Genomic DNA, 115,343 nt, shown 5'->3' on the forward strand with positions numbered 1-115,343 from the left:
CGCACCACTGGCCGGACGAAGGCCGGGTGCAATTCAAACCGGGCGATGGCGCAGAAGAAGTCGATGCGCCAACCGTGCAAACCGGTATCGAGCAGTGGATCGAACACGATTTGCCGCGTCTGACTTCACTGCGCGAGGGCGCGCGGGAAATCAGTTTCGGTGAGCTGCCAGCCTATGGCTGCGGTGGCACCCACGTACGCAGCCTGAAGGATCTGGGCACAGTCACGATCGCGTCCCTTTCGCAGAAGAAAGGCACGCTGTCCGTCCACTACAGCGTGGATTGAGCATTTCGGACGTTGCCGTCGCGCAACGTCCGACGCCGGGGAACCGCACTCGCCGGTTCCGTTGACTATCGATAGATGGACCTAAAACAAATGATGCTAGACGTCGAGCGTCTCGATGAGACGTGCATAAAAAAACTGGCCAACGAAGAAGTCCTCGCCATCCGCGTCAAACGCTTTCTCCCCGAGCCGCTGGCGATCGAGATCGGCGACAAGATCCTCGCCCCGGGCTTTGAAGGCTACATCAACGCGCCGAGTATCGGCCGCATCGGCATGGCCTTCTACGAGGCGGAAAACCAGCCGCTGCTGATCGAGGATTACTTCGAACGCGCCACCCGCAACATCGACGAACTGCGCCAGCGCTGCGCGCCGTACTCCTCGCCAATCGACACCCTGCGCTGCATGCTCGACGAGTCCTGGCCCGCCGGCGCGCATCTGGAAAATCTTTACGGGCGCAAGATGTATGTCGGCTTGTCGCGCGTGGTCAAACCCGGCGTGTGCTTTCTTGCCCATCACGACATCTTCGCCAAAGACGCCCCGGACAGTTTTCAGGCGCGCAGTCTCGAGGCGCAATTTGCCTGCAACGTCTACCTGAACATGCCAACCGAGGGTGGCGCCTTGCAGATGTGGAATGACCACATCACCCCGGATCAATTCGACGAAATGCGCGGCGACAGTTATGGCATCGAGCCGTCACTGCTGGGGCCGCCCGCCCTCGAAGTACGACCGCAGCCCGGCGATTTCATCATGTTCAATTCGCGGCGCATGCACTCGGTAACCCCGGGCGTGGCCGACCCGCGTTTGAGCCTGTCGTTCTTTGTCGGCTATCGCGGCAATGCCTCCCCTCTGACTTTCTGGAGCTGACATGCTTTCCAACTACCTGGGCGAATTTCTCGCATTGGCCACGATCCACTTTCTCGCCGTGGTTGCACCCGGTCCGGACTTCGCCGTGACCATCCGCCAGAGCGTGCGCTTCGGCCGCCTCGTCGGCATCTGCACTGCGCTGGGCATCGGCGCGGGGATTTCCGTGCACGTGCTGTATACCCTGCTCGGCGTCGGCGCCCTGATGCACACCACGCCGTGGCTGCTGACTGTGGCCAAAGTGGTGGGCGGGGCGTACATCCTCTATCTGGGCGTCAGCCTGATCCGCAGCAAACCGAAGAGCAGCGTCGAAGGCGAAAAGACCGCCGATGAGCCGCTGGTTGAACAACCACTGTTCAAGGCATTCAGCACCGGTTTTCTGACCAACGCGACCAACCCCAAGGCCACGCTGTTTTTCCTGGCCATCTTCACCACGATCATCAGCGCCAGCACACCGCTGCAGATTCAGGCGCTCTATGGATTGTGGATGTGCTTCGTCAACGCGCTGTGGTTTGTGATCGTCGCGCTGTTCTTCTCCAGCAACAAAGTGCGCCTGCTGTTCATGCGCCTCGGACATTGGTTCGAGCGCAGCATGGGCGTCATTCTGATTCTGTTCGCCGGACGCCTGATGCTGTCGATGTAACTCGCACAAAAAAGTCCCGGTATCAGTTACCGGGACTTTTTCATTTGTGCGCCTCTTTTGCATTTCTGTGCGACAGATCAAGTTTGTGACTCCCTCTTCACCTGCTCATGGTGGTAGGTTGCAAAATGTTTCTGCCGCAAGCGTCAGACATATTTTCCCAATCTCTAGCAAAGGAATGCCTGTTACATGGTCTTTTCCCTGAAAAAACTGGCCGCTGCCACGCTCGTCATGGCCAGCCTCACAGCGTTCACCAGCGCCGCACAAGCCAACATCACTGCCGAGCAAAGCGCGGCAATCCTGAAATCCTTCGACGGCAAGAGCTTGACGGATTTCCGCAGCTTCCTTGGCAGCCTGGCGCAAAGCAATCTGGCCAAGACGGATAAGCTCAACCCCTCCATCAGCGCCTTCCTCGACAACAAGACTCTGAACGCCGAACAGCAGAATGAAATTCACCGTCTGCTGGGCATTTATACCCGCGTGAAATATGGCAAGGCCGCGCTGGAAACCCTGCGCCAACTCGTCGAGATCCCGACCTTCCGCAAGGACGGCGTAGAGCAACACGACAACCCGGAATTCATCAAGATTGCCGGCGAGATCCAGAAACTCGCCGAATCCTTCGGTTTGAAATTCCGCAATGTCGATAACCGTGTCTACGAAATTTCTCTGGACGGCAAAGGCGACGAAGTCGTCGGCATTCATGCCCACGCCGATGTGGTGCCGGTGACGCCGGAAAACTGGGTGCTGAAGGACGGCACCAAACTCGACCCGTTCAAAGTCACGCTGATTGGCGATCGCATGTACGGTCGCGGCACCGAGGATGACAAGAACGCTATCGTCGTGGCGCTGTACGCCATGAAAGTGATCAAGGACGAGAAACTGCCACTGGCGCGTAACTTCAAGTTGCTGGTCGACACCACTGAAGAAACCAGCGGCGATGCCATTCCTTATTACTTCGAACGCAACCCGACGCCGAACTACAACATGGCGCTGGACGGCGGTTATCCGGTGGTGATCGCCGAAAAAGGTTACGGCACCGTCATGGCCAACTTTGCCAAACGCAAAGGTGAAGGCAACGGTGCGGAAATCATTTCGATGACCGGCGGCAAAGCGACCAACCAGATTCCGTCCGCTTCGGTGGTCACACTGGTAACCGACAAGCCAGCCGAGCTCGCCGCCAGTCTGCAAAAAGCCGGCGACGCTTATGCCAAGGCCAACGGCGGCGATTTCGAAGTCGCGGCAAAGGTTGATGGCAAAGACGTCAAACTGACCGTGACGGGGGTTTCTGCGCACTCCTCCGAACCAGAGTCCGGCGTCAACCCGGTCGCGCGGATGCTGAGCTTCATCAACAGCCTGGACGGCAAAGTCGCGCTCAAGCACAACCAGTTCACCGATGCCGCGCGTTATGCCGATGACAACTGGGGCCTGGACTACCTGGGCAAAAAACTCGGCGTGGGCTTCTCCGACTCGTTCATGGGGCCACTGACCACCTCGCTGACCTACGTCGGTGAGGATGACAAAACCTTCAAACTGGCGGTGAATCTGCGCGTACCGAAGGGCAAGTCTCCGGAAAAGCTCAAGGCTGAGATCGCCGAAAAGCTGGACGCCTGGAGCAAGAAGACTCATGTCGCTGTAGCGTTCGACTATTCCGTGGCCGAACCGATGTATCGCAACCCAGAAGGTGAATGGGTCAAGGCGCTGCTTGCCGTAGCCAGCGAAAACCTCGGCATGAAGTCGGAATTCGGTACTTCCGCTGGTGCGACGTCGGTTCACGAATTGCCGAACGGCGTGCAATTCGGCCTGGCGCGACCTGAGGCCAAATACACCGGCCACACCGATGGCGAATTCAAGACCGTCGATCAGTTCCTGCTGGATCTGCAGATCGTCACGGAAATGATGGGGCGTGTCGGGCAGTTGCCGAAGCTTTGAATATCGGTTCAACCCGGTGGTAAAGAAAGGCCCGAGGGTATGCACCCTCGGGCCTTTCTTTCATTGCATGACCGTGGTCGCTTCCCGGCTGCGGTGGACGAAGCGCCATCCCATCAACACCGTCGCCAGCGTCAACGCAGTGATGAGCCCTGCCCATATCCCTTGCGGCCCCCAGTCCATACCAAACGCCATCAAACATCCCAGCGGCAGACCTACTCCCCAATAGCAGAAGATCGCCAGCCACATGGGGATTCGCGTGTCCTGCAAACCTCGCAACGCTCCCGCCGCGAGCATCTGCAAGCCATCTGGAAACTGCAAAGCCGCAGCGTAGAGGAGCAGCGTCGAAGCCAGCGCGGTGACTGCGAGATCCGAGCTGTACCAGCCGGCAATCATCTGGTTTCCCAAAAGCATGGCCAACACCGAAAAACTCTGGGTGACAAGAACGATGGCACAGCCTGCGTAAGCCGCCCGCCGCAACGCCCTGAAGTCGCCTCGGCCCAGCGCGTGACCGACCCGCACGGTTGTCGCCTCGGCGACGGCGACCGGGATCATGAAACACAGCTGCGCGAGATTGACTGCGATCTGATGCGCCGCTAGATACGTCGAACCGAGTCGGCCGATGAGTAAAGAGGTAACGATGAAAAGACTGCCCTGGGTCAGAATCGCAATACCAATAGGCATCCCGACACGCAACAATTCCAGAATGCCGGCGCGACACGGCAGATCAAAGCGGGAAAACAACTGCAAATGCGCCAACCGCCTGGAGTGCCAAAGGTACCCGGCAAACAGCAGGGCCTGCAGCCACATCATCGATGCCGAGGCGATGCCAAGGCCTTGAGCGCCCAACTCCGGAAAACCCAGCTTGCCATTGGTCAGTACGTAACCCAGTGGCGCCAGCAACAGCAAACCACCAAAGCTCAAAACCATGGTCGGGCGCATCCAGTGCATTCCTTCGCACAGATAGCGCATGCAGAAAAACAAGGTCAGCGCCGGACTACCCCAACGCACCGCGTGCAGAAAGTCCTGCGCGCCGGGAATCATCTGCGGCGCAATCCCCGCCGGTGCCAATAGTGCGGGAGCGACACTGAGGAATCCGAACATCAAAAGCCCCATTAACAGCGCCAACCACAGTGCCTGGCGAAAAACCGGGCCGATTTCGCTTATCCGATCCGCCCCGTGCAAACGTGCGACCGAAGCGGTCAGCGCAATCAGCGTACCGATCGGCACCAGCATCGGCAGCCACAACAACGCAGTGCCCAAAGTCACTGCCGCGAGGGTATCGGTGCCATGGTTGCCGGCGATCAGGTTGTCAACGAAGGCGATAAGCCCGGCACTGACATGCCCGATGACCAACGGCAACGCCAGCCAGACGGTGGCCCGTATTTCACGCAACGCGTCAACAGTGGCAGTTTTTTGAAACATTGAATGAGATCCTCAGATTCGACTGGCCGGTGCTGGCGTCATAGCCAGGGAAGGCGTCGTTATCTCAGAATTGATCCTGCGCTGGCTGTCGGCTGCTTCCGAGTTTCACGGAATCGCTGTAGGAAAGTTGTAACAGAGCGCGGCAGGTACAAAACGCGCACAAACAAAAACGCCGATCATCACTGATCGGCGTTTTTGTGAAATTGGAGCGGGAAACGAGACTCGAACTCGCGACCCCGACCTTGGCAAGGTCGTGCTCTACCAACTGAGCTATTCCCGCAAATGGCGTCCCCTAGGGGACTCGAACCCCTGTTACCGCCGTGAAAGGGCGGTGTCCTAGGCCACTAGACGAAGGGGACACGCTACCCGGAACACATGGTGTGTGTTTCGGTGTCCAGATCCGCATCCGAAGACTTGGTTCTGGTTTCACTCAGCACCGCCCGAAAGCACTGCTGTTTAAAATTGGAGCGGGAAACGAGACTCGAACTCGCGACCCCGACCTTGGCAAGGTCGTGCTCTACCAACTGAGCTATTCCCGCATTGGCGTCCCCTAGGGGACTCGAACCCCTGTTACCGCCGTGAAAGGGCGGTGTCCTAGGCCACTAGACGAAGGGGACACACTACAACATTCACTCCCTGCCGCGTTTCGCTGTGTGCTTTACGCTGCAAGTGGCGCGCATTCTATGGATGGATTGAGGGGTCGTCAACCCCCTGATATAAATTTATTTAAATCAATGACTTCGACCTGGATTACGGGCCACGTAGGGCTTTTCCGTCGTCCGAAACCTGACGCCTATATTCCGCCACTCGCCAAGGCGTTATAGTCCACCGCACAGTGATGGCAATCTGCACATCAAGCGCCAGCATTCATCTATACAGCTGGCGGCCGATACAGATTGCAACAGCCGATCAAACCCGTCGAGCGGCGCTAGGCGCCTAAATGCCCAGCCACTACACTCGCATGCGAACCCTATAAAGAGGTCTTACCGGTGACACCACTCATGATCACCCTGCTAGTCGTAGCCGGGATCGCAATTCTGATCGCCATTGGCTACATGAACCATGTGGTGGAAAACAACAAACTGGAGAAGGCCCGCACCAAAGTCGAACTCAACGACCGCCTGCGCCGCTGCGGCGAACTGACCGAAACCTTCCCCGGCCAGTTCATGACCCCTGCGCTCAAGCTACTGCTGACCCGCCTGGAACTCAACGTCTGCCAGCGCCTGCTCAATCTGGAAAAAACCAGCGCAACCACCAAGGCCCGCATCACCGAACTAAACGCGTTGGTGGCCCAAGGCGAATCGATCCCGGTCAACAACCCGCCGGCACCGATCCTGACTGAAGCCAAAGCCAAAGACGTGCGCTTCCTCCTCGAAGCCCTGCACGGCCAGATCACCCGCGCCGCCCACGACGGTTTCCTGCCACCGAACGAGGCCAAGCAGTGGATTCGCGAAGTGCGCCACATCCTCGTGCTGCTGCACATCGAATTCTTCAACAACCTCGGCCAACAGTCCCTGCAACAAAACCAACCCGGCCAGGCCCGTCTCGCCTTCGAACGCGGCGTGCAATATCTGCGCAAACAGCAGGACCCGCAGATGTATGCCGAGCAACTGCAATACCTGGAAAAACTCCTTGCCCGTGCCAATGCCCAGGTCATGGACAAGATTGCCCCGGTTGAAGGTGAAGAGAACCAATTGACTGCCGGTTTGAAGGATGTCGAAGCGGATGCGGACTGGAAGAAGAAAGTGATTTACGACTGAGTCGGGAATACTGATAAAGAAGCCACCGTTATTGGTGGCTTTTTTGTGGGCGACTTGAAAGAGGAGGTGAATTGAAGACCGCTTTCGCGAGCAGGCTCGCTCCCACATCGGGAAGCAGTGTTCTCAGGTAAAAATCGGTCGGCTGTCAGGCCGCCTTCGCTGGCAAGCCAGCTCCCACAGAAAAGCAAAAGCGGAGGTTCACCCAAACCCCGAGAGCCTGGTCGGCCCAAGGCCGCCAAGACTCAAAGCCGAAAATGCCCAACCATCGAGCGCAACTCCCCGCCCAACTGCGCCAGCTCAACACTCGAAGCCGCATTCCCGCGCATGGCCACGGAAGAGTGATCCGCACTCGCGCGAATCTGCGTAACACTGCGATTGATCTCCTCCGCCACCGAACTCTGCTCCTCCGCCGCCGCCGCGATCTGCTGATTCATCTGCTGAATCAACGACACCGCCGCCGCAATACTCCCCAGCGCACTCTCGGTCTGCAACGCATCACTGACCGCCAGCTTCACCAGTTCGCCACTGCTGCGAATCTGCTGCACCGACGACTGCGCCGCCGCGCGCAAGGCACTGACCAGCCGCTCGATCTCCTCGGTCGATTGCTGCGTGCGCCGCGCCAGTGCACGCACCTCATCGGCCACCACCGCGAATCCCCTGCCCTGCTCGCCGGCCCGCGCCGCTTCGATCGCCGCGTTCAGCGCCAACAGATTGGTCTGCTCGGCCACGCTCTTGATCACCTCCAGCACCGTGCCGATATTCTGAATCTCGGCGCTGAGGCTCTCGATGCTGGAACTGGCCGAGGTCGCCGAATCCGCCAACTGCTCGATCCGCGCCATGCTCTGGCGCACCACTTGCTGGCCACTCTCGACCTTGTCATCCGCCGTCTGCGCCGCCAGCGCCGCCTCTTCGGCATTGCGCGCGACGTCATGCACGGTGGCGGTCATCTGGTTCATGGCCGTGGCGACCTGCTCGGTTTCCTCCTTCTGGCTGTTGACCTCCAGATTGGTCTGCTCGGTCACCGCCGACAGCGATTGCGCGGAACCGGCCAAGCGCTCGATGCCGGCCTGCAAGCCACTGACAATCGTGCCAAGGCCGGCAGCCATCTGCTGCATCGCCAACATCAGCTGACCCATTTCATCGCGGCGCGTCACCTCGACCTTCGCCGTCAGATCACCCGCAGCAATCTGCTGCGCCACGCGAATCACACTGCGCAGCGGCGCAACGATCAGGCGCGTGATCACCCACGCGGCGAGTAATCCGACCAACAAGGCCAGCGCCGAAGAGCCAATGATCAACACCGTGTTCTTTTTCAGCTCCGCCTGCATCGAAGCATCTTCGGCGACGTAGGCCTGATTGACCCGGTCCACCACCTGCGCAGCACGCTGATGCAGTTGGTCATAAACCGTTTTTTCTTGCGCCAGCAAACCGGTGTATTCAGCCAGTTTCTCGCTGAATCCGGCGATATGCCCCGACACTTCGTTGAGCACCGTCAGATAGCCCTCGTCCTTGACCGTGGTTTTCAGCGCCTCGGCCTGCTCCTGCGCTTGCGCGGCCTGTTCGATGTTGCCCTGGCTGGCATTGTCGGCATCGCCCTTGCGGCTCTGATCCAGACGCACCCGCGCTTCGTTCATCGCCTGCAGCATCAGTCGCGAGACCTGACTGACCTGATTCGCCTGTTCGATGAACTGGGCACCGTCCTTGCCCTCGGTGTCTTTCAAGGTGTAGGCGCCATCATCGGCCAGGCCGCTCTGCAACACGTCAAGGTTATTGGCCACGCTCGACACCGACCAACTGGCCATCTCGAGCGCAAGGTCCTTGGCCTGGCTCAGCGAGACGAATTCATCGAAGGCCTTGCGATACGCGCCCAGCGCTTGCTCGACATCGCTCATCACCGGCACATTGGCCGGGGAATGCGCCTTGAGCTCACCGGCAAGGACGATCAGCCCATCGACGCCCTCGCGCAAGGCATCGGCGGTCTTCGGATTGCCGCGCAGGGCGTACTCCTGCTCGAGCAGGCGTACCTTGAGCAGGCCGCTGTTGAGCGCGGACATCTGCTTCAGGCCGTCGAAACGCAGGCTGATGGTTTGCAGAGACCAGACACCGATCGCCGCGACCAATGCAGTCAGCAGCAAGACCAGCACAAATCCGATACCCAGTTTTTTCGCCATACCGAGGTTGGCAAAACGTCCTTGCACGGCCGAAATCATTGCGCGTAGTCCCCTGCCAAAGTCTGTTGCCGAAGATTCGCAACGGGCTCGAACCAGCACAAGACTCTGGCGTCGGAATAATGGCAAAAAGCTACGCCCGCGTCGTTTTCAGAATGCTGGAGGTCGATCCGCGCAAGTATTGCGAAAAAACTGCCGGGCGCGCGGGTCGCAGGCGCAGGCGACATTGATGCGCTGCCAGTCACCGCACTCACCGCTGGGACTGAAAGCATCCGCTGCCGATAACTCCAGCCCGCAACGCTGGGCCTGCCTGCGTACCGACGCCTGATCGCTCGACCGTGCGCGCGCCCAGATGAACAGGCCGCCAACCGGCTTGCCGAACACTTCCCACTCGGCATCTTCCAGGGCCTGCAAGGCCGCCGCGCGATCGGCATTCAAGCGCTGGCGCTGGCGCTGCACCAGTTTGCGATACGCACCGGTCGCCATCAGCCTGGCCAGCACCGCCTCGGCCAGCCTCGAGCAACCCAGGCCGCTGATCATCTTGACCTCGGCCAGGCGCTTCAGCAGTTCGCTGTCGCCCAGAACAAAGCCGATCCGCAACGAACTGCTCAGTGTCTTGGAAAAGCTGCCGACATAAATGACCCGGCCGCCATGGTCCAGCGCCGCCAACCGCGTACCGCTGCCGGTGTGCAGATCAGCGTAGACGTCATCTTCGATCACGCGCAGGTCGTAGGTCTTGCTCAATTGCACGATGCGCTGGGCCACCGCAGGCGTCAGGCAGCTGCCGGTGGGGTTGTGGTGATGGCTGCCGATGAACAAGGCAGCGGGACGAAACTGACGCAGCACTGACTCGAGCATGTCGATGTCCGGCCCGCTCGGTGTCCGACGCACTTCGAGCATCTGTACGCCGTGCAGGCGCAGCAGGTCAAACAACGGTGCATAACCGGGCGTTTCCACCACCACGCAGTCGCCGGCCTTGAACAGGGTGCGCACGATCAGATCGAGCGCATGACTGGCACCGCTGGTACTCATGAGCCGAGCACTGCAGGCGTCGATATGCAGCAGTTTCAGGCGCTTGGCAATTTGCTCGCGCAACGCTGGCAGGCCCAGCGGCGAGCTGTAGTTGAACAGGCTGGCCATGTCGGTGCGCGCCACCTCGCGTAATGCGTAGCTGAGGTCGTCGGGCTCACGCCAGCTCGGCGGCAAGCCTCCTTGCCCCAAGATCAAGCGGCCCGTCGAAGCGCTCACCTCATCGCACCACGCATGGCGGCCCTCGAACACTGCCAGTTCCGAGTCCGTTTCGCGCAACGGCGGCGAGGCCGCGACGATGAATCCCGCGCCCTGACGCGTGCTCAATACGCCCTGCGAAACCAGGCGCTCGCAGGCTTCGACGACACACGACTGGCTGAGCAGATTACCCCGGGCGATTTGCCGTACGGAGGGCAACCGGGTGGCCGGCGGGATACCGCTTTGCACAATCCAGTCAGTCATTCCGTCGACGATCTGCTGCACGACCGGCACCATTGCCTGTCGGTCAATTCTCAGTTCCATGAGCTCGCAAACTCCTGTCAGTTTTGCTGGCAGCAGTAAATCACAGCCGCGCCGCCGAGGCTGTGCGACAACACCGCCAAATGCGGCAGTTCTAACGATTTGATACACATTGTTTAACGGTATTCACAGGGACCGACCGCGAGGTACAAAAAAACCCGCACGCAGACGGGTTCTTTGTATTTCGGCAACTTTCAAAACGCCGTCACGCCGCCGTCCACCGCCAATGAGTGCCCAGTAGTGAATGCCGCACCATCGCTGCACAGATACAGCACCGCGCTGGCGATTTCCTCGACCTTGCCAATGCGCCCGACCGGGTGCATGGCGTTGGCGAATTCGGCCTTCTTCGGGTCGGCTTCGTAGGCACGGCGGAACATGTCCGTATCGATCACTGCCGGGCACACAGCGTTGACGCGGATTTTCTTTTTCGCGTATTCGATCGCCGCCGACTTGGTCAGGCCGATCACCGCATGTTTCGACGCCGCGTAGATGCTCATTTTCGGCGCCGCACCCAGCCCGGCTACCGACGCCGTATTGACGATCGCGCCACCGCCCTGCGCCAACAGCAACGGCAACTGATACTTCATGCACAGCCAGACGCCTTTGACGTTGACGCCCATGATCGCGTCGAACTCGTCCAGCGTACCGTCGGCGAGTTTGCCTTTCTCGATTTCGATCCCGGCGTTGTTGAAGGCATAGTCGAGCCGACCGTAGGTATCGATCACCTCATCCATCAGATTTTTTACATCGCTTTCCACCGTCACGTCGCAGCGCACGAAGGACGCTTCGCCACCGGCTGTACGAATCAGCGCCACCGTGCCTTCGCCGCCAGCCGCATCCAGGTCAGCCACCACCACTTTCAGGCCTTCGGCGGCAAACGCCAGGGCTGTCGCGCGACCGATGCCGTAGGCGGCTCCCGTGATTACAACCACCTGACCGGAAAACGTCATGCTCATGGGTATGTCCTCGAATGCAAAAAAACTGGGAGATGTTGGCGTCGCAGCATAGCCAAGGGCAGCGAAAGCACGTCAGCACTATGCAATCGCTGTTTACCGGCGCATGCGCCGCAGTGATGAAACCCGCCCCGTAACCATCACTGCACTGGATCGACTCGCATTCGCCGTATCAGCCAACCTTGCGACATCGCCGTTGAAGAGCTATCAACAAGGCTTCATTCCATTCGAGTGCCTGTCATGACCAACCAGACCAATCGCCAGTTCCTGCTCGCCAAACGCCCGGTGGGCGCCGCGACCCGCGAGACTTTCACTTATCAGGAAGTACCGGTCGGCGAGCCACAGGCAGGACAGATTCTGGTGAAAAACGAATACTTGTCCCTCGACCCGGCCATGCGCGGTTGGATGAACGAAGGCAAGTCCTACATCCCGCCGGTCGGACTCGGTGAGGTCATGCGCGCACTGGGCGTGGGGAAAGTCATCGCCTCGAACAATCCTGGCTTCGCCGTCGGCGATTACGTCAACGGCGCCCTCGGCGTGCAGGATTATTTCCTCGGCGAGCCGCGCGGTTTCTACAAGGTCGACCCGAAACTCGCGCCATTGCCACGCTATCTGTCTGCACTGGGCATGACCGGCATGACCGCCTACTTCGCCCTGCTCGACGTCGGCGCCCCGAAAGCCGGTGACACCGTGGTGCTGTCCGGCGCGGCCGGTGCGGTGGGCAGCGTGGCCGGGCAGATCGCCAAAATCAAAGGCTGCCGCGTCGTCGGCATCGCCGGCGGGGCCGACAAGTGCAAATTCCTCATCGACGAACTGGGCTTTGACGGCGCCATCGATTACAAGGCCGAAGACGTCGTGGCCGGTCTGAAGCGCGAATGCCCGAAAGGCGTGGACGTGTACTTCGATAACGTCGGCGGCGACATCCTCGACGCGGTGCTGAGCCGCTTGAACATGAAGGCGCGCGTGGTGATCTGCGGCGCGATCAGCCAGTACAACAATAAAGAAGCGGTCAAAGGCCCGGCCAATTACCTGTCACTGCTGGTCAATCGCGCGCGCATGGAAGGTTTTGTGGTGATGGACTACGCCGCGCAGTTCGCCAGCGCCGCCCAGGAGATGGCCGGCTGGATGGCCAACGGGCAGCTCAAGAGCAAGGAAGATGTGGTTGAAGGACTGGAGACGTTCCCTGAGACGCTGATGAAACTGTTCAACGGCGAGAACTTTGGCAAGTTGGTGTTGAAGGTTTAAGGCCCGCCTGAAACCAATGTGGGAGCGAGCCTGCTCGCGAAGCGGTGGATCAGTCGGTAATGATGCCGACTGACACTTCCTCTTCGCGAGCAGGCTCGCTCCCACAGTCGGATCTTCAATTAGCTTTAGGAAATTTCGGCTACGACTGCGGCCAACGCCTGCGCCGGATCTGCCGCCTGGCTGATCGGACGGCCGATTACCAGGTAATCGGAACCGGCATCCAGCGCCTGACGCGGGGTCAGAATGCGCCGTTGGTCGTCCTGCGCGCTGCCGGCCGGGCGAATCCCCGGGGTCACCAGTTGCAGCGACGGGTGCGCGGCTTTCAGCGCCGACGCTTCCAGCGCCGAACACACCAGACCGTCCATCCCGGCCTTCTCGGCCAGCGCCGCCAGACGCAGCACTTGTTCCTGCGGCTCGATATCCAGACCGATACCGGCCAGATCCTCGCGCTCCATGCTGGTCAGCACGGTCACACCAATCAACAACGGTTGCGGACCACTGCGCTTGTCCAGCTCCTCGCGGCAGGCTGCCATCATGCGCAGACCGCCGGAGCAGTGCACATTGACCATCCACACACCCATCTCGGCAGCGGCTTTCACAGCCATCGCAGTGGTGTTGGGGATGTCGTGGAATTTGAGATCCAGAAACACTTCAAAACCCTTGTCACGCAGGGTGCCGACGATTTCCGCCGCGCAACTGGTGAACAGTTCCTTGCCCACTTTGACCCGGCACAGTCTCGGGTCCAACTGGTCGGCCAGCTTCAGTGCGGCGTCACGGGTGGGGAAATCCAGGGCGACGATGATAGGAGTCTGGCAGGCGGACATGGATGGGCTCTCAGGCTGGTCGAAAACGGCGCGCATTGTAGCGGAACCGGCGGCAGCGCGGCACCCGATGATCGGTAAATCGTCGCGCTGGCGGTTATCAGCTTAGCCGGCGCGGCTATTGTGTCGACTCCGATACACAACCGACACGCCCGCAACACGCACCCGGGTTAGCCTCGCCCGGCGCAACACGTCCTTACAACAGCACTTCCCGCCTCCCGGCCGGACGCCTATGCTGAAACCACCACTGGCAGCGAACAGCCCCATGCACAACACCCCGACAACCGTGACGGATGAAAGCAAAGACGACAAGCGCTGGAGCATCCGCGCGCTGATCGTCGATGATGACGTGCCGATCCGCGAGCTGATGATCGATTACCTCGCCCGTTTCAACATTCACGCCAGCGGCGTCACCGACGGTGCGGCGATGCGCCAGGCGCTGCAGGGGGAACATTTCGACGTCATCGTCCTCGACCTGATGCTGCCCGGCGAAGACGGTCTGTCGCTGTGTCGCTGGCTGCGCGCCGAATCGGCCATCCCGATCCTGATGCTCACCGCCCGCTGCGAACCCACCGACCGCATCATCGGCCTCGAACTGGGCGCCGACGATTACATGGCCAAGCCGTTCGAACCGCGCGAACTGGTCGCCCGCATCCAGACCATCCTGCGCCGCGTGCGCGACGACCGCAGCGAACAGCGCGCGAACATTCGCTTCGACAACTGGCGCCTCAACAGCGTCCTGCGCCAAGTGGTCGCCGACAACGGCCTGGTAGTGCCGTTGTCCAACGCCGAATTCCGCCTGCTCTGGGTCTTCATCGAACGCCCGCGTCGCGTGCTCAGCCGCGAACAACTGCTCGACGCCGCTCGCGGTCGCTCGATCGAAGCCTTCGACCGCAGCATCGACCTGCTGGTCTCGCGCCTGCGGCAAAAACTCGGCGACGACTCGAAAGCCCCGCAACTGATCAAGACCGTGCGCGGCGAGGGTTACCTGTTCGACGCACGGGACATCGGTTGATGAAGGCGCGCTTCGACACCCTGTTCGGTCGCCTGTTCGGGGTGCTGTTCGTGGCGATTGTCCTGGCGCACCTGCTGGCCTTCGCCTGGTTCAGACTCTACGGCCCTCCTCCGCCCCCACCACCGCCCGAATTCTCAACGAATATCGACGGCCAACCGCCCATGCACGCCGCTGCTTACCCACCGAGGCAAGCACGCCCATGGTTCGGCGGCCCGGTGGTGCCGCTGACCTTTCAGTTCATCACCCTGATGATCGCCGCATGGTACGGCGCCAAGCTGCTCAGCCGGCCGATCCAGCGCCTGAGCGACGCCGCCGAGCGCCTGAGCGAAGACCTCGACAGCGACCCCCTCGACGAATCCGGCCCGCGCGAAGCTCGGCAAGCGGCGCACACCTTCAACCTCATGCAACGGCGCATCCGCGAACAGGTCCAGCAACGCGCGCGCATGCTCGGCGCCGTCTCCCACGACCTGCGCACGCCACTGTCACGCCTGAAACTGCGCCTGGAAAACATCAGCGACGACAAGCTGCAAAGCCAGATGCGCCAGGATCTGGACGACATGATCGGCATGCTCGACGCCACCCTCACCTATCTGCACGAACAACGCACCAGCGAAGCCTTGCAGTTGCTGGACGTGCAGGCGCTGGTCGAATCGCTGTGCGAAAACGCCCAGGACCAGGGCGCCGATGTACAGGTCAGCGGCCACTGCTCGCCTTTGCCAGTACAACCGATGGCGCTGCGCTCGTGCATCAACAACCTGCTGGACAACGCCCTGCGCTACGCCGGACAGGCAAGGATTGAACTGCTGGAACAGCGCGAAGAACTGCTGATTCGGGTGATTGATCACGGGCCGGGGATTGCTGAAGACCAGCGGGAAGCGGTGTTTGAGCCGTTCTATCGACTGGAAGGCTCGCGTAACCGCAACTCCGGCGGCGTAGGACTGGGCATGACCATCGCCCGCGAAGCCGCGCAGCGGCTGGGTGGGCGGTTGGATCTGGAAGAAACACCGGGTGGTGGGCTGACCGCCGTTGTCCGGTTGCCACGGGGCTGAGGCTCAGCCGACTTGAAGTGGGAGCGAGCCTGCTCGCGAAAGCGTCTGATGATTCAATGCATCTGTTGAATGTATCGGCCTCTTCGCGAGCAGGCTCGCTCCCACAATGAAACTGAGTGTATTCGGCAGATATTGGTTGGATGTGAGGGCGCTATCGCTGGCAAGCCAGCTCCCACAGGGATCGAGTGGTTTCAGAGAGAGATGGGTTGGCTGCCAGGCCGCCTTCGCGAGCAGGCTCGCTCCTACAGTTTGATCGAGCGCGTCCAGCGAGAAATGGGTCGGCTGTCAGGCCGCCTTTGCGAGCAGGCTCGCTCCCACAAAAGCAAAAGCAAAAGCAAAGCAGCGCAGCTGCCCGCGGCGAAGCCGCACCACTCAACAATGAGCGCAAGCTCGAGTGCTCTTGATCAGAGAGAGATGGGTTGGCTGTCAGGCCGCCTTCGCGAGCAGGCTCGCTCCCACAATGGAAACTGAGTGTATTCGGTAGATTGGTTGGATGTGAGGGCGCTATCGCTGGCAGGCCAGCTCCCACAGGGATCGAGTGGTTTCAGAGAGAGATGGGTTGGCTGCCAGGCCGCCTTCGCGAGCAGGCTCGCTCCCACAATGGAAACTGAGTGCATTCGGCAGATATTGGTTGGATGTGAGGGCGCTATCGCTGGCAAGCCAGCTCCCACAGGGATCGAGTGGTTTCAGAGAGAGATGGGTTGGCTGCCAGGCCGCCTTCGCGAGCAGGCTCGCTCCCACAATGAAACTAAGTGTATTCGGCAGATATTGGTTGGATGTGGAGGCGCTATCGCTGGCAAGCCAGCTCCCACAGGGATCGAGTGGTTTCAGAGAGAGATGGGTTGGCTTTGAGGGCGCCTTCGCGAGCGGGCTCGCTCCCACAATGAAACTGAGTGTATTCGGTAGATTGGTTGGATGTGAGGGCGCTATCGCTGGCAAGCCCAGCTCCCACAGGGATCGAGTGGTTTCAGAGAGAGATGGGTTGGCTGTCAGGCCGCCTTCGCGAGCAGGCTCGCTCCCACAATGGAAACTGAGTGTATTCGGTAGATTGGTTGGATGTGAGGGCGCTATCGCTGGCAAGCCAGCTCCCACAGGGATCGAGTGGTTTCAGAGAGAGATGGGTTGGCTGCCAGGCCGCCTTCGCGAGCAGGCTCACTCCTACAGTTTGATCGAGCGCGTCCAGCGAGAAATGGGTCGGCTGTCAGGCCGCCTTTGCGAGCAGGCTCGCTCCCACAAAAGCAAAAGCAAAAGCAAAGCAGCGCAGCTGCCCGCGGCGAAGCCGCACCACTCAACAATGAGCGCAAGCTCGAGTGCTCTTGATCTTGATCCACCGGCGACGTCGGAAGGCTGAGTGGAGGGATTGATCCGGGCGTGGGAGCGCAGCGACCGTCTGGCGCAGCCAGACACAGCGGAAGGAGGTGCAGCGAAGCAAACCGTAGCCGCTGCGCCCGGATCAGTCCCGGAGCGAAGGAACCCGAGCCTGCGAGGGCCGAACGCAGGAGCAAAGCGTTTTGGTTACTTTTGGGCGTCTGCAAAAGTGACCCGCTGTAAGAGCGGAACCGCCAGCCGCAACACCCGCAGAAACGGATATACACCCAAAACCCCAAGAGCATGGTCGGCCCAAAGGCCGCCAAGCCCCCCCTAGACCCGAGCCTGACTCTTACTCCAGTCCGTCAACAAACTATAAGCCACCGCCAACAAAGTAGGCCCAATAAACAACCCGATAAAGCCAAAGGCAATCAACCCGCCAAACACCCCGAGCAACACAATCACCAACGGCAGATTGCCGCCACGGCTGATCAGATACGGCTTGAGCACATTGTCCACGCCACTGATGATGAACGTCCCCCAGATCCCGAGAAAGATCGCCATCCCGTACTCCCCCTTCCACACCAGCCAAGCCGTGGCCGGCACCCACACCAGCGGTGGCCCCATCGGAATCAGACTCAGCATAAACGTGACGATCCCCAGCACCAGCGCCCCAGGAACCCCGGCAATCAAAAAGCCGATCAACGCCAGCACCGCCTGCGCCGCCGCGGTACCAATCACACCGTTGACCACCCGCTGCACCGTCCCCGCCACCAATTCGATGTAATAACCGGCACGATCGCCAATCAAGCGCTGCAGCAGACTGTGCACAAACGCCGCCAGTCGTGGCCCGTCACGGTAGAAAAAGAACACGAACACCAGGCTCAGCGTCAGCTCGAGAATCCCGCCGCCGATCTGCGCACTGCGCGCCAGCAGCCAGTTACCGACCTGGCCCAGATACGGCTTGATCGAGACCATCAACGCCGCGCCCTGTTGATCGATGCTGTCCCACATCGCCACCAGTCGCTCACCAACCAAAGGCACGCTACCAAGCCAGGTGGGCGCTTCCGGCAAACCGTCGACCTGCACATCCTTGATGAATGCCGTGGCATCGCGCACATGATCGGCAAGATTGAAACCCAGCCACACCAGCGGCGCCGCCACCAGCAACATCCAGCCCAGTGTCAGGATCAACGCTGCCAGCGATTCGCGGCCATTGAGCGCACGGGTGAGCAAACGCATCAGCGGCCAACTGGCGAACGCCAGCACCGCGCCCCAGAACAGCGCCGACCAGAACGGCGCCATCACCCACAGGCTGGCACCAAACAACACCAGCAGCAGAATCTGCACCAGCAGGCGATCGTTATTGAGCATGGAAAGTCCCGGCAAAGTCAGTCAGCGAAAGAGTAGGCGAACACTGCGTGCGTGCTCGCCCGGCACAGCTTATCGCAACAGGTCGATGCGCAGGCCAGAGCCTTCGAGATTGCCGGTTTCCATCCGGGCCGCCCGCACACCCTGAGTGATCAACGCCTGGCGCCAGGCTTCGGCCTTGGGCCCGGAAACCGTGACCCGCAAGGTCGTGTCGAGATTCAGGCCACGGGAAATCAGGCGCAGCCAGGTGGCATCCGGCTCATCAGCGAGTTTTGGGAAATCCAGCTCGCCGGTGCTTTTCAACTGGCGCAGCAGGGTTGCCGAGGTCGGCAGCAGTTCGCCCAACGGCGCAGTCGCCTCGAACTGTTCGACATGCAGATAGGCTTTGCGATTGCCGCGAGTGATGCTGTAGAGCGCCACCAGCGTGTTGTCCTTTGGCGCCGCCAGCCTGAGCAATAGATAGGCCTGTTGTTCGTCGGAGCCATACAGCTTGGCGTTGCCGAACACTTCGTTGGCCCACAGGCTGCTTTCGCCGCAATCGCGGGCCTGGCACCAGAACAGCAACTCGGCGTCCTGCTGTTGCAGGGCTTCGCGGGCGGCGGTAAAGGCTTCGGTGGCGGAATGTTCCGGCGGCAACTCGTAGGTTACCGAGGTGGTCTGGCCGCGGGCGGTGACCTGGCCGTCGAAGCGCAACTGGCCACTGATCTTGCGGATCGAGCCCAGCGGGTAGATGCGCTCCAGCTCGGCCGCCGGGCGATAGTCGACGATCTGTGCGTCGGCCAGACGCGGCACGATTTGCAGATCCTGGCTGCCCGGCACATCGGCAGCGAAGGACAAGGAGCTGAAGCAGCACAGCGCGAAAAGACTGAGTGGCCGCATAGTCAGGCTCACCGGACGGTCATGGCTGGGCGGGTCGGGGTCGCAGCGGTATAGAAATCCATCAAGTTTGTCTCCTGTTTCAACCCGCCCAGCCTCGGCAGTTGCCGGTAGCAAGTCAAGGCATGGCGAAAAAGCGATTGAAACAGTCTGCTACAAGACCTGCGCCAGCCTCGTCATTCAGGTGCAGATGATGCCCGCCCGGCAACTGTTCGTGACTGAAGGGTAGACGCTGCAGCAACTCAGGATGCCTGGCCAGCATGCCATCCGCCGCGACTACCAGATGCGCCGGGCAACTGACGCGCGAGGCAAACGCCATCGCCTGTTCTTCAGTCAGGCGCAGAGGTGATGGCAGGGTCAGGCGATTGTCGGTACGCCAGGTGTAACCGCCGGGCACCGGCATCAAGCCGCGCTGGGCCAACAGTTCAGCGGCTTCGCGACTGACCGCCACCAGGCCTTTCATCCGCGCTTCGACAGCTCGGTCGAGGGTGGTATAGACCGGTTTGCGCTTTTCCCGCAGATCGAGTTGCGCCTGCAGGGCCATGCCCATGCGTTCCGCAGCGTTTTCGCCTTTGTCTGTCGGAGGAATCACGCCATCGATGAGTGCCAGATGGCTGATGCGTTCCGGCAGCGAACCGGCCAGCACCATCGAGACAATCGCGCCCATCGAATGCCCGAGCAACCCGAAACGCTTCCAGCCCAGTTGCTCAGCCACTTGCAAAACATCATGGGCGTAGTCCCAAAGGGCATAACCGGCACCGCTCGGCCGATGCCCGGAATGGCCGTGGCCAGCCATGTCCAGGGCAACGATGCGCAAGCCGTTGAGCTTTGGCGCCAGCCGGGCGAAGCTGTTGGCGTTGTCGAGCCAGCCGTGCAACGCGATCACTGGCACGCCGTCCTCGGGGCCGAACAGATGCGCGGCCAACTCGATGTGCGGCAGATTCAGGCGCACTTCTTCGCAGGTCGGGCTCATGCGCAATCCTTGTTCTGCCGCTGCTCCCAGCGCGAGAACAGGCTCTTGAGCAGTCGCGCCGTATCTTGCGGACGCTCCAGTGGAAACATGTGTCCGCCGGGCATGCTCAGCGCCTCGCCTTGCGGCAGGCGCGAGACGAAACGCGTGTGGTGACGCATCACCACGCGACTCTTGTGCCCGCGCACCATGGCCAGCGGCACCTGCAACTGCCGAGTGCGCCCCGGACTGGTGTGCGGCACGCCGCGATAGATGCTGATTTCGGTGGCCGGGTCGAAACGCAGGCGCAGCTTGTCGTCGACTTGATGCAAACCGTGTTGCAGGTAGGCATCGAAGCATTCCGGGTCGAAACCACGAAACAGGTTTTTGCCGGAAAAGTAACTGCGCGCGCTGTCGAGATCGGCGAATTCTTCACGGCGCCCGAGGGTGCGCCCGGCCGGGGTCAGCCGGTCGATGAAACCAAAACGCTTGGCCGCGCGAATCACCCACTGATCGGTGCGGGTCAGCACCGGTGAGTCGAGCATCACCACGCCGCGATACAGCTCGGGACAGCGCAACGCCGCGTGCAAGTGCAGCAGACCGCCAAAGGAGTGGCCGACGCCCCATACCGGCTGTTCCTGCTGCTCGAGGTGATGGATCAGTTCATCGACCAGGTTGTACCAGTTGTCGTCCGCCGGAAAACGCGGGTCATGGGCGTGCTGCTCCAGATGCACCACCCGATACTCCGGCGCCAGCGCCGCGAACAACTTGCCATAGGTCCCCGAAGGGAAGCCGTTGGCGTGGGCGAAAAAGATCGGTTGCGACATGCGGGCAAATCCATGAGCGGGAATCGTGGCGTTGATTGTCCGCAAGAGCCGGCGCCGCAGCAATGACTGTAAGTGCCAGGAATGATGACAGTCCGGTCAGGGTGATGTGTATCAGCGAGACCGCTGCCCCCTCACCCCAGCCCTCTCCCCCAAGGGGGCGAGGGGAAAGGGAGCAAATCGGGGCGTGTTCGGGACCTGAGCTCGACTCGATTTATCAGGTCGACGAGGATCGCGAAAACCACACGGTAGGCCCCCTCTCCCTCTGGGAGAGGGCTGGGGTGAGGGCTCGACCTGACCGAACCCGATAAATGTCAACGCAGCGGCGGCTGTTCCCCCAGCGGCACCACCGCCATGGTCAGGCGCGACACGCAACTGGCCTTGCCTTCATCACTGGTCAAACGGATGTCCCAGACATGCGTGGTGCGCCCGATATGGATCGGCGTGGCTACCGCCGTCACCCGCCCACTGCGCAACCCGCGCAAATGGTTGGCGTTGATCTCCAGGCCGACGCAATAGAATTTGCTGGCATCGATGCACAGATAACTGGCCATCGAACCCACGGTTTCCGCCAGCACCACCGATGCGCCGCCATGCAGCAGACCGTAAGGCTGATGGGTGCGATGGTCGATGACCATGCTCGCCGTCAGCGACTGTTCATCGAAGGCTTCGAAGCGAATATCGAGCACTTCGCCGATGGTGTTCTTCTGGATTGCATTCAATTGTTCAATGTCGGGAGTAGTACGCCACAAGCTCATCGCAGACTTCCTTTGTTGTTGTAGTCGACGCTCAATCCTGCCACAGCACCGCCTCGCTGCGCGCGCTCCATTCTTCGAAGCGCGGCCCGTAGCGATCCTCGATAACGTTGCGTTTGATCTTCAGGGTCGGCGTGAGGAAGCCGTTATCCACCGCCCAGCTGTCCTTGACCACCACCAGCCGGCGCAGGCGTTCGTGCTTGTCGAGGGCGGCGTTGACCTCTTCCAGCAGCTTTTCCAGGCTCGCGTGCAGGCTGGCACGAGGCTCTTGCTGATTGACCGTCGACAGCACGCACAAGCCCAGCGGCGCACTCAGGCCATCGCCGACCACGCACACCTGTTCGATGCGCGAATGCACGGCCAGACGGTTTTCAATTGGCGCCGGTGCGACGTATTTGCCTTTACTGGTCTTGAAGATTTCCTTGAGTCGCCCGGTCAGGCGCAGGCGCCCTTCGCTGTCCTGCTCACCCTTGTCGCCGGTGCGCAGAAAGCCGTCTGCGGTCAGCGTCTCAGCAGTTTTCTGCGGTTCCTTGAAATAGCCGAGCATGTTGGCCTGGCTGCGCACCTGCACTTCGCCGGACTCATCGATGCGCACCTCCACTTCCGGGCACGGCTGGCCAATCCAGCCCTGCTTGTATCGCCCCGGCAGGCAGATATGCGAATAGCCGCAGCCCTCGGTCATGCCGTACACCTCCAGCACATCGAGGCCAAGTTTCTGATACCAGGCGAGCAAGGTCTGCGGTACCGGCGCAGCGCCGGACAACGCCACGCGCAAGGCATCCAGGCCGAGCCCGGCGAGCACTTTGTGCCCGACCCGCTTGCCGATGAAGGGCAGCCCGAGGAGAAAGTCCAGACGCTGCGCCGGGATCTTGCTGTAAACACCCATCTGGAATTTGGTCCAGATACGCGGCACGCCGAACATTGCCGTAGGCCGCGCGCGCTGCAGATCGGTGATGAAAGTATCCAGGCTTTCGGCGAAGAACACTGTCTGCCCGGTGTAGATCGACGCCAGTTCGACAAACATGCGTTCGGCAACGTGGCACAGCGGCAGATACGACAGCAGCCGATCGTTCTCGTTGAGCCCGAACAGCTGCGTGCCACGGCTGGTGGCGAAACCGAGATTGGCGAAACTGTGCATCACGCCTTTGGGCAGGCCAGTGGTGCCGGAGGTGTAAATGATCGTCGCCAATTGCTCGGCGGCGGGGCGTGGATCGTCCTGGATTGGCGAACAGCTCTGCAGGTCCGCCCAGCTGTAATCGAACTCGCCTGGCGGATGCAGCGGCAGGCTGATGGTCGGCAGGCCCGCCGGCACGCCCTGCGACATGCCCGCCCAGTCATCCAGTTTGCCGATGAACGCCAGCGCACTTTCCGAATGCGTCAGCACCTGCGCCACGGATTCAGCGGTGAGATTGGGGTACAGCGGCACCGACACATGCCCGGCCATCCAGATCGCCAGATCGGCGATGATCCAGTGCGCGCAGTTTTTCGAGATCAAGGCGATGTGGCTGCCGGGCGGCAACTCTCGCGCTCGCAACCAGTGCGCGGCGCAGCGTGCCTGATGGCCGACATCGGCCCAAGTCAGCGTCTCGACCTGGCCACCGCCGATCGGCTGCACCAGAAAGCGCTGGCGCGGATGCCGGGCTTCCCGTTCGTAGAACACGTCCAGCGGCAAACGGAAGGCGGCAGACATGCGACTCGCTCCTGTTTTTTTGGTCTGGAGCAAGCGTAGTCAACCAAGCAAGTGCTTGGTTGGAATTTTCAAACAAATAATTTCATGGATTGGCAGAAATCAATGTGGGAGCGAGCCTGCTCGCGAATGCAGTATGTCAGCCCCAAAAAGGGTGAATGACACGCCGCCTTCGCGAGCAGGCTCGCTCCCACAGGGATATGGCGTTAAGGGTGCTTGAGGCCATTGAGCTTCATCGAGCCAATCAGCAGCTCGCTGTGCTCAAGCTCCGCCAGCCCCGCCGTACTGACCCGCTCCGGCGGATGCCCGGCGCCGTGCTGCAGATAGCTGAGCAGATTGCCCACCAACGGGTTGTGGCTGACCAGCAGCACATTGCTCACCGCGACCAATTGCTCGGCGACCTTGTCCGGATCGCTCTCCGGCGTCAGCCACTCGACCGTACGGATCTCCGGCTCGAACCCCAGCGCCTCGCGCACGATCTGCGCGGTTTGCTGCGCGCGCAGATAAGGGCTGGCGTAGATCGCCGTCAGCGGCTGGCCCATCAGATGCGCCGCGCTGCGCAGAACTTCTTTACGACCATGCTCGGTCAGCTCGCGCTCGGAATCGATTTTCGAGCCGTGAGGCACCGCCTCACCATGACGCAATACCCACAGTTTCATAGCTTGGGCTCCTCATCGCGCACCGGATGCGCGGCCGGGGCGACGGTGTGCGGCGCTTCCCCTTCCGGGGTGCGCGGCGCCGGCCAGTCGGCGAACGGCCAGGGCTTCTGGTCACTGTGGAACGTGCCGAAGCGGCCGATCTGCGCGAGGAACTGGCTGAGGCTGTCGCCGAAATTCATCAGGCTGGCGCTCGGTGCGCCGTAGATCAGGCGGTAGATCAGTTGCACCAATACCACCGCTCCGAGGATGAACTGCGCGACTTGCCAGACCAGCAGATAAACGATCATCCACAACACCCGCAGGAGGATGGATTCGTACTGGGTTTCGCTTTTCGGATCGTTCATGGCTTGCTTCCTGTCCGTGTAACAGCTGAATCAGTTGAAACCGCTGGTGGAAATAAAGTCGACGTCGGTTTTCGGCTCGGCACGCATCAGTAGACCGATCACCTGCTCCAGCGTGCGTCCTTCGAACAGGATCGCGTGCAGCCCGGCGACCAGCGGCATGTACACGCCGACTTCCTGGGACTTGGCCTTGAGCACCTTGAGGGTGTTGACCCCTTCGGCGACCTCGCCAAGACGCGACACCGCTTCGTCGAGGCTCAAGCCCTGACCGAGGGCGAAGCCGACCTGGTAGTTGCGGCTTTTGGGCGATGAACAGGTGACGATCAGATCGCCAACCCCGGCCAGACCAAGGAAGGTCATCGGGTTGGCGCCTTGATTCACCGCAAAGCGGGTCATCTCGGCCAAGGCGCGAGTGATCAGCATGCTCTTGGTGTTCTCGCCCATTTCCAATGCCACCGCCATGCCGGCGATGATCGCGTAAACGTTTTTCAACGCGCCGCCCAGCTCGACACCGAAACGGTCGGCGCTGGCGTAGACGCGGAAGGTGCGCCCGTGCAGGGCGGCTTGCACCGCTTTGCACAGTTCTTCGTCTTCACTGGCGACCACCGTGGCGGTCAGTGCGTGCTCGGCGATTTCCCGCGCCAGGTTCGGACCGGACAACACGCCAATGCGCGCCTGCGGGGCGATCTCTTCGAGAATCTGGCTCATCAGCTTGAAGGTCTGCGCTTCGATGCCTTTGGTCAGGCTGACCAGCATCTTGCCGCTCAAACGCTCGGCGTGGGCGGCGAGTACCGTGCGCAAGGCGCTGGATGGCAGCGCGACAAAGCACAGATCGCAGGCATCGAGAGTGGCTTGCAGGTCGGTGACAGCAGTCACGCCCGGGAGAATCTTGATGCCTTTGAGATAACGCGGGTTTTCGCGGTTGACCCGGATGGCCTCGGCCTGCTCGGGGTCACGCATCCACTGAAGGACTTGATGGCCGTTCTCGGCCAGCAGATTGGCCACGGCGGTACCAAAACTTCCGCCTCCCAGGACCGCAATCGGGCGCTGTTCAGTCATATGCAATCCGTTAATCCATACCAGTGGCGATGCCGGGCATTATACGGGGCGACCCGGTGGCGGCCAGCCCCAGCAACAATTACCGACATTTGTAGGAAGAAGACCAATAAAACCTAGGAAAATGCCTGCAACGTCACTGGAAAAGTCGCCGCCCTCGGTTAACATGCGCGCCAATTCTTCTCTCTGCAGGCTGTGTCGTGTTTTCTGGCCCTCCTCCCCCGCGCTCGCCGCTGCTCCTGGCGCTGCTGTTCAGCCCGCTGGTGCTGGCGGACGATCTGTTCGTCGACAGCCAGACGCTGCCGCAGGTGCTCACGGCCACGCGGCTGAAACAGACGCCAGCGGAAGTGCCCGGGAGCATGACCGTTCTCGACAGCGAACTGATCAGCGCCAGCGGTGCCCGCGACATCAGCGAGCTACTGCGACTGGTGCCGGGGATGATGGTTGGCAGCATCAACGGCAATCAGCCGGCGGTGAATTACCACGGCACCAACGCCAGCGAAGCACGGCGCATGCAGGTGTTGATCGATGGCCGTTCGGTGTACCGCGCCGGCCTGGCGACGGTGGACTGGAGCGATATCCCGGTAGCGATGGAAGACATTGACCGGATCGAGGTGTTTCGCGGCCCGAACACGGTCAGTTACGGTGCCAACGCGCTGATGGCGGTGATCAACATCATCACCCGCCACCCGGCCGACAGCCATGGCACGCGCCTGAAAATCACCCGTGGCCAGCGTGGCATCAACGACTTTTATGCCAGTCAGGGCACCGGGTGGGATGGCGGTGATCTGCGCCTGTCGCTGTCCGGCCAGGAAGACGACGGTTTCGACAGCGACCGCAACGGCGCCGATTATCGCGACAGTCGACGCTTGAATCGTCTGAGCCTGGCGGTCAGCCACGACCTCAATGAAGGACAAAGCCTCGACTGGCAGCTCAACGCCAAGGACGGCAGCAATCAGCGACCTTATACCTACCGCCCGGTGTTCTCGGGGATTACCGACGCCGGGAACAATTCCGACGTGGTGGCCAAGGATTACGCCGGTTCGGTGCGCTGGAACCTCGATATCAATCCCGAACATAGCCTTTATGTGCAAGGTTCGGCGCAGCACTGGGATCGCCAGCAAGTCTGGCGCGCCTGCGATGCCGAGGTGTCGTTCAGCCCCGAGCTGGCGCAGCTGTGGCAGCTCAACCCGAATTACACCGAACGGCTGGCGCGCAACATCAACCAGTTCACCGGCCCCGGCGCGGCACCCGGCACGCCGCAGGAAATGGCGCTGGCCAATCAAGTGCTCGAACAATGGCGCAACGGCGCCAGCCAGACCTTGTGCGGCGATATCGACCAGAGCGCCCGCGAATCGCGCTACGACCTCGAACTGCAGGACACCCTCAGCCTGTCCGACAGCCTGCGACTGGTCAGCGGCCTCAACTACCGCTACGACCGCGCCGATTCCGAGACCTATTTCAACGGCACCCTCGACGACACCACCTGGCGCGCCTTCGGCCAACTGGAATGGCGGGCTACCGAGCACTGGCTGCTGCAGGGCGGGGCGATGTTCGAAGACACGCAACTGATCGGCAGTTCGCTGACCCCGCGCTTCGCGGTCAACTACCTGATCAACCCGCGTCATGGCCTGCGCGCGGTGTACTCGGAAGCGATCCGCTCGCCGGACATGTTCGAGAACAACGTCAATTGGAGCTATCAGGTCAGCAACCTGCGACCCTCGGCCTACGGCCAGTCGTCGGCGCGCTATTTCGTCAAGACCCGTGGCCCCGGCGATCTCGATCAGGAACACATGCGCTCGCGGGAATTGGGCTACAACGGCTACTTCGCCGAACTCGGGCTGGCCGTGGACGTGAAGCTGTTCTACGACGAAATCACCGGGATGATCAGCGAGCCGCTGCGCAACAACCAGTACATCGCCAGCAACGCCAACAGCTCGCGCTTTCGTGGCAGCGAAACGCAACTCGACTGGCGCCTCAGCAGCGCCGACCGCTTGCGTTTGACCTACGCCTTCGTCGACGCCGAGGCGAGCAATCCGCTGGACCAACAGTTTACCGCGCGCAACAGCGGTTCCGCCGGTTGGCTGCGCAATTGGGGCCATGGCTGGAACAGCGCCCTCTTCTATTACGGCGACAACGCGCTCAACGGCTATCGCTTCGAACGCGTCGACACGCGCATCGCCAAACGCATCGCCATTGGCAAAGCTCAGCTGCAATTGGCCGGCGTGCTGCAACAGCGCCTCGACCATCAGCCGAACACCTTCGTCGACAATAATTACGATGAACGCCGGGTGATGTATTTCAGTGCCGAGCTGGAGTTCTAGGATGCGCACCGGCCCGTCACGGAAGACGCCCACCCTGGGTCACTGGCTGGCCGGGCTCTGCCTGTTCATGACCGCGTGGCTGCACGGCGTCGCGGTGCAGGCGGCGGATATTCTATTGACCGGCGCCGAGGAAAGCCCCGGCGTGCAGGCCTTCGTACAAGCGCTGAGTGAACTGCGCCCGACCGACAATGTGCGGTTCCAGCCGCTGGCCAGTTTGCCGGCACCGGGCAAATTACCGGCCAGTCTGCGCTTGATCCTGCTCGATCTGCCCAGCCTCGACTGGCGTCTGCAAGACTCACAAGGCCCGTCGACGCTGGTGTTGCGCATCAGCCGCTTGCAGGCGCGCCAGCGTTTCGCCGATGCCCAACCGGCGCGCCTGAGTCTGCTCTGGAGCGATCCGCCGCTGAGCCGGCAATTGCAACTGATCCGGCGGATCTTGCCGCAGGCGCGGCGGGTCGGCGTGCTGTTCGATGAGCACGGCGAATTCCTCATTGACGAATTGCGCGCGGCTGCACGGCCGTTGAATCTGGAGATTGTCAGCCAGCGCTGGGACAACATTCATGACAGCCGTCCGCTGCAAGCGGTGCTGAAACGCAGCGACGTGCTGCTCGGCCTCGATGACCCCGATCTGTACAACTCGCAAACGGCGAAAAACCTCCTGCTCAGCAGCTACTCGCGTCAGGTTGCGCTGATCGGCCCCAACATTGCATTCGTTCGCGCTGGCAGCCTCGCCAGTACCTACAGCGACCAGAGCGACTGGCTGGCGATTCTCGACCATTTGCTCGATCAGCCCACCAGCGCATGGCCGCGAACGCTTTACCCCGCTCGTTTCAAAGTCTCAAGTAATGCGCAGGTGGCTCGTTCTTTAGGCATCGAACCGCTGAATGAAGCATCTGTCGCCAGTGCCTTGGCCGAAGGAGAGCGCCGCCCATGAGTTTTCGTCGCCGTTGGGACATCAACACCCGCACGCAGCTGATCAGCCTCGGGCCGGCGCTGTTGCTGACGTTGCTGTTGATCAGCTTCTTTACCTTCGTGCGCATCCAGGATTTGCGCCAGGAGCTGAACCACACTGGCCAGTTGATTGCCAACCAACTGGCGCCTGCCACGGAATACGGGGTGATCTCCGGCAACAACGAAGTGCTGGAAAGCCTGCTCAAGGCGACACTGGCCACGCCCAACGTGCGCTTTCTCGAAGTGCAGGACAGCGCCAACCGGATTCTGGTGTATGTCGAACAACCGGCTGATAGCCACAGCCGCCCGCATCAGGTCGAAGTGTTCCAGGCACCGGTGCGTTTGCAGCGGATCGCCTTGCACAACGACTTCTTCCAGGACGGCAAGGTCAGCAACAGCGCCGCCGGCGAGGATTATCTGGGGCGAGTGATCGTCGGCCTGTCCAACGATGCTTTCAGTCAGCGCCAGCAGGAAATCCTGTTCAAGGCCGGGATTCTCGCGCTGTTCGCCCTGCTCTTCACCTTCGTCGTCGCCCGTCGTCTGGCCGGCAGTCTGTCCCAGCCGATCCGTGACATTGGCGATGCGGTCAAGGCGATTCAGGAAGGCGATTACAAAACCCCGCTGCCGATTGTCGACGACACCGAACTGGGCGCGCTGTCGCAGCACATCAATAACCTTGCTCAGGCGCTGGAACAGGCCAGCCGCGAGCAGCAGCAGGCGATGGCGCAACTGATCCAGACCCGCGAAGAGGCGGAAAAGGCCAACAACGCCAAATCGGATTTTCTGGCGATGATGAGCCATGAACTGCGCACCCCCATGAACGGTGTGCTGGGCATGTTGCAATTGCTCGAAACCACCGAGATGACCGAGGAGCAGGTCGAATACGCCGCGCTCGCTTCGGAGTCGACCGAGCATTTGCTCAAGGTCATCAATGACATTCTCGACTTCTCGCGAATCGAACGTTCGGAGCTGGAGCTTGAGCACATCCCGTTCAACCTCGCCGAGCTGATCGGCGCCTGCGCGCAGTCGTTCCAGCACAGCGCGGTGCAGCGAGGCCTGGCGCTGAATCTGCGCATTCCCGACGACATGCGCGGCTTGCAGGTGCAGGGCGATCCGACGCGGATCCGGCAGATTCTGGTCAATCTGGTCGGCAATGCCTTGAAGTTCACCGAGCAGGGCCGGGTCAGCATCGAGGCGCAATGGCAATCGTTGGATCACGAACTGTTGTGGTTCACCTGCTCGGTGCGCGACAGCGGCATCGGCATTTCTTCGGAGAGTCTGGAGCTGATGTTCAACGCCTTCCAGCAGGCCGACAGTTCGATCTCCCGTCGTTACGGTGGCACCGGTCTTGGTCTGCCGATCGCGCGGACTTTGGCCGAACGTATGGGCGGCACCTTGCGCGCGCAGAGTGAGGAAGGACGCGGTTCGGTGTTCACTCTGGAAATTCCATTGGCGCTCTATAAGCAGGCAATGCCGGCGCTGGCCGCGCCGCGCACCCTGAACGGTAGTGGTCAGGGCGAAGGACGCCATGTGTTGCTGGTCGAAGACAACCCGGTCAACCAGACCGTGATCGAAGCGATGCTGCGCAGCCTCGGCTTTGCGGTCAGCGTGGCGACCGATGGCGCGCAAGCGGTGCGCAGTGCCGAGGGTGGCGAATTCGAAGTGATTCTGATGGATTGCCGGCTGCCGATCATCGACGGCTACGAGGCCACGCGGCAGATCCGCGACCTGCCCGGACGCCGCGATGTGCCGATCATCGCGCTGACCGCCAACGCCTTGCAGGGCGATCGCGAAACCTGTCTGGCAGCGGGGATGAACGATTACTTGGCCAAGCCGTTCAAACGCAATGACCTGCAGCAGATTTTGCAGCGCTGGGTGTCGTAGTGTGGGCCTTTCGACCATCTGCGACTGGCGTGAAAAGCGAAAGTGCGGCAGTCTTAGGCACCCGAACGAGCCCCAAAAGGGGCTTGATTAAAAATTTCAGTGCACAAGTGTACATTCATGTCCTTGGTGCTGTGACTTTCACCACAACGCAATAGTCTATGAGTAGGCTGCCGGTTCGAGGCATGAACGCCTTGAACGGTCGGGAAGATCTGCCCCACCTGCCGCATGGGATTATTGAGGAGCTCGCATGACCAAACAAAACGCCTTTACTCGGGAAGACCTGCTGCGCTGCAGTCGCGGTGAGCTGTTCGGCCCAGGTAACGCGCAACTGCCCGCCCCGAACATGCTGATGGTGGATCGCATCACCCATATCAGCGAAGAAGGCGGCAAGTACGGCAAAGGTGAATTGGTCGCCGAGCTGGATATCAACCCTGACCTGTGGTTCTTCGCCTGCCATTTCGAAGGCGATCCGGTGATGCCGGGCTGCCTGGGTCTGGATGCCATGTGGCAACTGGTCGGTTTCTTCCTGGGCTGGCAAGGTCTGCCGGGCCGCGGCCGTGCGCTGGGTTCGGGCGAAGTGAAATTCTTCGGCCAGGTGCTGCCGACCGCCAGGAAAGTCACTTACAACATTCATATCAAACGCGTCCTCAAGGGCAAGCTGAACATGGCCATCGCCGATGGTTCGGTCAGTGTCGACGGACGCGAAATCTACACCGCCGAAGGCCTGCGCGTCGGCGTGTTCACCTCCACTGACAACTTCTAAGGGTTATTCGCATGCGCCGCGTCGTTATCACTGGTCTGGGCATCGTTTCGTGCCTGGGCAATGACAAAGAGACCGTCTCCGCTAACCTGCGTGCAAGCCGCCCTGGCATCCGGTTCAACCCGGAATATGCTGAAATGGGTCTGCGTAGCCAGGTTTCCGGCTCCATCGACCTCAACCTTGAAGAGCTGATCGATCGCAAGATCTATCGCTTCGTCGGTCATGCAGCGGCTTACGCCTACCTGGCCATGAAAGACGCCATCACTGACTCCGGCCTGACCGAAGAGCAGGTGTCCAACCCGCGTACCGGCCTGATCGCCGGTTCCGGCGGTGCTTCCACGCTGAACCAGATGGAAGCGCTGGACATCCTCCGCGAGAAAGGCGTGAAGCGCGTTGGCCCGTACCGTGTAACGCGGACCATGAGCAGCACCGTTTCCGCTTGCCTGGCCACGCCGTTCAAGATCAAGGGCCTGAACTACTCCATCGCTTCTGCCTGCGCCACCAGTGCTCACTGCATCGGTACCGCCATGGAACAGATCCAGATGGGCAAGCAGGACATCGTCTTCGCCGGTGGCGGTGAAGAAGAGCACTGGAGCCAGTCGTTCCTGTTCGACGCGATGGGCGCTCTGTCCAGCAAGCGCAACGATACCCCGGAACAAGCTTCCCGCGCGTACGACAAGGACCGCGACGGTTTCGTCATCGCTGGCGGCGGCGGCATGGTTGTCGTCGAAGAGCTGGAACACGCTCTGGCCCGTGGCGCGAAGATCTACGCCGAGATCGTTGGCTACGGCGCAACGTCCGATGGCTACGACATGGTTGCCCCGAGCGGCGAAGGCGCGATCCGCTGCATGCAGCAGGCGCTGTCCACCGTCGACACCCCGATCGACTACCTGAACACCCACGGCACTTCGACTCCGGTCGGCGACGTTGCGGAAATGAAAGGTGTGCGTGAAGTGTTCGGCGACAAGGCTCCAGCGATCAGCTCGACCAAGAGCCTGTCCGGTCACTCCCTGGGCGCAGCCGGCGTGCACGAAGCGATCTACTGCATGCTGATGATGGAAGGCAACTTCATTGCCGGCTCCGCCAACATCGACGAGCTCGACCCGGAAGTGGCCGATCTGCCGGTGCTGACCAAGACCCGCGAGAACGCCACCATCAACACCGTGATGAGCAACAGCTTCGGCTTTGGCGGCACCAACGCCACGCTGGTACTGAAGCGCTGGGAAGGCAAGTAATTCCCCACCGCTGAGCCACACATGAAAACGCCCCGACTGGTTCGGGGCGTTTTTTTTCGTCTGCAGAAAATAGCAGGTTCAACGCAAAACCCTGTGGGAGCGAGCCTGCTCGCGAATGCGATATTGATCGTTCCCACGCTCTGCGTGGGAATGCAGCCGTGACGCTCCGCGTCACTGGACGCGGAGCGTCCCCAGAGGCATTCCCACGCAGAGCGTGGGAACGATCAAAGAAGCCAGCTCCCACAGGGTTGCAGGGTGTTCGGGAGATGAAACTTCTGTCATGAAACTTACCACCCTGCGACCGAATGTCGCGGTTTACGCGGCCTCCAGCTTTGTTGCGAAATCCGCAACAACACCTTGCGCCAATCGGCAGTTTACTTAGCTGACTAACAAATCCTATAACAGAGTCCTGCACACGCCTTGGTGCAGTAACTTGAGATTTGGAGCTAGCAGATGACTGTAAAAGTAACTGAACGCGACGATTCACACATGTCCCATGAAGGCCTGGCCGCCGGCATCCGTATCTGGGATGTGCATCAACAAGACTTGCTGGTCGGCATGTTCCACAACGAGATCGATGCGCATAACTACAAGGCTGAACTGGAAGTGCAGGAACAGCAAAGAGAACTGAAGTCCGCCTGAAACAACACAGCATTTGAAAACGACAAACCCCGCCATGAGCGGGGTTCGTCGTTGTTACAGCCGAGGCTTTACCACATCAGATCGTCAGGGATCTGGTACGCCGCGTACGGATCGTCCTCAGCGTTGACCTCTTCGGTCTGCACGTTGAGCTGGACAATGCGCTGCGGGTCGCGCTCCTGGATCTTCAGCGCCGCTTCACGGGGAATCACTTCATAGCCGCCGTTGTGATGCACGATCGCCAGCGAACCGCTACTGAGCTTGTTGCGCATCAGCGTGTTGACCGAGATGCGCTTGACCTTCTTGTCGTCGACGAAGTTGTAGTAGTCCTCGGTAGTCAGCTTGGGCAGACGCGAGACTTCGATCAACTGCTTGACCTGCGCGGCGCGGGCCTTGGCCTCGGCCTTCTCCTGCTGCTGACGGTTCAGCTCCTGGTCGCGCTTGACCTTCTCGGCCATGGCTTCCTGGGCGGCGCGCTGCTGCGAATCGTCCAGCTCGGCCTGGCCTTTGTGGGCCAGGCGCTGTTGCTTCTGCTTGTCTTTGCTGACCTGCTTGGCCTGCTTTTGGTTGACCAGGCCTGCTTTGAGCAACTGGTCGCGAAGGGAAAGGCTCATCAATGCTTACTCACTTGGGCAACGGCTCAGCCGCAGCTGGGCTCATTCTTTTCCTGGCGTTTGGCTTCGCCCCACAGGGCGTCCAACTCTTCAAGGGTGCAATCTTCCATGGGACGGTGGGTGTCGCGCAATGCCTGTTCGATAAAACGGAAACGTCTTTCAAACTTGCCATTGGCGCCGCGCAAGGCGGTTTCCGGATCGACCTTCAAATGTCGGGCCAGATTGACCACGGAAAACAGCAGGTCGCCGATCTCGTCGGCCACCGCCACCGGATCGTTTTCCGACATGGCTTCGAGCACTTCATCGAGTTCTTCGCGCACCTTGTCGAGCACTGGCAAAGCGTCCGGCCAGTCGAAACCGACCTGCCCGGCGCGCTTCTGCAACTTGGCCGAGCGCGACAGTGCCGGCAAGGTGGCCGGCACATCATCAAGCAAGGACAACTGCTCGGGCGCAGAGGCTTTCTCGGCGCGCTCTTCGGCCTTGATCTCTTCCCAGCGCTGCTTGACCTGCTCTTCGCTCAAGCGCGGCACGTCGAGCGGCGCGTACAGGTCACCCGTCGGGAACACATGCGGATGACGGCGGATCAGTTTACGCGTGATGCTGTCGATCACCCCGGCGAATTCGAACCGCCCCTCTTCCTTGGCCAACTGGCTGTAATACACCACCTGAAACAACAGATCGCCCAACTCGCCCTGCAAGTGATCGAGATCGCCACGCTCGATGGCATCGGCCACTTCATAGGCTTCTTCGAGGGTGTGCGGGACGATGGTCGCGTAGGTTTGCTTGATGTCCCACGGACAACCGAACTGCGGATCGCGCAGACGGGACATCAGATGGAGCAGGTCTTCGAGTGAATACATCATTTATCAGGCTCACCACAAAATCCTGTGGGAGCTGGCTTGCCAGCGATTGCATCACCTCGACTCTCCTGAGAGACCGAGTCGTCTGCATCGCTGGCAAGCCAGCTCCCACATGGGATCAGAGTCATCTTCACGGGGTACGGTTACGCCGGGTTTCGATGATGTTCGGCAGTTGCGAAATCCGCCCCAGCAGCCGCCCGAGCGCATCCAGTCCGGGGATCTCGATGGTCAGCGACATCAGCGCGGTGTTGTCTTCCTTGTTCGAGCGGGTGTTGACCGCCAGCACGTTGATGCGCTCGTTGAGCAGCACCTGCGAGACGTCACGCAGCAGCCCGGAACGGTCGTAGGCGCGGATGATGATGTCCACCGGATAGGTGAGCACCGGCACCGGGCCCCAGCTGACCTGAATGATCCGCTCCGGCTCGCGCCCGCCCAGTTGCAGCACCGAGGCGCAGTCCTGACGGTGAATGCTCACGCCACGGCCCTGGGTGATGTAACCGACAATCGCATCGCCCGGCAGCGGCTGGCAGCAACCGGCCATTTGCGTCATCAGGTTGCCGACGCCCTGGATCTGGATATCGCCGCGCTTGCCCGGTTTGTAACCGGTGGCCTTGCGTGGGATCAGCTCCAGTTGCTCGTTGCCGCGCTCCGGTTCGACCAATTGCTGCGCAAGGTTGACCAGATGCGCCTGACGCAGGTCGCCGGCACCGAGGGCGGCGAACATGTCTTCGGCGGTTTTCATGTTGGCCTTTTCGGCCAGCTTGTCGAAATCCACCGCCGGCAGGCCGAGGCGATTGAGTTCGCGCTCGATCAGGGTTTTACCGGCCGCAACGTTCTGATCGCGAGCCTGCAACTTGAACCAATGGACGATCTTCGCCCGCGCCCGCGAGGTGGTGACGTAACCGAGGTTCGGGTTCAGCCAGTCGCGGCTCGGCGTGCCGTGTTTGCTGGTGATGATCTCGACCTGCTCGCCGGTCTGCAGACTGTAGTTCAGCGGCACGATACGGCCGTTGATCTTCGCGCCCCGGCAGTTGTGGCCGATTTCGGTGTGCACCCGATAGGCGAAGTCCAGCGGCGTCGCGCCTTTCGGCAAGTCGATGGCATGCCCGTCGGGAGTGAAGATGTAAACCCGATCAGGCTCGATGTCGACGCGCAGCTGTTCGGCCAGACCGCCGATATCACCCAGCTCTTCGTGCCATTCAAGCACCTGACGCAGCCAGGAGATTTTCTCTTCGTAATGGTTCGAGCCGGATTTGACGTCGGTGCCCTTGTAGCGCCAGTGCGCGCAGACGCCGAGTTCGGCCTCCTCGTGCATGGAATGGGTGCGGATCTGCACCTCGAGGACCTTGCCTTCCGGGCCGATCACCGCCGTGTGCAGCGAGCGGTAGCCGTTCTCTTTCGGGTTGGCGATGTAGTCGTCGAATTCTTTCGGGATGTGCCGCCACAGGGTGTGGACGATGCCGAGCGCGGTGTAGCAGTCGCGCATTTCCGGCACCAGCACGCGCACCGCGCGAACGTCGTAGATCTGGCTGAATTCCAGACCCTTGCGCTGCATTTTGCGCCAGATCGAGTAGATGTGTTTGGCCCGGCCGCTGATGTCGGCGTCGACGCCGGTGGCCTGCAGTTCGTCCTTGAGCTGGGTCATCACGTCGCTGATGAAACGCTCGCGGTCCAGCCGCCGCTCGTGGAGCAACTTGGCGATCTGCTTGTATTGATCGGGTTCGAGATAGCGGAAGGACAAGTCCTCCAGCTCCCATTTGATGTGACCGATGCCGAGGCGATGCGCCAGTGGCGCATAGATGTCGAAGACTTCGCGAGCGACGCGGTTGCGCTTTTCATCGTCGGCGGTTTTCACCGCACGGATGGCGCAGGTGCGTTCGGCCAGTTTGATCAGCGCAACGCGTACGTCATCGACCATGGCCACGAGCATTTTGCGCAGGTTCTCGACCTGCCCTTGCGTGCCCATTACCATCGATTGCCGTGGGCTGAGACTGGCGCTGATGGCCGCCATGCGCTGCACGCCGTCGATCAGCTTGGCCACTACCGGACCGAAGCGCTGGCCGATGGCCGCCAGCTCTATCTGGCCTTCGCGCACGCCGCGATATAACACGGCGGCGACCAGTGAATCCTGATCGAGCTTGAGGTCGGCGAGGATCTCGGCGATCTCAAGGCCAGTGCTGAAACTGCCGGAGCCTTCGGCCCACAGGTTCTTCTTCGCATTGGACTGCTGTTCGGCCTCGCGAGCGAACTCGCAGGCTTCTTTCAAGGCCTCGCGATCCAGTGCCAGATCGACACTGACCGCGTGATCGAGCCAGGCCTCGAGATTGATACTGCCGTCGGTGTTGATCGGCTGGTGTGCTCTCACCTGTACCATGCTGCTTTACCTTCCCTACGACGCAGATTCAATGCGTCAAATCGCTGATCCTCAATGTCCGTTCGCGCTCGCGGGGCTCAGGCGAGCGCTGCGCGGACAGATCAGGCGGATTCAGACGAGCCGTCCTGGCTCGCTTCAAATAACGCCATGGCCTCGACATGTGCCGTCTGAGGAAACATATCGAGAATCCCGGCACGTTTTAACCGGTAGCCCTGCTTGATCAATTCCTGCGTGTCGCGCGCCAGCGTGGCCGGGTTGCACGACACATATACCAACCGCCTGGCACCCAGGGTCGCGAGCTTGCGCACCACCTCGAAAGCACCGTCACGCGGTGGGTCCAAGAGTACCGCAGAAAAGCCGTTTCCGATCCACTGGGCATCGCTCAAAGGCTGGGATAAATCGGCTTGAAAAAACTTTGTGTTATGCAAATTGTTACTGACGGCGTTGGCAGCGGCCCGCTCGACCATGGTCTGCACGCCCTCCACCGCGACCACTTCACGGACGCTCCTGGCCAGCGGCAGGGCGAAATTGCCCAACCCGCAAAACAGGTCAAGTACGCGTTCGTCAGCCGTTGGCTTCAGCCAGTCCAGCGCCTGCGCAATCATCGCTTCGTTGACCCCGGCGTTGACCTGAACGAAGTCTCCCGGCCGGTACGCCAGCTCGAGACCCCACTGTTCCAGGCGATAACCGAGGCTCTGACCGGCCTCGACCGGTTGCGGTTCACCTTCGCCATGCAGCCACAATTGCGCCTCATGGAACTGGCAGAAATCCTTGAGAATCGTCAGATCCGCTTCGGACAACGGCGCCATGTGCCGCAGCAATACCGCCAGTGATGAGCCGCTGAACAACTCGACATGGCCCAGCGCCTGCGGTTTGCTCAGGCGCCGCAGCATCTCCGGCAAACGGGTCATGATCGGCTGCAAGGGCTGTACCAGCACCGGGCATTCGCTGATCGCGACGATGTCCTGACTGCCGGCAGCGCGGAAACCGACTTCGAGTTTTTTTGCCTTCATGTCCCAGCGCACGGCGATGCGCGCACGCCGACGGTAACCGAATTCCGGGCCGGTCAGCGGCGCTGCCCACTCTTCAGGTTCGACACCAGCCACCCGCGACAATTGCTCGGCGAGCATGCGCTGTTTCAGGGCGAGTTGTTCAGCGTGGGGCAAGTGCTGAACGCTGCAACCGCCACAGCGGCCGAAGTGTGGGCATGCTGCCGGGCGCCGCAACTCGCTGGCTTTGAACACGCGCTCGGTACGCGCCTCGACCACTTTGCCGTGGGCGCCGAGCACCCGCGCTTCGACCTCTTCACCGGCAAGGGCGCCGAGGACGAACCAGGTTTTGCCTTCGAAAAACGCGATGCCGCGACCGTCATTGGCCAGGCGCTCGATACTCAAGCGCTGCTTTTTGCCGGTCGGGATCTGTGGCGCCTTGCTGCCGCCGGTGGGCTGGAAGCGCAGGCCTCTCTCGTGTTTGGCCATCAGTTCGGCGCGTCGAAAATGCCGGTCGACAGGTAACGGTCGCCACGGTCGCAAATGATCGCGACGATCACCGCGTTTTCAACTTCTTTGGACAAGCGCAGCATCGCTGCCACCGCACCGCCCGAGGACACGCCGCAGAAGATGCCCTCTTCGCGGGCCAGACGCCGGGTGACGTCTTCGGCTTCGCTTTGCGCCATGTCGACGATGCGGTCGACGCGGTCAGCCTGATAGATCTTCGGCAGGTATTCCTGCGGCCAGCGGCGGATGCCCGGAATGGCCGAGCCTTCCATCGGTTGCAGACCGACGATCTGCACGCTGTCGCTCTGCTCTTTGAGGTAGCGCGACACGCCCATGATAGTGCCGGTGGTGCCCATCGAACTGACGAAATGGGTGATGCTGCCCTGGGTCTGACGCCAGATTTCCGGGCCGGTGGTGGTGTAGTGCGCTTCGGGGTTGTCGCCATTGGCGAACTGGTCGAGCACCTTGCCACGGCCTTCGGCTTCCATACGCTGGGCCAGATCGCGGGCGCCTTCCATGCCCTCTTCCTGAGTCACCAGGATCAGCTCGGCACCGTAAGCGGTCATCGCCGCTTTACGCTCGGCGCTGGAGTTGTCCGGCATGATCAGGATCATCTTGTAACCCTTGATCGCAGCGGCCATCGCCAGCGCGATGCCGGTGTTGCCGGAGGTCGCCTCGATCAGCGTATCGCCGGGATTGATCTGCCCGCGCAACTCGGCGCGAGTGATCATCGACAACGCGGGGCGGTCCTTGACCGAACCCGCCGGGTTGTTCCCTTCGAGCTTGAGCAAAAGGGTGTTGCTGGTGACGCCGGGCAGGCGCTGCAAACGCACCAGCGGCGTGTTGCCGACGCAATCGGCGATGGTTGGGTACTGCAGGGTCATGGCGTATTCGCAATCCAGACGTGCGGGGGCGCCTATCATACCGGCAAACCCGCGCAGGCCATATCACGCAAAGTGCGGTGCTTATGATCTATGGGAATAAGCAGCAATAGTCGCACCAGCGGTGCGACATTTGAGTTCGCCAGACTTCATCTGCAGCGATGCGGGTGGCCTCATCGCTGGCAAGCCAGCTCCCACAGAGATCGAGTCTTCACACGATTTGTGTATGGCAGAAACTTCCTGTGGGAGCTGGCTTGCCAGCGATAGCGTCAGTCGGCGCGACACCATCATCCGCCAGCAAGCGCAAATTCAACCGCAGCCCCGCCCCCGTGTTTTGCGCCCAGAGCAACCCGCCCTGCCGTTGCACCGCGTTGCGGGCAATGCTCAAGCCCAGGCCAAAGCCACCATCCCCGGGTCTCGATCCATCCAATCGAATGAACGGCGAAAAGATTCGCTGCAGATCTTCGTCAGCCACGCCGCCGCCCTGATCCTCCAGCCACAAATGCCAATACTCGCCATCGCGCCGTCCATCGAGCCGCACGATGCCGCCCTCGGGCGAGTGACGAATGGCGTTGCGCAGGATGTTTTCCAGCGCTTGCGCGAGGGTATTGAGGTTGCCGCGCACCCAACACGAAGCTTCGACCGAGCATTGCAATTGCAGGCTCGGCCAGCCGCTTTCATAACAGGCGTTGTCGGTGAGCATTTCCCACAGTGCCTGAATCTGGATCGCTTCATCCGGCAACGGCGAGCGGTCGGTGTCGAGCCAGGCCAGTTGCAGGGTGTCTTCGACCAAACGTTGCATGCCGTCGACCTCGCGGCCGATGCGCTCGCGCAATTGCGCCAGGCCCTGTTCGCTTTCACTGGCCACGCGCAGGCGGCTCAGCGGCGTGCGCAGTTCGTGGGACAGGTCGCGCAATAATTGCTGCTGCAAGGCGACCGTGGTTTGCAGGCGCTCGGACATGGAATCGAAGGCCCGCGCCAGCTCACCGAGTTCATCCGGGCGCTGGGTGATGCCGCTCGACAGGCGCACATTCAACTGGTCGGCGCGCCAGGCGTTGGCCTGTTCGCGCAGGTTGTTCAGCGGCACCACCAGCAGGCGATACAGGCCGACACAGAGCAACAAAGTGAACAGTCCGGGAATCACGCCGTTGGTGATCACCCGCCAGAACACCCGGTACTTGCCCGGGACAAAACGCTCGGGCAATTCAATGACGAGAATGCCGACGGTCGGATCCTGGGGGAACGGTACCCGCAGCCAAGGTCGGCCCTTCTTGTGGATCGGCCAGTCGAGGCCGCGCAAAAAGGTCAGGTGCTGCACCTCCGCGGCGTTCAACGGCTGGCTGCTCAGCGACTGCAAATCAGCGCCGATCACCCCGACCCAACTGGCCTCGCGCAATTCCATGCTCTGCAACCAGTCATCGACGCCATTGCGCCCGCCGCGCTGCCACGCCTGTTCGGCTTGCGCGGCGTAACGGCTGAGGGTGCTGCGGGCGTCACTGGAGAGGAACTGATTGCGCTCCTCCATGTAGCGGCCCCACGACCAGCTCAACCAGATCATCAGCAGACAGAACGCCACCAGCAGGCACGCCAGTTTCCAGAACAGCGAATGCCGCCCCGGCAGTTCAGACAGTTTCATCGGCGCCGCTCAAGACGTAGCCCTTGCCCCACACCGTGCGCACTTCGCGCTCGGTGTAACCGATGGCTTTGAGTTTGCGGCGGATCTGGCTGATGTGCATGTCGAGGCTGCGGTCGTGCGCCGCAAAGCCGCGTTGCAGGACGTGCTGATAAAGGAAGGCCTTGCTCAGCACCTCCTCGTTGTTGCGGTGCAGGGTTTCCAGCAGACGGAATTCGCTGCGGGTCAGCCCGGCCGCTTGCTCGCGGAAAAACACATCGCACTGTTCGTCATCGAAACGCAGGGCGCCGCTGACCACCGCAGCGGTAACCGCAGGCGGGCGCCGATCCAAGGCCACGCGGCGCAGGATCGCTTCGATGCGCACATGCAACTCGGCCATGCTGAACGGCTTGGGCAGATAGTCATCGGCACCGAGGCGGAAACCACTGATGCGATCGGCCTCGGCACCCAGCGCCGACATCAGCAGCACCGGCGTCGAATGGCTCTGCCGCAATTGCGTCAACAACTGCAGACCATCGAGCCCCGGCAGCAGAATATCCATCAGCACCACGTCGAAAGGCTGGCACTGGGCGATGTTCAGACCTTCCTGGCCGTTCTGGCACCAGGTCACCTGAAAACCGCTGCGGCCCAGATGCTCGTGCACATACGCGCCGAGGACCGGATCGTCTTCAATGGAAAGGATGCGTGGCTGGCCAACGGAAACAGGAGTCATGAGTATCTGCAAGTAATTCTCAGTTGGCGGATTATTCAAGATTGTCCGACAGCGGGCAACACAAGCTTGGCCTGTCGGACGAACGAGTGCGTGGGCGGCGCTGCATTTTCCGCAAGATTGCCCGCCTGCAAATCGCTACACTGCGCCCATGTCGCGTGCCGGATGCACGCATGTGTCAACAGATCAGCGGGATGCGGGAGATAGGCGTGCTCAAGAAACTGGGAATCAAAGGTCGCGTGCTGTTGCTGACCTTGTTGCCGACCAGCCTGATGGCGCTGGTGCTGGGTGGCTATTTCACCTGGACGCAGCAGACCGACCTGCACAGCCAATTGATGCAGCGCGGCGAAATGATCGCCGAGCAACTGGCGCCGCTGGTGGCGCCGGCGATGGGTCACGGCGACGCCGATCTGCTTGAACGCATCGCCACCCAGTCCCTTGAACAACCCGACGTGCGTGCGGTGACTTTCCTCGCGGCGGACCGCTCGCCACTGGCCCACGCCGGCCCGACCATGCTCAATCAGGCCCCGAGCGGCGACAGCGCGCTGCTGCAACGACGCAGCGGCAATGACGCAACGCGCTACCTGATGCCGGTGTTCGGCAAGCACCGCAACCTCGCCGGCGAAATCATTCCCGAAGAATCCGAACGCCTGCTCGGCTGGGTCGAGCTGGAGCTGTCGCACAACGGCATGTTGCTGCGCGGCTATCGCAGCCTGTTCGCCAGCCTGCTGCTGATCGCCGCCGGACTTGCCGGCGCCGCCCTCCTCGCGTTGCGCATGGGCCGCACCATCAATCGTCCGCTGAGCCAGATCAAACAAGCAGTTGCGCAGCTCAAGGACGGTCATCTGGAAACCCGCTTGCCGCCCCTCGGCAGCCAGGAACTGGATGAACTGGCCTCGGGCATCAACCGCATGGCCGGCACCCTGCAGAACGCTCGCGAAGAATTGCAGCACAGCGTCGATCAGGCCACCGAGGACGTGCGGCAAAACCTGGAAACCATCGAAATCCAGAACATCGAACTGGACCTGGCGCGCAAAGAAGCGTTGGAAGCCAGCCGGATCAAATCCGAATTCCTCGCCAACATGAGCCACGAGATCCGCACGCCGCTCAACGGCATTCTCGGCTTCACTCACCTGTTGCAGAAAAGCGAACTGACCCCGCGCCAGCTCGACTATCTGGGCACCATCGAAAAGTCCGCCGACAGCCTGTTGGGAATCATCAACGAGATTCTCGACTTCTCGAAGATCGAGGCCGGCAAACTGGTACTCGATCACATTCCGTTCAACCTCCGCGACCTGCTGCAAGACACCCTGACCATTCTCGCCCCGGCCGCGCACGCCAAGCAGCTTGAGCTGGTCAGCCTGGTCTATCGCGACACGCCGCTGTCGCTGGTCGGCGATCCGCTGCGCCTGAAGCAGATCCTCACCAATCTGGTGAGTAATGCGATCAAGTTCACCCGCGAAGGCACCATCGTCGCCCGGGCGATGCTCGAAGACGAACACGAAGACAGCGTGTAACTACGCATCAGCATTCAGGACACCGGCATCGGTCTGTCGAGTCAGGATGTGCGCGCGCTGTTCCAGGCTTTCAGTCAGGCCGACAATTCGCTGTCGCGCCAACCCGGCGGCACCGGGCTGGGGCTGGTGATTTCCAAGCGCCTGATCGAACAGATGGGCGGCGAGATCGGCGTCGACAGCACGCCGGGCGAAGGTTCGGAATTCTGGATCAGCCTGAGCCTGCCCAAGACCCGCGACGATGCCGAGGACCTGCCCGCCGCGCCGCTGCTCGGGCGCCGTGTGGCGGTGCTGGAAAACCACGAACTGGCGCGTCAGGCCTTGCAACATCAGCTGGAAGACTGCGGACTGCAAGTTACGCCGTTCAATACTCTGGAGAGCCTGAGCAATGGCGTCACCGGCGCGCATCAGACCGATCAGGCGATCGATCTGGCGGTGATCGGCATCACCAGCAACGACATGCTCCCGGAACGCTTGAACCAGCACATCTGGGACCTCGAACACTTGGGCTGCAAAGTGCTGGTGCTGTGCCCGACCACCGAACAGACGCTATTTCATCTGTCGGTACCCAACCCGCACAGCCAGCTGCAAGCCAAACCGGCGTGTACGCGCAAATTGCGCCGGGCGTTGTCCGATCTGGTCAATCCGCGCCAGACCCGCAGCGAACCGGGCGAGCCGCTGTCCAGCCGTGCGCCGCGCGTGCTGTGTGTCGACGACAACCCGGCGAATCTGTTGCTGGTGCAGACCCTGCTCGAAGACATGGGCGCCCGCGTGCTCGCGGTCGAAAGCGGTTACGCAGCAGTCAAAGCGGTGCAAAGCGAATCTTTCGATCTGGTGTTGATGGACGTGCAGATGCCAGGCATGGACGGTCGCCAGACCACCGAAACCATTCGCCAGTGGGAAAGCGAGCGGCATTGCACGCCGCTGCCGATCGTTGCGCTCACGGCCCACGCCATGGCCAATGAAAAACGCGCGCTGCTGCAAAGCGGCATGGACGACTACCTGACCAAACCGATCAGCGAGCGGCAACTGGCGCAGGTGGTGTTGAAGTGGACCGGACTGGCCCTGCGCAATCAGGCACCGGAGCGCAGCGGCGACAGCACGGCGAGTCAGCAGGAACTGCCAGTGCTCGATCACGAAGAAGGCTTGCGTCTGGCGGCCGGTAAGGCGGATCTGGCGGCGGACATGCTCGCCATGCTGCTGGCCTCGCTGGAAGCCGACCGCGAAGCGATACGCGCCGCGCGTGACAGCCACGACCAGAATGCCCTCCTCGAACGCGTGCACCGTTTGCATGGCGCGACCCGTTATTGCGGCGTGCCACAACTGCGCGCCGCCTGCCAGCGCAGCGAAACCCTGCTCAAGCAGGACGATCCGAAAGCCGCCGCCGCACTGGATGAACTGGAGCGCTCGATCAATCGACTCGCGGCGCAGGCGCGCATCAGCGCCTGATCCACGGCAAGGCACGGCGCGCGCAAAGCGCTACAGTTGTCGCGAGCCATTGCGGCCCGCGTCGATGTTCCAGGAGGATTCATGCGCACGATCATTTTCAGCAGCCAGACCTACGACCGCGACAGCTTTCTCGGCGCCGACTGCCCGGCCGGGCTTGAATTGCATTTTCAAGCGGCGCGGCTCAGCCTCGATACGGCGGCATTGGCCGAGCAGCACGAAGTGGTCTGTGCGTTCATCAATGACGACCTCAGCGCCCCGGTGCTCGAACGCCTCGCTGCCGGTGGCACGCGGCTGATTGCCCTGCGTTCGGCGGGTTACAACCATATCGACCTGCCGGCGGCGAAACGCCTCGGCCTGGCCGTCGTGCGTGTGCCGGCCTACTCGCCGCACGCCGTGGCCGAACATGCGGTGGCGCTGATCCTCGCCCTCAATCGTCGCTTGCACCGTGCCTACAACCGCACCCGCGAAGGCGATTTCAGCCTGCATGGCCTGACCGGTTTCGATCTGGTCGGCAAAACCGTCGGCATTGTCGGCACCGGACAGATTGGTGCGACCTTCGCGAAAATCATGCACGGCTTCGGCTGTGAATTGCTCGCCTACGATCCGTATCCCAATCCCGAGGTGCTGGCCCTGGGCGCACGTTATCTGAGCCTGCCGGAGTTGCTCGCGCAATCACGGATCATCAGCCTGCATTGCCCGCTCAACGAGCAGAGCAAGCACCTGATCAATCGCGACTCACTGGCGCACATGCAGGCCGGGGCGATGCTGATCAACACCGGGCGTGGCGGGCTGGTGGACACGCCGGCGCTGATCGACGCGCTGAAGGACGGCCAACTCGGTTATCTGGGGCTGGATGTTTACGAGGAAGAGGCGCAGCTGTTTTTCGAGGATCGCTCCGACCTGCCGTTGCAGGACGATGTGCTGGCGCGTCTGCTGACGTTTCCCAACGTGATCATCACTGCGCATCAGGCGTTTCTGACCCGCGAAGCACTGGGCGCGATTGCCGCGACCACCCTGCACAACATCGCGACCTGGGCGGCGGGTGCGCCGCAGAACCAGGTCGAGGGTTGAAGCGCTTACTTGGACAGCGAAGACGCCAGGATCAGCAAGCCCAGCCAGCCGAAACCGAGCAGGCGCTGTTTGCTGGAATGGCCGTTGCGCAGCAGAAACCAGACGAAAAACGCCGGCAACAGAAACACCATGATTTTCAGCCAGCCCTCCACCGGGCGGCTGCCATCAGCGTTGAGCGGTTGTTGTTCGTGGCGGGCCTGTTCCGCAGCCTGCTGACGACGTCGGCGCCCCGCCGCTGCCGGCATCACTTTGGGTAAAGGCTCGGACACTGGCGGCGCAACCGCCTCGGGCACTGCGTTGTTGCGTGGCAGGCTGCCGAAGGAAATCGTCGAGGCTTGCACCGGTGCCGCCGTCGATTGCACCTGCATGGCGGCATGTTCGGCCATCGGCGCGCCGCAGTGAATGCACACCAGCGCTTCGGAACTGATGCTCCGCTTGCATTCATAACATTCGATCAGCGCCATGTTCCGTTCCTTCAGATTCGGGGGCCGGCAGTTTGCCATGACTGTCGGCGCATTTGAACCGGATCGAAGGTCGCACGCGTGCATCATTCTGCAATCGAGCCCGTGCTAGCATGTCGCGCATATTTGGAGGACCCATGGTCGAACACGATTTCCGCTACACCCTGATGAACCCGCAACACACCCTCACCGAATGCCGCGCCCTGGTTCCGGGCCGCTATCAGGTGACCGGCAACGGTGGCTCGATCCGTATCGGCGATGCCCTGTTGGTCACGCTCAAAGGCAGCAAGGATTTGTCCATGCGCCTGACCGTCGACACGGTGCGCCACCTGATCAATCCGCCAGGCCAATGGACCGCAATGACCACAGGCCCGGTGTTCGGCGAACTGGCCATCCACACCTGGCAGGTCAACTGCGACAGCTGCGCGAAAGAGCTGAGCTTCGAATTCGCCGTGGATGCCAAACTCGGCAAGACCGCCGAGAAACCTGCCGCCACCGCGCGCATCGCCGAGCTGGGCTGGAAGGCCGTCGGCGACAAGCACCTGTGCCCGAAATGCCAGGAGCCTGCGTGATGAAACGCCTCGCCCTGACCGCATTGATCGGTGTCGGCCTGGTTGGTTGCGCCGCAGAGCCGGTGCAACTGCAGCACAACCGCAGCTACATTCTGGAATGGATCGGCGAGCGACCACTGATGGATTACAGCCATCTGACCGTGACCCTCGGCGATGACGGCCGCGCCTACGGCAACGGCGGCTGCAACCATTGGTTCGCGCCGTACACGCAGGACGGCGACAAGCTGAGCTTCGGCAAGATCGGCAAGACCCGCAAGCTCTGCGCCCCGGCGTTGATGGAGCAGGAACAACGCTTTTTGCAGGCGCTGGAAAAAGTCGAACGCTGGGACATTTCGCCGATCGAGCAGATACGCTTCTGGCCGGCTGAAGGCAAACCGTTGCGCTGGTGGCTGGAAGAGGGCTGAGCCCCTTCTACGCCCGCAGGGGGTTACCTGTGGCGAGGGGATTTATCCCCGTTGGGTCGCGAAGCGGCCCCCTGCGCAGTTCCAGGCGAACTGCAAACTCAGGGCTGCTACGCAGCCCAACGGGGATGAATCCCCTCGCCACAGGTTACTTGTTCCGCAACGACTCCAGTTTGGCCATCACCCCCGCCGCCGTCTGCTCGCCCAGCAACTGCTCACGCACCTTGCCCTTGTCATCGATGATGAAGGTTACCGGCAGCGCCTCACTGCGCGGCAAGTCGAACAGCTCGGCCGGATCCTGCGCCAGCACGGTGAACTTGATGCCGAGTTTTTCGCTCGCCTCTTTCAGCTCCGCGCCCTGCACGTTGTCGAAGTTGACCCCGAACACACCGACGTTCTTGCTCTTGAGCTCATCAGCCAAATGATTCAACTCGGGAATTTCCGTGCGGCACGGGCCACACCATTCGGCCCAGTAGTTAAGCACCACCCATTGTTTGTCCAGACGTTCGGACGCTACCTTCTGGCCGTTCTGGTCGATGCCGTAATCATTGCCGCAGCCCCCCAGCATCAACGCCCCGATTATCGTCAATGCCGCTGCCAATCGCCGTGTCATGTCGTGTTCCTTGTGAAAATTCGAAAGCGCCTGCGACCCATCGCCTCTGACGGTTCTGGATTGCGCGCCGCGCAGTTAGAATAGCCGCCACTTTACGCCAGAAGCGACCCGCCATGACCGATCTGACGCTTTATCACAATCCGCGCTGCTCGAAATCCCGCGGCGCGCTGGAACTGCTCGAAGCCCGCGGCTTGCATCCGACCGTCGTGCGCTACCTGGAAACGCCGCTCAGCGCCGCGCAGATCAAGGCCCTGCTCGGCAAGCTCGGGATCAGCGCGCGGCAGCTGCTGCGCAGCGGTGAAGAGGAATACAAAACCCTGAACCTGGCCGACGCCAGCCTCAGCGAGCAGCAGCTGATCGACGCCATCGCCGCGCACCCGAAACTCATGGAGCGGCCGATTCTGGAAGTCGGCGACAAGGCCGTCATCGGTCGCCCGCCGGAAAACGTGCTGGAGTTGTTGCCATGAGCACGCCGTACATTCTGGTTCTCTATTACAGCCGCAACGGTTCGACCAACGAGATGGCCCGGCAGATCGCCCGTGGCATCGAGCAGGCCGGAATGGAAGCGCGTCTGCGCACAGTGCCGGCGATTTCCACCGAGTGCGAAGCGGTGGCGGCGGAGATTCCCGCTGAAGGCGCGCTCTACGCCAGCCTCGATGATCTGAAGAACTGCGCCGGCCTTGCCTTGGGTAGTCCGACGCGTTTCGGCAACATGGCCGCGCCGCTCAAGTACTTCCTCGACGGCACCAGCAACCTCTGGCTGACTGGCGCGCTGGTCGGCAAACCGGCCGGCGTGTTCACCTCCACCGCCAGCCTGCACGGCGGTCAGGAAACCACTCTGTTGTCGATGATGTTGCCGCTGTTGCATCACGGCATGTTGATCACCGGCCTGCCCTACAGCGAATCGGCCCTGCTCGAAACCGAGGGTGGCGGCACGCCTTATGGCGCCAGCCATCACGCCGGTGCCGACGGCAAGAACGGTCTCGATCAGCACGAAGTGGCGCTGTGTCGCGCACTCGGTCTGCGCCTGGCGAAAACCGCGCAGAAACTGGTGGGCTGATGGCGAAGAAGCCGAAAGTCCTGCCCTCGATAGAGTGGCTCGAGCCACGGGTGAAGGCGATGCGCGTGCTCAGCCTGCTGAGCTTTTTCGCCCTCGCCGGTTTGCTGGCGGCTTATTACCTGCTGTTCGCCGATCTGCATGGCGCGCGGCCGTGGGTGATTCTGCTGGTCGAGCTGATCCCGTGGCTGGTACTCGCCCCGGCGATGATCATGGGCAGCGCCCGTGGCCATTCGTGGATGTGTTTTGTGGTGAACCTGTATTTCATCAAAGGCGCCCTGGCGGCGTACGACCCCAACCGGCAGCTGTTCGGCCTGCTGGAAATGGCCGCGAGCCTGGCGGTGTTCTGCTCGGCGCTGCTGTATGTGCGCTGGCGCTATCAGCTGAATCGAAAATTGGCTGGCGAAGGCGAGATCAGCGTCGCCTGAACGACCGCCATCAGTTGCTACACCGATCGTTCCCACGCTCTGCGTGGGAATGCATCCAGAGACGCTCTGCGTCTCAGGGACGCGGAGCGTCCCGGGCGGCGTTCCCACGCGGAGCATGGGAACGATCGGATTGACTCAATGGTTGACGGTATAGGCGAGCATCATCGAAATCTGGCTCATCGGCCGTCCGCCACTCTGTTCGTGCCATTGGTTGAAGGCGTTTTGCACCGTCGCCAGATCACGCTGGCTGGTCGGCACTTTGTCGACGATCTTCTGCGCATTCAGCGCCGCGACCACGTCGTAGCTCGGCACGAACGTGTCCTTGCCGACCATGCGCAAAAAGCGTGGCGCCGACAGCCCGCCGAGTTGGTGGCCGTGCTTTTTCAGGTACGTCCACAGGCCGACAATATCGGTCACCGGCCAGTCGGCGATCAATGCGCCGAAGCTGCCCTTGTCCTTTTCCACGTCGAGAATGAACTGCGCATTGCGCGGCACGCTTTTCAGTTTGCCCAGATGGCGGATGATCCGCGCATCCTGCATCAGGCGCTCAAGGTGCTCGGCGCTCATCAGCACGACTTTTTCCGGATCGAACTTGAAGAACACTTCTTCGAACGCTGGCCACTTGGCGTCGACCAGGCTGTGCTTGAGCCCGGCGCGAAAAACCCGCAGGGCCATGGTCGAGAGGTAGCGGTCGTCGCGGATCTTGCGCAGTTGTGCGGGGGTCTTGGGAACGGGCAGATGGGCTTCCAGTTCAGCCGCCGAACCGAAACGGTTCAGACAGTATTCGTGCAGCCACTTGTAATCGCGCATGCCCTCTCCTGAGGTTTGGAAATGAATAACACCTGCAGAAGCAGGCCCCTGTGGCGAGGGGATTCATCCCCGCTGGGCTGCGCAGCAGACCCCGAGATTTTGGGGCCGCTTCGCGCCCCAGCGGGGATGAATCCCCTCGCCACAGGGCTCGCTTCTACAGGTTGTGTTTACAGATTGACGACATTGACGAAACGCGAAGCCGCGGTCTCGTCGATCTTCAGGCTGGTGAAGTCGAACAGGTTGCGGTCGGCCAGTTGCGACGGCACCACGTTTTGCAGGCTGCGGAAAATCGATTCGGTGCGGCCCGGGGTCTTGCGGTCCCAGTCCTGGAGCATTTCCTTGACCACCTGGCGCTGCAGGTTTTCCTGCGAGCCGCAGAGGTTGCACGGGATGATCGGAAATTGCTTGAGGTCCGAGTAGGCCTGAATGTCCTTCTCGTTGCAGTACGCCAGCGGGCGGATCACCACGTTGCGGCCATCGTCGGCGCGCAGCTTCGGCGGCATCGCTTTCAGGGTGCCGTTGAAGAACATGTTGAGGAAGAACGTTTCGACGATGTCGTCGCGGTGATGACCGAGGGCCATTTTCGTCGCGCCGATTTCGTCAGCGAAGGTGTACAGCGTGCCGCGACGCAGGCGCGAGCAAAGCGAACAGGTGGTCTTGCCTTCCGGCACCAGTTCCTTGACCACCGAGTAAGTGTCCTTCTCGACGATGTGGTACTCGATGCCCAGTTCTTTCAGGTAGGCCGGCAGCACATGCTCGGGAAAGCCCGGCTGTTTCTGGTCCATGTTCACCGCGACGATGTCGAACCTGATCGGTGCAACCTTCTGCAGGTGCATCAGCACGTCAAGCATGGTGTAGCTGTCCTTGCCCCCGGACAGGCAGACCATGACCTTGTCGCCGTCTTCGATCATGTTGAAATCGGCGATCGCTTCGCCGGCCAGGCGGCGCAGGCGCTTTTGCAGTTTGTTCTGGTTGACCGTAAGAGTGCCCATGACACGAAATCCGTGAGGTGTGACGAAAGGCCGGCATTTTACGCAAAAACCCCGGTAGCGCGAAGCATCTGTGGCGAGGGGATTTATCCCCGCTGGGTTGCGAAGCAGCCCCAGAACCTGAGAACTCGCATTGCCTGACACTGCGCGGTTAATGGGCTGGCGACTGCTGCGCAGCCGAACGGGGATAAATCCCCTCGCCACTAAAGTGTTTCAACTCCAAAAATGACTTCCCTGCAAGACCCCGAGGCGATTATCCATCCCGTTTACAGCGCGATTTGCTCTAAGGCCGGCATACCGGTGCGTTGGAGTCCTTTCTATACTGCGACATAAGGTCGCACACATCTGAAGACCTGTATTTGCTCGGCCATCTTGGCCCGTAGGCGCTCCGTTGGGGGGCGATGGCAATGACAAGAGGAGTGAATGGCATGATCCATCACGTAGTGGGACTGTTTACCCACCCCGATCAGGAATGGAAGGAGATCCGTGGCGACCAAGAGGAAAGCATCAGCCACATGTACCTGACGCATACGCTGATCCTGGCAGCGATCCCCGCTGTCTCGGCGTTCATCGGCACGACCCAGGTCGGTTGGGTGATCGGCAATCGCGCGCCGGTGATGCTCACGTTTGAAAGCGCTCTGTGGATGACCATCATGTCGTACCTGGCGATGCTCGGCGGGGTCGCGGTGATGGGCGCCTTCGTGCACTGGATGGCACGAACCTATGACGCCAATCCAAGCCTGGCCCGTTGCGTGGCCTTTGCCACATACACCGCGACACCGTTGTTTGTCGGCGGTCTGGCGGCGCTGTATCCGCACATGTGGCTGGGGATGATCGTCGGCACAGCGGCCATCTGCTATACGGTGTATCTATTGTATGTCGGCCTGCCGACCTTCATGAACATCCCTTCGGATGAAGGTTTCCTGTTTTCCAGCTCGGTGCTTGCTGTCGGCCTGGTGGTGCTGGTGGCGATCATGGCGTTCACCGTGATTGTCTGGGGCCTGGGTGTCGGCCCGGTCTATACCAACTGACCTGTTTCCTGCCTGAGAAAAACAACATCTGCCAATACAGGCCGCCGCAAGGCGGCCTTCTCGTTGGGGCGACGACCATTCGGCAGGTCGGCGATTCGCAAGTCGCCGGGGTTGCGGCATACTCGGCGTCTCTGGAGATCCATCAAGCATGCCCGAGCAACTCAATACCCGCGTCGAAGACTGTTACCAACTCGCTGAATCCTTTTTCAAACGCTCCTTCAAACGCCCCGTCGTCAGCCTCAAGCTGCGCGGGCAGAAAGCCGGTGTCGCGCATCTGCACGAGAACCTGCTGCGCTTCAACCCGCAGCTGTACCGGGAAAACACCGAGCACTTCCTCAAGCAGACCGTGGCTCACGAAGTCGCTCACCTGATCGCTCATCAACTGTTCGGCGACCGCATCCAGCCCCATGGCGAGGAGTGGCAACTGATCATGCGCGGCGTCTACGAACTGCCGCCGGACCGCTGCCATACCTATGAAATCAAGCGGCGCAGCGTGACCCGCTATATCTACAAATGCCCTTGCCCCGACAGTGATTTCCCGTTTACCGCCCAGCGTCACGGTCTGGTGCGGCAAGGGCGGCGGTATCTGTGCCGGCGCTGCCGCAGTACGCTGGTGTTCAGTGGTGAGATGCGGGTGGAATAGTTGCTTCCTGCGTTGTTTTGACTGGCCCCTTCGCGAGCAGGCTCGCTCCCACAGGGGAATGCATTTCAATGTGGGAGCGAGCCTACTCGCCAAGGCGGCGGCATGGGCGCTACAGAATCACCTTGGCCGAACGCAACTCGGCGATCCGCTCAGCACTCAACCCCAACTCCCCCAACACCTCCTCCGTATGCTGCCCCAACCCCGCGCCAACATGCCTTGGCGCCGGCAACGCCTCAGAAAATTTCAACGGACAGGCCATCTGCGCCTGCGTCGTGCCATCGCCGCGCGGTACCTGGGTCACCAGCTCCCGCGCCTGCATTTGCGGATGGCGCAACGCCTCGCCCAGACTCAGTACCGGCTCGACACAGGCATCGACCCCGGCGAACAACTCACACAGTTCTGCAAAATCATGCCGTTCGAATTCGATGCGCAACGCCTCTTTCAAGGCCTGTTGTTGCTCAGGCCTGGGCGACAACCCGTGCGCCGCCAGTTCCGGCCGGCCCAGCGCCGTGCACAATTGCTGCATGAACGCTGGCTCCAGACTGCCCACCGACATCCAGCGCCCATCCCGGCTGCGGTAATAATCGTAAAAGCTGCCGCCATTGAGCATCTGGTCTTCCCGACCGGGTTCCGCGCCGCAGGCCAGATAACCCGCGCCGGCCATGGCGTTCAGGCTGAACGCGCAGTCGGTCATGCTCACATCCAGATGGGTGCCCTGCCCGGTTTGCTGACGGGCAATCACCGCTGCCAGCAAGCCGATCACGCCGTGTAGCGAGCCGCCCGCCACGTCCGCCACCTGCATGCCCAGCGGCAACGGCCCGCTGTCGGCGCGCCCGGTGTAACTGGCAAGTCCCGCCAGCGCGAGATAGTTGATGTCATGCCCGGCGCGTTCCTTGTACGGCCCGCTCTGGCCGTAACCGCTGATCGACACATAAATCAGCTTTGGATTGATCGCCTTCAATGCCTCATAACCCAGGCCCAGACGATCCATCACCCCGGGGCGAAACTGCTCGAGCACGATGTCGTACTCGCCCAGCAATTGCTTGATGATCTGCAGCGCTTCGGGCTGTTTCAGATCCAGCGCCAGGCTGCGCTTGTTGCGGTTCAGATAGGCGTGGCTGGCCGATACCGCGCCATCATGCGGCGGCAGCACCCGCAGCAGATCCATACGGGTTGGCGATTCGATGCGCAGCACCTCGGCGCCCATGTCCGCCAGCAGCAACGAGGCGAACGGCCCCGGCAGCAAGGTGGAGAAATCGAGAATCTTCAGTGAGGCCAGCGGTGCAGACATGGGCGAACTCCTTGGGCGATGCACTCAGCCTAGGCAGCCATCGTCGATGCGGCAATCACCGCAAATGTCAGCAGGTGTGACCGTTGCGCTCAAATTCCGGGGGCAAAAAAACCCGCCGAGGCGGGTTTTTCTGTGCAAGCGATGCTTACTTCACATTGCTCGGGATTGGGCCTTCAGCCACACCCAAGTCGTCTTCTTCACGCTCATCGGAGATACCGCGACCGCCGGAGGCCAGCTCGGTCTGCAGTTGATCGGTGTCCAGCTCCTTGACCCACTTGGCGACGACGATGGTCGCTACAGCGTTACCGACCAGGTTGGTCAGTGCGCGGGCTTCGGACATGAAACGGTCGATACCGAGGATCAGCGCCAGACCGGCAACCGGCAGGTGACCTACCGCCGACAGTGTCGCGGCCAGGACGATGAAGCCCGAACCGGTCACACCCGCCGCGCCTTTGGAGGACAGCAGCAGCACCAGCAGCAGGGTGATCTGGTGGGTGATGTCCATGTGCGTGTCGGTCGCCTGGGCGATGAACACGGCGGCCATGGTCAGGTAGATCGAAGTACCGTCGAGGTTGAACGAGTAACCGGTCGGGATCACCAGACCCACGACGGATTTCTTCGCGCCCAGACGCTCCATCTTGATCAGCATGCGTGGCAGTGCCGATTCCGACGAGGACGTGCCCAGTACGATCAACAGTTCTTCACGGATGTAGCGCACCAGCTTGAACACGCTGAAACCGTGAGCCCGGCAGATCGCACCCAGCACCAGCACGACGAACAGGACGCAGGTGATGTAGAAGCAGATCATCAACTGGCCCAGTTGCACCAGCGAGCCGACACCGTAGGCACCGATGGTGAACGCCATGGCACCGAACGCACCCAGTGGCGCCAGTTTCATGATCATGTTGATGATGTTGAACATCACGTGGGCGAAGCGATCGATCATGTCCAGCAGCGGACGACCGTACGAACCCAGGCGATGCAGGGCGTAGCCGAAGATCACCGAGAACATCAGCACTTGCAGGATGTCACCGGTGGCGAACGCGCCGACGATGGTGTTCGGGATCACATTGAGGAGGAAACCGACAATGCTCTGGTCTTTACTGGCCGTCACGTAGGTGGCGATTTTCGAGGCGTCGAGGGTGGTGACGTCGATGTGCATGCCGGCGCCCGGTTGCACAACGTTGACCACGACCAGACCGATCAGCAGGGCAATGGTGGAAACGATTTCGAAGTACAGCAGCGCGTAGCCGCCAGTCTTGCCTACCGACTTCATGTTCTGCATGCCGGCGATGCCGCTGACAACAGTACAGAAGATGATCGGGGCGATGACCATTTTGATCAGCTTGATGAAGCCGTCACCCAGTGGCTTGAGGGCCACACCGGTCTGCGGATAGAAGTGACCAAGCAGGATGCCGATGGCGATGGCAACGATCACCTGGAAATACAGGGATTTGTACAGTGGCTGACGAGTCGTCATTGCAGGTTTCCTCAAGCGTCCAGCGGCAACATCCATCTGTCGAGCGCTGAACCTTAATTGCGAACCCTCCTGCACTGGAGGGATTTGTTGTTGGAACGGCATCTTTCCGGGCGGAGAAATGCACGCTTCTGTCGCTTGTATCGCAAACGTCGTGCCAGATTGGTGCGAATGGCAGCAAGCCTTTTGATATCAGGGGCTGCGGGATTTTCCTGTCACCAATCAGTGACTTGAGGCATGGCGGATTTCCGCCAACTGAGCGTTCAGTGTCCTGCAATTTGGCGGAAATCCGCCTTGTTGCGTTGCCGGCCCGCCGTTACGATCGGTGCCTGAACAAGGATTGCCGCTTATGCGCGAACGCACCATCGCCAGCCATTTCGCCCGCGCCGCCCTTGGCGGTGCACGCCGGCGCGGCCTGGATTATTCAGGCCTGTTGCAGCAACTTGGGATCAGCGCGGAATTTCTCGACGAGCCCCGCGCGCGGATTGCCCCGGAGCAGTTCACCCGACTGATTCAGGGCTTGTGGCTGGCGCTGGACGACGAATACCTGGGTTTCGGCAATGCGCCGAGCAAGCCCGGCAGCTTCGCCATGATGTGCCACGCCTCGATTCACTGCCGCAACCTGGAGAAGGCTCTGCAACGTGGCTTGTTGTTTTACAGCCTGTTTCCCGACGCTCCACGCCTGACCCTGCGTCGCGAAGACGACTGGGTGCGTCTGAGCCTGGACGACGCGCAGTGGTGGGACCCGGATCATTTTCTCAGCGAGAGTCTGTTGGTGATCTGGCACCGCCTCGGCAGTTGGCTGATCGGCCAGCGCATTCGCCTCGAGCAGGCGACTTTCAGCTATCCGCGCCCCGAGCACGGCGGCGAATACGATCTGCTGTTCCCCTGCCCGCTGACCTTTGATGCCGAGCAAAGCAGCCTGCTGTTTCACAGTCGCTACCTGGCCATGCCGCTGTTGCAGGACGAACGCACGCTCAAACATTTTCTCGAACGCTCCCCCGCCGACCTGCTCTCGCGCCCGGACGACGGCGACAGCCTGAGCAGCCGCCTGCGCCGCTTGCTCAGCCGCGACGCTGCGAGTTGGCCGGATCTGGAAGCGGTTGCGGCGCATCTGCATATCAGCCCGCAGACCTTGCGCCGGCACTTGCGCGAGGAAGGCACCAGTTTTCAGGAGCTCAAGGATCAGCTGCGGCGGGATATCGCCATCTACCATCTGGGCCGGGCGGATCTGTCGATGCAGCAGATTGCCGAGCAGCTCGGGTTCTCTGAGCCTTCGGCGTTTCACCGGGCGTTCAAGAAATGGACGGGGCTGACACCGGGGGCTTATCGGGCGCAGGAGTTGTGAAGTCAGACGCCTTCGCGAGCAGGCTCGCTCCCACAGGAGAATGCGTTTCAAGGTGGGAGCGAGCCTGCTCGCGAAGAGGCTGGCACTGCCAACCTTCACACCGCAGGAAAATGAATCCTGAACGCCGCCCCGCCCATCGGTGAATCGCCCAAAGCCAAACGCGCGTTGTAGCTTTCGATGATGTCCTTGACCACCGCCAGTCCGATGCCCTGCCCCGGATGCTGGGCATCCAGGCGTTCGCCACGTTCGAGAATCCGCGCACGCTGATCGAGTGGCACGCCCGGGCCATCATCCTCGACGCACAACTCGATCCCGGCCAAGGACTCGCGCACGCTGACACGCACTTCGCCGAGGCACAGGCGATAGGCGTTTTCCAGCAGGTTGCCGAGCATTTCCAACAAGGCGCCCTGCTCGATCGGCACGTAGCAATGCTCGGGCAGATCAAAGGTCACGCGCACGTGTTTGTCGCGGTAGACCTTGTCCAGCGTGTCGCACAGGCTTTTGAGCACCGGTTGCAGGCGCACCTGATGGCGCACCAGGCCGCTTTTGCGCAGGCTGGCCCGTTGCAGTTGGTAGCTGATCTGCTGGCTCATGCGTTCGATCTGGCTTTGCAGCACCCAGGCCTGATCGCGGTCGTCGGGGCGCTGGGCCATGTCTTCGCTGACGCCTTGCAGCACCGCCAATGGGGTTTTGAGGCTGTGGGCGAGGTCGTCGAGGGAGTCGCGGTAGCGGCTGCGTTGCTGGCGTTCGCTGAGCAGCAAGCGGTTGAGCGAGCCGGTCAGGCGCAGCAGTTCACGTGGGTGTTTTTCCGTCAGGCTTTCGCGGGTACCGCCTTCGATTTCGTCGAGTTCCTGGCTCAAGCGGCGCAAGGCCTTGAGGCCCCAGGTCAGGCCGATCCATAGCAGCGCCAGCAAGACCAGCAATGCCGCGCCGAAGCCTAGATAGAGATTTTCGCGCAGGCCTTCGAGGGTGGTTTCGTATTCGCGCACCGGTTGCAGAGCGACGATGCTGAACGCTGCGCTTTTGCCGCCGAGCAATTTGACTTCGACGTCGTAGACGAAGAACTCCTGACCGCTGGCTTCACGAATCCGCGCGAACTCGTTGCCGAGGCCGTCGTAGCGCGGTTTGTAGTTGATCTGTTCTTCCTGGGTGGCCTTCGAGCGCCACACCAGTTTGCCGTCGCGGTCGTAGATATAGCCGAGCAAGCGGAAATCGGTGAGGTTGAAACGCTCGTCGGGCAATTGCGACGGCATCACCAGCCGACCGTTCTCCACCCGTGCGGCGGAGATCAATGTGGTGACGTCGGAGGCCAGGCGTTGTTCGATCGAGTCCTGCAAGGCAAGGCTGAACGCGCCCTGCATCGCCGGCAACAAAGCGAGCATGAACAACACCGCCAACGTGGTGGCGGCGAGCATCAAGCGAACGCGAAGAGAACGGATCAAGTGCAGCGCTCATTGAACAGGTAGCCAAGGCCGCGCACGGTGTCGATCGGCTTGAACCCGGCCGGGCCTTCGAGCTTGCGGCGCAGACGGCCGACCAGCACTTCAATGACATTAGGATCGCGCTCGTCGTCATCCGGATACAGCTGCTCCATCAAGCGATCCTTGGGCACCACCTGCTGATGGTGGCGCATGAGGTATTCGAGGATGCGGTATTCGTAAGCAGTCAGCGCCAGCGGTTGCTCATCGAGGCTGGCCTGTTTGCGATTGAGGTCGAGCAGCAACGGCCCGGCGACGATGGTCGACTGGGTGAAACCGCTGGAGCGGCGCAGCAATGCGTTCAGGCGTGCGTCGAGTTCTTCGAACTGAAACGGCTTGACCACGTAATCGTCGGCACCGGCGGCGAGGCCTTCGACCTTGTCCTGCCAGTTGCCGCGCGCGGTGAGTATGAGGATCGGGAAGGTCTTGCCGCCCGAGCGCAACTGGCGGATCAGGTCGAGCCCGCCCATGCCCGGCAGGCCGAGATCGATCACTGCCAGATCGAAGTTGTACTGGCCGGTCTGGTACAGCGCCTCCTCGGCATTGGCCACGGACTCGACCACATGACCGCTCTCCGTCAGACGGGTTTGCAGGTGATGACGCAACAGCGCCTCGTCTTCGACGACCAACAGTTTCATGCTTTTCTCCCTATCTCTTGAGCTCTCCAGGCAACTACCTGTGGGAGCGAGCCTGCTCGCGAATACGGTGGATCAGCCAAGCAAGTGTCGGCTGACCCCCCTTTCGCGAGCAGGCTCGCTCCCACACTTCAAACTGCGACCACCGCTTAGAAATAGTAGTTGGCCGACAGGTAGGTCTGCGCGCTGCTGGTCAAGTCCAGCGAGCCCTGTTTGCTGCCGCCGCTGTCTTTCATTTCGGTGCTGGCGTTGCTGCGCAGGTAACGGTAACCGAGTTCCACCGAGGTGTTCTGCGAAACCTGCTGCAACACACCGACCTGGCCACCGATGGCGTAACCGATATCGCTGTCACGGCTGAAACCCGGCGAATCCTGCGTCAGCTTGGTCAGACCGGCCGTGGCGCCACCGAACAACTTGGTGCTGACGCCCACCGGGTAGAACAGGTCATAGCTGCCGAGCAGATTTTCCTGGCGCAGTTTAACGCCATTGTGCGAGCCGGAGACGTTGTCGTAAGTGGCGTAGTAGCGGCCCTGGCTGTTTTGCTGACCGAGGCGCATGCCGTAGGTGTTGTTGCCGTCGATGGCCCCGGTGACGTTGGGGTTGCCGAGATTGTTGTTGAGCGCGTGGGACTTGTCGATCTTGTCGCTGGTCTGGCCGAACGTCAGGCCGGCGAAGTTGCTGGTGTCGTCGGCGTTCGCCGCGATGCTGGAGCCTAACAGGGTAAAAGCCAGCAGCAATTTGTTTAAACGAGTCATGGGTATTTCCTCTTTCACAGTGCTGTTTGGGTATGGCGCAAGGTTACTGAGCCGCCCCTGTACGGCCCCTGAACCGTCTCTGAACCTGACCTGAACCGGATCGACTAGGCTGTTCTGACCACTTTCAATAAGGAGACCCGACCATGCGCCTGTTCCTCGCCCTCACTTTGCTGGCAGTCAGCAGCCTCACCCAGGCTGCGATCAAGACTGAAGAAATCCCCTACCAAAGCGCCGACGGCAGCCAACTGATCGGCTACTACGCCTATGACGACGCGATCAAAGGCCCACGCCCCGGCGTTGTCGTGGTCCACGAATGGTGGGGGTTGAACGATTACGCCAAGCGCCGCGCGCGGGATCTTGCCGAACTTGGCTACAGCGCTCTGGCCGTCGATATGTACGGCGAAGGCAAAAACACCGAGCACCCGAAAGACGCCATGGCCTTCATGCAGGCAGCGACCAAGGATGCCGATGCCGCCAGTAAACGTTTCGCCGCCGGGCTCGATCTGTTGAAGAAACAAAAGCAGACCGACCCGAACAAAATCGCCGCCATCGGCTATTGCTTCGGTGGCGCCGTGGTGCTGAATGCGGCGCGTCAGGGTGTGCCGCTGGCCGGCGTGGTGAGTTTCCATGGCGCGCTGGCAACCAAGACCTCGGCGACTCCGGGCAGCGTCAAGGCGAAAATCCTCGTCGAGCACGGTGCGCTGGACAGCATGGTCACTCAGGACCACGTCACCGCGTTCAAGTCGGAGATGGACAAGGCCGGGGCGGACTACCAGTTCGTCAGTCTGGATGGCGCCAAGCATGGTTTCAGCAATCCGGATGCCGATCGCCTGAGCCATGGCGAGCATGGCGGGCCGGACATTGGTTACAACAAGGCGGCGGACGAGAAGTCGTGGGCGGATATGCAGGCGTTCCTCAAGAAGATTTTCGGCTGAGTCAGTAGCGACCGAGGCGCGGCCTTCGCGAGCAGGCTCGCTCCCACGTTGGATCCCTGTCGCACAGAAGATCCCCTGTGGGAGCGAGCCTGCTCGCGAAGGCTTCACCGCCGATCTCGACCTCGCCCCGACTAACCGGCAAAATGCCCGCCATGCATACCACCCCCGCCCTGCCCGCCTGCTGCACTGCGCTCGACAGCCACTGGCCGTTGCCGACGGTCCTGGCCGATACCGTGCTGCTCAGTACCCACTTCGACCCGACACGCCTGCTTGGCGATGACTTCCAGCGCAGCGATGTGTTGGCGCCACCGAGCATTCAGCGCTCGGTAGCCAAACGCCAGGCCGAATTCCTCGCCGGGCGCGTCTGCGCCCGTGCCGCGCTGCAACAACTCGAAGGCCTGAACGTCGTCCCGCCGATCGGCGACGATCGCGCGCCGGTGTGGCCGGCGCACATTTGCGGTTCGATCACCCACAGCACTGGCCGTGCGGCGGCGATTGTCGCCAACAAACAGCACTGGCGCGGCTTGGGCATGGATCTGGAAAACCTGTTGAGCCACGAGCGCGCCGAACGTCTGGCCGGGGAAATTCTCACCCCGGCGGAATTGCAGCGCATGGCGGCAGGCTCGCAGGAGCAATTGGCGCTGCGGGTGACCCTGACGTTTTCGGTGAAAGAGAGTTTGTTCAAGGCGCTGTACCCGATCGTGCAGCAGCGCTTTTATTTCGAGCATGCCGAAGTGCTGGATTGGACTGAGGCGGGCCAGATCAGGCTGCGGTTGTTGACGGATCTGTCGAGGGAATGGCGCAACGGATCGGAGCTGGAGGCGCAGTTTGCAGTGCAGGATGGGCAGTTGTTGAGTCTGGTCAGCATTCAAGCCTGAAGTCTTGCATTGCCTGTTATGGCGCCTTCGCGAGCAGGCTCGCTCCCACAGGGGATCGCATTTCAAATGTGGGAGCGAGCCTGCTCGCGAAGGCGGTATCCCGAATCTCAGCGGCGCTCCTGATTCCTCGGCCAGCTCAGACTGAAACACGCCCCACCCAGGCTCTTGCTCTTGCCAATGATCGCCCGGCCGTCGTGCCAGTGAATGATCCGTCGCACAATCGACAGTCCCAGACCATGCCCGCCCGAGGCCCGCGTGCGGCTATCGTCCAAGCGCAGAAACGGCGTGAAGATCCGTTCCCATGCCACTTCCGGCACGCCCGGCCCGTCGTCCTCGACGTCGATCCGGCAACGCAACTGGCCGACCTGATAACTCACCGTCACCTGCGAATGCGCATGGCGCATCGCGTTGCCCACCAGATTCTGCAGCGCCCGATGCAGATAACGCGGCTCGGCCTCGACCCACGCGCCGTCGTTGTCGGCCGATGACAAACACAAACCGCGCTGCACCGTGACCTCGGCGCGCAGCGGCGCCAATTCTGCGATCACCTGATTGACCAGCGCATCCAGATCGATGCGCTGGAAGGTCAGCGCCGGCGAGCCTTGCTCCAGTCGTGCGTAGGTGAGCATTTCGTCGACCAGCTTATCGAGGTCTTCGATGTCGTGATCCATGCCTTCGCGGTATTTCTCCAGCGCCTGCGGGGTGGTCGCCGTACCGATCATCTCCAGACCGAAACGCAGCCGCGCCACCGGCGTGCGCAGCTCGTGAGATACCGCGCGCACCAGTTCACGCTGGATCGCCAGCAGTTGCTGCAAGTGCTCGGCCATGCCGTTGAACGCCGATGCCAGCCGCCCGACCGAGTCGGCACCGCGCGCCGGCACACGGGTTTCCAGGCTGCCCTTGGCGATCCGCGTGGCCGCCGCTTCGAGGCCGCGCAAACGTCGCTCGAGCTGACGCACCAACAGATAAACGATAAGACCGATCAGGGTCAGGCCCAGCGCGGAAATCAATACCAGCCATTCCGGCGGGTACGGATTCATCTGATACAGCGGGCCGATTTCCAGCACCCACGGCGTGCCGACCATACCGGCGAAGACGCGGATCGAATCGCCGCCCTTGCCCAGCGCCATCACCGTATCGCCCTCGGCCACGCGGCGGCTCTGGTCCTCGTCCATGTCGGCGTCATTTACCGTGACCAGACGCAGATCGAAGCCAAAGCCCTTTTCCTGTTTTATCTGCGCCAGACGTTTGGGCTGCTCACCCACCGGCACCCGCACCAGCTCATCGGCCAGCAGGTAAATGGTCGCCCGGGCCAGTTGCTCGCTGATTTGCTGCACCTCGCCCACCAGCATCATTTGCTCTTTTTCGCTGATCAGCCGATAGACCTTGGCCGCGTGTGGCCCGGTCTGCTCGACCAGCGCCTGACCGCGCAGCACACGGGTGCGCTGGGCCAGATCGAGGTCGGTTTCGGCGAATTTCTTCAGCGTCAGCGGAATACCGAGCAGCCGCTCCCACACCAGCAACGCGCGATGGCGTTCGGTCTGGTTCATCGGTTGCAGATTATCGGCCATCAGCGAGAAAGTGCCGTGGGCCAGGCGCTCGCGGTATTGCTCGCTGCGCACCTGATTAAGCAGGTTCAGCGCCAGCACGCCGAGCACCGCGACCAGAATCAGCGCGGCGCACATGCCGCCGTAGATGCGCAGGAAGATCGAATTCACAGCGCCAGGTCTGCGCAGGCTTCCGGGACGAACAGATAGCCTTTGCTGCGGATGGTCTTGATCAGGCGCGGATGGTCGGGGTCGTCACCGATTTTCGGGCGGATGCGCGAGATGCGCACGTCGATCGAGCGGTCCTGGCCGTCGTAGCCGATGCCGCGCAGGGCAGTGAAGATTTCTTCCCGGGAAAGTATCCGCCCGGCGTTGGACACCAGCAGCCACAGCAGGTCGAACTCGGCGCTGGTCAGCTCGATGCCGTTGTCGCTCAGCCAGGCTTCGCGTAACGCGTTGTCGACCACCAGTGGACCGAATTGCAAACGCCGGGATTTTTCCGCGACCGGCTCCGGTGTGTCACTGCGGCGCAGCAACGCCTGGATCCGCGCCAGCAACAAGCGCGGACGCACCGGTTTGCATACGTAGTCGTCGGCACCGAGGTCGAGGCCGTGGATCTGATCAGCGTCATCGGTGCGCGCGGTGAGCATCAGGATCGGCCCGTCGTACTGGCTGCGCACGTTGCGGCAGATGCTCAGGCCATCCTCGCCGGGCAGCATCAGATCGAGGATCACCAGATCCGGCTGCTCCTTGATGATCCGCGCCGCCGCCAGCGCGCCGTTGCCTTCGATCTCCACGCGCAGGCCATTGGCTTGCAGGTAATCGCGGGTGAGCTCGGCCAGTCGCTGGTCATCCTCGACGATCAATACCTGCCAGGTTTGTTGCTCCACCGGTGACCTCTGCTTGCTGTTTTTATTAAAAGAAGAAAGACAATCGCCTGACACGGACAAAACCTTTGGGAGCGAGCCTGCTCGCGAAAGCGTCTGTTGCACCAGCTCAGTGGTCAATCGATTCGCGAGCAGGCTCGCTCCCACAATCCTGCGTGTACCTCCCGATCATCTGTCATGTTTCAGGAGGATAAAAATGCCCATGCACCCAGCGATTGTATAAACGCCGCTCACCCGGAAAACAAGTCGGTAAATGCGTTCGGCCAAGGCGGAATTCTGTGATAGGGTTCGCGCCCTTAAAAAACCGCTGAAGCGTTTTTCCAGGCAAAAAAACAGTGACAAACGGTCTGGCTCAGCAGGTTCGCGGCCTACACGCGTTTTCCCTGTTTCTTACACAAATTACGCACAGGCTTATCCACAGGTAGTACGTTGCAATCCCCCCCTGAAACGCATTATCTTGTAGCACGGCGAAAACAGAGACCCTACATATAGGGTTTTCACCTAAAACGCCCAACCACATTTCAGACCTGAAACTCAAGTGCTTTATGGCCAGTTTCCGGTAGAACAAGCGAGTTTTTTCAAGCCCAAACCGCACTGGCGGATGGCACCGTTTTATTTGGTCCGAAACGGACAAAACGGTATGGGTGTTGCAGTCATGACTGCCACCCGCGAAGGAATCCGGTAGCGAGCTTCGGTTTGCCACCAAAACTTCGGCAAGGATGCGGCGTTGCAGCCTTTTTCCTACTGTTCCGAAGTTTGTAATGCCGACGCCCGTCGGTTGCAGTGCTTCGGTACAGAACGGTGAGCACCATGACGGTGCCAAACAAACATAGAGAATGTGGAGACCACCCCCCATGCAAACCGACACAACTCGCGAGAACCCGCAGGGCACCTTGCCGCAGGCCGCCGATTCGACTTCGGATCTGGCAGCCACCGCGCCTGGCCAGCTGCGCGTGATCAAGCGTAATGGCACTGTCGTTCCTTACACCGATGACAAGATCACCGTCGCTATCACCAAAGCGTTCCTCGCAGTTGAAGGCGGCACCGCTGCCGCCTCGTCGCGAATCCACGACACCGTTGCGCGCCTGACCGAGCAGGTCACCGCGACCTTCAAGCGTCGCATGCCATCGGGCGGCACCATCCACATCGAAGAAATCCAGGACCAGGTCGAACTGGCCCTGATGCGTGCCGGCGAGCAGAAAGTCGCCCGTGACTACGTGATCTACCGTGACGGCCGTTCGAAAGAGCGCGCAGCGCACGCTCCTGCCGAAGCAGCAGTCAACGCGCACCCGTCGATCCGCATCACCCGCGCCGACGGCAGCCTCGCGCCGCTGGACATGGGCCGCCTGAACACCATCGTCACCGAAGCCTGCGAAGGCCTGGAAGAAGTCGACGGCGACCTGATCCAGCGCGAAACCCTGAAGAACCTGTACGACGGCGTGGCCCTGACCGACGTCAACACCGCACTGGTGATGACCGCCCGCACCCTGGTCGAGCGCGAGCCGAACTACTCGTTCGTCACCGCCCGCCTGCTGATGGACACCCTGCGTGCCGAAGGCCTGAACTTCCTCGAAGTCGCCGAAAGCGCCACCCATCACGAAATGGCCGACCTGTACGCCAAGGCTCTGCCGGCGTACATCGCCAAAGGTATCGAGTTCGAACTGCTGAACCCTGTGCTGGCCACCTTCGACCTGGAAAAACTGGGCAAGGCGATCAACCACGAGCGCGATCAGCAATTCACCTACCTGGGCCTGCAGACCCTGTACGACCGCTACTTCATCCACAAGGATGGCGTGCGTTTCGAACTGCCGCAGATCTTCTTCATGCGCGTGGCCATGGGTCTTGCAATCGAAGAGAAGCAGAAAGAAGACCGTGCGATCGAGTTCTACAACCTGCTGTCCTCGTTCGACTACATGGCTTCGACCCCGACCCTGTTCAACGCCGGTACCCTGCGTCCACAGTTGTCGAGCTGCTACCTGACCACCGTGCCGGATGACCTGTCGGGCATCTATCACGCGATCCACGACAACGCCATGCTGTCGAAATTTGCCGGCGGCCTGGGCAACGACTGGACGCCGGTGCGTGCGCTGGGTTCGTACATCAAGGGCACCAACGGCAAGTCGCAAGGCGTGGTGCCGTTCCTAAAAGTAGTGAACGACACCGCTGTGGCCGTGAACCAGGGTGGCAAGCGCAAAGGCGCTGTGTGTGCCTACCTGGAAACCTGGCACATGGACATCGAAGAGTTCATCGAGCTGCGCAAGAACACCGGTGACGATCGTCGTCGTACCCACGACATGAACACTGCCAACTGGATCCCTGACCTGTTCATGAAGCGTGTCTTCGATGACGGCAAGTGGACCCTGTTCTCGCCATCCGAAGTACCGGACCTGCACGACCTGACCGGTAAGGCCTTCGAAGAGCGCTACGAGTACTACGAAGCGCTGACCGAGTACCCGGGCAAGGTCAAGCTGTTCAAGACCATCCAGGCCAAAGACCTGTGGCGCAAGATGCTCTCCATGCTCTTCGAAACCGGCCACCCATGGCTGACTTTCAAAGACCCGTGCAACCTGCGCAGCCCGCAGCAGCACGTCGGCGTGGTTCATAGCTCGAACCTGTGCACCGAGATCACCTTGAACACCAACAAGGACGAAATCGCCGTTTGCAACCTGGGCTCGATCAACCTGCCGAACCACATCGTCGACGGCAAGCTCGATACCGCCAAGCTGCAACGCACCGTGAACACTGCCGTGCGCATGCTCGATAACGTGATCGACATCAACTACTACTCGGTGCCGCAAGCGAAGAACTCCAACTTCCGCCACCGTCCGGTCGGTCTGGGCATCATGGGCTTCCAGGACGCTCTGTACCTGCAGCACATCGCCTACGGCTCCGACGCTGCCGTCGAGTTCGCCGACAAGTCGATGGAAGCGGTCAGCTACTACGCGATCCAGGCTTCCTGCGACCTGGCCGACGAGCGCGGCGCCTACGAGACGTTCAACGGTTCGCTGTGGTCCAAGGGCATCCTGCCGCTGGATTCGCAACAGATCCTGATCGAACAGCGTGGCGAGAAGTACATCGACGTCGACCTGAAGGAAACCCTCGACTGGGCACCGGTTCGCGCCCGTGTACAGAAAGGCATCCGTAACTCGAACATCATGGCCATCGCACCGACCGCGACCATCGCCAACATCACTGGCGTTTCACAGTCGATCGAACCGACCTACCAGAACCTGTACGTGAAATCGAACCTGTCGGGCGAATTCACCGTGATCAACCCGTACCTTGTTCGCGACCTGAAGGCTCGCGGTCTGTGGGACTCGGTCATGATCAACGACCTGAAGTACTACGACGGTTCGGTGCAGCAGATCGAGCGCATCCCGCAAGAACTCAAAGAGCTCTACGCGACCGCGTTCGAAGTGGACACCAAGTGGATCGTCGACGCCGCCAGCCGTCGTCAGAAGTGGATCGACCAGGCCCAGTCGCTGAACCTGTACATCGCCGGCGCATCGGGCAAGAAGCTCGACGTGACCTACCGCATGGCCTGGTACCGCGGTCTGAAAACCACCTACTACCTCCGTGCCCTGGCCGCGACCAGCACCGAGAAGTCGACCATCAACACCGGTAAGCTGAACGCTGTTTCCAGCGGCGGCAACCACGGCGACGATTCGGTTCTGGCCGCTCCGGCAGGTCCGGCGCCAGTGCCAAAGGCCTGCGCGATTGACGAGCCGGATTGCGAAGCTTGCCAATAAGCTGAGCTGAGATCAGGCGTTGCGAGACGCCTGAGATCTCGAGACAAAAGAAACCCCCGACAGACTTCTGGTTTGTTGGGGGTTTTGTTTTTTGCCGGCCTTGGCGGCCTCTGGGCCGACCAGGCTCTTGGGGTTTTGGGTGAATATCCGTTTTCTCGGTGCTGCGGCTGGCGGTTTCGCTCTTACAGCGACTCACTTTTTCAAACGCCGGAGTGCCGGCCCAGCAAAAAGTAAGCAAAAGTCTTTGCCCCGGCGTACGGCCCGCTCGCTGAGGCTCGGGGTTCCTTCGTTACGGGACCGATCCGGGCGCAGCGGCTACGGTTGGCTTCGCTGCACCTACACTCGCTGTGTACGACTGCGTCGTACGGTCGCTGCGCTCCCACCCCCGGATCGATCCCGTAACGAAGCCTGCCGAAGGGGCAAAAGATCAAGAGCCGAAGCAAAGCAAAAGCCAGATCAAGAGCCAGATCAAAAGATCGCAGCCTTCGGCAGCTCCTACAGTTGGATCGAGTGTTACCTCAAGACCAGGCCGCCTTCGCGAGCAGGCTCGCTCCCACAAAAAGGCAAGGCAGCGCAGCTGCCCGCGGCGAAGCCGCACCACTCAACAATGAGCGCAAGCTCGAGTGCTTTTGATCTACGGGCGACGTCGGAAGGCTGAGCGGAGGGATTGATCCGGGCGTGGGAGCGCAGCGACCGTCTGGCGCAGCCAGACACAGCGGAAGGAGGTGCAGCGGAGCAAACCGGAGCCGCTGCGCCCGGATCGATCCCGCAGCGAAGGAACCCGAGCCTGCGAGGGCCGAACGCAGGAGCAAGCCTTTTGGGTTACCTTTTTGGCGTTTGAAAAAGGTGACCCGCCGTAAGGGCGGAACCGCCAGCCGCAACACCCGCAAAAACGGATATACCCCCAAAACCCCAAGAACCTGGTCGGCCCAAAGGCCGCCACGGCCAAAAAAAAGCCCCTCAAAACCGAGGGGCCCAAAAAACCAGTCAGAAACCCGAATCAGGTCATCTGAATAATGGTCTGCATAATCGTGCTCTGCGTCGAAATGGTCTTGGCGTTCGCCTGATAGTTGCTCTGGCCTTTGATCAGATCAACCAGCTCATTGGTCAGATTGACGTTCGACTCCTCCAGCGAGTTGGATTGAATGGAGCCCAGCGTGCCGGTTTCCGGAGCGTCATAACCCGGGATACCCGAAGCAAAGGTTTCCTTCCAACTGGTGCCGCCGACAGCTTGCAGACCTTGCTCGTTAGTGAAGCTGGCCAATGCGACCTGGCCGATGGCCTTGTTCTGGTTGTTGCTGAAGTTAGCGAACAGGGTACCGGTGCCGTCGATGGTCAGGTTGGTGATCTGGCCGGTAGCGTAACCATCCTGAGTCGGGATCGTGCGTGAGGTGTCGGCGTTGTATTGGGTGGTGCTGGCCATGGAAATGGTCACGCCATTCGGGTTCGCCGCTGCGCCATTAGGCGTGAAGTTGCCATTGGTCACGGTGCCCGGCACCCAGTTTTTCAACGTGAGATCGCTGCTAATGATCGGGTTAGTCGGATCAGCCGGGTTAGGCGTGCTCACCTGAACCAGTTTGCCTGAACTGTCGAACGTCAGCGTCGAAGCCACCGGCGGCGTGGTGACAGGGTTGGTACCGGTAGCGTCCGGGTTGCGACCATCAACCAGAGTGTAGACCTTCCAGACGTTGTCGCCGGTCTTGACCATGTACTGATCCATGACGTGCGAGTTGCCCTGAGTGTCATAGATCGGCGTGCTGAAGGACTTGGTGTAAGTCTCAGGCTTGGAAGGATCGAACACGACGGCAGTGGCGCCAGTATCGATGATTTTCGGTGCCGACGAATTCAGGTTGATGCTCGAGGTCACCGCCGAAGTGGATTTCGGCGCGAGGTTCGAAGTATCGATCTTCAAATCGGTCAGCACACCGTTGATGATCTTGCCATTGGCATCCACACCGTAACCCTGCAGACGCGAGGTGTAGTCGGTATTGGTAATGAAACCTTGGTCGTCGACCTTGAACGTACCGGCACGGGTGTACGAGATTGAGCCGTTGTTGCTCATGGTGAAGAAGCCGGAACCGTTGATGCCCATGTCCAGCACGTTGCCAGTGTTGTTGATGTCACCCTGGGTGAACTGCTGGGAAACGTTGGCCAGGCGCACGCCGTTGCCGATCACTTTGGTACCGGTACCCAAACGAGTGGCCGAGTACACGTCTGCGAATTCTGCCCGCGAGGATTTGAAACCGGCGGTGGCGACGTTGGCGATGTTGTTGCCGGTTACGTCGAGTTGTTTGTTGGCGGCATAGAGACCGCTAAGGCCGATGTTAAAAGACATGTTCCACTCCTTCGTGCCGGGTTAGTCGGCTCTATATACCAATGGTTTGTACTTTGGACAGGGCAACGGTGCCCTTGCCGGCCAGGTTGAGCATCAGCTCGCCACCGGTCTGGCTGATCGTCACGCTGTTGACGGTCGCTGGCAGGTAGGTCGCCAGATCGGTCGCGGTGCCGTTGATCGGGGCGTTGGCCTTGAACGTGTAAGTGCCGACCGGAACCACGGTGCCGGCTGTGTCCTTGCCGTCCCAAGTGAAGCTGGCATCGCCGGCAGCGCGGCTGCCCAGGTCGATGGTGCGCACGGTTTTGCCGTCCTTGTCGGTGATGGTCACGGTGCCGCCGGCAATCGACGACGGCACGGTGACCGAACCGGTCAGGCCTTTGCTCGGGTCATCGAGCTGGGCGGTGTTGGTCTGCACGATCACGTTGCGACCGACCAGCGACGACGCTTGCAATGCCTGCGACGAGTTGTAGTTGCCGGCAAGGCCGCTGACGGTGGAGTTCAGCGTGGTAATGCCTTCAAGGCTGCTGAACTGCGCCAGTTGCGCAACGAACGCGCTGTTGTCCTGCGGGTCGAGCGGGTTCTGGTTTTTCAGCTGGGTGACCAGCAGTTGCAGGAAAGCATCCTTGCCCAGCGCCTGGCCGCCGGTGGCACTGTTGGTCGCCGAAGCGATGCCGCCTGACGTAGTGCTGCTGGCCTTCTTCGATGAGTTGGCCAAGATGTCGTTCATGCTCAGGCTGCTGGTGGTATCCGTAACGCTCATGGCAGTCGCCCCTTATTACTGACCGAGGGTCAGTACCTTCTGCATCATGGTTTTGGCGGTGTTCATCATTTCCGCGTTGGTCTGGAACGAGCGGCTCGCGGAAATCATGTCAGCCATTTCTTCCACCACGTTGACGTTCGGGTAGTAGACGTAGCCCTTGGCGTCGGCGGCCGGATGGTTCGGCTCGTAGCGCGCTTCGAGGTTGCTCTGGTCTTCGACAACGCCGAGTACCTGCACGCCCTGCCCGGCCGCGTCCTGGTTCTGGAACAGCGAATTGCTGCCGCCGGCCTGGCCGCCCTGGAACATGGTGGCGAATACCGGATGGCGCGCGCGGTAGGTCTGGTCGATGCTCGACGAAACGGTTTCGGCGTTGGCGATGTTCGAGGCCACGGTGTTCAGGCGTGTGGTCTGCGCGCTCATGCCGCTGCCGGCAATGTTGAAAACGCTGGACAGGGACATGGATTATTCTCCGCGCAGGGCTGACACCAGCCCTTTGAATTTGCTGTTGAGCAAGGTGAAGCTGGCCTGGAAGCCGACGGCGTTTTCCGCGTAGTTCGACTGTTCCAGTTGAGCGTCGACGGTGTTCTGGTCGATCGAAGGCTGCATCGGCGTGCGATACATCAGCGACTCGTCGCCATTGCCCAGCCCTTCAGCCTCGATGTGCCGGCTGTTGGTCATGTTCAGGGCAAAGTGGCCGCCGGTCTTGGTCTTCTCGGTCTGTGCTTCGAGCACTTTGGAGAAATCCAGATCCCGCGCCTTGTAGTTCGGGGTGTCGGCGTTGGCGATGTTGTTGGCCAGTACTTCGGCACGCTGGGCGCGGAAGCCCAATGCCTTTTCGTGAATGCCCAGCGCTTTGTCGAAGCTGATGCTCATGTCGGGAACCTTCAGGTGACCGGTTTTTCGTAACTGAGCTTTAGCAAGCGCCGTGCCAAATGGAAGAACCCCCGTATTCCGGGGCTTTGCGCCAAACAGGCTAAGCGGCAATGCCAGAAAAGCGGCAACCGGTTACCGCCGGATGCCGCTTTTCTGCCGCTTGCCGTCCTTGCCAGGTCAGCGCAGATCCCTGTGGGAGCGAGCCTGCTCGCGAAGGCGGCGTGTCAGGCGCCAACTGTCTTATGGACAGACCGCTTTCGCGAGCAGGCTCGCTCCCACAGGGGGTTCGTGGTGTTCGTGGAAATAATTCGGGCACAAAAAAACGGCAGGCCTTTTGGGGCCTCCCGTTTTTTGTACCGCCGCAAACCGCTTACTTCGCCTTGTAAATAATCCCCGGGCTGCACTGAACCATCTGGTAATGATCCGGCAAACCGTTCAGCGCTTCCGAAGCGCCAAGGAACAGATATCCGCCCGGCTTCAACGTGCTGTGAATGCGCAACAGGATGTCTTTCTTCACTTCGGCAGAGAAGTAGATCAGCACGTTGCGACAGAACACGATGTCGAACTTGCCCAGCGCTGCGTAACTGTCGAGCAGGTTGAACGAGCGGAATTCCACCCGGCTCTTGATCGGCGCCTTGACCACCCAGCGCCCCGGCCCTTTCGGGTCGAAGTAGCGTTGCAGGCGTTCCGGCGACAGACCGCGACCGATCGCCAGGCTGTCGTACTCGCCGGTCTTGCAGTTGTTGAGCATCAGGCCCGACAGATCAGTGGCAACGATCTGCACACCCATCTTCAACTGACCCAGGTTGCTGCGCTCGAACTCGTCGATCGACATCGACAGCGAGTACGGTTCCTGTCCCGACGAGCAGGCCGCCGACCAGATCCGCAGACGCTGGTTGGGGCTGGCCTTGATCGCTTCCGGCAGTACCTTGTTCTTCAAGACTTCAAACGGATAGGTGTCGCGAAACCACAGGGTTTCGTTGGTCGTCATGGCATCGACCACCTGCTCGCGCAAACCGCTGCGCGGCTGGGTCTGGATGCGCTGTACCAGCTCACCCAGGGACTTGATGCCTTGCTGCTCCATCAGTTTGTTGAGACGGCTCGAGACCAGATACTGCTTGTTTTCACCGAGCAGAATGCCACAGGCTTTTTCCAGGAAGACCCGGAACTGTTCGAAATCCAAATTACCCGTAGACAATGATGCCGCCTCTTAAATCGTGTTGACCGCCAGGGGCAGAAGGCCCCTAGCTGATATCTGCTGCTTTGATCCGGTCGACTACCCGGGATGCGAGGTCATCAGGACGGAATTTGGCCAGGAAGTCATCAGCACCGACTTTCTTCACCATCGCCTGATTGAATACCCCCGACAACGAAGTATGCAGGATGATATGGAGCTTTTGCATGCGTGCGTCGCCGCGGATTTCCGCCGTCAGGGTGTACCCGTCCATCTCCGGCATCTCGATGTCGGAAATCATCATCAGGAACTCTTCTTCCGGCTTCTTGCCCTCGTCGACCAGCTTGCGCAGGTAATCCAGCGCCTGCTTGCCGTCGTTCAGCGCCACCACTTCGACACCGATGGTCTGCAGACAACGGGTGACCTGCTTGCGCGCCACCGACGAGTCATCGACCGTCAGCACCCGCAGCGACAATGCCTTGGTCTGCGTCTCGACATCGACCACGCCCACCGAAATCGCTTCCGGCGTCGGCGCGACTTCGGCCAGTACCTTCTCGACGTCGATGATTTCGACCAACTGATTGTCGACCCGGGTCACAGCGGTCAGGTAGTGATCGCGACCGGTACCCTTGGGTGGCGGATGGATCTCTTCCCAGTTCATGTTGACGATGCGCTCCACCGAGCGGACCAGGAAACCCTGGGTCTTGGTGTTGTACTCCGTGATGATCACGAACGGACTGTTCTTGTCTTTCAACGCACCGGAGCCCGTTGCCATTGCCAGATCCAGGATCGGAATGGTCGCTCCCCGTATATTCGCTACCCCGCACACGACAGGACTGGATTTGGGCATCAACGTCAGGGACGGGCATTGCAACACTTCCCGTACCTTGAACACGTTGATCCCGTAGAGCTGCGGCCCGTCGAGACGGAACAACAGCAGCTCGAGGCGATTCTGCCCTACCAGTTGCGTGCGCTGGTTCACCGAATCCATTACACCAGCCATGCCCAGACTCCTACACCAACGCCAAGTGTTGTTGCGACGCACATTCATTGCTAAACGGCACGGCGCTTGCTTTTTAACTCGTATGAACGCTCAAACGACATTTTCCCGACGCCTGACATCCTCCCTTCGCAAAGGGCTTTGCGCGGTGTCCGCCGTTTGCTGCTTGCTTGCTGGCAGTCCTGCCCATGCAGATGCGGTTACCTTGCCTGATATGCTTATCGGCGTGACTCAGGGCTTTCTTGAATTCACCGTAGAAGACTATTTGGCTTCCAGTCAAACCGAAGGCCGCTACGAAATCGAAGTCAACCAGCTCGACCCGCGCATGCGCATGCCCATGTGTGACAAGGAATTGACAGCCACGCTGGAGAGCCCGGCACGCCCGCTGGGCCGCGTCACGGTGAAGGTTCGCTGCGAAGGCAGTTCGCCCTGGACGGTGTTCGTACCCGCTCAAGTCCGCCTGTTTCGCGAGATCGTGACGACCACTCGTCCGCTGAAACGCGCCGGCATTATCGAGCCGCAGGATGTGACCTTGCGCGAGCGCGACGTCAGCACGATCAACCAGGGTTTCCTGACCTCGGTCGACGAAGCGATCGGGCAGAAACTTACCCGACCAACGGTCGCCGATCAGGTCATCACACTGGTGCATCTGGAACAGGCCGAAGTGGTGCGCAAGGGTGACCAGGTGGTGATCACTGCGCGCAGCGGCACCCTTGCGGTACGCATGCCGGGAGAAGCGCTCTCCAATGGCGGCATGAAAGAACAGATTCGAGTAAAAAACCTTAATTCTCAAAGAGTTATCAAGGCGCAGGTGATTGCGCCGGGACAGGTCGAAGTGGCCATGTAAAAGCCTTGTGGAGAAAACTGGCGCCGATCCCGTCGCTTCCCTAAACTGTGCCGCAGCAGGTCTCGCAACGGCGCATGCAAGCTTATGGTTGATTGGGCCTAAAGTTTTTCAGGGGATAGCCGAAAACATGGCAAGCGTCCAAATTCCCAGAGGTTTTTTATCATGGTTATCGATTTCAACCGATTGAACAGTTCCTCGTCACTAACCGGCAGCACACGTACCAGCAACGCCAAGGAAAGCGCTGAAACCAGCCCCTCCGCGCCGCTGAATACCCAGGCCGAACAGGCCAATGTCGCCAAAAGCGGGGAGTCGGTACACCTCAGCAATGAGGCTCAACAGTTGCAGAAGGTCACTGACAAGCTGCGCGATCAGCCTGCTGTCGACAAAGCCCGTGTGGCCGAGTTGAAAGCCGCGATTGCCGATGGCAGCTATAAAGTCGACAGCAACCGTGTAGCCAGCAAACTGCTCAACTTCGAAGCCCAGCGCTAGGCTTTTGCCGGCGCCAGGCTTTTGGACGCTTAAACCCCAAGGCCAGCCATGCACGACACTAACTTATTGCAACTGATCAACGACGACTTTGCTCCAGCGCAACAATTGCTGGAGTTATTGCAAACCGAATCCCTCGCTTTGCATGGTCGCGACATGCCGTTGCTGGAAGAAATTCTGGCGACCAAGCAAGCGTTGATCATTCTGCTCGAGCAGCATGGCCGCAAGCGCAGCGAAATCCTCGCCAGCCTCAACCTGCCGACTGATCGCACAGGTCTTGAGCAACTGGCCAGCCAGTCGAGCATTGGCGACCAGTTGCTGACCCAGGGCGATGCCCTGACCGCGCTGATCGCCCAATGCCAGGCAGCCAACATCAAGAACGGCCAGTCGATCCAGATCCAGCAGGCGACTACGGCCAACCAGCTGAAGATCCTCACCGGCGGTGAGCCGCCAGCGCTGTACGACGCCAGCGGCACCTTTGCCAAACCGGTCAAGCCGCGAACGCTCAGCCAGGCATGAGCCATTCGCTGGCCCTGCACTATCCACTTGCGCAACATGCTGGCAAAATACTGGCCAGTCGTCTTATTTTGTCTGGAGATTGAAGAACCGTGTCCAACACCCTAAGCGCGGATGATGCTCCGCAGCCTCCGAAGGTGCTCACCACGCCACTGGAAATCTCCAGCAACCTGCGCCAGTTGCAAGACAGCCACGATCCGCTGATCATCACCTTCCATGAACGCAGCCAGCGCTTTCAGAGTTACCTGATCAAGGTCGACCGCGAAACCGCAACGATTGCGCTGGACGAAATGATCCCACGCGATGGAGAGCGCTTCCTGCAAGCGGGCGAACCGTTCAAGGTCGAAGGCTTTCATGACGGCGTGCGGATTGCCTGGGAATGCAACGGCACGCTGAACATCGAAGAATCCGACGGTGATCGCTTCTACACCGGCGACCTGCCGACTGAAGTGGTTTACCACCAGCGCCGTAACGCCTTCCGCGCTGCGTTGAAACTTACCGACCTGGTCAGCGTTGACCTGGGCGGCGAAAAGCTCAAGGTTCCTCTGCACGGCAAGCTGCTGGACATCTCCGCCACTGGCTGCAAATTCCGCTTCGAAGGCGACATCACTGATCGCCTGCAACTGGGCCAGGTCTACGATCGCCTGATCGCCCCGCCGCTGTTCGGCAACCAGCCAACATCGGTCGAACTGCGCTATCTGCATTTCGAAGAAAAACTCAACATCACCTTTGCCGGCCTGCGCTTCCACAACATCAGTGGCCAGGCTGCGCGCAACGTCGAGCGTTTTGTTTACCAGTTGCAACGTGAAGCACGGCGTTTCGACAAAGACGATCTCTGAGTCGCAGCGATCAAAAAAAAGGGCAGCCCCGCACAGGACTGCCCTTTTTTATGCGCCGATGTTTACCTTCGGTTCAGGGCCTGCCACCGCTGATATCCGGCGCAGGCTTGTCGTCATTGCCGCTGTCCTGTTCGGCTGCAACGACTGCTTCCGGCTGCGCTTCGGGCTCAGGTTCAGGAGTGACCGGCGCCGGGTCTTGGACCATCTGCTCCTGCACCACCTGCTCATCGACACGCGGGTCAAGCGCCGCCACCAGCGGCGAGCTCGACATGCTGTCCGGCATTGCCACGTGATGCAGCGGTGCGTCGTCGACCTGGTGCAGATTGGTCACTGCTTTCGGACGAATCCGCCAGACCAGCACCAACGCGAAGAAACTGAAGAACGCATACAGGCTCTGACTGCCGAGAAACTTCATCAGCACGCCCGCGAGCAGCGGCCCGATGCTCGCGCCGACGCCGTAAGTCACCAGCAGCATGGCGGTCAGCGACACGCGGCGATCGCCTTCGACGTGGTCGTTGGAAAACGCCACCGCCAGCGGATACAGGCAGAATTGCACCAGCGAACAGAAGAAGCCGACGACGAACAGCACCTCCAGCGGCACCTGCGGCATGATCGCCAACGGCAACGCCGCCACCGCCAGAAACCCGGCAAAGCAGCGAATCAGCAGCGCACGGTCATAACGGTCGGACAACCAGCCCAACGGCCACTGCACCAGCAGGCCGGCAAAAATGCAGCTACCCATGAACAGACCGACCTGCTCGGTCGTCAGCCCCTGTTGCGATGCATACAGCGGCGCCAGACCGTAGAACGAACCGATGATCAGACCGGCGCCGAGCACCGTGCTCAGCGATTGCGGCACACGCTTGATAAAGAAGCGCGGCTCCATCGGCGCGGGGTGCAGAGGCGCCGGGTGAATCCGTCGGGTCAGCGTCACCGGCACCAGACACAGGGCAAAGCACAGCGCCACCAGCATCAGCAGTTCCAGACCGAGGCCGGGGTGCATGACCAGAATCAGCTGGCCCAGCACCAGGCCCAGGTACGAGGCGATCATGTAACCGCTGAACACCAGGCCGCGTTGATTGGCGTCGGCCTGCTCGTTGAGCCAGCTCTCGATGACCATGTACTGGCACATCATGCCCAGACCAACGATCGTCCGCAGCACCAGCCACGCCGGCAGCCAGTCCACCAGCCCATGGCCGAGCACCGCCGCGCCGACGATCCCGGCACACGCCGAGTAGGCACGGATATGCCCGACCCGGGCGATCAGGCGATGGCCGATCTTGCCGCCCAGCACCAGACCGAAATAGTTGGCCGCCATCAGCGCACCGACCCACAGCCCGTCGACGTTGTCGGCGGCCAGACGCAAAGCCAGATAAGTAGAAAGAAGGCCTGAACCGATCAACATCATCAGCGAGGCGAAATACAGCGCTCGAAAGGATTTCCAGATTTGGCGCATCGGCGTTCCGAGCGGCTCCTTGCAGTGAATACCGGGCGGTCAGAACGACAGCCCGGCAGCAGCGATACGTCAGGCCTGGGCGGCCAGCACACGGCGCTCCCAGGGAGTGATTTCATCAAAGAAGCTGGTCAACTCCATGGTCTTCGAAGCGATGTAGCCTTCGATGAACTCCGACCCGAACAGTTCCCTCGCCAACTGGCTACGTTTCAGACGCTCCAGCGCGGCGTGCAAGGTACACGGCAAGGCCAGATTATCCGGCACGGCGAACTCACCCTGGATTGCCGCGCTCGGCTCCAGCTCCTGCTCGATGCCATGCAAACCCGCAGCCAGACTGGCGGCGATTGCCAGATACGGATTGGCGTCGGCGCCCGGCAGACGATTTTCGACCCGACGTGCGACCGGCGAGCTGGCGGGAATACGCAAGCCGGCGGCGCGATTGTCATGGGACCAACAGGCATTGTTCGGCGACGCGTACGGATGACACAGGCGCTGATAGGAATTCACGTTGGGCGCAAACAGTGCGGTGAAATCGGCGAGGCCTGCCTGTTGCCCGCCGATGAAGTGGCGGAACATCGCCGTCGGCTCGCCGTTCGAGTCGGTAAAGACATTCTTGCCGCTGCCGATTTCAACGATGCTCTGGTGAATATGCATCGAACTGCCCGGTGTGTGCGCCAGCGGCTTGGCCATGCACACCACGCTCAGGCCATGCTTGAGCGCGACCTCCTTGAGCAGGTGCTTGAACAAGAACGTCTGATCGGCCAGCAGCAGCGGATCGCCGTGCAGCAGATTGATCTCGAACTGGCTGACGCCCATCTCATGCATGAAGGTGTCGCGCGGCAGGCCGAGGGCGGCCATGCATTTATACACTTCGCTGAAGAACGGCCGCAGACCGTTGTTGGAACTGACGCTGAAGGCCGACTGGCCGTCCTCGCGCCGGCCGTCGAGGCCGACCGGCGGGCGGAACGGCTGAGTCGGATCGGTATTGGGTGCGAAGACAAAAAATTCCAGTTCGGTCGCCACCACCGGCGCCAGACCGTGCGCGGCGTAACGGGCGATGACCGCTTTGAGCTGGCCACGGGTCGAGAGACTTGAGCTCTCCCCGCTCAGTTCGTCAGCGTCGCAAATCGCCATGGCGCGCGGCTCGTCGCTCCAGGGCAAACGGTGAATCTGCGCAGGATCGGCAACCAGCGCCAGATCGCCGTCATCGCTGCCGTAGAACCGCGCCGGCGGATAGCCGCCCATGATGCATTGCAGCAGCACACCCCGCGCCAACTGCAAACGCCGCCCTTCGAGAAAACCCTCGGCGGTCATCACCTTGCCCCGTGGCACACCGTTCAGATCCGGGGTGACACATTCAATCTCATCAATGCCGGTCAATCGCTGCGCGAGTGAACCCTGGCCATCGGTTGTCATGACGCAATCCTTGTTGTTGTGCGAGCCGCGAACGGCGACCCGGACAAAATAGGCTGCGGCTGTTCGGAATATCAAGCAGCGCCCACAAAAATCCCGATCTTGTGCAGGAGCCGTAGGAGCTGACGAGTGCAACGAGGCTGCGATCTTTTGATCTTGCTTTTTAAAATCAAAAGATCGCAGCCTTCGGCAGCTCCTACACCAGACCTCAGGGCAAATAGAGGCTGAATACCCCACCACCCAACGGCCCGCCATTGCTGATTTCGGTGCGCCCTTCCACGCCGTTGCGCTGGTGCAGCGCGGCGATGCGATTGGCGAAATACAGTCCCAGCCCGGTGCTGCCGCTGCTGTGATTGATGCCCTGGACATAATCGGCCTGACGCTCGAGCATCTGCGCCGGATAGCCGTCGCCATCGTCATTGATGCTCAGCACCAGTTGCCCGGCTTCGTCGCTGACGGTGATCAGCAGCGACTCGCGGGCGTAACGGATCGCATTGTTGATGCAGTTGCCGAGCACCGAAGCGATCAGCTCACGATCGAAGAAACCCAGCGGGCTCAACGGATCGACTTCATAGGTGGCGATGATGCCGCGGCTGGCGAACACCTCTTGGTGCGCGGCCAGTTGCGCCTCGATGAAATCATCGAGTTCGTGATACGCCGGCTGTAGCGGCAACTGATTCACGCCGAGCTTGTACAGCCCGAGCAACTGCACCAGCATGCCGTTGAGGTGGGCGAACTCGAAGTCGATCACGCCCTGCTCCGAGCCGTCGCGCAGCTCTTTCGGCAGACGCGCCAGCCATTGGCTGTGCGCCTGCATCAGCATGGCCAGGGAGTTCTTCATGTCGTGGACGGTGGAGGCAATCACCGTGGAAAAATCCAGCGCCGGATCAATTGGGTTCATTCGCCAAACGCCTTGCTTTTCAGCTTCTGATAACGCGCAAACCGCGCGTCGGTGTCGGGCATCAGGCCAACCAGTTTCAGGCAGGCCCGACATTCTTCCAGCTCCGCCGACGGCACACTGGTGTCGGTGCCGTGCAGCAGCGACTGGGCCAGATTCAGCGCGATACTGATGTTTTTCGGTTGCAGCTTGAGCGCCTTGCGGAACACCTCGCGAGCCTCGACCAGATTGCCGGTCTTGTACACGCGCACGCCCTGGCGGTTGAGATCGGCCGCAGCGTTGCTCGAGCTGAGAATGGTCGGATCGTCGGTGAGCTTGGCGATGTCTTTCATCACCGCCGGGTCATCACCGTAAATCTCCGCGCAGCTCTTGAGCATCGAAGTGCCCGCCTCGGCCTGACCGAGCATCTGCAACTGCTTGGCCACCAGCAATGCCGCCTCGGGGCTCATAAATTGCTCCATGCCATCAAGGCGCATCAGTGCTTGTTCGGTGAGCTTGTCGGCGGTTTCGGCGTCGTTGAGCAACAGGCTGGTGGCTTTCATCAGCCGCGCACGGATTTGCAGGCCGGGATCGCTCGGGTTCTCTTTGGCCACGGCACTGAGCGTAGTGTTGATCTCCAGCCGCGTGCGCGTGTCGAGGCCGCGATCGCTGCCCTTGCTGATCAGCGCGTGCGCCAGGCCGAGATTACTTTCCGGATCCTTGAAACGCGACTGCGCGCCCTGCGCTACCGCTTGGCGATAAGCACGCGAGGCGGTTTCGAAATCTTCGTTGGCCATGGCCAATTTGCCGAGCAAAGCTTGGCGGCGCACCGCCAGTGGCGACAGCCGGATCGCTTCTTCCAGCACCCGCTGCGCGCCTTTGCTGTCGCCTTCGGCCACCAGCACATCAGCCATGCCGTCATACAGCGCCGGCATCATCGGGAACACTTTCAAGGCCTTTTCATAGACCTCTTTGGCCTGCGAGACCTGCCCGCGTTTGAACAGCAACTTGCCCAATCCAGCGAAGGCCCACGGCAACGGACGGTCGGCAATAATGCCGTCGTAGAGTCGCTCCAGCGCTTCGTTCTGGTTCATGTCGCGCAGGGCGTCGGCGCGGTAACGCAGGCACAGCGGCGAATAGCGGATGTCCTGTTTGCACAACGCAATACAGGCATTGAGCACCTCGACCGGCTTACCGCGATCAAGGGCCTGCAGAATCGGTTTGAGCAAGGTCTTGCGTTGCTCCAGACGCTCAAGGCGCTGGGCCAGCCCGGAACGGTTGAACGGCTTGGTCAGGTACGCATCCGGCTCATGCTCCAGCGCACTGAGCACCATCGCCTGACTGGTTTCGGCGGTAACCATGACGAAAACGGCTTCGTGGCTGATGAGCTTTTCCGACATCAGGTCTTCGAGCACCTGCTGGCCGTTCTTCTTGCCGTCGCCGAGATGGAAATCCTGAAGAATGAAATCGTAGGATTTCTGCGAACACATCTTCAGCGCCTGCTCGCCAGTGTCGGCAGTATCGACATCCTTGACGCCGAGCTCACGCAACATCGAACGCACGGAACTGCGGAAATCGGAAAAATCATCGACGATCAGAAAGCTTTTTTGGTGATACGACGACATCGAGGATTTCCAGGCAATTGAAGAAAACGAACCGAGGCGATTTCAGGCGCGCAGATAATAGCTGGAGGCCATGCGCCATCAAGCGATTTCGCTGGAGTCTGAAGTCACCGTTCGGGTTATCGGCCAAAAATGCCGGGGCCTGAGGGTAGTGCTTCAAGAATGTTACTTTGAGTATTACTCTGCGCGCCTGCTCAAGGATTTCCACAAGGACTGAATCGTGTACATCAAGGGACGCTACATCCTGTCGGCCTTTTTGCTGCTGTTTATCCAGCCAATGAGTGCGGCGGCAATGGACTGCACCAAAGCCGCGAACGACGTGGAAAACACGATTTGCGCGAATAAACCGCTTTATGAGCTCGACGCGCAGATGGGCACGCTGTATCGCCAACTGATGACAACTGCCACAGCGACGCAACCTGAGCTCAAGCGCACCCAGCGCGCCTGGCTAAAAACCCGCAACGCCTGCGCAGACGATGTCGCTTGCCTGGATGGCAGCTACCGCCAGCGCCTGCAGGCATTACAGGCACAGTGGACGCAAGCCGCAATGTGGCAGCCGGACGCCGTGGATCTTCAGGCGATGAACGATCTGCAGGAAAGCATTCGTGCCGAGAGCAAAAACCACCCGGAATTTGCGCTGGAGCGCGCCTTGGCCGCACGGACTTTCGAGTCTTCGCAGACATCGTTCGCGGGCGATCCAGTCGACAGTTACGGCGAGCAAACCAACTTCCCCAAGTCCCGTCCCAAAGGCGTGAGCGAGGATGAGTGGCAAGCATTGAAAGGCTCAAGCATCGGAGGCGCCGCCGAGACCGGACGGACGTCGTACGCACTGCTGGATCTGGACAATGATGGCCAGCGCGACCTTATCGTCGACACATACGCAGGCGGCACCGGCTTGTTCACCTACGTGGAAACCTGGCGCCGAACGGGCGAGCGGTTTGTCAAAAGATCGGTCGAGCCGGAAAGTTCGCTGTTCTACACCAACGACCGTGGCGCCAATCAGGCAATCAGCTGGATCAGGCTTCACCACAGAATTTACGCCGCTTACCGAAACGGCGCCTATGGCGTCGATAATCTGTACCTGCTCAATCCGCTGAAGATCAACCGTCAGGTACCGACGGTGTCTGTGCGTTACGCTTACTCGCTGCAAGTGCCAACTACGCAACATAAAGAAGACGACACCAGCACCTATGAGCTCGAAGCGGATTTGCGCGCGGCACTCGACCACGCCATCACTCAGGCAATGAAAGTCGCATCGGGCTCAAACCCTGACGCGCCCCTTTGCCCCATTCCTCCGACGGGCGCCGGCGAAGACGATTACTACAGCTACGGTCCAGGGCACTACACCATCGAAAAGATCACCGATTTGCCGGTAATGATCGGCGGCGAATGCTACATCGGGGCGCTGATTGACTGGTTCGGCAGTTACAGCGAAAAGACTGGGTTATTCGCCCAACTGGCCGTGCGCAAGCCGGGCGTAGAGGCCAGCGGGACTACCTACGAAGTCTTCGGCCGTCGGCATGTAACCGAGGTCAGCGGAAGCCTTGGCAAAGTCGAAATCAACGACGACTGACCACCGATCATCACACCGGCAAAATAATCGGCACGCTCGCCGCTTCAGGAATGTCACAAGCTCAGACAAGGCGTTTGTCTTGCAAAAATGAAGGCAGATCCGCAAATGAGGTTTATTCTGCTCAATTACCTGCGCCCCCGGACGTCCGCGATACGCTTGTACCGCCACAAAAAAAGGCCGAAATGATGACCTCGAAAACCCCTGCCTCGCCCTCTGCGCCCGAGCGCAAGGATGTGACCCCCAGCCACCTGAATTTCCCGGTGGTGGGCATCGGCGCCTCGGCGGGCGGCCTGCAAGCGATCAAGCTGTTTTTCGAGCATATGCCGAAGGACAGCGGCATGGCGTTCGTGATCATTCTGCACCTCTCGCCCGATCACCAGAGCATCGCCGACCAGATCATTCAGGAATCGACGCGCATGCCGGTGCTGCAAGTGACGCAGCCGGTGCCGATCGAAAAGAACTGTGTGTACGTGATCTCGCCAACGCATTCGCTGTCGATGAACGACGGTTATCTGCGGGTCAGCACGGCCGGTTCGCCGCAGGTGCGCCACACGGCCATCGACCTGTTCTTCCGCGATCTGGCCGATGTGCATCGCGAGCGGGCTTTTTGCCTGGTGCTTTCAGGCACCGGTTCCGATGGTGCGGTGGGCTTGTCGCGAATCAAGGAACAGGGTGGCGTGACGCTGGTGCAAGTGCCGGAAGACGCCGAGTTCGACGGCATGCCGCGTGCCGCCATCGAGACGCGCATGGTCGATCTGATACTGCCAGTGGTCGAGATGCCGCAGAAACTGATGGAGCTCTGGCGCAACTCCCAGAACATCAAATTACCCAGCGCCAATGATCCCGACTTGAAAGCCTTGAAGCCTGCAAACGAACACGAGGCGTCGATCGCCGAACAACGCCTGCATGAAATCCTGTTGTACCTGCGCAGCAGCACCGGTCACGATTTCAAACACTACAAGCGCGCCACCGTGCTGCGCCGCATCGAGCGGCGCATGCAGGTCACCAGCCAGTCTGACCTCAGCGCTTACTACAACTACCTGCAAAATACCCCGGAAGAAGCCAAGGCCTTGCTCGGCGACATGCTGATCGGCGTGACCAACTTCTTCCGTGACCGCGAAGCCTTCGAAGCCCTTGAGCGCGATGTGCTGCCGCAACTGGTGCAATCGGTTGCCGACTCGTCGGAAAAAGAAGAACTGCGCATCTGGTCTGCCGGTTGCTCGACCGGCGAGGAAGCCTACAGCCTGGCGATCCTGCTCGACGATCAGATGCAGGTACAAAGCAGCAAGGCCAACCTGCAAGTGTTCGCCACCGATATCGACGAACGTGCGATCACCACCGGCCGCGCCGGCACCTACCCGCAAGCCATCGTTACCGACGTACCGCCAACCCGCTTGCGACATTATTTCGTCAAGGACAATGAGCATTACCGGATTCGCAAGGAAATCCGCGAGAAAGTGCTGTTCGCCAAGCACAGCCTGTTGTCCGATCCGCCGTTCTCGCAAATCGACCTGATCGTTTGCCGCAATCTGCTGATTTACCTGGATCGCGAGGTGCAGCGGGAAATCCTGCAGATGTTCCACTTCGCCCTGCGACCGGGTGGTTTCCTGTTTCTCGGCACCTCGGAAAGCGCCGATGCCTGCCATGAACTGTTCGCGCCAGTGGACAAGCGCAACCGCATCTTCCGCGCCAAGACCGGTACCGCGAACAGCCGCCGCACCCCGACCATGCCGCGTGGCGGTTACATGCGCACCAGCGTTTCCCGACCGCCATCGAAAGCCATCGAGCCCGTCAAGCTGTCGTTTGCCGATATCCACCGCCGCGCCATAGAACGCTTCGCCCCGCCGAGCATTATCGTCGACACCAATGCCGATATCCTTCACATGAGCGAAGCCGCCGGGCGCTTCCTGCGGCATGTCGGCGGCGAGCTGTCACGCAACTTGCTGACGCTGATCCTGCCGGAGTTGCGCCTGGAAATCCGCACGACGCTGTTCCAGGTGCAGCAAAGCAACCTCACCGTGCGCTCGCGTGAAGTGCTGCTCAAGCGCGAGGAGCGCCAATACCGCATCACGCTGATTGCGCAGCCGTACAAGGACGACGACTTGGACAGCGAGTGCGTGCTGGTGACCTTCGATGAAACGGAGATCGACGCGCACGAGCATGCGCTGACCACCGTGCTGCAGACTGAAAGCCAAGTGCTCTCCAACCTCGAACGTGAGCTGCAACGCACCAAATTGCATTTGCAGGACACCATCGAACAGTCGGAAATCTCCAGCGAAGAGCTCAAGGCTTCCAACGAGGAGATGCAGGCGATCAACGAAGAACTGCGCTCGGCCACAGAAGAGCTCGAGACCAGCAAGGAGGAGTTGCAGTCAATCAATGAAGAGCTGTTGACGGTCAACTACGAGCTGAAGACCAAAGTCGAAGAAACCGACAAGATCAACGATTATCTGACTAATCTGATCGCTTCTACCGACATTGCTACGGTGTTCGTCGATCGCAGCATGCGCATCAAATGGTTCACGCCGCGCGCCACCGACATCTTCAGCATGTTGCCGGTAGACACCGGCCGTTCACTGCTGGATATCACCCATCGCCTGAATTACCCGGCGATGACCGAGGACGCGGCGCAAGTGTTCGAATCGCTGAACATGATCGAACGCGAGGTCAACAGTACCGATAACCGCTGGTACATCGCCCGCTTGCTGCCTTATCGCTCCAGCGAAGACCACATCGACGGCACCGTGTTGACCTTCATCGACATCAGCAAACGCCGCGAAGCCGAGGAAGAGCTGCGCCTGGGCGAAGAACGCATGCGTCTGGTCGCTGAGAGTACGCGTGATTACGCGATTATCATCCTCGATGAAATGGGTGCGATCACCAGTTGGAACACAGGCGCTGAACTGATCTTTGGCCACAGCAAAAACGAGGCCGAAGGTCAGTACTACGATTTCATCTTCACAGCCGAAGATCGAGCTGCCGGCATGGCTGAAAGTGAATTGTCCACCGCCCGCCAGCACGGGCGCTCGGAGGATGAGCGCTGGCATGTGCGCAAGGATGGCAGCCGATTCTTCTGCAGCGGCGAGGTCACCAGGCTCAGCGGCGACCGCTTGCAGGGCTATGTAAAAATCGCCCGCGACCTGACCGGACACAAGCGCCAGCAGGATGAACAGAGCAAGGAACTGGCGCAGACGCGCAATACCGTGTCCCTGCGTGATGAGTTCTTCGCGGTCATGTCCCATGAACTCAAGCACCCGCTCAACCTGATCCAGCTCAACGCCGAACTGCTGCGGCGCCTGCCGATGATCCGTACTGCCGGCCCGGCGACCAAAGCGGTCAATACCATCTGCGATGCCGTCAACAGCCAGGCGCGGATCATCGACGACTTGCTCGACGTGGCTCGCGTACGCACCGGCAAGCTCAAGCTGCAACTGGCCCGCGTCGACCTGAGCGCTGTGCTGCGTGACATCCACACGGTCGTGCTGAATGAACAGCATGCCACGCGGATCGATCTGCAATTGCCTGAAGCACCGTTGATCATTCATGCCGACCCGACACGGGTCGAGCAGATCATCTGGAATCTGGTCAACAATGCCTTGAAGTTCACACCACCGAGCGGGCGCATTGAGTTGATCGCCAGCAAGAGCGGGAAAATGGCGCAACTGGACGTCAAGGATAACGGCGTCGGCATCGCTGCGGAAAACCTCGAACATGTCTTCGATCTGTTCGGCCAGGCGGAAAAACAGCACACCAACCATCAACGTGAAGGCTTGGGCATCGGCCTGTCACTGGTGCGGCAACTGACCGAAGCCCAGCACGGCACGGTGAAGGTTGCTTCGCCGGGGCTGGGCGCCGGTTGTACCTTTACCGTTCGCCTGCCGCTGTCGACTGATGTCGAAGAAACCGCTGCAACAGCCGAGGTTGAACCGGTTTCCGGCAAGCTCGATGGCTTGAGCATTCTGCTGGTCGACGACTCGCCGGAAGTGCTGGAGACCTTGAAGCTGCTGCTGGAGATGGAAGACGCCGACGTAACGGCCTTCGATCATCCGGTGGCAGCGCTGAAAGCCGCTGAGAGCACGCGCTTCGATCTGATCATCTCCGACCTCGGCATGCCGGTCATGACCGGCTATGAACTGATGGCTGCCCTGCGCAAGCTGCCGCTGGTGAAAAACGTACCGGCGATCGCCCTCACCGGGTATGGCACTCAGGGCGACATGCAGAAGTCCCGTGAAGCCGGGTTCGATCAGCATCTGGGTAAACCGGTGGCGTACGACGACCTGATTGAAACCATCGAGGCGTTGCGCCGTTCGGAGTTGCTGTAAAGCTCGCCAGCGCTCCAACGCAAAAAGCCCCGCCGCACGAGTAAGTGCGACGGGGCTTTTTGTTTTTTGAAGAGGTGGTGTCCCAGGCGGGGTTCGAACCTGCAACCTTCCCCTTAGGAGGGGGATGCTCTATCCAATTGAGCTACTGAGACACTGATTGACGCGGGCTGTATGCGGCGCGACAGACGGCGTGCATGTTAACGGCCAGCCCCTGTTTTGTCATGTCGTCCGTAGGGCTTTTTAAGTGTAGGCAAGCGCCCTGGAAGATTGCGGGAACTTTTACCGGGCAATTTGCACTGCGCGGAAATGCGGTCATTGCAGATTGCAATCAGCGTCGCCGGAAAAAACATACCAACCCCTTGTTTTTAAAGGACTTATCAGCCGTTACACTGTTGGCACGGCGACTGCTATGCCTGTTCTATCAAAAAGAACAATTTGGAGCGTCGTGCCATGAACAGCACCCTCTTGCTTGCAAACGCAGCGGCTCTGGCTGTCTTGCTCGGATCACATTTTTTTCCCAAGGCTGACGTTGAGCAGCCAGTGGCGCAGCGCATGCCGCATTACTTGCAAGTGCAGAAAGCGCCGCAGTGGGCCGTGTTGAGTGATCGCAGCGACGCTTCTACACAAATGGTCAGCGAGCCTGAGCTAGCCTCGGCGCCAACCACCGAACGTCTGGTTTTTTGAAATATCTTCAGGAGTACAACATGTCCAAATCAGCGACGGGATTTCTGATCCTCGCTTTACTGAGTGGCGTTACCCATCTGGCGCTGTTCGAGGAGACGGAAGTCACCTTGCCTCTGGTTGGCTGTGGCGTGTTTGCGGTGCTGTTTGTGCTGGCGCTGATTGCAGGGCGCAAGATCAAGTTCGATCCGGTTCTGCGTTGAGCCGAACCAACTCCAATAACGAAGAGACCGCGATAGCAAGGTCAACAGAGTTGTCGATCTGATGAACGGGGCTGTCGCTGGATCTTCGGTCTTTGAACAACGCATTGCGAGCCAGCCTCGCATCGATTTGCTCAGGGGTTTCCCGACCACGGCTGAGCAAGCGCTTGCGCAGGACCTCATCGTTGACTGTCAGCAGAATCGGCACCAGGGTTGGATACTTCTCCATTGCTTGACGCAGGTTCGCTCTTGACCCGTTAACCAGTACGTGCCGGCCCGCTTGCAACCATTCATCCATTTCCCTTGGAATGCCGTAGGAGAGGCCGTTGGCTTGCCAGGCCAAGGAGAAAGCGCCGGCGTGCTGTCGCCGTTCGAATTCTTCAGGCGTCACGCCAATTGCATCTTCGCCGACGGACTCCGCCGAGCGGGTAATCACCCGACGCATTACTTCACAGTTCAACGCCCGCAGTGGCTCACGCGATGCATCGATCAGGCTGTCCTTGCCCGAACCGGACGGCCCCATCAGGTAAAAAAGCTTGCCATCCATCCCGAAAACGCCCTCCCACGGGTCCTGCCTCTAGTAAATCGGCAAATTGCCACTATCCTGTACACATTAGGGATCAAGAATAGCGAGCCGCATAGCATGCACGTTCTGAAGTCTTCGGGCATCAACGGATATGCATTCGAAAGCGGGCAGCGATACGCAAGGATGGAAAGTTTTCCAACCAGTCCGCATTTCTGACAACTGGTGCTGGCATTACGCCTTTACCCGGCTCAATATTTGTCACAGAATTGACGCCAATGATCTGGCAATTTTGAGGCATGATGCCGGCCTCTTAACAATTCAGGTTGAACCAATTGGTCCGGATGCTTGTCCTACCACACATCCTGCGGCCAATCCCGAGAACCGCTCCCCTGAACTAACCGGTTAAATATATGCGCCCATTGAAACAGGCAATTTATTCCAGCCGTACGGCTGACAAGTTTGTCGTACGTCTGCCAGACGGAATGCGTGAACGCATTGCCGAGGTGGCTCGCAATCATCATCGCAGCATGAACTCCGAGATCATTGCGCGCCTTGAGCAGAGTCTTATTCAGGAAGGCGCACTGGGCGAAGAGCTGAGCATGCGCCTGGACAGCCCGGAGCTGTCGCTGCACGAGCGCGAGCTGTTGCAACGCTTCCGTCAGCTGTCGCACCGTCAGCAGAACGCCCTGGTGTCGCTGATCGCACACGACGCAGAAATGGCCGCAGACGCGTCCTGAGTTATACCGAACATATTGAAGCCAGCATGATTGCTGGCTTTTTTTTGCCCGCAATATGACAGATGGCCGCTTGGCAATTGAGTGTGGCAGGCACAAAAAAGCCCGTCGATTTGACGGGCTTTTCATTGCACAAGGTCAGAGCAGGAAGATTGTTGCCAATCCGAGGAAGATGAAGAAGCCACCGCTGTCGGTCATTGCCGTGATCATCACACTGGCGCCCATCGCCGGATCGCGGCCCATTTTCGCCAGCGTCATAGGGATCAACACGCCCATCAACGCCGCCAGCAACAGATTGAGCGTCATCGCCGCCGTCATGACCACGCCGAGTGACCAACTGCCGTAGAGCATGTACGCGACCACACCGATCACCCCGCCCCAGACCAGACCGTTGATCAAACCGACCGCCAGCTCTTTGCGCATCAAGCGCGAGGTGTTGCCGGTGCTGACCTGATCCAGCGCCATGGCGCGCACGATCATGGTGATGGTCTGGTTACCGGAGTTGCCACCGATACCCGCGACGATCGGCATGAGCGCCGCCAGTGCCACGAGCTTCTCGATCGAACCTTCGAACAGACCGATCACCCGCGATGCGACAAATGCAGTGATCAGGTTCACCGCCAGCCACGCCCAACGGTTACGCAGGGATTTCCACACCGAGGCGAAGATATCTTCCTCTTCGCGCAGACCGGCCATGTTAAGGACTTCGCTTTCGCTTTCCTCACGGATCAGGTCGACCATTTCGTCGATGGTCAGACGGCCGATCAGTTTGCCGTTCTTGTCGACCACCGGCGCCGAGATCAAGTCGTAACGCTCGAATGCCTGAGCGGCGTCGTAGGCATCTTCGTCCGGGTGGAAACTCACCGGATCGCTGGCCATCACTTCGGCTACCTGCTTCTCCGGATCGTTGACCAGCAGGCGCTTGATCGGCAGCACGCCCTTGAGCACGCCGTCGTAATCGACCACGAACAGTTTGTCGGTGTGACCGGGAAGCTCTTTGAGGCGACGCAGGTAACGCAGAACCACTTCAAGGCTGACGTCCTCACGGATCGTCACCATCTCGAAGTCCATCAGCGCTCCGACCTGATCCTCGTCATAGGAGAGGGCCGAGCGCACGCGTTCGCGCTGCTGGTTATCCAGACTTTCCATCAGCTCATGGACAACGTCGCGCGGCAGCTCGGAGGCCAGGTCAGCGAGTTCGTCGGCGTCCATGTCCTTGGCCGCAGCCAAGAGCTCGTGATCGTCCATGTCGGCGATCAGCGTCTCACGGACGGAATCGGATACTTCAAGAAGAATGTCGCCGTCGCGATCGGCCTTGACCAGTTGCCAGAGCGTCAGACGATCGTCCAGCGGCAAGGCTTCGAGAATGTAGGCGACGTCGGCGGAGTGCAGATCATCGAGCTTGCGTTGCAGCTCGACGAGGTTTTGCCGGTGAACCAGGTTTTCCACGCGGTCGTGGTGCGGACCTTCCTGGCGATGAGTCAGGTCTTCAACGACACGTTGGCGCTGCAGCAACTCGACGACCTGAGCCAGGCGGTCCTGCAGGCTTTCCTGTGTTTTCTTTACTTCGATTTCGGACATAGGCGAACTCCACTCCCAGCAGCGGGGCACGCCGGAAGGATCAATCAGTCAATTCATGATTGGTGAAACGGTTTACTGAACAACTACTGGGTAAGTCCATGGAGGTTTTCCATAAGCCCCGGCGGGGCTGACGGGCGCAATGATACACGCCTGACGGTTTAAAACGTTGAAAAAATCACGGCTGAAACAAGCGCTTGCGAAACAAACCTGAGCACCTGCCTGACCCGTGCAAATGCGACGACTCATCTTGAAAAGAAAACACACCGGCAATGCAAAAAGCAGCGACTACCCTTGAGCTTAGATCGTCATGGAGGACATCGAATGCCGGCAAAACCCGCGCTATATCTACTGACCGCCCTGCTCCACTTCACGCCTGCCAACGCCACCACACTTCATCGTTGCCAGGCCGGTGACGGCAGCGTCACATTCACGTCGATGAGCTGCGCAACCGGGGAGCAGCTCTCAATTCAGGAGGTTCATCCCTACTCACCTGGCTGGGTCGCAATCATGCCGGAGTTCAATCACGAAGCTGTTTCCGGCATGAAAGACAGCGGGCGCGAACCGGGCATCGTCGGCGGCACCGAACACAAATGTGGAAACCTGATCGATAACAGGCAGCGGCGCGAAGCGATCATCAATCGGCGAGTGATTGCCGGCATGAGCCAGCGGGACGTCGAAAGCGCACTGGGCAAGCCCGACAAGATCAACACGCGCACATCGACAACGAGCTATCGTTACGACCTCAAGCGAGGCCGCAGTGCTCAAATTGATTTTGATGAACGAGGCTGCGTGAAGGGAAAAGCCAAATCCCGGACAGCAAAAAGCCCGCGTTAAACGCGGGCTTCTTGGTATATGGTGCACTCGACAGGATTCGAACCTGTGACCGCTCGGTTCGTAGCCGAGTACTCTATCCAGCTGAGCTACGAGTGCATTTTGTGTTTTTAAACCAGACCACAACTGGCTGAAGCCGAGTTACTCACCTTACAGCAAATAACTCTTAAATGGTGCACTCGACAGGATTCGAACCTGTGACCGCTCGGTTCGTAGCCGAGTACTCTATCCAGCTGAGCTACGAGTGCATTTGTTGCCGCGCATTATAGGCCGTCTAATCTCTATGTCAAACACTTTTTCTAGTAATTTCAACAACTTACAGAAGAAGCCAGATTACGACGTACTAAGCAAATAATGGCGGAGAACGGGGGATTCGAACCCCCGACACCCTTTTGAGGTGTACTCCCTTAGCAGGGGAGCGCCTTCGGCCACTCGGCCAGCTCTCCGCAACACGGGGCGTATATTAACCAGCTTCTTCCCCGTTTGCAAACATAAAAATCGATAAAAATTAATGGCTTGGTTCTTCGTCCTTCTCTTTCTTTATACGCAGGTAAATTTCCTCACGGTGCACCGCAACCTCTTTCGGAGCGTTGACGCCGATACGCACCTGGTTTCCTTTGACGCCGAGCACGGTCACGGTGATTTCGCCGTCACCGATAATCAGGCTTTCCGCGCACCGACGAGTCAGAATCAGCATACCTTTCTCCTTACGCCATTCATTTCAGGGACAACAGTCTGCAAAAAAAAGGCACCCGACCTACAACCGCAGCGATCGTAGCCCTACATGCCTGAGTATTGACCAGCGCGAGCAAAAGAACAGTTCCGGGGCTCGCGCCATTCAAAAATAAAGGGCGCGGTCAGACCGCGCCCTTCACAGAAGCGGATTACTCGCCCTGAAGGGCCGGAGCATCCAGTTCGAAAGCCGTGTGCAGCGCGCGCACGGCCAGTTCCAGGTACTTCTCTTCGATCACTACGGACACCTTGATTTCCGAAGTCGAGATCATCTGGATGTTGATGCTTTCCTTGGCCAGGGATTCGAACATGCGGCTGGCCACGCCTGCGTGGGAACGCATGCCGACGCCGACGATCGAGACCTTGGCAATTTTGGTATCGCCGACGACTTCACGGGCACCGATCTCGCGAGCGGTGTTTTCCAGCACGGTCTGTGCGGCCTGGTAGTCGTTGCGGTGCACGGTGAAGGTGAAGTCGGTGGTGTTATCGTGCGCGACGTTCTGCACGATCATGTCGACTTCGATGTTCGCGGCACTGATCGGGCCGAGAATCTTGAACGCCACGCCCGGGGTGTCTGGCACGCCACGGATGGTCAGCTTGGCTTCATCGCGGTTGAAAGCGATGCCGGAAATGATCGGCTGTTCCATGGTTTCCTCTTCATCAATAGTAATGAGGGTGCCCGGACCCTCCTTGAAGCTGTGCAGTACGCGCAGCGGAACGTTGTACTTGCCAGCGAATTCCACCGCACGGATCTGCAGCACCTTGGAGCCGAGGCTGGCCATTTCCAGCATCTCTTCGAAGGTGATCTTGTCCAGACGCTGAGCGACCGGCACCACACGCGGGTCAGTGGTGTAGACACCGTCGACGTCGGTGTAGATCTGGCATTCATCCGCCTTCAAGGCCGCCGCCAGTGCCACGCCGGTGGTATCGGAACCGCCGCGACCGAGGGTGGTGATGTTGCCGTGCTCATCGACGCCCTGGAAACCGGCGACAACCACCACGCGGCCAGCCTTCAGATCACCGCGAATCTTCTGGTCATCAATCTGCAAGATACGCGCTTTATTGTGCGCACTGTCAGTCAGGATCCGCACCTGATTACCGGTGTACGACACCGCCGGCACACCGCGCTTGATCAGCGCCATGGCCAACAGGGCAATCGTCACCTGCTCACCAGTGGACACGATCACGTCCAGCTCGCGCGGAACCGGTTGCGCCTCGCCACTGATTTGCTTGGCCAGATCGATCAGACGGTTGGTTTCGCCGCTCATTGCAGACAGCACAACCACCAGGTCATCGCCGGCATCGCGGAATTTCTTAACCTTGTCGGCGACCTGCTCGATTCTCTCGACAGTGCCGACCGAGGTGCCTCCAAATTTCTGTACGATCAAAGCCATTTCAAAGCCGCCTCTGCCCATGAAGGGCGCCCAATAATCTTTCGAACAGTCGCCGGGCCCGCCACTAGACTGCGAGCCCGGCGAGCCGTCTTATAAAGCCTGCTCGACGAATGGAACGGTCAGCGCCAGCGCGCCATCCAGCGCAGCGGCATCGACACCGCCGCCCTGCGCCATGTCCGGACGACCACCGCCCTTCCCGCCCACTGCCGCAGCAGCCTGTTTCATCAAATCACCGGCTTTGAGTTGGCCAGTCAGGTCCTTGGTTACGCCTGCAACCAGTACGACCTTTTCCTCATGGACACCGCCGAGCAGGATCACTGCGCGGCCGAGTTTGTTTTTCAGCTGATCGACCAGCGCCAGCAGCGCCTTGCCATCCTGACCGTCCAGACGGGCGGCCAAAACCTTCACATCCTTGACGTCCACCGCCGAGGCCGACAGATCGTCGCCCGCAGCGCTGGCTGCCTTGGCCTGCAACTGCTCGAGTTGTTTCTCCAGCAGACGGTTGCGCTCCAGTACCGCCGAGAGCTTGTCGATCAGGTTGTCGCGGCTGCCCTTGACCAGGCTGGCCGCTTCCTTGAGTTGTTCTTCCGCCGCGTTCAAGTAGGCCAGCGCCGCAGCACCGGTGACTGCCTCGATACGACGCACGCCCGATGCCACACCGCCTTCGCTGATGATTTTCAGCAGGCCGATGTCGCCGGTACGGTTGGCGTGGATACCGCCGCACAGTTCAACCGAGAAGTCGCCCATGCTCAGCACGCGCACGCTGTCGCCGTACTTCTCGCCGAACAGCGCCATGGCGCCTTTGTTCTTCGCGGTTTCGATGTCGGTTTCTTCGGTTTCAACGGCGGAGTTCTTGCGAATCTCGGCGTTGACGATGTCTTCCAGCTGCTTGATCTGTTCTGGCTTGATCGCTTCGAAGTGGCTGAAGTCGAAACGCAGGCGCTGACTGTCGACCAACGAACCTTTCTGCTGCACATGCTCACCGAGCACCTGACGCAGCGCGGCGTGCAGCAAGTGCGTAGCCGAGTGGTTCAGCGCGGTGGCGTGACGCACTTCGGCGTCGACGTGGGTTTCCACCGGTGCGCCAATGGTCAGGCTGCCCGAGGCCAGCACACCGTGGTGCAGGAATGCGCCGCCGGTCTTGGTGGTGTCGCGCACGTCGAAGCGGCTGCTGCCGGCCTGAATGAAACCGCAGTCGCCGATCTGGCCACCGGACTCGGCGTAGAACGGCGTCTGGTTGAGCACGATCACGCCTTCCTGACCTTCGCTCAGCACGTCGACCGACTGACCATCCTTATAGATGGCAACGATTTTCGCCGAGCCGCTGGTGGCGGCGTAACCGGTGAATTCGGTGGCCACGTCGACCTTGACCAGAGTGTTGTAGTCCAGACCGAACGAGCTGGCCGAACGCGCGCGAACACGCTGCGCTTCCATCTCACGCTCGAAACCGGCTTCGTCGACGGTCAGCCCGCGCTCGCGGGCGATGTCGGCGGTCAGGTCCATCGGGAAACCGTAGGTGTCGTAGAGTTTGAACACCACGTCGCCTGGCACCACGGTGCCTTTGAGCTCGGCCAGATCCTGCTCGAGGATTTTCAGGCCGTGCTCCAGGGTCTTGGAGAACTGCTCTTCTTCAGCCTTGAGCACGCGCTCGATATTGCTTTGCTGCTTCTTCAGTTCCGGGAAGGCTTCGCCCATCTCGGCAACCAGCGCCGCGACGATCTTGTAGAAGAAGCTGCCGGTGGCGCCGAGCTTGTTGCCGTGACGGCAGGCGCGACGGATGATCCGGCGCAGCACGTAACCGCGACCTTCGTTGGAAGGCAGCACGCCGTCGGCGATCAGGAAACCGCAGGAACGGATGTGGTCGGAGACGACTTTGAGCGACGACTGATCGCCGTTTTCGCAGCCGATCGCTTCAGCCGAAGCCTTGAGCAGGTTCTTGAAAAGGTCGATGTCGTAGTTGGAGTTGACGTGCTGCATCACCGCACTGATCCGCTCCAGGCCCATGCCGGTGTCCACCGACGGCGCTGGCAACGGATGCAACACGCCATCGGCGGTGCGGTTGAACTGCATGAACACGTTGTTCCAGATTTCGATGTAGCGGTCGCCATCTTCTTCCGGCGAGCCCGGCGGGCCGCCCCAGATGTGCTCGCCGTGGTCGTAGAAAATCTCGGTGCACGGGCCGCACGGGCCGGTATCACCCATGGTCCAGAAGTTGTCGGAAGCGTACGGCGCGCCCTTGTTGTCGCCGATGCGGATCATGCGCTCGGCTGGCACACCGATTTTCTGTGTCCAGATGTCATACGCTTCGTCGTCGGTGGCGTAGACGGTGACCCAGAGCTTTTCCTTCGGCAGCTTGAGCACGCCAGTGAGGAAGGTCCAGGCGAAGGTGATCGCGTCGTGCTTGAAGTAGTCGCCGAAGCTGAAGTTGCCGAGCATTTCGAAGAACGTGTGGTGACGCGCGGTATAACCGACGTTTTCCAGGTCACTGTTCTTGCCGCCGGCGCGCACGCATTTCTGACTGCTGGTGGCACGGGTGTACGCACGTTTTTCCTGGCCCAGGAAGCAGTCCTTGAACTGGTTCATCCCCGCGTTGGTGAACAGCAGGGTTGGGTCGTTGCCCGGAATCAAAGAGCTTGAGGCTACACGGGTGTGGCCTTGCTCTTCGAAGAAGCGAAGGAAGGCTTCACGGATTTCTGCGCTTTTCATTAGGTTCTTCCACGGAGGCTGCGGCCAAAGGCCTGTTCGAAACGTCGTGAGACGAAGCGACGGCAAAGGGCCGCATTATATCGGCCCTGCGCGCGGGGTACAGCGTGTTTATACGATAGAAACGGTCAATTGGACGGCTGACGCTGTCACTTGCGTGAAAACTCGACGAATGTCGCGATCACTTGTTCGATTTGCGCGCGGCTGACGTCCATGTGCGTGACCATGCGCAAGCGCGCAGCGGCGCTGAGCCTGATCCCGCGTTCGCCGGCAAAGTCCTTGAGTGCTGCGGCCTTGTCACCCATCTGCACATAAACCATGTTGGTTTGCACGGGTTCGACGACGAAACCGGCCTCACGCAGCCCCTCGGCGAGCAACTGCGCGTTGGCATGGTCATCCGCCAGCCGTTCGACGTGATGATCCAGCGCGTACAAGCCAGCCGCCGCGAGCAACCCGGCCTGACGCATGCCGCCACCGACCATTTTGCGCAAACGCCGCGCCTTGCCGATCAGTTGCTCGGACCCGCACAGCACCGAGCCGACCGGCGCGCCGAGGCCTTTGGACAGGCACACCGACACCGAATCGAAATGCTGGGTGATCTCCCGGGCATCGACGCCGAGCTTGACCGCCGCGTTGTACAACCGCGCGCCGTCCAGGTGCAATTGCAGGCCATGCTCCTGCGTAAAGCGTCGCGCGCGCGCCAGATATTCCAGCGGCAGCACTTTGCCCTGCATGGTGTTTTCCAGCGCCAGCAAACGCGTGCGGGCGAAATGGAAATCGTCCGGTTTGATCGCGGCCGCAACCTGATCCAGATCCAGTGAACCGTCGGCCTGCACTTCCAGCGGCTGCGGCTGAATCGAACCGAGCACCGCCGCCCCGCCACCTTCGTACTTATAGGTGTGCGCCTGTTGACCGACGATGTACTCGTCGCCACGCTCGCAGTGCGCCATCAGGCCGAGCAGGTTGCTCATGGTCCCGGTCGGCACGAACAGCGCGGCGGCAAAACCCAGGCGTTTGGCCAGTTCGGCCTCGAGGTGATTGACCGTCGGATCTTCGCCATACACGTCGTCGCCGGTATCGGCTGCGGTCATCGCCTTGAGCATGGCGGGAGTCGGTTGGGTGACGGTGTCGCTGCGAAGATCGATAACGCTCATGAACCTGGCCTCTGGTCAGATGGGGAAATCCCTTTGTGAAGTGGGATTACTGCGGTCATCGCGCAGATTAATCAACCCTTCGCCGAGTAAAAATCACCGCCCTCAGGAAAAAGCACAATCCATGTGGGAGCGAGCCTGCTCGCGAAAGCGCAGTAACAGTCAGCATATGCGTTGAATGTGTAGCCGCTTTCGCGAGCGGGCTCGCTCCCGCAGTGTCATGTGCATGGCCGGGAAATATGTGTTACAAACTTGCCGCCGCCCGCCTATGGGCGGCACAAACGTTCTCAGGGCGGGGTGCAATTCCCCACCGGCGGTAATTGCGCGCAACGCGCATAGCCCGCGAGCGCTTGGCGTTGCACACGACTTGAGTCGGGTGCTTCGACAAGGTCAGCAGACCCGGTGTGATCCCGGGGCCGACGGTCATAGTCCGGATGAAGAGAGAACGGGATCGACGCCAAAGGGCCGTCCGCGTGCATCCGTGCCTGCGTTCGCACCCTTGCATCCCTTTCGATTCATAACGCCCTGTTTTTCACACAAACAGGAGTCAGAACATGCAACCCACCGCAATCGACAGCAAAAGCAAACACCCACAGGGCGAGCGCGTCGCGTTCATCCAGGCCTGCTGGCACAAGGAAATCGTCGACCAGAGCCGCAAAGGCTTCGTCGCTGAAATGCTGGTGCAGGGTTATCAGGAAGCGGACATCGATTTCTTCGAAGTCGGCGGCGCCTTTGAAATGCCGCTGCACGCCAAGCTGCTGGCCAAGTCCGGCCGTTACGCCGGCATCGTCGCCGCCGCCCTGGTGGTGGACGGCGGCATTTACCGTCACGAGTTCGTTGCGCAATCGGTGGTCAGCGGCCTGATGCAGGTGCAGTTGGAAACCGAAGTGCCGGTGTTCTCGGTGTCGCTGACCCCGCATCACTTCCATTCGGGCGAAGAGCATCAGAAGTTCTTCTTCGAGCACTTTGTGCACAAGGGTCAGGAAGCAGCGCGGACTTGCGCGGACACGCTGCAGAAAGTTCGTGCGCTGCGTCGTACAGAGCCGCGTGCGGTAGCCGTGTAACGTCGAGTGAGTTTTTGACCTCACTCAAATCAAATGTGGGAGCGAGCCTGCTCGCGAAGAGGGACTGCCAGCCGACGACAAGTTGACTGGTAGACCGCTTTCGCGAGCAGGCTCGCTCCCACATTGGTTTTGTGCCGATTCAGATGTCGCTATCAGGCGAGGTTTTCGTCAGTGGCCGGGACGATCAGGATGCCGGCGCGCAGGCCGTTCTTGACCTTGGGGTTGGGGAAGATGATCCGCGCGCCCTGCTCTTCGATCACCCAGCGGGTATTGGCCAGGTCTTCGGCCAGCACATAACCCGGCTCCAGCTCGGAAAAGTTCTCGATGTCCGCCGGCAGATTCAGGCGGAACGCATCGCTGTGCTTGATGATTTCCCGCGCCACGCTGAACAGCTGCAAACCGTCCAGCCCTTCTTCTGTCTCCGGCTCAGTGCCTTCGATGATCTGCTTCAGACGGGTTTCCAGCAGTGAAACGTTGACGCCGTCGTTCTGCCCGAACGGCCGCGCCTTGCCCAGTTCCAGGGTGAAAGCCTCGGCGTCGAGTTTGTCGTAGGTGTACGAACTGAAGACGATGGATGGCTTGTTCTGCAACAGCACTGCTTCCATGCCGGCGGCGCGCAGGCGCGCCAGTTCGCGACGGGAATGCTGGCGCCCTTCCTTCCACGGGTACAAGGCGAACTGTTCGATCTTCGACCCACGAATCGCGGTGTGCAGGTCGTAGTGCAGACGCTGGCGCTCGGGTTTGCTGAAGAAACTCGCCGCCAGCCGTTCCAGCTCACAGGCGCGCAACGCTTCCGAGCCGCTGCTTTGTTCGTGGCGGCCGTTGAACAGCCGATTGACGTCCTGCTCGACGAAACGCTCGCCCTTGCGAATCGCTTCCGGGTTGCCGAACAGGAACAGAATGCGTGCGCGCGGCTTGAGATCGCCGCGTGCGATGTCGTGCAGCAGCCGATCAAGCAACTCGATCGGTGCCGTTTCGTTGCCATGGATGCCTGCCGACAGCAGCAGGTCGAGGCCATTGTCGCGCGCTTCCGGGGGCCGCACTTCCAGCGCCCCTTCGCTCAACCAGCGCATGCGCACGCCTTCGACAGTCAGTTGAGTCTTCTCCGCCGGTTCGCGGCCGGCGAGGGTCAGTTCAAGCAGTTTGCCGAGGGCGAGCATAGAGCGGTTTCCTTAGTGGTCGTGGTTGCAATCCGGGCCGTGCACGTGATCCTCGTCAGCGCCGAGGTCAGCCGGTTCCATTTCCAGTTGCAGACTTACCAGATTAGTCGCCAATGGGCGCAGCAGCAGGTTGGCGTACTCTTCGTCACCTTCCTCGACGTCGACGCCGATCAGCAGCTGGCCACGGCCGTCCTGCTGGATCCACAGCTCTTTGCCTTGCCACATGACCGCAACGCGGGTGCACGAGGTTTGCAATTGCGTGCCGTCGGTGTCTTCAAGGATCAGCTGCAGGGAATCGCTCATGTTTTTACTCTCTTGGGTGACACGCCGCGCGCCGCGTTCAGGCAGCGCGCTGGCGATCAATTGATCTGGAAGGGATAAACCGCGCCCAGTTTAAGGATTTGCGTCAGTTCATCCAGTGCCGTCCGGCATTCAAGCAGCAACTGCGGGTCCGCCAGATCGGTTTCGCTCAGGCGGTCGCGATAGTGCTTTTCAACCCATGCGGTCAACGAACCGTACAACGGGGCCGTCATGATAACCCCTGGGTTGACCGCCGCCAGTTCGGTTTCATTCAGCGCCACGCGCAGACGCAGGCATGCCGGGCCACCGCCGTTCTGCATGCTTTGCTTGAGATCGAAGACCTTCACTTCGCGGATCAGCCCGCCGGAACTGGTCAGGCTCTGCAGATAAGTCCAGACGCGTTCGTTCGCCTGGCATTCCTGCGGCACGATCAGCAGCATCGAACCGTCAGGGCGCGAGAGCAACTGGCTGTTGAACAGGTACGAACGCACCGCGTCATCCACGGTGACCGCCGAACGCGGCACGCAAACAGACTGGAAGTTGCCGCCGACCTTGGCCAGTTTGCCTTGCAGTTCGGCGAGCATCTTGTCGGTCTCGAGGAACGCGTCCTCGTGATAGAACAGCACTTCACCGTTGCCCACGGCGATCACGTCGTTATGGAACACGCCCTGATCGATGACGTTGGGATTCTGCTGCGCGTAGACCACGCCTTCGTCACGCAGACCGTGCAGACGCGCCACGGCTTGCGAGGCTTCGAGGGTCTGGCGTGCCGGGTATTTCTGCGGCGCCGGGAAGCGATTGTCGAAGGCGCTGCGGCCGAACACGAAGAACTCGACGCCCGCTTCGCCGTACTCACGGCAGAAACGCGTGTGGTTGGCCGCGCCCTCGTCGCCGAACTGCGCCACTGCTGGCAAAGCGGCGTGATGGGCGAAGTGCTGTTGATTGGCGAACATCGCGCCGAGCACGCGACTGGTGGTCGGGTGTTCGATGCTGCGGTGATATTTGCAATTGAGGTTGGCGGCGGTGAAGTGCACGCGGCCGTCAGCGGTGTCGGCACTTGGGCTGACCGTGGCGGCGTTGGCCACCCACATGCTCGACGCCGAGCAACTGGCGACCAGCAGCGGCATCGCTTCCTTGGCGGCGCGCTCGATCACCTGCGCGTCAGTGCCACTGAAGCCCAGACGGCGCAGCGCGGCCACATCAGGACGCTCCTGCGGAGCCAGCACGCCTTGCTGAAAGCCCATGTCCATCAGCGCTTTCATTTTGGCCAGACCTTGCAGCGCCGCTTCCTTCGGATTCGAGGATTGCTGACTGTTGCTCTGCGAGGCGACGTTGCCGTAGGACAGACCACCGTAGTTATGGGTCGGCCCCACTAGACCGTCAAAATTGACTTCATAGGATTTCATCAGCGAGGCTCCACGAGAATCTGTTGTTATAGGCATCGAGTAACAATTAGGTAAGACCGCGGTGCGGCCTTCGCGAGCAGGCTCGCTCCCACAGGGAAATGCATTCCTATGTGGGAGCGAGCCTGCTCGCGAATGGGCATCACGCCATTTTCACGCCAGGCGTCAGGGCCGATGGCAGCACCAGGCTCGGGGTTTCCAGCGAGGCCACCGGGTACGCGCAGTAATCCGCTGCGTAGTAGGCGCTGGCGCGGTGGTTGCCCGAGGCGCCGACACCGCCGAATGGCGCGCTGCTCGCGGCGCCGGTCAGCTGTTTGTTCCAGTTGACGATGCCGGCGCGGCTTTCCAGCCAGAACTGCTGGTATCGCGCTTCGGAATCGGAGAGCAAACCGGCGGCCAGTCCATAAGCGGTGTTGTTGGCTTCATTGATCGCCGCGCCGAAATCGGCATAGCGGATCACTTGCAGCAGCGGCCCGAACAGTTCTTCGTCCGGACGCTCGGCTACGGCCGTCACATCGACAATGCCCGGGGTCAGCAAGGCCGATTGCGCCTGTGGCTGAGTCATTTCCAGCAGCGCCACCGCGCCGTTGGCCAGCAGTTGTTCCTGCGCATCCATCAGCGCTTTCGCCGCGCCGAGGGAAATCACCGAGCCCATGAACGGTGCCGGTTGCTGATCGAAGGCACCGACTTCAATGGTCGAACTGACTTCCACCAGACGCTTGAGCAGGCTGTCGCCCCACGCGCCTTGCGGCACCAGCAGACGCCGGGCGCAGGTGCAGCGCTGGCCGGCGGAAATGAACGCCGACTGAATGATCGTGTACACCGCCGCGTCCAGATCAGCGACCTGATCGACCACCAGCGGGTTGTTGCCGCCCATCTCCAGCGCCAGAATCTTGTCCGGACGCCCGGCGAATTGCTGGTGCAGGTGATTGCCGGTGCGGCTCGAACCGGTGAAGAACAGGCCGTCGATACCCGGGTTCGCCGCCAGCGCGATGCCGGTTTCCCGCGCGCCTTGCAGCAGGTTCAACACGCCTGCCGGCAGACCGGCTTCGATCCAGCACTTGACCGTCAGCTCGGCGACTTTCGGCGTCAGTTCGCTGGGTTTGAACAGCACACTGTTACCGGCCAGCAGCGCCGGGACGATATGACCGTTGGGCAGGTGGCCGGGGAAGTTGTAAGGACCAAACACCGCGACCACGCCATGCGGCTTGTGGCGCAATACGGCGGTGGCGTCGCCCAATGGGCCGCTCTTCTCGCCGGTGCGCTCGCGGTAGCTCTGCACCGAAATCGCGATCTTGTTGACCATGCTGGTCACTTCAGTCGCGGCTTCCCAAAGCGGTTTGCCGGTTTCTTCGCCGATGGTGCGAGCCAGTTCGTCAGCGTGGTTTTTCAACGCAGCAGCAAAAGCTTCGAGGACGCTGATGCGCTCCTCGAGGGTGCAACGTGCCCACTGAGGAAACGCCTGGCGAGCAGCCTGAACCGCCGATTCGACCTGCGCGGCAGTGGCGCCCTCGCCCGCCCACAGCACTTGCTGGGTCACCGGGTTCAAAGATTGAAAGGCTTCGCCCTGACCGGCCAGCCACTCACCTGCGATGTATAGCGAATTCATTATTTCGACTCCCGTGCAGCGGACAACGCCACGGCGCGAACCTGATCGCCGGCGCTGAGTTGAAGACGTTTCGCGGTCTGCGGATCGACCACCAGGGTGCCCGCAGCCAGACGCGCTGGGGCAGCCGTGATGCGGCAATCCTCGCGCTTGCGGTTGTGGATGATGAACGGCGTGGCGTCATCGCCCGGCGTGCCGACGGCCAGCACCAGCGCTTCGCTGTCACGCACCGCGCGGATCTTGCTGGTTTCGCATTCGATGGCCGGGCCGGCGTCGAAGATGTCGACGTAACCCTGGTAGCTGAAGCCTTCGCTTTTGAGCATCGCCAGTGCCGGCTCGGTGTCAGGGTGCACCTGGCCGATGACGTTGCGCGCGTCCGGCGACAGGAAACAGGTGTACAGCGGGAATTTCGGCATCAGTTCGGCGATGAATGCCTTGTTGCCGACGCCGGTCAGGTAATCGGCCTGGCTGAATTCCATCTTGAAGAAATGGCGGCCGAGGCTTTCCCAGAACGGCGAGCGCCCGGCGTCATCGGACACGCCGCGCATTTCGGCGATGATCTTGTTGCCGAACAGCTCCGGGAACTCGGCGATGAACAGCATGCGCGCCTTGGACAGCATCCGGCCGTTGAGACCGTTGCGGTAATCGGCGTGCAGGAACAGCGAGCACAGCTCGGAATTGCCGGTCAGGTCGTTGGCCAGAAACAACGTCGGGATTTCGCGATAGATGTTCAGCTCTTGCGAAGCGCTGACCGTCAGACCGACGCGGAAGTTGTACCAGGGCTCACGCAGGCCAACCGCGCCGGCGATGGCGGAAATCCCCACCACACGGCCGTCATCGTCTTCGAGCACGAACAGATAGTCGGCATCGCCACGCCCGGCTTCGCCGCGAAAGGTCTTCTCGGCCCAGCCGACCCGGTGGGTCAGGCGCTCTTCGTTGGCCGGCAAGGTAGTCAGGCCGGTGCCGGTGCTGCGGGCCAGGTCGATCAGCGCGGATAAATCGCTGCTGCGTACGGGACGAACAATCATGCTATCTCCTCAAACGGGCCGCTCGCGCCACCCGTGAAACTCGCTAAGGCGTTAAACCGCCACCAGGCGCACGCTGGCACCTTCACCGACGCCCAGGGCTTCGGCTGCTTCCATATCCAGCGTCACCGGTTTGCCCGGCGCGTAATCCAGCTCCAGCAACACCGCGCGGTAATCCTGCAACTGTGCGTTGGCCACCAGGTACTGACGCCCGGCGCCTTTGACCGGCTCGCCGATCTTCACCGGCACCACGCGGCTCTGGGCGATCGAACGGATCCCGGAAACCCGCGCATGCAGGGTCGGGCCGCCGTCGAAGATGTCGATGTAGTGATCAGTCTCGAAACCTTCGCGCATCAGGATGTCGAAAGTGATCTGCGCACGCGGGTGCACCTGGCCCATCGCCTCTTGGGCGGAATCCGGCAGCAGCGGCACGTAGATCGGGTAATGCGGCATCAGCTCGGCGAGGAAGGTACGGCTTTTCAGCCCGCACAGGCGCTCGGCCTCGGCGTAGTTGAGGTCGAAGAAGTTACGCCCGATGGCATCCCAGAACGGCGAGTCACCGTTTTCATCGCTGTAACCGACAATCTCGGTCACCACCGAATCGGCGAAACGCTCCGGGTGGCTGGCAACGAACAGCAGGCGACCTCGGGAATTGAGCTCGGCCCACGGCGATCCGACCAGTTCGCGCTGCACGTAGAAACTGGTCAGCAAGCTGTTGCCGGTCAGGTCGTGACACTGCGAGAGCACGTGGATCTTGTTATGGATCTTCAGTTCGCGCGAGGCGTGGACGAAGGTCTCGTTACGGAAGCTGTAGAACGGCTCCGAGTAGCCGGCGGACGCGACGATGGCCGAGCAGCCGACCAGTTTGCCGGTGCTCGAGTCTTCGAGGACGAAGAAGTAGCTCTCTTCACCGTTGAAGCTCACTTCGGCGGCAAACGAAGCTTCGCTCGCGGCGATCTTGTCGCTCAGACGTTCCACGTCATCCGGCAAGGAAGTGACACCAATCGGGCTGTCCGCAGCCAGACGCTGTACCTCGCCCAGATCAGCCATTTGCGCGGGGCGCATCACCAGCATGGTGTCACTCCTTTCTCTTCAATATTCACAGAAAAAACCGGGCCCACATAAAGATCGATGCAGGAATGGGACTTGTGGCGAGGGGATTTATCCCCGCTGGGGGGCGAAGCACCCCCAAAAATCTGGGGCCGCTGCGCAGCCCATCGGGGATAAATCCCCTCACCACAGGTTCAATCCAACAGGTGAATGTGCCCGGTATCAAAAATTGGTTCGGCGCCGGAAAAACTCCAGGCGCCGAAAGGTCCATCAGGCTTGCGTCAACTTCGCGGCAGCACGTTCGAAGCGGTCGAGACCAGCGTCGATATCGGCGTCTTCCACCACCAGGCTCGGGGCGAAACGGATCACGTCCGGGCCAGCCTGGAGAATCATCAGGCCTTCCTGCTCAGCGGCGTTGAAGATGTCCTTGGCCTTGCCTTTCCACGCTTCGCTGAGCACGCAACCGATCAGCAGACCGAGACCACGCACCTGAGTGAACAGGCCGTATTTCTCGCCGATCTGTTGCAGGCGGGTCTTGAACTTGTCGTGCTTGGCGTTCACGCCGTTCAACACCTCAGGGGTGTTGACCACGTCGATCACCGCTTCGGCGACGGCGCAGGCCAGCGGGTTGCCGCCGTAAGTGGTGCCGTGGGTGCCGACGACCAGATGTTTGGCCAGCGCTTCGGTGGTCATCATTGCCGCGATCGGGAAACCACCGCCCAGGCTCTTGGCGCTGGTGAGGATGTCCGGGGTCACGCCGTAATGCTGGTAAGCGAACAGCTTGCCGCTGCGGCCCATGCCGGTCTGCACTTCGTCGAACACCAGCAGCGCGTTGTTCGCGTCGCACAGTTCGCGGGCACCTTGCAGGTAAGCCAGTTCGGCCGGCAGTACGCCGCCCTCGCCCTGGATCGGTTCCAGCACGACCGCGCAGGTCTTGTCGGAAACCGCGGCTTTAAGCGCCGCCAGATCGTTGTAGGGAACGTGGGTGATGCCAGTGATTTTCGGGCCGAAACCGTCGGAGTACTTCGACTGGCCACCGACGTTGACGGTGAACAGGGTACGGCCGTGGAAGCTGTTCAGCGCGGCGATAATTTCGTATTTCTCGGTGCCGAAACGGTCGAATGCGACGCGACGGGCCAGCTTGAATGCGGCCTCGTTGGCTTCGGCGCCGGAGTTGCAGAAGAACACGCGCTCGGCAAACGTGGCGTCGATCAGCTTGTGCGCCAGACGCAGGGCCGGTTCGTTGGTGAACACGTTGGACACGTGCCACAGCTTGTTCGCCTGTTCGGTCAAGGCACCGACCAGCGCCGGATGCGCGTGGCCCAGGACGTTGACGGCAATCCCGCCAGCGAAGTCGATCAGCTCGCGGCCGGCCTGATCCCAGACCCGGGAACCGGCGCCACGCACCGGAATGAAAGCGGCAGGCGCGTAGTTGGGAACCATTACCTGGTCGAAATCGGCGCGTTGTACCGCAGCGTGCTCAACGGACATCGGAGTCTCCTGAAGAGGAACACCCGCCTGGAACTGGCGAGCGATGAGGGGATTGTAAGGACAGTTGGGTGCCCGGCCTTGTCGCCAAGCGACAACTTCTTATAGCGCAAACCCCGGATTTTCCCGGGTTTACGGCAATGCGACATATAGCGTCGCAAAGGCGCAGTTTACCGGGCGCGGCCGATTTGCGGCAGGCCGCGCAGGATACCAAGTCAGCCTCATGGCGCAGACATGAATATGTACCGCACGGCGAACCTTGCTTGCTGATTTGCTGAGAGTTCTTCCCAACGCCAAGGAATGGCCATGCATTTGTCTGAAGAACACTCAACAACGACTCCGACCGACAGCAACGACGCGCTCCATGCGGACGATCACTATCAACCACTGAAAAAGGCGATTGCGGACTGGCTGGGTACCGCCTCGTCGACACGCCGCGAAACACTGAAAAACGTTACTCCGCAGGTGCCAGCGCAAGTCAGGGAAGCGCCAGCCGACCAGCATATGCTGATGAAAAACCTCAACGCCGTGCATCTTGCCGCGCAGAGTGGTGTGGATAAAAGTCTGGAGCATCTGCAGGACGCCGCCGCGTTCGCCGAGCCCTTGCTCAAGGCCGAACTGAAGAGCTGTTTCGATCTGGACCTGGACGTCCGCAATACCTTCGTGCGCTTGTACATCCCCTCTGCCTGGTTGCAGTTCCCCATCAAAGGCACTCGCGTGTGGAACGTCTCGCTGCTAGACGCCGCGCTGCATAACTTTGAGGAAAAGGAAACGCACGAAGACGCCTTCGGCGCTGACGCAACCTACATCACGGCGCCAACAGCGACCGGGCAATTCGAGCCTCTGCCGGCCATCAGCGGCAAAATGAGTATTCCGGCATTCACCCAACTTTGCCGCCGACTCGACATCGGCGCGAAGTACAAAGCCAGCCTCGAAGAAAATCTGGGCTACTCCGACCCGATGGTCGCTTCGGTCTTGCGCGGCAAGCTCGATGCCAGCCAGAAAGCGGCGATGAAAGCCGCTCTGCAATGGGCACTGATGAAGCGCGATGTGTCGGCTAATGCCGTGCGTCTGGTCGAGGCCCTGCTTGACGGCATGAAGGGTATCTACGCCCACGGCGCGCCCGTACTCTGTCACGACGTCAGCATGCTGTGCGCGCCACTGACCGGCATCGTCGTCTTCGCGCCGGATCTGTACATCACGCAGAACGCCGCCCGCGTGGTGGCCTACGTACCGGATGATCCGGAGCACCCGTTCAAGGAGTACGCCTCGCCACTGGAAATGGTCGTCGAACTGACGCGCCAGTTGCGCTCGAAGGAGTACCAGCAATTCTTCAGCCGCTTCGTCAATCACGAGCAGCGCGGATTTTTCTTCAGCACCCTCAACAGCCGCCTCAGCGAAATCAAATGGCACCCGCACGAGCCCGGCAGTTCTCTGCCGGCGTGGCGCGAGGCAGCGGTGGAGCGGCCCGACCTGCAGACCGCGCTGGCGCCCTTCCATGACGATCTGTGGCAGCACTTCTATCAGGCCAAACTGAACAAGATCTTCAACGACGCCCGAACCATCGCCGTACCGACCGCCGTCGTCGATCAGAAGGCACGCTGGGCGTTCTGGGATTCAGTGGTCAACATTCTCTCGACCATCGCCCAGACCGCCGCGTTGATCGTCGCGCCATTCGTGCCGGTGCTGGGCGAAGCGATGATGGCGTACATGGCCTATCAGATGCTCGACGAAGCCTTCGAAGGCATCGTCGAATGGGCGCAAGGGCGGACCACCGAAGCCTTCGGACACCTGATGGGCACCGTGGAGTCGATGATCCAGCTGGGCATGTTTGCCGTCGGTGGCGCGATTGCTGCCGCCGAGTTTCGCAAGGTCTTGCCCAGGGAAGTCGTGGCATTCATCGACCGCTTCAAACCGGTGAAACTGGCCAATGGCGAAACTCGCTATTGGGAACCCGATCTTGAACGCTACAAACATCCGGCGCTGCCGCCAGCCGATTCGCAACCCGATGCACTGGGCCTGCACGCGCATCAGGACAAGCAACTGCTGCCCCTTGCGGACGCACATTTCTCTGTCAAAGAGTACGAGGTTCCCGGCCAGTACCGCATCGAACACCCGACCCGCTCCGAAGCATACCAACCCGTGGTGCGGCACAACGGTGACGGTGCCTGGCACACCGAACTCGAACAACCGCTGGAGTGGGATGGCGAAACCGCGCTGCGACGCATTGGTCCTGCGGTCGAGACTTTCAGCCCGGCCGAGCGCGAAACCATTCTGAAGGTCAGCGGCACCCGCGAAGATGCCCTGCGCAAGATGCATGTCAATCAGGAAAAAGTCCCGCCGCTGCTTGCCGACAGCATCCAGCGCTTCAAGATCGATCAGCAGTTGCAGCGCTTCATCGACCAGCTCGACAGTGATATGGCGGAAGAATTTCTGCGCGCCGATCAGGTCACGCAACTGCAACTGCTCAGCGAACATGGCCGCTGGCCGAGCAACCAACGCCTGCGCCTGACGGATCGCAACGGTGATCTGCTCTGGCAATCCTCTGCAGACGAAAGCCTGCAATTGACCGAGCTGCACCAGGACCGGCTGATCGGTGGCGACCTGCTCAAGACCCTGCTTGCCATTCTCGACGAAGCGCAAATCAAGGCGCTGCTGGCAGAACCCTTCACCGCCAAGCCGCCGCTGGACGTTCGCAGCCGGACCCTGCGCAAGCGACTGGTCGGTCTCGCCAAAATCCACAGAAGCACGCTATTCAAATCCCGCTATCAAGCCTTGCAGCACATCGACGATCCGCTGGCGCAGCAGCTCAAGGTTCACAACCCTGAGCTGCCGGCGAGCATCACCCGCGAACTTCTCGACACCGCCACCGGCGACGAACTGCTGCTGATCAACGAAGGACAACTGCCACCGCGCCAGCAGGAACTCATGCAACTGGCCAGCCAGGAAGTACGCGTGACCCGCGCTTATGAAGGGCTGGAACTCGACTCGGTGAACAATCCCGACTCCGACTCGCTGGCCCTGCACAGCCTGAAACTGTTGCCGGGCTGGAGCGGCGATGTGCGGATCGACATTCGCGACAGTCGCTACGAAGGGCCGGTACTCGACAGTGTTGGTCGCGAGGACGCCCCCGAACACAAGGTATTGGTCAGACGCAAAGCCGGTCGTTATCAAGCCTTCGATGACCGAGGCCAGGAGCTGCACTCGATCAGCGATTTTTATTCGAGCCTGTTGTACGCATTGCCCGACAGTGAGCGCACCAGCCTGAGCATCGGGATCGGCCAGGGTCAAATGCTCAGAGCGGCAATTCGCGAACACACACTGCAACGCGACGAGTTGCGAGTCGTGCTGCACGACACGCCGATTCAACCACCGGCCATCGACACGCTACGACTGCTGGGCACCGACGGTTTTCCGCTGGTCGAACGTTCTGAACAGGTGGAAGGCCCTCCGCGCTCCCACGAGCAGGATATAAGGGCGCTTTATCCGAGAATGACGGATCAGCAAATCCGCTCTCTGGCGCGAGCCATGCGGGCCAGTCCGGACGGCCCACGAGCGCAGATCCAGCAACTGCAGAACGAATATCTGCAATTGCAGAACGATCTGCATATATGGGCCAACACCCCGCCTGCCCGCCATCCAGAAACAGGCATTACGCTCACATCGCTGCAAAGACGAGCTGAAATCCAGAACCGCCGACTGCTCAGGGAGCAGATACTTCAGGGCTGGCGTCGGGAATACCCGACCGGGTTCGATCACCAGGGGATGGCTACAGGACACGCGATGCGGCTGACGCATCCGGTCATGGGCGATCTGCCGACGCTAACGGCAGACCTCAGCCATATCACGTCCCTTGCCCTGGATCGCAGTGCTACACCAGGTTCTCTGGACGTGTTGCTGCAACACTTTCCAAATCTGCAACAACTGGACGCGCGCAACCTGAATCTGCCGGCTCTGCCCCAAGTGCTCGGTTCAATGCCCTCGCTGCGTGAACTGAGAATGCGCAACTGCGGCCTCAGCCTGTCGATCACCACGCAATCGGTACTCGCCTCGATGCCGCAGCTCACGCTGCTCGATCTGCAGGGCAACGCCCTGGGTCTGGCGCCCGACCTGCACACGATGCCTTCGCTGCGTTACGTCAACCTGTCGAACACCGGCATCCATACCCTGCCCGACGACATACTGACGCACCCGCGGCTGATTTCCGGTCAGTTCGATGGCAACCGCCTCGCAGCGGTGCCGGAAGCCTTTCTCAGGCTTCCCACCTCGCTCAGCGATGGATTCACCTTCGCTGACAACCCTCTAAGCGCCGTCGCGCGTGAACAGGTGAAACGCTTCCATGAGCATACGGGCAGACACTTCGGCATCCGCCCGGAACCTGCAGACCTGCAACGAGCCACCACGTTGTTCCCCGAACTTGGCGCGGAACAAGCCACCACCATGCTGTATCGTTTGCCCGGAACATTGGTCGAGGGCCGCGCGCAACTGTCACGCTGGGAAGCAGAGGTTGCTCAGTTGAATCTGGAGCTCAGCCAATGGACCAACCAGGTTGCGACATATCACCCTGATACTGGCGAAAGTCTGACCCTCGCTCAACAAACGCGCGAACTTGATGCAAGGCGTTCTTTTGCGCGGCAACTTGAGCAGTTCTGGCGCCGCCGGTCCGCGTTCAGTCGCGCGGGAGCATTCAAGGCCAAGCTTGCATTCAGCGGTGACATGCCCACGCTCAGTGCAAACTTCGAGCATGTTTTCGGATTGGACCTCACCGGTAATCGACGGATTTCGGCGATTGCGCCGTTTCTGCGACGCTTCGCCAATCTGACTTCACTCAAGCTGGATAACGTGGAAATCGAACCACTGGCTTTGCCGGTGAGCAAGCTGTCCAGACTGCTCGAACTGCAGATGAAAAACTGCGGCGTGCTGCTGACGCCGGAAAATCAGGCGGCGCTGCTGGCGCTCAATCATTTGCGTACGCTGGATCTGAGCGATAACCCGTTAGGAACCGTGCCCGACCTCAACCTGCTGCCCGAGCTGACGCACATCGACCTGTCCAACAGCGGCCTCAGCATTGTCCCGGATGGCGTGGCCAGCCACCCGAAACTGCTCACCGCCGTCCTGACCGGTAACCGCATCACGCAATTACCTGACGTCCTTTTCACCCTGCCTGCCGAACGCAGCGACGGCATTTATCTTTCCGATAACCCACTGTCGGCAACGGCGCGCGACAACATCAAAGCCTACTACCGCAGCCATCACAACGACTTCGACGTGCGCGCGGACGAGGGGGATATCGCCCTGGCTCGGGAACTGTTTCCAAGGCTGGATCAGCAAGAAGCCAGCGACATGATCTACGACCTGCCCGGCAACCTGACCGACAGTCATGCGCAACTGCTGCGCTGGCAGGCAGAGCTTGCGCAAATGCAGCGCGATCTCGACCTCTGGGTATTGCAAACCCCAGCCACAGATCCGGCCACAGGGCGTGAGATTTCGGACAAACAGCGCGGGCAACAGCGTTTGGCACGAACCGCTTTCAAGCAAGACCTGGAAACCTTCTGGCGTCAGACATCCAGCGAGACCGGAAAGCGCGACGCGTTATTTGCGGCAGACGTCAAGTTCGCTGGACAAATGCCTCGCCTGACCGCCGATTTCAGTCACGTCTCAAGCCTGAGGCTGACGGGCAACGCCATGATCGATGGCATCGGGACGTTCGTGGAACTATTCCCCAAGCTTCAGGCTGTGCAGTTGAAGGATTTCGCGCTGCAAGAGATTCCGTCCTTCATCGGTCGCCTGCGCAAGCTCAAAGAGCTTCGTATGGACGGCTGCGCCCTGACTTTCAACACTGCCGGACTTGATGTGCTCACGTCTCTGCCCGCGCTCAAGCGTCTGGATCTGAGCAATAACCCGCTGGCCGTGGCCCCCGATCTGCAGACGTTGCCGACCTTGCTGGACGTTTTTCTGGTCAACAGCGGCCTCACATCCCCGCCCGACGGCATTGCGGGGCACCCCGCTCTGCAAACCCTCTACCTCAACGACAACAACATTACCCAGTTGCCGGAAGCTTTTTTCAACCTCGCCCCCAATCAAGCAGAAGGCGTGCGACTGACTGGTAACCCGTTGTCTGAAGCGGCTCGTGAACGGATCAAGACTTACTATGCTGAGCACAATCGCAACTTTGGAATAATGCCCGCTGCGGACGACATGGCGAGGGTGCGTCGACTGTTCCCGCATCTGAGCGACCACGTGGCCAGCGACATGATCTATCGTCTGCCCGGCACCTTGCAGGCAGGCGCGGCGCAGTTGATCAGCTGGGAAGCCGAAATGACCCGCCTGCTCGGCGACCTCAACGCATGGCAAGAGCGCATACCGAGCCATGACCCGACAACCGGTCAAATGTGGGATGCGCAGCAAAGAGCCGCGCAGCTTGATGCTCGCTACAAATTCAGGCAAGAGCTTGAAAGTCTCTGGCGCAGCAGCCGTATCGATACGCCGGACCTGCGCGAGGAAATTTTCAGAGCCAAGGCCACATTCGCCGGCGAGCTGCCAAAGCTGACCGCTGACTTCAGCCAGATAACACAGATGGAGATTCAGGGTAATCCACAGTCGAGTGTTCCCGATGGTTTTCTCGATGGCTTCACTGGACTGCAGGCACTTGAATTGCCTGGCTTCGCACTGGGCCGAATTCCGCAGGCGCTGGAGCGCATGCCATCACTCGAAACGCTCTTGTTGAGCCGTTGCAATATCACCCTAGATACTGCCGGACAATTGACCTTGTCGACACTGAGCCGCCTGACATCGCTGGATCTGTTCAATAATCCATTGGGCCAGACACCCGATGTCTCGACACTCCGAAACCTGGCCTTCATCGACCTGATCCGCACGGGGATAGATCGAGTCCCCGCCGGGCTGGAGGAACTCCCCCATCTGCAAAACGCACTGCTGAGCGACAACAACATTATCGAACTGCCTGATGACCTGACGGCGCTCGCCAACCGTGGCGTGGATGTGGGCGCCAACCCACTGTCTGCAACCTCCCGGGAACAGATCAAGGCTTGCTACCTGTTGAAAGCGGACAACTTTGGCGTTTGGGTCGAACAGGCCGACATCGATCTGGCACAGGCGCTGTATCCCCGATTGTCCGGTTTCGACGCCAACGACCTGATCTATGGTCTACCCGGGACATTGGCGGACGGACGCACCGAGCTGTTGCGTCGGCAAACCGAGCTGGCCACGTTGCTGGGCACGCTTGATACCTGGGTCAATGCGTCGCCCGATGAAGCGATTACCCAGGGCGTGCCGAACAGTGAAGCGTGGCGCGCCGAAATGACTCAGCGCCAGCGCTTCAAGGACAGCCTCGAAAAACGCCTGCGGCAGTACCCGGTCAATGCCCTGGATGGCGAGTTCATCTGCGATATGTCCTTCACCGGCGAACTGCCGCCACTGACCGGACGCTTCGATCACATCGACCAGTTGCGCCTGACCACCACGGTAAACGCGCCCCCGCCAGTAGATGTCCTGCTGGCACTGTTTCCCCGACTGAGGGTGCTGGATATCCGCGATTACCAGTTAAACCGTATTCCCCCGGCGATCTTTGCCCTCGAAAACCTCAGCAGCCTGAGCCTGTCAGGCTGCCAGATCGCCCTGACGCCGCGAACAGCCGAGGCTTTCACCAGCCTGAAAAACCTCGGCTCTCTGGATCTGAGTAACAATGAACGACTTTGGGCAGTCCC

93 protein-coding genes, 8 tRNA genes, 2 pseudogenes and 1 riboswitch (2 of these 104 only partly in view) are annotated in these 115,343 nt (G+C 60.6%); of the genes and pseudogenes, 39 read left to right on the top strand and 64 right to left on the bottom strand.

What is annotated here, in order from left to right; translation table 11 throughout:
* The 4 genes from HU724_RS20940 to HU724_RS20955 form a co-directional block, all read left to right on the top strand.
* On the top strand, nt 1–284 hold the final stretch of the coding sequence (locus HU724_RS20940) for an alanyl-tRNA editing protein (RefSeq protein ID WP_186567742.1). Its footprint begins 343 nt before the window's first position; the window shows 284 of its 627 coding nt (coding positions 344–627); its start codon lies off the left edge, out of view; it ends in the stop codon at nt 282–284.
* 90 nt (nt 285–374) lie between these two features.
* Nucleotides 375–1,145 (top strand): 2OG-Fe(II) oxygenase, encoded by a 771-nt coding sequence (locus HU724_RS20945; RefSeq protein ID WP_122700212.1) that lies wholly within the window; start codon nt 375–377, stop codon nt 1,143–1,145.
* A gap of 1 nt (nt 1,146) precedes the next feature.
* Complete coding sequence (locus HU724_RS20950) at nt 1,147–1,785, top strand: LysE family translocator (RefSeq protein ID WP_186567741.1); 639 nt, start codon at nt 1,147–1,149, stop codon at nt 1,783–1,785.
* Between the two features lie 186 nt (nt 1,786–1,971).
* Entirely contained in the window at nt 1,972–3,711 is a 1,740-nt protein-coding gene (locus HU724_RS20955) for a dipeptidase (protein ID WP_186567740.1), read from the top strand.
* 60 nt (nt 3,712–3,771) lie between these two features.
* Here HU724_RS20955 and HU724_RS20960 read toward each other — a convergent pair whose 3' ends face one another.
* The 5 genes from HU724_RS20960 to HU724_RS20980 all read right to left on the bottom strand — a co-directional run bounded on the left by HU724_RS20960 (nt 3,772) and on the right by HU724_RS20980 (nt 5,750).
* Entirely contained in the window at nt 3,772–5,133 is a 1,362-nt protein-coding gene (locus HU724_RS20960; protein WP_186567739.1) for an MATE family efflux transporter, read from the bottom strand.
* A 204-nt stretch (nt 5,134–5,337) separates the two neighbouring features.
* Nucleotides 5,338–5,413: transfer RNA gene (locus HU724_RS20965), tRNA-Gly, on the bottom strand.
* Nucleotides 5,414–5,416: 3 nt separating this feature from the next.
* Nucleotides 5,417–5,492, bottom strand: a tRNA-Glu gene (locus HU724_RS20970).
* Nucleotides 5,493–5,596: 104 nt separating this feature from the next.
* A tRNA-Gly gene (locus tag HU724_RS20975) sits at nt 5,597–5,672 on the bottom strand.
* Between the two features lie 2 nt (nt 5,673–5,674).
* Nucleotides 5,675–5,750: transfer RNA gene (locus HU724_RS20980), tRNA-Glu, on the bottom strand.
* Nucleotides 5,751–6,134: 384 nt separating this feature from the next.
* Between HU724_RS20980 and HU724_RS20985 the strand changes: the two genes are divergently transcribed.
* A complete protein-coding gene (locus tag HU724_RS20985; RefSeq protein ID WP_186569864.1) occupies nt 6,135–6,893 on the top strand; it encodes a hypothetical protein in 759 nt (252 codons plus the stop codon).
* A gap of 242 nt (nt 6,894–7,135) precedes the next feature.
* Here the strand turns inward: HU724_RS20985 and HU724_RS28030 are convergent, their stop codons facing one another.
* From HU724_RS28030 to HU724_RS21000, 4 genes and pseudogenes are all read right to left on the bottom strand, one after another.
* Nucleotides 7,136–8,017, bottom strand: a complete 882-nt coding sequence (locus HU724_RS28030; RefSeq protein ID WP_372241007.1) for a methyl-accepting chemotaxis protein — start codon at nt 8,015–8,017, stop codon at nt 7,136–7,138.
* A pseudogene (locus tag HU724_RS28035) lies at nt 7,997–9,103 on the bottom strand (HAMP domain-containing protein); the annotation flags it as partial. The gene HU724_RS28030 and the pseudogene HU724_RS28035, both read right to left, overlap by 21 nt.
* Before the next feature lie 108 nt (nt 9,104–9,211).
* Nucleotides 9,212–10,612, bottom strand: coding sequence for an aminotransferase-like domain-containing protein (locus HU724_RS20995; RefSeq protein ID WP_186569862.1), 1,401 nt, complete (start codon nt 10,610–10,612; stop codon nt 9,212–9,214).
* A gap of 191 nt (nt 10,613–10,803) precedes the next feature.
* Nucleotides 10,804–11,565: an SDR family oxidoreductase gene (locus HU724_RS21000; RefSeq protein WP_186569861.1), complete on the bottom strand. Its 762-nt coding sequence runs from the start codon at nt 11,563–11,565 to the stop codon at nt 10,804–10,806.
* A 237-nt stretch (nt 11,566–11,802) separates the two neighbouring features.
* Between HU724_RS21000 and HU724_RS21005 the strand changes: the two genes are divergently transcribed.
* Entirely contained in the window at nt 11,803–12,807 is a 1,005-nt protein-coding gene (locus tag HU724_RS21005; protein ID WP_016773662.1) for an NADP-dependent oxidoreductase, read from the top strand.
* A gap of 125 nt (nt 12,808–12,932) precedes the next feature.
* On the opposite strand, the gene pyrF is transcribed toward HU724_RS21005, so the two are convergent.
* Nucleotides 12,933–13,631 carry an orotidine-5'-phosphate decarboxylase gene (pyrF, locus tag HU724_RS21010; RefSeq protein ID WP_186569860.1) on the bottom strand — a complete coding sequence of 233 codons (699 nt, stop codon included), beginning with the start codon at nt 13,629–13,631 and terminating at the stop codon, nt 12,933–12,935.
* 262 nt (nt 13,632–13,893) lie between these two features.
* Between pyrF and HU724_RS21015 the strand changes: the two genes are divergently transcribed.
* On the top strand, nt 13,894–14,643 hold the full coding sequence (locus HU724_RS21015) for a response regulator (protein WP_186569859.1): 750 nt from the start codon (nt 13,894–13,896) through the stop codon (nt 14,641–14,643).
* Nucleotides 14,643–15,692, top strand: coding sequence for an ATP-binding protein (locus tag HU724_RS21020; RefSeq protein ID WP_186569858.1), 1,050 nt, complete (start codon nt 14,643–14,645; stop codon nt 15,690–15,692). Before HU724_RS21015 ends, HU724_RS21020 begins: the two co-directional genes overlap by 1 nt.
* A 1,641-nt stretch (nt 15,693–17,333) precedes the next feature.
* Here HU724_RS21020 and HU724_RS21025 read toward each other — a convergent pair.
* The 9 genes from HU724_RS21025 to HU724_RS21065 all read right to left on the bottom strand — a co-directional run bounded on the left by HU724_RS21025 (nt 17,334) and on the right by HU724_RS21065 (nt 25,521).
* Nucleotides 17,334–18,374 carry an AI-2E family transporter gene (locus HU724_RS21025; RefSeq protein WP_071173244.1) on the bottom strand — a complete coding sequence of 347 codons (1,041 nt, stop codon included), beginning with the start codon at nt 18,372–18,374 and terminating at the stop codon, nt 17,334–17,336.
* A 69-nt stretch (nt 18,375–18,443) separates the two neighbouring features.
* On the bottom strand, nt 18,444–19,250 hold the full coding sequence (locus HU724_RS21030) for a DUF4892 domain-containing protein (protein ID WP_122603212.1): 807 nt from the start codon (nt 19,248–19,250) through the stop codon (nt 18,444–18,446).
* A gap of 115 nt (nt 19,251–19,365) precedes the next feature.
* Nucleotides 19,366–20,220 (bottom strand): alpha/beta hydrolase, encoded by an 855-nt coding sequence (locus tag HU724_RS21035; RefSeq protein ID WP_186567731.1) that lies wholly within the window; start codon nt 20,218–20,220, stop codon nt 19,366–19,368.
* On the bottom strand, nt 20,217–21,023 hold the full coding sequence (locus HU724_RS21040; protein ID WP_186567730.1) for an alpha/beta fold hydrolase: 807 nt from the start codon (nt 21,021–21,023) through the stop codon (nt 20,217–20,219). Before HU724_RS21040 ends, HU724_RS21035 begins: the two co-directional genes overlap by 4 nt.
* A gap of 311 nt (nt 21,024–21,334) precedes the next feature.
* The gene (locus HU724_RS21045) at nt 21,335–21,778 is read right to left on the bottom strand and encodes a hotdog fold thioesterase (protein WP_016773655.1); all 444 of its coding nucleotides are present in this window, start codon (nt 21,776–21,778) and stop codon (nt 21,335–21,337) included.
* A 31-nt stretch (nt 21,779–21,809) separates the two neighbouring features.
* On the bottom strand, nt 21,810–23,465 hold the full coding sequence (locus tag HU724_RS21050) for an AMP-binding protein (protein WP_186567729.1): 1,656 nt from the start codon (nt 23,463–23,465) through the stop codon (nt 21,810–21,812).
* A 203-nt stretch (nt 23,466–23,668) separates the two neighbouring features.
* Nucleotides 23,669–24,121 (bottom strand): phosphohistidine phosphatase SixA, encoded by a 453-nt coding sequence (gene sixA / locus HU724_RS21055; RefSeq protein ID WP_186567728.1) that lies wholly within the window; start codon nt 24,119–24,121, stop codon nt 23,669–23,671.
* Nucleotides 24,118–24,465: a DUF4389 domain-containing protein gene (locus tag HU724_RS21060; RefSeq protein WP_016773653.1), complete on the bottom strand. Its 348-nt coding sequence runs from the start codon at nt 24,463–24,465 to the stop codon at nt 24,118–24,120. Before HU724_RS21060 ends, sixA begins: the two co-directional genes overlap by 4 nt.
* Nucleotides 24,466–24,495: 30 nt before the next feature.
* Complete coding sequence (locus tag HU724_RS21065) at nt 24,496–25,521, bottom strand: NAD(P)H-dependent glycerol-3-phosphate dehydrogenase (RefSeq protein WP_024013958.1); 1,026 nt, start codon at nt 25,519–25,521, stop codon at nt 24,496–24,498.
* Nucleotides 25,522–25,718: 197 nt separating this feature from the next.
* Here HU724_RS21065 and HU724_RS21070 point away from each other — a divergent pair, with 197 nt between their 5' ends.
* The 6 genes from HU724_RS21070 (at nt 25,719) to HU724_RS21095 (ending at nt 33,314) form a co-directional block, all read left to right on the top strand.
* Complete coding sequence (locus tag HU724_RS21070) at nt 25,719–27,842, top strand: TonB-dependent receptor plug domain-containing protein (RefSeq protein ID WP_186567727.1); 2,124 nt, start codon at nt 25,719–25,721, stop codon at nt 27,840–27,842.
* A gap of 1 nt (nt 27,843) precedes the next feature.
* Complete coding sequence (locus HU724_RS21075; protein ID WP_123443628.1) at nt 27,844–28,776, top strand: ABC transporter substrate-binding protein; 933 nt, start codon at nt 27,844–27,846, stop codon at nt 28,774–28,776.
* The gene (locus HU724_RS21080; RefSeq protein ID WP_016773649.1) at nt 28,773–30,677 is read left to right on the top strand and encodes an ATP-binding protein; all 1,905 of its coding nucleotides are present in this window, start codon (nt 28,773–28,775) and stop codon (nt 30,675–30,677) included. The genes HU724_RS21075 and HU724_RS21080 overlap by 4 nt, the downstream gene beginning before the upstream one ends.
* Nucleotides 30,678–30,924: 247 nt before the next feature.
* Nucleotides 30,925–31,440, top strand: a complete 516-nt coding sequence (gene fabA / locus HU724_RS21085; protein WP_133340714.1) for a 3-hydroxyacyl-[acyl-carrier-protein] dehydratase FabA — start codon at nt 30,925–30,927, stop codon at nt 31,438–31,440.
* A gap of 11 nt (nt 31,441–31,451) precedes the next feature.
* Nucleotides 31,452–32,672, top strand: coding sequence for a beta-ketoacyl-ACP synthase I (gene fabB / locus HU724_RS21090; protein WP_016773647.1), 1,221 nt, complete (start codon nt 31,452–31,454; stop codon nt 32,670–32,672).
* 453 nt (nt 32,673–33,125) lie between these two features.
* Nucleotides 33,126–33,314 (top strand): hypothetical protein, encoded by a 189-nt coding sequence (locus HU724_RS21095; protein ID WP_016773646.1) that lies wholly within the window; start codon nt 33,126–33,128, stop codon nt 33,312–33,314.
* A gap of 68 nt (nt 33,315–33,382) precedes the next feature.
* Here the strand turns inward: HU724_RS21095 and HU724_RS21100 are convergent, their stop codons facing one another.
* From HU724_RS21100 to HU724_RS21130, 7 genes are all read right to left on the bottom strand, one after another.
* The gene (locus HU724_RS21100) at nt 33,383–33,925 is read right to left on the bottom strand and encodes a DUF2058 domain-containing protein (RefSeq protein ID WP_016773645.1); all 543 of its coding nucleotides are present in this window, start codon (nt 33,923–33,925) and stop codon (nt 33,383–33,385) included.
* A 26-nt stretch (nt 33,926–33,951) separates the two neighbouring features.
* Nucleotides 33,952–34,785 carry a nucleoside triphosphate pyrophosphohydrolase gene (gene mazG / locus HU724_RS21105; RefSeq protein ID WP_024013963.1) on the bottom strand — a complete coding sequence of 278 codons (834 nt, stop codon included), beginning with the start codon at nt 34,783–34,785 and terminating at the stop codon, nt 33,952–33,954.
* Nucleotides 34,786–34,915: 130 nt separating this feature from the next.
* Nucleotides 34,916–37,159 (bottom strand): GTP diphosphokinase, encoded by a 2,244-nt coding sequence (gene relA / locus HU724_RS21110; protein ID WP_041479585.1) that lies wholly within the window; start codon nt 37,157–37,159, stop codon nt 34,916–34,918.
* 101 nt (nt 37,160–37,260) lie between these two features.
* On the bottom strand, nt 37,261–38,637 hold the full coding sequence (rlmD, locus tag HU724_RS21115) for a 23S rRNA (uracil(1939)-C(5))-methyltransferase RlmD (protein WP_186567726.1): 1,377 nt from the start codon (nt 38,635–38,637) through the stop codon (nt 37,261–37,263).
* Complete coding sequence (gene cysM, locus HU724_RS21120) at nt 38,637–39,539, bottom strand: cysteine synthase CysM (RefSeq protein WP_186567738.1); 903 nt, start codon at nt 39,537–39,539, stop codon at nt 38,637–38,639. Before cysM ends, rlmD begins: the two co-directional genes overlap by 1 nt.
* Before the next feature lie 208 nt (nt 39,540–39,747).
* Entirely contained in the window at nt 39,748–41,172 is a 1,425-nt protein-coding gene (locus HU724_RS21125; RefSeq protein WP_186567725.1) for a sensor histidine kinase, read from the bottom strand.
* Nucleotides 41,159–41,881: a response regulator transcription factor gene (locus HU724_RS21130; RefSeq protein WP_016773641.1), complete on the bottom strand. Its 723-nt coding sequence runs from the start codon at nt 41,879–41,881 to the stop codon at nt 41,159–41,161. The genes HU724_RS21125 and HU724_RS21130 overlap by 14 nt, the downstream gene beginning before the upstream one ends.
* Nucleotides 41,882–42,087: 206 nt before the next feature.
* On the opposite strand from HU724_RS21130, the pseudogene HU724_RS21135 reads away from it, so the two are divergent.
* Together HU724_RS21135 and HU724_RS21140 are read left to right on the top strand one after the other, a co-directional pair.
* Nucleotides 42,088–44,841, top strand: a pseudogene (locus HU724_RS21135) (response regulator).
* Nucleotides 44,842–44,922: 81 nt separating this feature from the next.
* Nucleotides 44,923–45,912, top strand: coding sequence for a 2-hydroxyacid dehydrogenase (locus HU724_RS21140; RefSeq protein WP_186567724.1), 990 nt, complete (start codon nt 44,923–44,925; stop codon nt 45,910–45,912).
* Nucleotides 45,913–45,917: 5 nt separating this feature from the next.
* Here HU724_RS21140 and HU724_RS21145 read toward each other — a convergent pair whose 3' ends face one another.
* Entirely contained in the window at nt 45,918–46,376 is a 459-nt protein-coding gene (locus HU724_RS21145; RefSeq protein ID WP_186567723.1) for a hypothetical protein, read from the bottom strand.
* A gap of 134 nt (nt 46,377–46,510) precedes the next feature.
* Here HU724_RS21145 and HU724_RS21150 point away from each other — a divergent pair, with 134 nt between their 5' ends.
* Both HU724_RS21150 and HU724_RS21155 read left to right on the top strand, forming a co-directional pair.
* The gene (locus tag HU724_RS21150; RefSeq protein WP_039757838.1) at nt 46,511–46,945 is read left to right on the top strand and encodes a hypothetical protein; all 435 of its coding nucleotides are present in this window, start codon (nt 46,511–46,513) and stop codon (nt 46,943–46,945) included.
* Nucleotides 46,945–47,349 carry an META domain-containing protein gene (locus HU724_RS21155; protein ID WP_130929331.1) on the top strand — a complete coding sequence of 135 codons (405 nt, stop codon included), beginning with the start codon at nt 46,945–46,947 and terminating at the stop codon, nt 47,347–47,349. The genes HU724_RS21150 and HU724_RS21155 overlap by 1 nt, the downstream gene beginning before the upstream one ends.
* 145 nt (nt 47,350–47,494) lie before the next feature.
* Here HU724_RS21155 and HU724_RS21160 read toward each other — a convergent pair whose 3' ends face one another.
* Entirely contained in the window at nt 47,495–47,959 is a 465-nt protein-coding gene (locus HU724_RS21160; protein WP_186567722.1) for a TlpA disulfide reductase family protein, read from the bottom strand.
* Nucleotides 47,960–48,072: 113 nt separating this feature from the next.
* On the opposite strand from HU724_RS21160, the gene arsC reads away from it, so the two are divergent.
* From arsC to HU724_RS21175, 3 genes are read left to right on the top strand one after another with little or no spacing between them, the layout of a single operon-like run.
* On the top strand, nt 48,073–48,426 hold the full coding sequence (arsC, locus tag HU724_RS21165) for an arsenate reductase (glutaredoxin) (RefSeq protein ID WP_186567721.1): 354 nt from the start codon (nt 48,073–48,075) through the stop codon (nt 48,424–48,426).
* Nucleotides 48,423–49,019, top strand: a complete 597-nt coding sequence (gene wrbA, locus HU724_RS21170) for an NAD(P)H:quinone oxidoreductase (protein ID WP_041479575.1) — start codon at nt 48,423–48,425, stop codon at nt 49,017–49,019. Before arsC ends, wrbA begins: the two co-directional genes overlap by 4 nt.
* Nucleotides 49,019–49,444, top strand: a complete 426-nt coding sequence (locus HU724_RS21175; protein WP_073472188.1) for a DUF2069 domain-containing protein — start codon at nt 49,019–49,021, stop codon at nt 49,442–49,444. Before wrbA ends, HU724_RS21175 begins: the two co-directional genes overlap by 1 nt.
* Before the next feature lie 135 nt (nt 49,445–49,579).
* On the opposite strand, the gene HU724_RS21180 is transcribed toward HU724_RS21175, so the two are convergent.
* Together HU724_RS21180 and ttcA are read right to left on the bottom strand one after the other, a co-directional pair.
* Nucleotides 49,580–50,254 carry a DNA-3-methyladenine glycosylase I gene (locus tag HU724_RS21180; protein WP_016773632.1) on the bottom strand — a complete coding sequence of 225 codons (675 nt, stop codon included), beginning with the start codon at nt 50,252–50,254 and terminating at the stop codon, nt 49,580–49,582.
* Between the two features lie 167 nt (nt 50,255–50,421).
* Entirely contained in the window at nt 50,422–51,246 is an 825-nt protein-coding gene (ttcA, locus tag HU724_RS21185; RefSeq protein WP_186567720.1) for a tRNA 2-thiocytidine(32) synthetase TtcA, read from the bottom strand.
* Nucleotides 51,247–51,671: 425 nt separating this feature from the next.
* Here ttcA and HU724_RS21190 point away from each other — a divergent pair, with 425 nt between their 5' ends.
* On the top strand, nt 51,672–52,274 hold the full coding sequence (locus tag HU724_RS21190; RefSeq protein ID WP_016773629.1) for a Yip1 family protein: 603 nt from the start codon (nt 51,672–51,674) through the stop codon (nt 52,272–52,274).
* 148 nt (nt 52,275–52,422) lie between these two features.
* Nucleotides 52,423–52,917 carry a SprT family zinc-dependent metalloprotease gene (locus tag HU724_RS21195; RefSeq protein ID WP_024013976.1) on the top strand — a complete coding sequence of 165 codons (495 nt, stop codon included), beginning with the start codon at nt 52,423–52,425 and terminating at the stop codon, nt 52,915–52,917.
* A 109-nt stretch (nt 52,918–53,026) separates the two neighbouring features.
* Here HU724_RS21195 and HU724_RS21200 read toward each other — a convergent pair whose 3' ends face one another.
* A complete protein-coding gene (locus HU724_RS21200) occupies nt 53,027–54,208 on the bottom strand; it encodes a CaiB/BaiF CoA transferase family protein (protein ID WP_186567719.1) in 1,182 nt (393 codons plus the stop codon).
* Between the two features lie 145 nt (nt 54,209–54,353).
* Nucleotides 54,354–55,688, bottom strand: a complete 1,335-nt coding sequence (locus HU724_RS21205; RefSeq protein WP_186567718.1) for a dicarboxylate/amino acid:cation symporter — start codon at nt 55,686–55,688, stop codon at nt 54,354–54,356.
* 346 nt (nt 55,689–56,034) lie between these two features.
* Between HU724_RS21205 and HU724_RS21210 the strand changes: the two genes are divergently transcribed.
* Nucleotides 56,035–57,033, top strand: coding sequence for an AraC family transcriptional regulator (locus HU724_RS21210; RefSeq protein ID WP_186567717.1), 999 nt, complete (start codon nt 56,035–56,037; stop codon nt 57,031–57,033).
* Between the two features lie 95 nt (nt 57,034–57,128).
* Here HU724_RS21210 and HU724_RS21215 read toward each other — a convergent pair whose 3' ends face one another.
* The 3 genes from HU724_RS21215 to HU724_RS21225 all read right to left on the bottom strand — a co-directional run bounded on the left by HU724_RS21215 (nt 57,129) and on the right by HU724_RS21225 (nt 59,901).
* Nucleotides 57,129–58,475 carry an ATP-binding protein gene (locus tag HU724_RS21215; protein ID WP_186567716.1) on the bottom strand — a complete coding sequence of 449 codons (1,347 nt, stop codon included), beginning with the start codon at nt 58,473–58,475 and terminating at the stop codon, nt 57,129–57,131.
* On the bottom strand, nt 58,472–59,149 hold the full coding sequence (locus tag HU724_RS21220) for a response regulator transcription factor (protein WP_016773623.1): 678 nt from the start codon (nt 59,147–59,149) through the stop codon (nt 58,472–58,474). Before HU724_RS21220 ends, HU724_RS21215 begins: the two co-directional genes overlap by 4 nt.
* A gap of 146 nt (nt 59,150–59,295) precedes the next feature.
* Complete coding sequence (locus tag HU724_RS21225; RefSeq protein WP_186567715.1) at nt 59,296–59,901, bottom strand: hypothetical protein; 606 nt, start codon at nt 59,899–59,901, stop codon at nt 59,296–59,298.
* Between the two features lie 143 nt (nt 59,902–60,044).
* Between HU724_RS21225 and HU724_RS21230 the strand changes: the two genes are divergently transcribed.
* The gene (locus tag HU724_RS21230; protein WP_186567714.1) at nt 60,045–60,836 is read left to right on the top strand and encodes a dienelactone hydrolase family protein; all 792 of its coding nucleotides are present in this window, start codon (nt 60,045–60,047) and stop codon (nt 60,834–60,836) included.
* 152 nt (nt 60,837–60,988) lie between these two features.
* A complete protein-coding gene (locus tag HU724_RS21235; protein WP_202883383.1) occupies nt 60,989–61,714 on the top strand; it encodes a 4'-phosphopantetheinyl transferase family protein in 726 nt (241 codons plus the stop codon).
* 107 nt (nt 61,715–61,821) lie between these two features.
* Here HU724_RS21235 and HU724_RS21240 read toward each other — a convergent pair whose 3' ends face one another.
* On the bottom strand, nt 61,822–63,432 hold the full coding sequence (locus HU724_RS21240) for an ATP-binding protein (RefSeq protein ID WP_186567712.1): 1,611 nt from the start codon (nt 63,430–63,432) through the stop codon (nt 61,822–61,824).
* Nucleotides 63,429–64,151 (bottom strand): response regulator, encoded by a 723-nt coding sequence (locus tag HU724_RS21245; protein ID WP_186567711.1) that lies wholly within the window; start codon nt 64,149–64,151, stop codon nt 63,429–63,431. Before HU724_RS21245 ends, HU724_RS21240 begins: the two co-directional genes overlap by 4 nt.
* 851 nt (nt 64,152–65,002) lie before the next feature.
* Here HU724_RS21245 and HU724_RS21250 point away from each other — a divergent pair.
* On the top strand, nt 65,003–67,897 hold the full coding sequence (locus tag HU724_RS21250) for a ribonucleoside-diphosphate reductase subunit alpha (RefSeq protein ID WP_024013986.1): 2,895 nt from the start codon (nt 65,003–65,005) through the stop codon (nt 67,895–67,897).
* A 1,000-nt stretch (nt 67,898–68,897) separates the two neighbouring features.
* Here the strand turns inward: HU724_RS21250 and flgE are convergent.
* The 6 genes from flgE to HU724_RS21280 all read right to left on the bottom strand — a co-directional run bounded on the left by flgE (nt 68,898) and on the right by HU724_RS21280 (nt 74,042).
* Nucleotides 68,898–70,232 carry a flagellar hook protein FlgE gene (flgE, locus tag HU724_RS21255; protein ID WP_125926494.1) on the bottom strand — a complete coding sequence of 445 codons (1,335 nt, stop codon included), beginning with the start codon at nt 70,230–70,232 and terminating at the stop codon, nt 68,898–68,900.
* Nucleotides 70,233–70,263: 31 nt separating this feature from the next.
* On the bottom strand, nt 70,264–70,992 hold the full coding sequence (gene flgD, locus HU724_RS21260) for a flagellar hook assembly protein FlgD (protein WP_016773615.1): 729 nt from the start codon (nt 70,990–70,992) through the stop codon (nt 70,264–70,266).
* A 15-nt stretch (nt 70,993–71,007) separates the two neighbouring features.
* A complete protein-coding gene (gene flgC / locus HU724_RS21265) occupies nt 71,008–71,451 on the bottom strand; it encodes a flagellar basal body rod protein FlgC (RefSeq protein WP_016773614.1) in 444 nt (147 codons plus the stop codon).
* 3 nt (nt 71,452–71,454) lie between these two features.
* A complete protein-coding gene (flgB, locus tag HU724_RS21270; protein ID WP_016773613.1) occupies nt 71,455–71,865 on the bottom strand; it encodes a flagellar basal body rod protein FlgB in 411 nt (136 codons plus the stop codon).
* 370 nt (nt 71,866–72,235) lie between these two features.
* Complete coding sequence (gene cheR, locus HU724_RS21275; protein WP_016773612.1) at nt 72,236–73,063, bottom strand: protein-glutamate O-methyltransferase CheR; 828 nt, start codon at nt 73,061–73,063, stop codon at nt 72,236–72,238.
* Between the two features lie 46 nt (nt 73,064–73,109).
* Nucleotides 73,110–74,042 (bottom strand): chemotaxis protein CheV, encoded by a 933-nt coding sequence (locus tag HU724_RS21280; RefSeq protein ID WP_016773611.1) that lies wholly within the window; start codon nt 74,040–74,042, stop codon nt 73,110–73,112.
* A gap of 82 nt (nt 74,043–74,124) precedes the next feature.
* On the opposite strand from HU724_RS21280, the gene flgA reads away from it, so the two are divergent.
* The 4 genes from flgA to HU724_RS21300 all read left to right on the top strand — a co-directional run bounded on the left by flgA (nt 74,125) and on the right by HU724_RS21300 (nt 76,727).
* Complete coding sequence (gene flgA, locus HU724_RS21285) at nt 74,125–74,886, top strand: flagellar basal body P-ring formation chaperone FlgA (protein WP_073472167.1); 762 nt, start codon at nt 74,125–74,127, stop codon at nt 74,884–74,886.
* 162 nt (nt 74,887–75,048) lie between these two features.
* Nucleotides 75,049–75,375: a flagellar biosynthesis anti-sigma factor FlgM gene (gene flgM, locus HU724_RS21290; RefSeq protein WP_133339606.1), complete on the top strand. Its 327-nt coding sequence runs from the start codon at nt 75,049–75,051 to the stop codon at nt 75,373–75,375.
* Nucleotides 75,376–75,423: 48 nt separating this feature from the next.
* Nucleotides 75,424–75,891, top strand: a complete 468-nt coding sequence (locus HU724_RS21295) for a flagella synthesis protein FlgN (protein ID WP_016773608.1) — start codon at nt 75,424–75,426, stop codon at nt 75,889–75,891.
* Between the two features lie 89 nt (nt 75,892–75,980).
* The gene (locus HU724_RS21300) at nt 75,981–76,727 is read left to right on the top strand and encodes a flagellar brake protein (RefSeq protein ID WP_186567710.1); all 747 of its coding nucleotides are present in this window, start codon (nt 75,981–75,983) and stop codon (nt 76,725–76,727) included.
* A gap of 73 nt (nt 76,728–76,800) precedes the next feature.
* On the opposite strand, the gene HU724_RS21305 is transcribed toward HU724_RS21300, so the two are convergent.
* The 4 genes from HU724_RS21305 to HU724_RS21320 all read right to left on the bottom strand — a co-directional run bounded on the left by HU724_RS21305 (nt 76,801) and on the right by HU724_RS21320 (nt 82,095).
* Complete coding sequence (locus HU724_RS21305) at nt 76,801–78,183, bottom strand: MFS transporter (RefSeq protein WP_186567709.1); 1,383 nt, start codon at nt 78,181–78,183, stop codon at nt 76,801–76,803.
* 69 nt (nt 78,184–78,252) lie between these two features.
* Nucleotides 78,253–79,494, bottom strand: a complete 1,242-nt coding sequence (locus HU724_RS21310) for a glutamine synthetase family protein (RefSeq protein WP_177435429.1) — start codon at nt 79,492–79,494, stop codon at nt 78,253–78,255.
* Nucleotides 79,495–79,801: 307 nt separating this feature from the next.
* Complete coding sequence (locus tag HU724_RS21315; protein ID WP_039757863.1) at nt 79,802–80,494, bottom strand: sensor histidine kinase; 693 nt, start codon at nt 80,492–80,494, stop codon at nt 79,802–79,804.
* On the bottom strand, nt 80,491–82,095 hold the full coding sequence (locus HU724_RS21320; RefSeq protein ID WP_016773603.1) for a tetratricopeptide repeat-containing response regulator: 1,605 nt from the start codon (nt 82,093–82,095) through the stop codon (nt 80,491–80,493). The genes HU724_RS21315 and HU724_RS21320 overlap by 4 nt, the downstream gene beginning before the upstream one ends.
* A 217-nt stretch (nt 82,096–82,312) precedes the next feature.
* Between HU724_RS21320 and HU724_RS21325 the strand changes: the two genes are divergently transcribed.
* Both HU724_RS21325 and HU724_RS21330 read left to right on the top strand, forming a co-directional pair.
* Entirely contained in the window at nt 82,313–83,665 is a 1,353-nt protein-coding gene (locus HU724_RS21325; protein ID WP_186567708.1) for a lysozyme inhibitor LprI family protein, read from the top strand.
* Between the two features lie 185 nt (nt 83,666–83,850).
* Nucleotides 83,851–87,987 (top strand): CheR family methyltransferase, encoded by a 4,137-nt coding sequence (locus HU724_RS21330; protein WP_186567707.1) that lies wholly within the window; start codon nt 83,851–83,853, stop codon nt 87,985–87,987.
* 75 nt (nt 87,988–88,062) lie between these two features.
* Here HU724_RS21330 and HU724_RS21335 read toward each other — a convergent pair.
* Nucleotides 88,063–88,139, bottom strand: a tRNA-Arg gene (locus HU724_RS21335).
* Between the two features lie 298 nt (nt 88,140–88,437).
* Here HU724_RS21335 and HU724_RS21340 point away from each other — a divergent pair.
* Together HU724_RS21340 and HU724_RS21345 are read left to right on the top strand one after the other, a co-directional pair.
* Nucleotides 88,438–88,671: a hypothetical protein gene (locus tag HU724_RS21340; protein WP_122612073.1), complete on the top strand. Its 234-nt coding sequence runs from the start codon at nt 88,438–88,440 to the stop codon at nt 88,669–88,671.
* Between the two features lie 20 nt (nt 88,672–88,691).
* Complete coding sequence (locus HU724_RS21345; RefSeq protein ID WP_016773599.1) at nt 88,692–88,871, top strand: PA3371 family protein; 180 nt, start codon at nt 88,692–88,694, stop codon at nt 88,869–88,871.
* On the opposite strand, the gene phnN is transcribed toward HU724_RS21345, so the two are convergent.
* Complete coding sequence (gene phnN / locus HU724_RS21350) at nt 88,846–89,415, bottom strand: phosphonate metabolism protein/1,5-bisphosphokinase (PRPP-forming) PhnN (protein WP_122746821.1); 570 nt, start codon at nt 89,413–89,415, stop codon at nt 88,846–88,848. The two genes, HU724_RS21345 and phnN, sit on opposite strands and share 26 nt — an antisense overlap.
* A gap of 389 nt (nt 89,416–89,804) precedes the next feature.
* On the opposite strand from phnN, the gene HU724_RS21355 reads away from it, so the two are divergent.
* The gene (locus HU724_RS21355) at nt 89,805–90,131 is read left to right on the top strand and encodes an Arc family DNA-binding protein (protein WP_003178899.1); all 327 of its coding nucleotides are present in this window, start codon (nt 89,805–89,807) and stop codon (nt 90,129–90,131) included.
* Between the two features lie 135 nt (nt 90,132–90,266).
* On the opposite strand, the gene mgtE is transcribed toward HU724_RS21355, so the two are convergent.
* A complete protein-coding gene (gene mgtE, locus HU724_RS21360; RefSeq protein WP_016773597.1) occupies nt 90,267–91,709 on the bottom strand; it encodes a magnesium transporter in 1,443 nt (480 codons plus the stop codon).
* Nucleotides 91,710–92,030: 321 nt separating this feature from the next.
* Here mgtE and HU724_RS21365 point away from each other — a divergent pair, with 321 nt between their 5' ends.
* Nucleotides 92,031–92,543 (top strand): cell envelope protein SmpA, encoded by a 513-nt coding sequence (locus HU724_RS21365; RefSeq protein ID WP_186567706.1) that lies wholly within the window; start codon nt 92,031–92,033, stop codon nt 92,541–92,543.
* A gap of 19 nt (nt 92,544–92,562) precedes the next feature.
* Here HU724_RS21365 and HU724_RS21370 read toward each other — a convergent pair.
* From HU724_RS21370 to ltaE, 7 genes are all read right to left on the bottom strand, one after another.
* A tRNA-Arg gene (locus HU724_RS21370) sits at nt 92,563–92,639 on the bottom strand.
* A gap of 72 nt (nt 92,640–92,711) precedes the next feature.
* Nucleotides 92,712–92,788, bottom strand: a tRNA-Arg gene (locus tag HU724_RS21375).
* 107 nt (nt 92,789–92,895) lie between these two features.
* Nucleotides 92,896–92,986 (bottom strand) — tRNA-Ser (locus HU724_RS21380).
* A 62-nt stretch (nt 92,987–93,048) separates the two neighbouring features.
* A complete protein-coding gene (csrA, locus tag HU724_RS21385) occupies nt 93,049–93,237 on the bottom strand; it encodes a carbon storage regulator CsrA (protein ID WP_002554426.1) in 189 nt (62 codons plus the stop codon).
* A gap of 187 nt (nt 93,238–93,424) precedes the next feature.
* Nucleotides 93,425–94,666, bottom strand: a complete 1,242-nt coding sequence (locus tag HU724_RS21390) for an aspartate kinase (RefSeq protein ID WP_186567705.1) — start codon at nt 94,664–94,666, stop codon at nt 93,425–93,427.
* A 90-nt stretch (nt 94,667–94,756) separates the two neighbouring features.
* Nucleotides 94,757–97,372 carry an alanine--tRNA ligase gene (alaS, locus tag HU724_RS21395; protein WP_056788068.1) on the bottom strand — a complete coding sequence of 872 codons (2,616 nt, stop codon included), beginning with the start codon at nt 97,370–97,372 and terminating at the stop codon, nt 94,757–94,759.
* Nucleotides 97,373–97,518: 146 nt separating this feature from the next.
* The gene (gene ltaE / locus HU724_RS21400; RefSeq protein WP_186567704.1) at nt 97,519–98,523 is read right to left on the bottom strand and encodes a low-specificity L-threonine aldolase; all 1,005 of its coding nucleotides are present in this window, start codon (nt 98,521–98,523) and stop codon (nt 97,519–97,521) included.
* Nucleotides 98,524–98,799: 276 nt separating this feature from the next.
* Nucleotides 98,800–98,971, top strand: a riboswitch (FMN riboswitch).
* Between the two features lie 103 nt (nt 98,972–99,074).
* On the opposite strand from ltaE, the gene HU724_RS21405 reads away from it, so the two are divergent.
* On the top strand, nt 99,075–99,584 hold the full coding sequence (locus HU724_RS21405; RefSeq protein WP_122746819.1) for a 6,7-dimethyl-8-ribityllumazine synthase: 510 nt from the start codon (nt 99,075–99,077) through the stop codon (nt 99,582–99,584).
* Between the two features lie 152 nt (nt 99,585–99,736).
* Here the strand turns inward: HU724_RS21405 and astE are convergent, their stop codons facing one another.
* The 7 genes from astE to HU724_RS21440 all read right to left on the bottom strand — a co-directional run bounded on the left by astE (nt 99,737) and on the right by HU724_RS21440 (nt 107,619).
* The gene (astE, locus tag HU724_RS21410) at nt 99,737–100,744 is read right to left on the bottom strand and encodes a succinylglutamate desuccinylase (RefSeq protein WP_122746818.1); all 1,008 of its coding nucleotides are present in this window, start codon (nt 100,742–100,744) and stop codon (nt 99,737–99,739) included.
* 12 nt (nt 100,745–100,756) lie between these two features.
* Nucleotides 100,757–101,047, bottom strand: a complete 291-nt coding sequence (locus HU724_RS21415) for a hypothetical protein (protein ID WP_016773591.1) — start codon at nt 101,045–101,047, stop codon at nt 100,757–100,759.
* Nucleotides 101,048–101,103: 56 nt separating this feature from the next.
* Nucleotides 101,104–102,450 carry an N-succinylarginine dihydrolase gene (gene astB / locus HU724_RS21420; RefSeq protein WP_133339628.1) on the bottom strand — a complete coding sequence of 449 codons (1,347 nt, stop codon included), beginning with the start codon at nt 102,448–102,450 and terminating at the stop codon, nt 101,104–101,106.
* A 139-nt stretch (nt 102,451–102,589) separates the two neighbouring features.
* Nucleotides 102,590–104,059 (bottom strand): succinylglutamate-semialdehyde dehydrogenase, encoded by a 1,470-nt coding sequence (gene astD, locus HU724_RS21425; protein ID WP_186567737.1) that lies wholly within the window; start codon nt 104,057–104,059, stop codon nt 102,590–102,592.
* Nucleotides 104,056–105,081 (bottom strand): arginine N-succinyltransferase, encoded by a 1,026-nt coding sequence (astA, locus tag HU724_RS21430; RefSeq protein WP_024014014.1) that lies wholly within the window; start codon nt 105,079–105,081, stop codon nt 104,056–104,058. The genes astD and astA overlap by 4 nt, the downstream gene beginning before the upstream one ends.
* A 51-nt stretch (nt 105,082–105,132) precedes the next feature.
* Nucleotides 105,133–106,152 (bottom strand): arginine/ornithine succinyltransferase subunit alpha, encoded by a 1,020-nt coding sequence (gene aruF / locus HU724_RS21435; protein WP_024014015.1) that lies wholly within the window; start codon nt 106,150–106,152, stop codon nt 105,133–105,135.
* A gap of 246 nt (nt 106,153–106,398) precedes the next feature.
* Entirely contained in the window at nt 106,399–107,619 is a 1,221-nt protein-coding gene (locus HU724_RS21440) for an aspartate aminotransferase family protein (protein WP_122746817.1), read from the bottom strand.
* A 303-nt stretch (nt 107,620–107,922) separates the two neighbouring features.
* On the opposite strand from HU724_RS21440, the gene HU724_RS21445 reads away from it, so the two are divergent.
* A protein-coding gene (locus tag HU724_RS21445; protein WP_186567703.1) for a dermonecrotic toxin domain-containing protein crosses the window boundary here: on the top strand, nt 107,923–115,343 show its 5' portion. The gene runs 367 nt beyond the window's last position; 7,421 of the gene's 7,788 nt are visible here — the first part of the coding sequence; it begins with the start codon at nt 107,923–107,925; its stop codon lies beyond the right edge, outside the window.

Source organism: Pseudomonas iranensis (genome assembly GCF_014268585.2).
Classification (GTDB): Bacteria; Pseudomonadota; Gammaproteobacteria; order Pseudomonadales; family Pseudomonadaceae; genus Aquipseudomonas; species Aquipseudomonas iranensis.

Excerpts from the sequence above, each read along its gene's own strand:
- HU724_RS21295 (WP_016773608.1), top strand. The coding sequence starts at position 75,424 with ATGCACGACACTAACTTATTGCAACTGATCAACGACGACTTTGCTCCA.
- wrbA (WP_041479575.1), top strand. The coding sequence starts at position 48,423 with ATGAGCACGCCGTACATTCTGGTTCTCTATTACAGCCGCAACGGTTCG.
- HU724_RS21220 (WP_016773623.1), bottom strand. The coding sequence starts at position 59,149 with ATGAAACTGTTGGTCGTCGAAGACGAGGCGCTGTTGCGTCATCACCTG.
- HU724_RS21305 (WP_186567709.1), bottom strand. The coding sequence starts at position 78,183 with ATGCGCCAAATCTGGAAATCCTTTCGAGCGCTGTATTTCGCCTCGCTG.
- HU724_RS20985 (WP_186569864.1), top strand. The coding sequence starts at position 6,135 with ATGATCACCCTGCTAGTCGTAGCCGGGATCGCAATTCTGATCGCCATT.
- astB (WP_133339628.1), bottom strand. The coding sequence starts at position 102,450 with ATGAAATCCTATGAAGTCAATTTTGACGGTCTAGTGGGGCCGACCCAT.
- flgB (WP_016773613.1), bottom strand. The coding sequence starts at position 71,865 with ATGAGCATCAGCTTCGACAAAGCGCTGGGCATTCACGAAAAGGCATTG.
- HU724_RS21100 (WP_016773645.1), bottom strand. The coding sequence starts at position 33,925 with ATGAGCCTTTCCCTTCGCGACCAGTTGCTCAAAGCAGGCCTGGTCAAC.
- astE (WP_122746818.1), bottom strand. The coding sequence starts at position 100,744 with ATGCTCGCCCTCGGCAAACTGCTTGAACTGACCCTCGCCGGCCGCGAA.
- HU724_RS20945 (WP_122700212.1), top strand. The coding sequence starts at position 375 with ATGATGCTAGACGTCGAGCGTCTCGATGAGACGTGCATAAAAAAACTG.
- HU724_RS21040 (WP_186567730.1), bottom strand. The coding sequence starts at position 21,023 with ATGTCGCAACCGATCTTTTTCGCCCACGCCAACGGCTTCCCTTCGGGG.
- HU724_RS21390 (WP_186567705.1), bottom strand. The coding sequence starts at position 94,666 with ATGGCTTTGATCGTACAGAAATTTGGAGGCACCTCGGTCGGCACTGTC.
- HU724_RS21045 (WP_016773655.1), bottom strand. The coding sequence starts at position 21,778 with ATGAGCTTGTGGCGTACTACTCCCGACATTGAACAATTGAATGCAATC.
- HU724_RS21175 (WP_073472188.1), top strand. The coding sequence starts at position 49,019 with ATGGCGAAGAAGCCGAAAGTCCTGCCCTCGATAGAGTGGCTCGAGCCA.
- HU724_RS21080 (WP_016773649.1), top strand. The coding sequence starts at position 28,773 with ATGAGTTTTCGTCGCCGTTGGGACATCAACACCCGCACGCAGCTGATC.
- flgE (WP_125926494.1), bottom strand. The coding sequence starts at position 70,232 with ATGTCTTTTAACATCGGCCTTAGCGGTCTCTATGCCGCCAACAAACAA.
- HU724_RS21155 (WP_130929331.1), top strand. The coding sequence starts at position 46,945 with ATGAAACGCCTCGCCCTGACCGCATTGATCGGTGTCGGCCTGGTTGGT.
- HU724_RS21015 (WP_186569859.1), top strand. The coding sequence starts at position 13,894 with ATGCACAACACCCCGACAACCGTGACGGATGAAAGCAAAGACGACAAG.
- HU724_RS20955 (WP_186567740.1), top strand. The coding sequence starts at position 1,972 with ATGGTCTTTTCCCTGAAAAAACTGGCCGCTGCCACGCTCGTCATGGCC.
- HU724_RS21005 (WP_016773662.1), top strand. The coding sequence starts at position 11,803 with ATGACCAACCAGACCAATCGCCAGTTCCTGCTCGCCAAACGCCCGGTG.
- rlmD (WP_186567726.1), bottom strand. The coding sequence starts at position 38,637 with ATGGCCAAACACGAGAGAGGCCTGCGCTTCCAGCCCACCGGCGGCAGC.
- HU724_RS21200 (WP_186567719.1), bottom strand. The coding sequence starts at position 54,208 with ATGTCTGCACCGCTGGCCTCACTGAAGATTCTCGATTTCTCCACCTTG.
- aruF (WP_024014015.1), bottom strand. The coding sequence starts at position 106,152 with ATGCTGGTGATGCGCCCCGCGCAAATGGCTGATCTGGGCGAGGTACAG.
- HU724_RS21190 (WP_016773629.1), top strand. The coding sequence starts at position 51,672 with ATGATCCATCACGTAGTGGGACTGTTTACCCACCCCGATCAGGAATGG.
- alaS (WP_056788068.1), bottom strand. The coding sequence starts at position 97,372 with ATGAAAAGCGCAGAAATCCGTGAAGCCTTCCTTCGCTTCTTCGAAGAG.
- HU724_RS21310 (WP_177435429.1), bottom strand. The coding sequence starts at position 79,494 with ATGACCGCCGAGGGTTTTCTCGAAGGGCGGCGTTTGCAGTTGGCGCGG.
- phnN (WP_122746821.1), bottom strand. The coding sequence starts at position 89,415 with ATGGATGGCAAGCTTTTTTACCTGATGGGGCCGTCCGGTTCGGGCAAG.
- HU724_RS20960 (WP_186567739.1), bottom strand. The coding sequence starts at position 5,133 with ATGTTTCAAAAAACTGCCACTGTTGACGCGTTGCGTGAAATACGGGCC.
- HU724_RS21230 (WP_186567714.1), top strand. The coding sequence starts at position 60,045 with ATGCGCCTGTTCCTCGCCCTCACTTTGCTGGCAGTCAGCAGCCTCACC.
- HU724_RS21330 (WP_186567707.1), top strand. The coding sequence starts at position 83,851 with ATGACCTCGAAAACCCCTGCCTCGCCCTCTGCGCCCGAGCGCAAGGAT.
- HU724_RS21125 (WP_186567725.1), bottom strand. The coding sequence starts at position 41,172 with ATGAAACTGTCTGAACTGCCGGGGCGGCATTCGCTGTTCTGGAAACTG.
- flgC (WP_016773614.1), bottom strand. The coding sequence starts at position 71,451 with ATGTCCCTGTCCAGCGTTTTCAACATTGCCGGCAGCGGCATGAGCGCG.
- HU724_RS21250 (WP_024013986.1), top strand. The coding sequence starts at position 65,003 with ATGCAAACCGACACAACTCGCGAGAACCCGCAGGGCACCTTGCCGCAG.
- HU724_RS21340 (WP_122612073.1), top strand. The coding sequence starts at position 88,438 with ATGAACAGCACCCTCTTGCTTGCAAACGCAGCGGCTCTGGCTGTCTTG.
- HU724_RS20950 (WP_186567741.1), top strand. The coding sequence starts at position 1,147 with ATGCTTTCCAACTACCTGGGCGAATTTCTCGCATTGGCCACGATCCAC.
- HU724_RS21210 (WP_186567717.1), top strand. The coding sequence starts at position 56,035 with ATGCGCGAACGCACCATCGCCAGCCATTTCGCCCGCGCCGCCCTTGGC.
- HU724_RS21345 (WP_016773599.1), top strand. The coding sequence starts at position 88,692 with ATGTCCAAATCAGCGACGGGATTTCTGATCCTCGCTTTACTGAGTGGC.
- ttcA (WP_186567720.1), bottom strand. The coding sequence starts at position 51,246 with ATGGGCACTCTTACGGTCAACCAGAACAAACTGCAAAAGCGCCTGCGC.
- HU724_RS21405 (WP_122746819.1), top strand. The coding sequence starts at position 99,075 with ATGCAACCCACCGCAATCGACAGCAAAAGCAAACACCCACAGGGCGAG.
- relA (WP_041479585.1), bottom strand. The coding sequence starts at position 37,159 with ATGGTACAGGTGAGAGCACACCAGCCGATCAACACCGACGGCAGTATC.
- flgA (WP_073472167.1), top strand. The coding sequence starts at position 74,125 with ATGAACGCTCAAACGACATTTTCCCGACGCCTGACATCCTCCCTTCGC.
- cysM (WP_186567738.1), bottom strand. The coding sequence starts at position 39,539 with ATGACCCTGCAGTACCCAACCATCGCCGATTGCGTCGGCAACACGCCG.
- csrA (WP_002554426.1), bottom strand. The coding sequence starts at position 93,237 with ATGCTGATTCTGACTCGTCGGTGCGCGGAAAGCCTGATTATCGGTGAC.
- HU724_RS21020 (WP_186569858.1), top strand. The coding sequence starts at position 14,643 with ATGAAGGCGCGCTTCGACACCCTGTTCGGTCGCCTGTTCGGGGTGCTG.
- HU724_RS21150 (WP_039757838.1), top strand. The coding sequence starts at position 46,511 with ATGGTCGAACACGATTTCCGCTACACCCTGATGAACCCGCAACACACC.
- HU724_RS20995 (WP_186569862.1), bottom strand. The coding sequence starts at position 10,612 with ATGGAACTGAGAATTGACCGACAGGCAATGGTGCCGGTCGTGCAGCAG.
- HU724_RS21000 (WP_186569861.1), bottom strand. The coding sequence starts at position 11,565 with ATGAGCATGACGTTTTCCGGTCAGGTGGTTGTAATCACGGGAGCCGCC.
- astA (WP_024014014.1), bottom strand. The coding sequence starts at position 105,081 with ATGATTGTTCGTCCCGTACGCAGCAGCGATTTATCCGCGCTGATCGAC.
- HU724_RS28030 (WP_372241007.1), bottom strand. The coding sequence starts at position 8,017 with ATGTTGGCGATGCAGCAGATGGCTGCCGGCCTTGGCACGATTGTCAGT.
- HU724_RS21355 (WP_003178899.1), top strand. The coding sequence starts at position 89,805 with ATGCGCCCATTGAAACAGGCAATTTATTCCAGCCGTACGGCTGACAAG.
- HU724_RS21180 (WP_016773632.1), bottom strand. The coding sequence starts at position 50,254 with ATGCGCGATTACAAGTGGCTGCACGAATACTGTCTGAACCGTTTCGGT.
- fabA (WP_133340714.1), top strand. The coding sequence starts at position 30,925 with ATGACCAAACAAAACGCCTTTACTCGGGAAGACCTGCTGCGCTGCAGT.
- HU724_RS21225 (WP_186567715.1), bottom strand. The coding sequence starts at position 59,901 with ATGACTCGTTTAAACAAATTGCTGCTGGCTTTTACCCTGTTAGGCTCC.
- flgM (WP_133339606.1), top strand. The coding sequence starts at position 75,049 with ATGGTTATCGATTTCAACCGATTGAACAGTTCCTCGTCACTAACCGGC.
- HU724_RS21195 (WP_024013976.1), top strand. The coding sequence starts at position 52,423 with ATGCCCGAGCAACTCAATACCCGCGTCGAAGACTGTTACCAACTCGCT.
- HU724_RS21140 (WP_186567724.1), top strand. The coding sequence starts at position 44,923 with ATGCGCACGATCATTTTCAGCAGCCAGACCTACGACCGCGACAGCTTT.
- HU724_RS21145 (WP_186567723.1), bottom strand. The coding sequence starts at position 46,376 with ATGGCGCTGATCGAATGTTATGAATGCAAGCGGAGCATCAGTTCCGAA.
- fabB (WP_016773647.1), top strand. The coding sequence starts at position 31,452 with ATGCGCCGCGTCGTTATCACTGGTCTGGGCATCGTTTCGTGCCTGGGC.
- HU724_RS21065 (WP_024013958.1), bottom strand. The coding sequence starts at position 25,521 with ATGACTGAACAGCGCCCGATTGCGGTCCTGGGAGGCGGAAGTTTTGGT.
- HU724_RS21095 (WP_016773646.1), top strand. The coding sequence starts at position 33,126 with ATGACTGTAAAAGTAACTGAACGCGACGATTCACACATGTCCCATGAA.
- HU724_RS21280 (WP_016773611.1), bottom strand. The coding sequence starts at position 74,042 with ATGGCTGGTGTAATGGATTCGGTGAACCAGCGCACGCAACTGGTAGGG.
- ltaE (WP_186567704.1), bottom strand. The coding sequence starts at position 98,523 with ATGAGCGTTATCGATCTTCGCAGCGACACCGTCACCCAACCGACTCCC.
- arsC (WP_186567721.1), top strand. The coding sequence starts at position 48,073 with ATGACCGATCTGACGCTTTATCACAATCCGCGCTGCTCGAAATCCCGC.
- flgD (WP_016773615.1), bottom strand. The coding sequence starts at position 70,992 with ATGAGCGTTACGGATACCACCAGCAGCCTGAGCATGAACGACATCTTG.
- HU724_RS21320 (WP_016773603.1), bottom strand. The coding sequence starts at position 82,095 with ATGTCGTCGTATCACCAAAAAAGCTTTCTGATCGTCGATGATTTTTCC.
- mgtE (WP_016773597.1), bottom strand. The coding sequence starts at position 91,709 with ATGTCCGAAATCGAAGTAAAGAAAACACAGGAAAGCCTGCAGGACCGC.
- HU724_RS21440 (WP_122746817.1), bottom strand. The coding sequence starts at position 107,619 with ATGTCCGTTGAGCACGCTGCGGTACAACGCGCCGATTTCGACCAGGTA.
- mazG (WP_024013963.1), bottom strand. The coding sequence starts at position 34,785 with ATGTATTCACTCGAAGACCTGCTCCATCTGATGTCCCGTCTGCGCGAT.
- HU724_RS21365 (WP_186567706.1), top strand. The coding sequence starts at position 92,031 with ATGCCGGCAAAACCCGCGCTATATCTACTGACCGCCCTGCTCCACTTC.
- HU724_RS21205 (WP_186567718.1), bottom strand. The coding sequence starts at position 55,688 with ATGACGACTCGTCAGCCACTGTACAAATCCCTGTATTTCCAGGTGATC.
- pyrF (WP_186569860.1), bottom strand. The coding sequence starts at position 13,631 with ATGTCCGCCTGCCAGACTCCTATCATCGTCGCCCTGGATTTCCCCACC.
- HU724_RS21160 (WP_186567722.1), bottom strand. The coding sequence starts at position 47,959 with ATGACACGGCGATTGGCAGCGGCATTGACGATAATCGGGGCGTTGATG.
- HU724_RS21060 (WP_016773653.1), bottom strand. The coding sequence starts at position 24,465 with ATGAACGATCCGAAAAGCGAAACCCAGTACGAATCCATCCTCCTGCGG.
- HU724_RS21415 (WP_016773591.1), bottom strand. The coding sequence starts at position 101,047 with ATGAGCGATTCCCTGCAGCTGATCCTTGAAGACACCGACGGCACGCAA.
- sixA (WP_186567728.1), bottom strand. The coding sequence starts at position 24,121 with ATGAAACTGTGGGTATTGCGTCATGGTGAGGCGGTGCCTCACGGCTCG.
- HU724_RS21035 (WP_186567731.1), bottom strand. The coding sequence starts at position 20,220 with ATGAGCCCGACCTGCGAAGAAGTGCGCCTGAATCTGCCGCACATCGAG.
- HU724_RS21025 (WP_071173244.1), bottom strand. The coding sequence starts at position 18,374 with ATGCTCAATAACGATCGCCTGCTGGTGCAGATTCTGCTGCTGGTGTTG.
- HU724_RS21130 (WP_016773641.1), bottom strand. The coding sequence starts at position 41,881 with ATGACTCCTGTTTCCGTTGGCCAGCCACGCATCCTTTCCATTGAAGAC.
- HU724_RS21235 (WP_202883383.1), top strand. The coding sequence starts at position 60,989 with ATGCATACCACCCCCGCCCTGCCCGCCTGCTGCACTGCGCTCGACAGC.
- HU724_RS21315 (WP_039757863.1), bottom strand. The coding sequence starts at position 80,494 with ATGAACCCAATTGATCCGGCGCTGGATTTTTCCACGGTGATTGCCTCC.
- HU724_RS21030 (WP_122603212.1), bottom strand. The coding sequence starts at position 19,250 with ATGCGGCCACTCAGTCTTTTCGCGCTGTGCTGCTTCAGCTCCTTGTCC.
- HU724_RS21050 (WP_186567729.1), bottom strand. The coding sequence starts at position 23,465 with ATGTCTGCCGCCTTCCGTTTGCCGCTGGACGTGTTCTACGAACGGGAA.
- HU724_RS21075 (WP_123443628.1), top strand. The coding sequence starts at position 27,844 with ATGCGCACCGGCCCGTCACGGAAGACGCCCACCCTGGGTCACTGGCTG.